Consider the following 113695-nt stretch of genomic DNA (forward strand, 5'->3'; position numbering starts at 1 on the left):
ATCACCCCCTTCTTTGGGGGCGGCTGTTTCTTTTTTTTACACCCCACACACCCCTCGGGGTCCCCGGGGGGGGCCCCCCGCACATGACATGCGGCGGGCCCCCTCGGATTACATACGGGCGCAGGCCGCCCGCGCGCCTCACTTCTGGAGTGCGTCCAGGGTGGCGCCGAGGTCCGTCGCCGAGCGCGGCGCCCGGTTGTACGGGAGCTTCGACAGGGCCGCCGCCATGCCGCAGGTGTTGGACACCGCGGAGTAGACGAGCCCGGAACCGATGCCCGCCGACAGCCAGCGGGCCGCCGGGAAGCGGGTACCGGCCAGCAGCCCCGCCACCACCAGCGAACCGGCGGCGAGCCGCACCTGACGCTCCATGGGCCAGGTCGTACGGGAACCCTCGGGACGCTCCAGACCGCGGCCGTCGCCTTCCCAGGCGGACGTGCCGCCGGTCAGTGCGGCGGAGTCGATGTCGGCGGCCGAAAGGATCTCGCAGGCCCGCGTGGAGCGGACGCCGGACGCGCACACCACGAGCAGGGCACCCCGGGCGGCGGCGGCCTTGAGAGCGGGCACGGCCTCGTGGAGACGGTCGAGCGGGATGTTCAGCGCACCGGGCACGTGGCCGGACGCGTACTCGCCGGGAGCCCTCACATCGATGACGGTGAACTCCTCCAGACGGGCTGCGGCCTGCGCGGGGGAGAGGGAAGCGGGGCTGGTCACGATCTGAGATTCCTTTCGGTCACCTGGCCGGACGGGAGACTCGTTCTCTCCTGCCCCGGACAGGCTAGAATACCCTCTGGGGTATTCGGAGGAGGGTGTGTGGAACTCGACATGGCGGCCGACGAGCTGAGATCGGTCCTCAATCGTCTGCGCCGCGCCCAGGGTCAGCTCAACGCGGTCATCAGGATGATCGAAGAGGGGCGCGACTGCGAGGACGTGATCACGCAGATGGCGGCCGTCTCGCGGGCCCTCGACCGTGCCGGTTTCGCGATCATCGCGACGGGGCTGCAGAACTGCCTGGCCGACGGTGCCGCCGAGCCCGCCGACCGCGAGCGGATGCGCGCCCGGCTCGAGAAGCTCTTCCTCTCCCTGGCCTGACGGCTCCCTGGTCTGACAGATCCCTGGCCTGACAGCGATCCGGGTTCCGCGCGGATAGCCTGCGCACATGACGCAGCAGTTGGAACCCATGCCCACGGACTGGCAGCGCGCGCTGGCCGTCGTGGCCCACCCCGACGACCTGGAGTACGGCTGTTCGGCGGCCGTCGCGAGCTGGACCGACGGCGGACGCGACGTCGTCTATCTCCTCGCCAGCCGCGGCGAAGCGGGCATCGACACGCTCGCCCCGCAGGAGTGCGCGCCGCTCCGGGAGGCCGAGCAGCGTGCGAGCGCCGCCGTCGTCGGTGTCGGCACGGTGGAGTTCCTGGACCACCAGGACGGGGTGATCGAGTACGGCACGCGGCTGCGCCGCGACATCGCCGCGGCCATCCGGCGTCACCGTCCCGAACTGCTCATCACGCTCAACCACCGTGACACCTGGGGCGGCGTCGCCTGGAACACACCCGACCATCGCGCGGTCGGCCGGGCCACCCTGGACGCGGCGGGCGACGCGGGGAACCGGTGGATCTTCCCGGAGCTCACCGAACAGGGGCTGGAACCGTGGGACGGGGTGCGCTGGGTCGCCGTCGCGGGCACCGACAGGCCCACCCACGCGGTGGACGCGAGCGAGGGTTTCGAACGGTCCGTGGAGTCGCTGCTCGCCCACCGCACGTACATCGAAGTCCTGACCGACGAAGACCCCGAGACGTACTGCCGCACATTCCTGACCGGAATGTCCCAGGCTGCCGCGAGTCGGTTCGGGGGTCGTCCCGCAGTCACGTTCGAGGTCCTCGCCCGCTGAGTAAGGCGCGGGTTCGTACCTGATTGACAAAGCCGTTTGCTGATCCTGCAATGGTCGGTATGAACGAACAGCACCGGGACGACCCGGACCTGGACGCCGTGCTCACCGGCGTAGGACCCCGGCTGCGCCGACTGCGCAAGGAGCGCGACGTCACGCTCGCCGCTCTCTCCGAGGCCACGGGAATCTCCGTGTCCACGCTCTCCCGGCTGGAGTCCGGTGGCCGCCGCCCCAGTCTGGAGCTGCTGCTCCCGATCGCCCGTGCCCACGAGGTGCCGCTCGACGATCTCGTCGGGGCGCCACCCGTGGGTGATCCCCGGGTCAGGGCCAAGGCGATCGTCCACGGCGGGAAGACCGTGCTGCCGCTGACCGCCAGGCCGGGCGGGCTCCAGGCGTACAAGGTGGTGCACCGGGCCGGCAGTGCGGAGGTTGTCGAGCAGCGCACGCACGAGGGCTACGAGTGGCTGTACGTGCTCTCCGGGCAGCTGCGGCTCCTGCTGGCCGAGCACGACCTGGTCATCGGTCCGGGGGAGGCGGCCGAGTTCGATACCCGGCTGCCGCACTGGTTCGGGCCGGTGGGGGAGCAGCCGGTGGAGTATCTGAGCCTGTTCGGGCCGCAGGGAGAGCGCATGCATGTCAAGGCCCGGCCGAAACGAGCGTGAAGGGGCTGTCACCGAGCCGCCGGAGGTGTTCCCAGATCAGCAAGCGACCGCTTAGTATGCGCCGGAGCAGTGGTAATGCCGACAGTGTTGTGGAGGCCCCTCATGCAGGCATGGCGAGTGCACCGGAACGGCGAGCCGAGCGAGGTGATGGAGCTCGAAGAGACGGACCGCCCCACCCCCGGGGACGGGCAGGTGCTGCTCAGGGTGCGCGCGGCGAACATCAACTTCCCCGACGCGCTGCTCTGCCGGGGGCAGTACCAGGTACGGCCCCCGCTGCCGTTCACGCCGGGCGTGGAGATCTGCGGTGAGACCGAGGACGGGCGCAGGGTGCTCGCCACCCCCGCCCTGCCCGACGGCGGCTTCGCCGAGTACGTCGTCGCGGCCGAGGCGGCCCTGTTGCCCGCCCCCGACACGCTGGACGACGCCGAAGCCGCGGCGCTGCACATCGGCTACCAGACGGGCTGGTTCGGACTTCACCGGCGCGCCCACCTCCAGGCGGGCGAGACGCTGCTCGTGCACGCGGCGGCGGGCGGGGTCGGCAGCGCGGCCGTCCAGCTCGGCAAGGCCGCCGGCGCCACGGTCATCGGAGTCGTCGGCGGCCCGGAGAAGGCCCGCATCGCCCGCGAGCTGGGCTGCGACGTGGTCATCGACCGGCGCACCGAGGACATCGTCGCGGTCGTCAAGGAAGTCACCGGCGGACGCGGCGCCGATGTCGTCTACGACCCGGTCGGAGGCGACGCCTACGCCAAGTCCGTGAAGTGCATCGCCTTCGAGGGGCGTGTCGTCGTCGTGGGCTTCGCGAGCGGCACCATCCCCGCCCCGGGGCTGAACCACGCCCTGGTGAAGAACTACTCGATCGTCGGCCTCCACTGGGGCCTGTACAACACCAAGGACCCCGCGGCCGTACGCGCCTGCCACGACGAACTCACCAAGCTCGCCGCGCAGGGTGTCGTCAAACCGCTGATCAGCGAGCGTGTCGCCATGGCCGGCGCGGCGAGTGCCGTCCAGCGTGTCGCCGACGGCACGAGCACCGGCCGCATCGTCGTCCTCCCGGCGGGAGGTGCCCGGTGACCGCCCCCGTCGACGCGGCCGAAGTCCGCCGCCGCACCAACGAGTTGCTCGCCGCCCACCCCCCGGCGACCACGGACCGCACCGACTTCCTGAAGGCCCGCTTCGACGCCGGGCTCGCCTGGGTGCACTACCCGGCCGGCCTCGGCGGACTCGACGCGCCCCGCTCCCTCCAGCAGGTCGTGGACACCGAACTCGCCGCGGCCGGGGCCCCCGACAACGATCCGCGCCGCATCGGCATCGGCCTGGGCATGGCGGCCCCGACCATCCTCGGCTACGGGAGCGACGAGCAGAAACAGCGCTTCCTGCGTCCCCTGTGGGTCGGCGAGGAGGTCTGGTGCCAGCTCTTCAGCGAGCCGGGCGCCGGCTCCGACCTTGCGGCACTGGGCACGCGCGCGGTCAGAGATGGCGACGAATGGGTCGTGGACGGCCAGAAGGTCTGGACGTCCAGCGCCCATGTGGCCCGCTGGGCCATCCTGATCGCCCGCACCGACCCGGACCTGCCCAAGCACCGGGGCATCAGCTACTTCATCTGCGACATGACCGACCCCGGCGTCGAGGTACGGCCGCTGCGGCAGATCACCGGCGAGGCCGAGTTCAACGAGGTCTTCCTGACCGGCGTACGCATCCCGGACAGCAGGCGGCTCGGCCCGGTCGGCGACGGCTGGAAGGTCGCCCAGACCACCCTCATGAACGAGCGCGTCTCGATCGGCGGAGCCCGTATCCCGCGCGAGGGCGGCATGATCGGCACCGTCACGGGGACGTGGCGCGAACGCCCCGAACTGCGCACCCACGACCTCCATCAGCGCCTCCTCACCCTCTGGGTGGAGGCCGAGGTCGCCAGGCTCAGCGGCGAACGGCTGCGCCAGCAGCTCGTCGCCGGACAGCCAGGACCCGAGGGGTCGGCCATGAAGCTGGCCTTCGCCCGCCTCAACCAGGAGATCAGCGGCCTCGAAGTCGAACTCCTCGGCCAGGAGGGCCTGTTGTACGGCGACTGGACCATGCGCCGCCCCGAACTGGTCGACTTCACCGGACGCGACGCCGGCTACCGGTATCTGCGCTCCAAGGGCAACTCGATCGAGGGCGGTACGAGCGAGGTACTGCTGAACATCGTCGCCGAGCGCGTGCTCGGACTGCCCGCGGAACCGCGCAACGACAAGGACGTCGCCTGGAAGGACCTCTCCCGATGACCGCACAGACCGCACAGTCGGGGCAGAACGAACCGGCTCCGATGCCCGTCCTCCTCTACTCCGAGGACGAGGAGGACCTGCGCGCCGCCGTGCGCGCGCTGCTCGCCGACCGTGCCGACGCGCCGGGCGTCATCGCCCGCGTCGAGTCCGACACGCCGTACGACCCCCGGCTCTGGAAGGCGCTCGCCGCCGACATCGGAGCCGCCGGACTCCTCGTACCGGAGAAGCTCGGCGGTCAGGGTGCCTCGCACCGTGAGGCCGCCGTGGTCCTGGAGGAGCTCGGCCGCAGCGTCGCCCCCACGCCGTATCTGACGAGTTCCGTCGTCGCGACCGAGACGCTGCTCGCGCTGACCGTGCACGACGGCGCCGTCATCGAACTGCTCGGTGAACTGGCCGCCGGGCGCAGGACTGCGGCCCTCGCCGTGCCGTTCTCCGCACCGGCCGCCGACGAGGCGCAGCCGGCGAGCGCGGTGACCGGCAGGCTGGAGGGGACCGTCACGGGTGTCGCCGACGCGGCCACCGCCGATGTGCTGCTCGTCCCCACCACCGATGGTCTGTACGCGGTCGAGACGGCCGCGGAAGGGGTCACCGTCGAACCCCTCGTCGCCCTTGACCTGACCCGGCCGCTCGCCACCGTCCACCTGAACGGCGCGGTCGGTGTCCGTGTCGCAAACGCCGCCGACGCGGTCCCCGCGGTGCGGCGCGGACTGCTCGTGGGCGCCGGGCTGCTCGCCTCCGAACAGCTCGGAATCGCCGAGTGGTGTCTGGCCGAGACCGTCCGGTACACCCGTGAACGCCACCAGTTCAACCGGCCGGTGGGCTCCTTCCAGTCGCTCAAGCACCGGATGGCGCAGCTCTGGCTGGAGGTCGTCTCCGCCCGGGCCGCGGCCCGCAACGCGGCGGGCGCGCTGGCCGACAACAGCCACGACGCACCGCTCGCGGTCGCCGTGGCCCAGGCCTACTGCTCGGGAGTCGCGGTCCACGCGGCCGAGGAGTGCGTGCAACTGCACGGCGGGATCGGCATGACGTGGGAGCACCCCGCGCATCTGTATCTGAAGCGGGCCAAGGCCGACTCGATCGCGTACGGGACGGCCGGCCGGCATCGTGAGGTCATCGCGGAACTGGTCGATCTGCCGGCGCCGTAACCGAACGGGCCGACCGCACAAAGGAATTACGGGCGGGGGTACGCGCACGCGTGCCCCCCCCCCGCCATGTCCGCCGAGGCCGGGTACCGCGACCCCCCGACCGTGCGGTTTAATTGCGAAGCTTTCGCAATAACGGTTGATCTTCAATAGGGGTGTGCAGCGTATGAGGGCCCGATCGGTACGGGGAGGGGTCGCGCTCGCGCTGGCGACCGCGCTCTCGATCACCGCCGCAGCTTGCTCGAATCCGGGCAGTTCGGACAAGGGGTCCGGCTCCGCGGACTCCGCGGTCGTGGGGATCGCGTACGAGCCCGACAGCCTCAGCCCTCTGCTCGGTTACGGCAAGGACGGCAACTCCAAGATATTCGACGGGCTGCTCGCCCTCGACGGGAACATGGAGCTGAAGCCCACGCTCGCCACCGCGCTGCCCGACGTGGCCGACGACGGGCTCACGTACACGTACAAGCTCCGCCAGGGCGTGAAGTTCAGCGACGGCAAGCCGTTCGGTGCCAAGGACGTCGTCTTCACCTACCGGACCATCCTGGACGAGAAGACGAACAACCCCTCGCGCACCGAGCTGGACGCCGTCGAGGACGTCAAGGCCGTCGGCGACGACACCGTCGTCTTCACGCTCAAGTACCCGTACGCGCCCTTCGCCCAGCGCACCGTCCTGCCCATCGCCCCCGAACACGTCGCGGGCAAGCAGGACGTCAACAGTGGCAGCTTCACCACGCGGCCCATCGGCACGGGCCCCTATCTCCTCACCAAGTGGTCCAAGGGCGAGAAGCTGAGCTTCAGGGCCAACCCCGGCTACTGGGGCGGTGCGCCGAAGGTGAAGAAGTTCACCATGGCGATCATCAAGGACGACGACGTGCGCGCCACACGGCTTCGCTCCGGCGACCTCGACGGCGCCATACTCCCGCCCAACCTCGCCGAGGGCTTCAAGGACGGCAGCGGGCTGAGCACGTACACCGCGAAGACGTACGACTACCGCACCGTGACCCTCCCGACCCACAACAAGGTCGCCGGTGACCGCGCGGTCCGGCGCGCCCTCGATGTCGCCGTCGACCGCGAGGCCATGGTCGACGCCATCCTCAACGGTGCGGGCAAGCCCGCGTACGGCCCCGTCCCCACCGACAGCGAGTGGTTCGCCAAGGGCACCGAGCGTGCCCACGACCTCGACGCGGCGAAGAAGATCCTCGACGAGGCCGGCTGGAAGCCCGGCAAGGACGGCGTCCGCACCAAGGACGGTGTGCGCGCCGCCTTCCCGCTCTGGTACCTCACCGGCGACAAGCTCCGCCAGGAACACGCGCTCGCCTACGCATCCGACGCCAGGAAGGCGGGCATCGACATCACCACCGAGGCCGGCACGTGGGAGGTCATCCAGCCCCGGATGAAGCAGGACGCCGTCCTCGCGGGCGGCGGATCACCCGCCGACCCCGACTTCGACCAGTACACCCTGCTGAAGTCGACCCTTGCGGGCGACGGCTTCAATAACATGGCCTGGTACGACAACAAGGCCGTCGACACGGCCGTCGAAGCGGGCCGCAGGAGCGGTGACCCGGCCGCCCGCAAGGCCGCGTACGACACCGTTCAGCGCGAGCTCGCCAAGGACCCCGGCTACACCTTCCTCACCCACATCGACCATGTGTACGTCGTCGGCAGCCGCTTCGGCGACCTCACGACCCAGGTCGAGCCGCACGACCACGGCCTGGCCTCCGGCCCGTGGTGGAACGTCGAGAAGTGGGCCCCCGAGGGCGCGGACAAGTGAGCCGGCGCCTCCCCTGGGGGCCGATGGCACGGATGACGGCACGGCGGGCCCTGTCCGCCGTGCCCGTCCTGATCGCCGTCACCTTCGGTGTCTTCGCCGTCGCCGCCGCCTCCCCCTTCGACCCCGTCAAGGCGTACGCGGGCACGGCCGGCCTCACCGCCTCGCAGGAGAACCTCGACCAGCTCCGGGCCAACCTCGGCGTCGACCAGCCACTGGTCACCCGCTGGTGGGACTGGCTGACGTCCGCCCTCCAGGGCGATCTCGGCGACTCCAGCGTGATGCGTATGCCCGTCGCCGACGTCATCGGCGAACGCGTCGGCTGGTCCCTGCTCCTCGCCACCTGCGCGTTCGTCGTCGCCATCCTGCTCGGCACCGCACTCGGCGTACTGGCGGCCCGCCGCCCCGGCGGCGCGCTCGACCGTTGCGTCAGCTCAGCCGCGTACACCCTGGAGGCGGCCCCCGCCTTCTGGCTCGGACTGCTCGCCATCTGGTTCTTCGCCGTCGAGCTGGACGTGCTTCCGGCCGGCGGCCTCACCGACGCCGGGACCGACACCGTCACCTTCGGCCAGGTCGCCACACACCTGGTACTGCCCGCGGCCGTCCTCGGCATCTCCCAACTGCCCTGGTTCTTCCTGTACGTACGCCAGGGAGTCACCGACGCCCTCGACGAGGACCCAGTACGCGGCGCCCGCGCCCGCGGACTGCGCGAACGCACCGTACTGCTGGGCCACGCCCTGCGCTCCGGAATGCTGCCGATGCTCACGCTCATCGGCTCCCGCGTCCCCGAACTCATCACCGGCGCCCTGCTCGTCGAGACGGTCTTCAGCTGGCCGGGCATCGCCGCGGCCACCGTGGAGGCCGCCACCTCCGTGGACTTCTCACTGCTCGCCGCCCTCACCGTGCTCGCCACCGCCGCCGTACTCCTCGGGAACCTTCTCTCCGACCTGCTGTACGGACTCGCCGACCCGAGAGTGGGCTTCGATGGCTGACCTCGCACTCCGGCCCGCACGCGGCGCCGCGCGCCGCACCCGCGTGGTCACCTCGGCCGCCATCCTCGTGGCCGTCGCGCTCGCCGTCCTCCTCGTACCCCCGCTGGTCCAGCTCGACCAGCAGGCCGTCGACCTCTCGGCCAAGCTCCGACCGCCCTCCCTCGCCCACCCGTTCGGCACGGACGACGTGGGCCGGGACCTGCTGCTGCGCTGTGTGTACGGCCTGCGGGTCTCGCTGCTCGTCGGACTCGTCGCCGCACTCACCGCCACCGTCATCGGCACGGCGGTCGGCGCGCTCGCCGCGGCGTTCGGCGGCTGGACCGACCGGGTCGTCATGCGGCTCGTCGACACGTTCTCGTCCATCCCGCACCTGCTGCTCGGCATCTTCATCGTGGCGATGTTCCGGCCGGGCGTCTGGCCCGTCATCGTCTCCGTGGCGCTGACCCACTGGCTGTCGACCGCCCGGATCGTCCGCTCGGAGGTGCTGTCACTGCGCTCGCGGCCGTTCATCGACGCGGCGATCTCCGGCGGCGCCTCACGCGGCCGGGTCATCGTGCGCCACCTGCTGCCCGGAGTGCTGCCGCAGGCCGGTCTCGCGGCCGTGCTCATGGTGCCGCACGCGATGTGGCACGAATCCGCGCTGTCCTTCCTGGGCCTCGGCCTGCCCACCCATCAGGCGAGCCTCGGCAACCTCGTGCAGTCGGCGCGCGGTTCGCTGCTGGCAGGGGACTGGTGGCCCACGCTCTTCCCCGGCCTCTTCCTGATCATTCCGACTCTCGCCCTCGCGGGGCTCGCCGGCGCCTGGCGCGAGCGGATCAACCCGCGCCGCCGATCGGAGCTGATGCTGTGAAGAAGACATCCGCCACACCACCCGTGCTCTCCGTCGCGGGGCTCTCCGTCCGTTTCCGGATGCGCGGCGGCCGGCACGTCGCCGCGGTCACCGACGCCACCTTCGACCTCGTGGCGGGGGAGTGCCTCGCCCTGGTCGGCGAGAGCGGCTGCGGCAAGTCCGTGCTCGCGTCGGCGCTGCTCGGACTGCTGCCCGCGAACGCCGAGACCTCGGGGGCCGCGGTGCTCGAAGGCGGCCTCGATCTGCTCACCGCCGGTGAACGCACCCTCGCCCGCACCGTGCGGGGGCGCAGGATCGGACTCGTACCGCAGAGCCCCGCCGCCCACCTCACGCCCGTACGGACGGTCCGCGCCCAGCTGGAGGAGACCCTCCGCGAGCTGACCGGTGTACGGGGACCCGCGGTACGGCCGGCGGCGCAGGCCGCTGCCGAACGTGCCGCGTTCCCCGCCGACCACCTCGACCGCTACCCGTACGAACTCTCCGGCGGCCTCGCCCAGCGCGCCGCGACCGCGCTCGCCCTCATCGGCGACGCGCCGCTGCTCCTCGCCGACGAACCCACCACGGGCCTGGACCGGGAGCTCGTCGAGCGGACCGTCGACGAACTGCGGCGCCATGCCGACGGGGGCAGGGCGCTGCTGATCATCACCCACGACCTGGCGGCGGCCGAGCGGATCGCCGACCGCGTCGCCGTGATGTACGCGGGCCGCATCGTCGAACTCTCGGACGCGGACCGCTTCTTCGGGCGCCCGGGGCCCCGCCACCCGTACGCGCGAGGACTGCTGGACGCCCTCCCGGAACGGGAGTTCACCCCGATCCCCGGAATGCCGCCGGAGCTCGGCGCCCTGCCCGAAGGGTGCGCCTTCGCCGCCCGCTGTGCCCGCGCCGACGAACTGTGCGGACAGCAGCCGTCGTTCGACGGCGCAGTGGCCTGCCACCACGAACTCGGCGACGTGATCCGCCGAGCCGAGGAGCCCGCCGATGCTTGAGCTCAGCCGTATCACCGCCGGATACGACCGGCGCGACCCCGTCGTACGTGACGTCTCTCTGAGCGTTGGCCCGGGGGAGTCCGTCGGGCTGCTCGGCCCCAGCGGCTGCGGAAAGTCGACCCTGGCGCGGGTCGCCGCGCTGCTGCACCGCCCCGACGCCGGCTCGGTCACCCTGGACGGCACTCCGGTACGGGGCTGGCGCCACCGCGCTCCGCAGGCGCAGCGAACGGCCGTGGGCGTCGTCTTCCAGCAGCCGCGGCTCTCCGCCGACCCCAGGCTGAGCCTGCGCGAGCTCATCGCCCAGCCGCTGAGATCCACCGGCCGCCGACGTGAAGTGGTCGAGCAGGTAAGGGAGTTGGCGCGGGAGGTCGGACTCACCGAAGAACTGCTGGAGCGCCGCCCGCACGCGGTCAGCGACGGCCAGTTGCAACGGGCCTGCCTCGCCCGCGCGCTGGTGCTCCGCCCAAGGCTGCTGATCTGCGACGAGATGACGGCGATGCTCGACGCCTCGACCACGGCGGCCCTGGTCGCGGTCGTGGAGGCGTACCGCAAGGAGTCCGGAGCGGCGCTGCTGGCCGTGGGCCACGACCGGGTGCTCCTGGAGCGCTGGTGCGACCGGACGGTGGGCTGGGGCGAGTTGGACCGGCAGCGCGGGCTCGCGGAAGCGGTGAGTCCGGCCGGCTGAAACAGGGCCTGTCGGGAGATTCGGGGCGAAGCGGGGTAACAACAGGCGCGAGGAAGTCGACGGGTGGGCGACGACGCGTCCAACTCTTGGCAGGTACCTGCCTGTAGAGGCTGTGGCGGCCCCATACTCGGTCGCGTCCGCCCCTCCGGACGCAGCCCCTTCGCTTCAGGGAGACCCCATGGCATACCTGACCCGTCGCCGAGTCGTCACCACCGCACTCGCCACCGCGGCCGTGGGCGTGGTGATACCCGCGCAGGCGGCAGCGGCCTCCACCGGCCGGCCGGGCCCCCGCCCGCTCGCCCAGGCCCACGCGCACAACGACTACCTGCACCCGCGCCCGCTGCACGACGCGCTCGACCACGGATTCACCAGCGTGGAAGCGGACATCTTCCTCGTCGACGGTGAACTGCTCGTGGCCCACGAACCCGCCCAGCTCGACCCCACCCGCACGCTCGCCTCGCTCTATCTCGACCCGCTGCTGGCGCGCGTCACGGCGAACCACGGCGCCGTGCACCCAGGCCACCGCGCCCCGCTGCAACTGCTGATCGACATCAAGAACGAGGGTGCGGCCGCCTACGCCGAACTCGACCGGCAGCTCCAGCCGTACCGCAAGATCCTGACCCGCTACAGGAACGGCCGCGTCCACACCGGTGCGGTCACCCCGGTCATCTCCGGGGACCGCGCCGCCCGCCTGCCCATGGAGGCCCAGCGCACCAGGTACGCCTTCTACGACGGCCGGCTCGACGACCTCGCGGGACCGGCGGCAGCCTCCTTCATCCCGCTCATCAGCAGCAACTGGACCCACAGCTTCAGCTGGCAGGGCGCCGGTCCCTTCCCCGCGGCCGAGCGGGACAGGCTCCGCACTCTCGTCGACACCGCGCACCGGCAGGGCAGGCGCGTCCGGTTCTGGGCGACGCCCGACGTACCGGGCCCGGCCCGCGACGCCCTGTGGACGGAGCTCCTCGCGGCGGGGGTCGACCACCTCAACACCGATGACCTGGCCGGACTCGAGAAGTTCCTGCGCGACCGTGCGAGGGACGGCCGCACCACGGTCTGACCGGCCACGCGGCCTCGTAACGGTCACACCCAGTCAACACCCGTTCGGCGGACACGCCAGTGCGCCGGATGGCCCCTCCGCTACGCCACACTGGCCGCCGAATGCCGCAATTCCGGCGCGGCGGAGGAGGTTGGCCATGGCCATTTCGATCTCACTGGTGCTGCTCCTGCTGATCCTCGCAGTGATCTTCCTGCGCAACGGAGGGCTGAAGGTCTCGCACGCCCTGGTCTGCGCCCTGCTCGGGTTCTTCCTCGCGGGCACGAGCATGGCGCCGACCATCAAGGAGGGAATCACCGCCACGACGAATGTCGTGAGCAGCCTGCACCCCTGACCTGCCCCGCTTCCCCGTAACCACCCCTTTCAGCGCTGCGACCCCGCTCGATACGGGACAATGGGGCAATGTCCTTCCCACCCCCCGGACGGCAGTCGGGCGCCGCGCACCACGAGTACTGCAACACAGGGCTCTGCTGCCGCTGCCAGCAGCGGACCTGGACCACGAAGCTCGGCAACGAGCGCCTCTGCGGGCTGTGCGCCGCCTGCTGCCGCGAATGCGGCAGGTCTCCCGCCCCCCACCTGGACGGGCTGAACGACGGACTCTGCGGAGAGTGCCGCGGTCTGTGCGGGCGCTGCCACACCCCGATGCCGCCCGAGGGCGAATGCGGATGCCGGACCTGGCACCAAAGGGCGGGCGCGGACCCGGTCGGATACGTGCTGCGCGCCATTCCGCAGCCGCTCACGCAGGCTCTCGGCCGCCGCATGCCGCAGGAGATCCACGAGCTGATCCATCAGGAGCTGGGCCGCCGCACGCCCGCCCAGCTGGTGGACCGGATGGAACGCCGGTGGAACACGCGCTGGTCCCACGCCGTGCACGAGAAGGACGAGGACGGCCGTCGCCGCTGGAGCGTCGAGGCGATCGCGGAGCAGCTGCTGCGGCCCGGCCACTGCTCCGACCCGAGTTGCGAGGACGGCTACCTGGTCACCACCGACACTCCGTGCGGGCGGTGCCAGCACCCCACGCACCGGTTCGTCACCGCGGTGGCCGACCACACGGCGACCACCGCGCACGCCCGGGCCACCGCGGCGGAGATCAGACGGGCCATGCTGGACAACCGCTCCCGCAAGCAGCATCCGAAGCCTCCGCAGAGGCCGCAGCGCTGATCGTTGCGGCGGTGTGAAGCGGTCATGAAACCACTCGCACTTCCATGGACACCTCAAGGGGCTCGCCCTAACGTCGGGCGACGGCGCGACCCCCGTACGTAACCGAGGAGTCCCATTGTCTCCGCTGGCCCTGCTCTCCCGCCGCGTGCACGCGCGCACGCCGACGCTGTTACTCGCCCTCTGCGCCCTCACCCTCCTGGTGCCGGTCGCCCCGGCGGCGGCCGACGACATCCCGAAGGTCCCCGGCCACCGGCTGGTCAGCGGCTACGAAGGCGCACCCGCCACCGCGGTGCCCGTCCCCGGCCAGGCGCCCCCGCAGCACCCCTTCCTCGCCGCCAACGGCCGGAGCGGTATGCACGCGGACGCGGCGGGCAGCGGCACCCATCCGTTCCCGGGACCGCTCGGCCGCGCGCCCGAGGTCATCAGCGAGAAGATCGCCCCGGTCGGCGGCGAATGCGCCACGGCCACCTTCGACTCGGCGGGCCGGCTGATCACCGTCTGCGGTACGTTCACCGGCTTCCTGCTCAAACTCCTGGACCCCCGCACCCTGGACACCCTCGCCGAGTACAAGCTTCCGCAGCGCTCGTCGACCGTCGAGGCGATCACCCACCTCGACTTCTCGCGGATCTTCAAGGACACCTCCGGCGGCGCCTACTTCTACCTCGACAACCAGGACCGGGTCGTCCTCGCCGACTCCCGTCAGCACATCCTGCGCATCGCGCACGCACAGGGCGCGGACGGTGCCTGGCGCTTCACCGTCGAGAACGACTGGGACCTCACCGGCCAGGTCCCGCACGACTGCGCGAGCTGGACCAATCTCTTCCCCAGCGGCATCTGCGATCCGGTCACCTCCGTGATGCCCGACTGGGACGGGCGTATCTGGTGGGTGACCCGGCTCGGCAGGGTCGGCACCGTCGACCCGCGGACTTCGGTCATCCGCTCGGTCCGGCTCGCGGGTGAGGAGATCCAGAACTCCTTCTCCGTGGCCCGGGACGGCGTCTCCATCGTCTCCGACCACGCCCTGTACAGCTTCACCGCCGCGGCGGACGGCACCCCGACGGTCCAGTGGCGGCAGACGTACGACCGGGGGACCGGCACCAAACCCGGTTCGGTGAACCAGGGCTCGGGGACCACACCCGACCTCTTCGGCCAGGGTCACGCGTACGTCGCGATCACCGACAACGCCGACGACCGGATGAACGTCCTCGTCTACCGCCGATCCACCGCCACCCCGGACGACCGGCGCCTCGTCTGCAAGGTCCCGGTCTTCCGCTCCGGCAGCTCCACCACCGACAACTCCCTGATCAGCTGGGGCAACAGCCTCGTCGTCGAGAACAACTACGGCTACGAGAACCCGAGCACGCTCCTGCTCGGCCGCAGCGTCGTGGGCGGCGTCACCCGCATCGACGTACGGGCCGACGGCAGCGGCTGCGACACCGTGTGGGAGAGCGACGTCCGCTCGCCCTCCACCGTCCCCAAACTCTCCACCGCGAACGGACTGCTGTACTTCTACGAGAAGGAGCCCAACGTCCTCGGCATCGACGCCTGGTATCTGACCGCCGTCGACTTCCGTACCGGCGAACGCCGTTGGAAGAAGCTGACGGGCACAGGACCTGCGTACGACAACAACTGGGCGCCCCTGACCATCGGCCCCGACGGCACGGCGTACGCGGGAGTGTTCAACGGCATCGTGGCGGTACGCGACACGGTGTGACCCGTCCGGCCCGGCTCGTCGGCTCTCAGGTGCCGACGAGCCGCGAGCGGATCAGGAACCGCACCCCTTCGGGGGCCTCCAGCGAGAAGCCGCTGCCGCGCCCCTCGACCACGTCGACGATCAGCCGGGTGTGCGCCCACACCTCGTACTGGCTCTTCGACATCCAGAACTGGACGGGTTCGGCGACACCGGTGACGTCGAGGGAGGCGAGCAGCACGTCCGAGTTCCCCGTCCGGAACTCACCGGCGGGGTAGCACATGGGCGCACTGCCGTCGCAGCAGCCGCCGGACTGGTGGAACATCAGCGGACCGTGATCGGCCCGCAGCCTGCGCAGCAGAACGTCGGCCGCGGGAGTGAGCTCCACGACGGGAGCAGGCGCGTCGCCAGGGGGATGGTTCGTCTCGTACGTGTTCACCTGCGGGCCCCTTCGCCGACGCCGAGGACAGCTGCGCCGCCCCAGTGAACCCGCCCGGACGTTGCAGGAGGGTTGCATGCCGTCGTGATCACTGCGCCTTGTCCTGCCGCGTGACCGTGTCCGCGAGCTGGGCGCACAACCGCTGGATCTCCTCGTGCGTGCGGTTGCGTTCGGTGATGACCGCGGCGAGAAGCAGGGCGGTGAGGGAGAGGGCCCCGTTGAACGCCTGGAGGGTGACCATGTTGGTCAGCAGATCGTGATGCGCGAAGGGGCCGGTCTCCCGGCCGGCGGCGAGGATCGCGAGCACGGACACGGCCAGGGCGCACGGCGCGGCCCCGGCACGTTCGAAGCGGAACGCGGCCCAGATCAGGAAGGGGAACACCAAAAAGAGCAGGGACGAGCTGCTGCTGCCGGTCGCCAGGAGGGTCACGGTCAGCGTGCACGCCGCCAGCGCCGCCGCCTCGGCCCATTGGGCGCGGCCGACGTCGTGCGGCCACCGGGCCCGCCGGAGCATGAGCAGGAACGGGGTGACGAGCAGGACACCCGTGGCGTCGCCCGTCCACCAGACCGACCAGGCCGGCCAGAAGCCGTCGGCCGGGAGCGCCCCCGACAGGACCAGGGTGCTGCTGCCGACGGTCGCGCTGATCAGCATGGGGCCCAGGGCGCCGAGGAAGACCAGGGCCAGCGCATCGCGCAGCCGGTCGAGATCGTTGCGGAAACCGGAACGGCGCAGCAGCAGGTACGAGCAGACGGGGGCAAGAGTGTTGCCCGCCACGATCGCGAGGACGGACGCGGTCGTGGGGCCGATGGAGATATTCACGGCGAGGGCGCCGACGGCGATCCCGGGCCAGATCCGCAGACCGAACAGCAGGAGGGCCGCGACCGCGATCCCGGTCGGCGGCCACAGGGGCGTGACCTGGTCGCGCACCAGTTGCTGAAGCAGCCCGAGGCGGGCGGTCGCGTAGTAGAGCACGGCGACCGCCAGAATCGTGAGGGCAGTGACCTTGTGCTGCCGGAACCATGCGCTGTCCACCACAGCAGCATCAGACACCACACCCGGTCGCCCCGCTCGGTCGGACGCGCCGAGGCCGGTGCCCGCGGGTCCCTGCCCTGCCTCCGTTACGCGGTGCCCGGCGGCCCGTCGTAACGGGCGACGAGCACGGCGGCATCGTCGTCGTGCCCGGTGAGATCGGCGACCTGGATCACCTTCGACGCGAGCACCTCGGGAGCCGCTCCGGCAGCCGAGCCCACCAGCCTGGCAACCTCTGCCAGCCCCTCGTCGATCGGGTAGGACGGCCCCTCGACCACGCCATCGGTCACCAGGACGAGGTAGCCGGGCTCGGTCACCCGGCGACGCACCACCGGGTATGTCTGGTCGGGCAGAATCCCCAGAGGTAGCCCGCCGGCGTCCAGGGAGACACCGGACGCGCCGGAGTCGGTGCCCCACACCATGGGGACGTGTCCGGCCCGCGCGATACCGAGATCGCCGCTCTCCGGGACGAAACTCACCAGGCAACAGGTGGTGAAGAGGTCACAGCCGAGAGCGATCAGCAGGTCGTTGGTGCAGGTCAGCACCTCACCGGGGTCGGCCGTGACACTGGCGAGGGCCCGCAGGCTGGCACGGGCCTCACCCATGAAGGCGGCGGCCTCCACTCCGTGGCCCTGCACATCACCTATGGCGATGCCCGCCACTCCGTTCCGCATCGCGAAGGCATCGTAGAAGTCACCACCGATGGCCAGCCCGTCCTGACTGGGCGAGTACCGCGTCGCCAGCCGAAGGCCCGGAAACTCGGGCAGCGCAGACGGAAGCATGTGCCGCTGCAGCGCCAGACCGAAGTCCGCCTGGGCCCGCTGGAGCCGGATGTTCTCCAGGGCCTGATCGACAAGACGCCCAAGGGTGTTAAGGAGCTCCTGGGTGCTGTCGGACGCGTGGCGGCGTTGTTTCATAGCATTCCCGGGTATGTCGTTATGACCCTGGTCAAACCATAAACCCGCTGGTGCCCGATTTCCCAGGCGTTCTTGTGCGGAGAGCGTCCTGATCAGCCCTCGAAGCCACTCTCGCCCAGGATCGTGTCGATACGGGCCCGGTGCGCCTTCTCCCAGGCGTCGAGGGACTCGTCCGCCTCCTTGGCCAGCTTCGCCCGCGCGTCGGCGAGCACCTGCTCCCGGCGGGTGGCCGGAGTGACGACGATGCCCTCCTCGTCCGCGACCACGATGTCGCCCGCGCTCACCCGCACACCGCCGCATCGCACCAGGCCGTTGAGCGGCGCCACGCCCGTCTTGGTGCCCGGCACGGGAATGACCCCCCTGGCGAAGACCGGGAAGCCCATCTCGCGTACCTCCGCCAGGTCACGGATCACTCCGTCGACCACGAACGCCGCGATGCCCCGGCGCCTGGCGACGGCGCAGACGTTTCCTCCGGCCACCGCGAAGTCCACGTCACCGGCTTCGACGACGACGACCGAGCCGGGCTCGGCGCGGTAGATGGCGGCGTGCAGCATCAGGTTGCCACCCGGGGGGCACCGTACGGTGAAGGCCGGGCCCGCGATCCGTGGCATCGGCTGCCAGAGCGGCCGGATGCCGATGTCCATGACCTGTTCGCGTCCGAGAACGTCGGCGAGGGTGGTCGGGGAGATGCTCTGGAACCCGGTGACGTCGTTCATGGTCTTCTCTCGCTCGGGTGCCCCTGCCATGGACACGGAGGCACCCTATTCCAGTGCCGGATGCAGCTCCGGGCGGGCGTCCCACCAGGCGCGGTGGAACGGGTTGTTGTCCACGTTGGCCAGATAGGCACGGGCCGCCGCGCGGTACAGGAGGTCCGCCTGCCCGGTGGAGACCGTCGAGCGGTTCCAGGCCAGGCGGATCCGGCCGGTGACCGGTGTGCCGACGAGCGGACGCAGGACAGTGCCGTACGCGTACGGCGCCGTCGGCTGGCTGAGGGAGACCGCGCGCCCCGCGGCGATCAGACCGTAGTGCATCTTGCGGTCGGTGATCCGGTAGCGCAGCGACGGGACGAACCCGGCCTTCGCGCACGCCTCGACGAGCGCCTCGGGACCGCCGTCGTCGTCCTCGACGAGGGTCATCCACGACTCCTCGGCCAGGTCCGCGAGATCGATGCACTCCCGGTCGGCCAGCGGATGCTTCGCCGACATCCGTATGCAGAACGGCTCCTTGGGAATCAGCGTCCTGGCCAGGACCCCGTCCGGGAGCGGGACTTCGTGCTCGTTGACCTCCCCGTACACCACGGCGTCGTACTGCCCCGCGCCGAGCATCCGGAGCAGCGCGGTCGCCGAGTGTTCGAGGTCCACGGTGATCTCCTGGCCCGACATGGCCAGATCCGTCTGCTCCAGCAGCCCGTCGACCAGCACCAGCAGGATGCAGCCGAGCCGCAGTGGCGCCCCGGTGACGAAGGCACGTGACTCCGCGCCCAGCGCGTCCATCTCCGTGAGCACCCGGCGCGCCTTGCCCAGCACGAACTGGCCCAGCGCCGTGGGCTCCACGCCGTGCCTGGTGCGGACGAACAGTTCGCCGCCCGCGACCCGCTCGATGCGGCGCAGCTGAGCGGAGAGCGCGGGCTGGGACACCCCGAGCCGGCGCGCGGCCAGACCCAGACTGCCCGCTTCCGCTATCCGGCAGACGGCTTGCAGATGCCTCAGTTCCAGCTGCATTTCAGCAGCGTACGCAGCGTGCCTTCGCCGCACCATAACTCGCGTCTTATGCCCGGCGGGATGTCCCCACTCGTCATGCTCACGCCCATACTCGGCGGCGACGAACCAGCCTCCCCCACGTCTTGGAGCCCCGATGAAACGAAGAACGGTGACGGCCGGTCTGACACTGGCCGTGATCGCAGGGCTGACAGGTACTTCGGTCGCCCAGCCCGGCAGTTCCCCGGAAACCACCGCCGACGCCCGCAAGACCCCGCTCTCGCGCGCGGTCGCCGCGGCCGACCGGGCCGTCGACAGCGGTCTCGACTCCCTGGTCAACTCCTCGCAGGAACAGTACGAACGACGCCTCGTCACCCCCTGGGTGAAGGGCCTCTACTCCGTGGCGTACGAGCGCAGCTACCGCGGCCTGCCGGTCGTCGGCGGCGACGCGGTCGTCCTCGCCGACGGCGACGGTGACGTCCGCGCCCTTCAGTCCGCCTCCTCCACCCGGATCGACGTGGCGACCGATCCTGCCGTGACGGCGAAGAAGGCCGAAACCGTCTCGCGGTCGAAACTGGCGAAGGTCGACAAGGTCCGCAGCAGCCGGCTCGTCGTGAAACTCGACGGCGCCGAACAGACCCTGGCCTGGGAGACCGTGCTCTCCGGCCGAACGGAGAAGGCGCCCAGCAGGCTCCACGTCTTCGTGGACGCCCGGACCGGCAAGGTCGTCGACACCCACGACGAGGTCGCGGCGGGCAGCGGGAACAGCAAGTGGAACGGTCCGGGACCGCTCACCATCGACACCACGAACTCGGGCGGCAGTTACAGCCTGCGCGACCCGAACCGCGCCGGACTGAGCTGCGCCGACTACAGCACGGGCACGGTCTTCACGAAGTCCTCGGACTCCTGGGGCACGGGGAACCCCACATCCAAGGAAACCGGCTGTGTGGACCTCATGTTCGCCGCGCAGAAGCAGTGGGACATGCTCGGCCAGTGGCTCGGCCGCAACGGGGTCAACGGCAGTGGCCGCAGCTTCCCCGCCAAGGTCGGACTGCCCGAACTCAACGCGTACTGGGACGGCAGCCAGGTCACCATCGGCCGCAACAGCGCCAACGAGTGGATAGCCGGAGCGGACGTGGTGGCGCACGAGTACGGGCACGCCATCGACACCAACACCCCCGGCGGCACCAGCGGTCAGGAGTCCGGACTCGGCGAGGGCACCGGTGACATCTTCGGCGCGCTGACCGAGGCGTACATGAACCAGCCCTCCCCGTACGACGTCCCCGACTACACGGTCGGCGAAGTGATCAATCTCCAGGGCCGCGGACCGATCCGGAACATGTACAACCCGCCGGCCGTCAACAACGACCCGGCCTGCTACAGCTCCGCGATACCCGGCACCGAGGTGCACGCAGCCGCTGGACCGCTGAACCACTGGTTCTACCTGCTGGCCGAGGGCACCAGCCCGGGCGGCGGGAAGCCGAACAGCACCACCTGCAACCAGACCACTCTGACGGGCGTCGGCATCCAGAACGCCGGCAAGATCTTCTACGGTGGCATGCTGCTCAAGACCAGCAGCATGTCGTACAAGAAGTACCGTACGGCGACACTCAGTTCGGCGAAGTCGCTCGACCTCGCCACCTGTGGGCTCTTCCTGAAGACCAAGGCCGCCTGGGACGCGATCAGCGTGCCCGCCCAGGCCGGTGACCCGACCTGTACGCCGACCGGCCAGAACAACGACTTCTCACTGGCGCTGAACCCGTCGGCCGGCACCGTCCAGCAGGGCGGCTCGGTCACCACCACGGTCGCCACCAACACCACCACCGGCACGGCGCAGTCGGTGACCCTCACCGCCACCGGTCTGCCGTCCGGGGTGACCGCCTCCTTCGACCCGGCAACCGTCCAGTCGGGCCAGTCATCCGTACTGACCCTCTCCGCCACCTCCAACGCCGCGCCCGGCGCCTCCCAGATCGTCGTCAAGGGGCAGGGCGCCGCCCTCTCCCACACCGTCGACTACACACTCAACGTCGGCGGAACCCAGCCCGGCACCGACCCGCCGGACATCGCCGTCGCCAACGTCCAGGCCCATCTGACGCAGTTCGGCACGATCGCCTCGCAGAACGGCGGCAACCGCCGTGCGGGCAGTGCCGGTTACACCCAGTCGCTCGCCTATGTGAAGGGCAAGCTGCAGGCCGCCGGATACACCGTCACCGAGCAGTACTGCTCGACCTGCACCTACCCGTCCAACAACCTGATCGCCGACTGGCCCGGCGGCCCCGCCGACCAGACCGTCATGTTCGGGGCGCACCTCGACGGCGTATCGGCGGGCCCGGGCATCAACGACAACGCCTCGGGCTCCGCGACCCTGCTGGAGAACGCGCTCGTCCTCGCGCAGAAGAACCCCACCATGACGAAGCACGTGCGCTTCGCCTGGTGGACGGACGAGGAACAGGGTCTCAACGGCTCCGAGTTCTACGTCGGCCAGCTCACCAGCGCCCAGCGCAGCGCCATCAAGGGCTACTACAACTTCGACATGGTCGGCTCCACCAACGCCGGCTACTTCATCAACAACGTCAACTCCAGCACCGCGGCCCCGCTCAAGGCCTACTGGACCTCACTGAACCTCGCACCCGAGGAGAACGTCGAGGGCCAGGGCCGCAGCGACGACGCTTCCTTCCAGGCCGTCTCCATTCCCACCTCCGGGTACGCGGCCGGAGCGAGCGCCCGCAAGACCTCGGCGCAGGCGGCCAAGTGGGGCGGCACAGCCAACGCCGCCTACGACCCCTGCTACCACAGCTCCTGCGACACGACCAACAACATCAACGCGACCGTCCTGAACCGCAGCGCCGACGGCGTTGCCTACGCCGTCTGGAAGCAGGCCGTCGGCAGCGACACCCCGTCGCAGGACTTCTCCCTCTCCACCAGCCCGGCCTCCGGCAGCGCCCAACCGGGCTCCACGGTCACCTCGACGGTGAACACCACCACCCTGAGCGGCGGCGCGCAGACCGTCGCCCTGTCGGTCTCCGGCGCGCCGAGTGGCGTGACCGCGAGCCTGAGCCCCACCTCCGTACAGTCCGGCAACTCCTCGACGCTCTCCGTCCAGATCGGCACCGGCGTCCCCCAGGGCACCTACACCCTCACGGTCACCGGCACCGGAACGGTCAGCCACAGCACCACCTACACGCTCACCGTCGGCGGTGGCGGCGGCACCTGCACCCCGCGCCAGCTCGTCGCCAACGGCGGATTCGAGAGCGGCACCAGCCCATGGACCACCACCTCGGGCGTCATCACCAACCAGGCCGGACAACCGCCGCACGGCGGCACCTACAAGGCATGGCTGAACGGGTGGGGCTCCGCACGCACGGACAGCGCCTCGCAGTCGCTGACCATCCCGTCGGGCTGCGCCAAGCACCAGCTCTCCTTCTATCTGCACATCGACACCGACGAGACCGAGAACGTCGCCTACGACAGCTTCACCGTGTCGGTCGGCGGCCAGACCCTGGCGACGCTGTCCAACCTGGACGCGAACACCGGATACGCGCTCAAGTCCTACGACGTCTCGCAGTTCGCCGGCCAGACCGTCACCCTGAAGTTCAACGGCGTGGAGGACCAGTCGCTCCAGACCTCCTACGTCGTGGACGACGTCGCCCTGCAAGTGAGCTGAACCCCACCTGATTCCGGGATCCCAGCCGCTATGTTGCAGCCATGAGCGAATTCGTACTGGTGGCAGGCGCGTGGCTGGGATCCTGGGCATGGGACGAGGTGGCGCCCGAGCTGCGGGCCGCGGGGCACGGCGCGCACCCGTTGACACTGACCGGCCTCGCCGAGAAGAAGGATCTGGCAGCCGGACAGCAGACCCACGTCCAGGACATCGTCGACGAGGTGGAGCGCCTCGGCCTGCGCGATGTCGTCCTGGTCGGCCACAGCTACGCGGGCATTCCGGTCGGCCAAGCCGCAGAGCGGCTGGCGGACCGGCTGACCCGCGTGGTCTTCGTCGACGCCGGCGTCCCGGCCGACGGTGAGTCGTTCGCCTCCGTGTGGTGGGAGGGCCGGGAGAAACTGGAGACCCCGATCAGGGAGAACGGGGGCTTCTGGGCGCCGCTCACCGCCGCCGACTTCGAGGGCCAGGACCTGACCGACGGGCAGATCGCACGGTTCGTGGCCGGCGCGACCCCGCACCCGGGCGCCGCGCTCACCGAACCGGCCACGCTCTCTCGCTCCCTCGGCGAGCTTCCCGCGACGTACATCAAGTGCCTGCTCGACGGCCCCGACCCCAGCGAGGACGTCGCCGAACTGCTGAAGAGCGAGCACTGGAACCTGGTCACGATGGACACCGGGCACTGGCCGATGTTCTCCCGGCCGCGCGAGCTGGCAGCGATTCTGCACGGGGCGGCGGTGGGTGACTGAGCAGGGATGATCGAGTCGCGGGGCCGGGTGGCGAGGCTTAACGTCGGTTGGGTGAGCGATTGCCTTGACCGCCGACTCGAGACGCAAGCAATGCCATGACGAGCTCCCACGAGAAACCCTCCCGAACAGCCGACGCCCCGGAGCGGGGCCGCGGCAGTGGGATGGCGCTGTTCGTCATCGCCTCCTGCCAGCTGATGGTGGTCCTCGACATCACCATCGTGAACATCGCGCTGCCCCACATCCAGACATCGCTGGGCTTCTCCACCGAGAACCTGTCGTGGGTGATCAACGCGTACACGCTGACCTTCGGCGGCCTGCTGCTGCTCGGCGGCAGGCTGGGCGACATCCTCGGCCGCCGCAGAGTCTTCATGTTCGGCATCCTGCTGTTCGTCTTCGCCTCCCTGCTCGGTGGTCTCTCGCAGGAATCCTGGCAACTGCTCGCCGCACGCTCGCTCCAGGGCGTCGGTGGCGCCATCGCTTCGCCCACGGCCCTCGCGCTCATCACCACGACGTTCCGCGAAGGACCCGAGCGGAACCGGGCGTTCGGTGTGTTCGCCGCCGTATCGGCGGGCGGCAGCGCGATCGGGCTGCTCGCGGGCGGGCTGCTCGTGGAGTGGCTCGACTGGCGCTGGATCCTGTTCGTGAACGTGCCGATCGGCCTGCTGATCGCCTTCGCGACGCCCCGCTACATCCGTGAGTCGGAACGGCACCCGGGACACTTCGACATCCTCGGCGCGCTCACCTCGACCGCGGGCATGGTGCTGCTGGTTTACGGCTTCATCCGCGCATCCGAGGACGGCTGGCGCGACAGCGTGACCCTCGCCGCCTTCGGCGCCGCCCTCGTACTGCTCGCCCTGTTCCTGGTGATCGAGAACAGGTCGAGACAGCCCATCACACCCCTGTGGATGTTCCGCGACCGCAACCGCGCCGGTTCCTACGGCATGATGCTGAGCCTCGCGGCGGCGATGTTCGGAATGTTCTTCTTCCTGACGCTCTTCGTCCAGAACATCCTCGCGTTCAGCCCCCTGCAGGCCGGTCTCGCCTTCCTGCCGGTGAGCGTGATCATCGCGATCGGCGCGGGAATCGCCTCGCAGCTGCTGCCCAGGTGGGGCCCCAAGCCGTTCATGGTGGTGGGCGCGATCCTGGCGGCGGTGGGACTCGCCTGGCTGACGCTGACGGACATCGACAGCACCTACCTGGGGAGCATCCTCGGCCCGATGCTGGTCTTCGGCCTCGGCATGGGCATGCAGTTCGTCTCGCTGACCCTGATGGCCGTATCGGGCGTGGCCTCGCGTGAATCCGGGGCGGCATCCGGCATCCTCAACGCCACCCAGCAGGTGGGCGGCTCACTGGGCCTGTCCATCCTGGTCACGATCTTCGGTACGGCCAGCCGCAACGAGGCCACCGATCAGATCCCGAGCTTCATGGCGGAGGCGACCCCGGCCGAAGTGCTGGAATTCCGCAGGACGGGCGAGCTGCCGGGATCCTGGGGCGACCAGGTGCTCGCATCGGGCATTTCGAAAGCCTTCATCGGCGCCGCCGTCCTGGCGGTCATCGCGGCACTGATCGCGCTCGTGGTCATCCAGGTGCGCCCCGCCGACCTGGAGCGTCTGCGCGGCGACGGCGCCGAGGCGCTCGCGCCGGCCGGGGATGCGCCGGTGGGCGAGGCCGGCACCGGCTCCTCGTCCGGCCCGCCGCCGCGCGGCTCCGGCCCACCCGAGGGGCCCGCTCCGGGCACATGACCTCGGCCGTCGGGACTCCGTTCTCGCGATACGGGCTGCGGCGTGCGGAGCGGAGCACGTACACTCGGCCCGCACTTGCGCCCACCGGCGGGGAGTGTACGCAACTGATTGACGGAGAAGTTCGACATGAGTTCCGCAGACAGGTCCGACGCACCCATCTACGCCAGTCTCGTGCAGGAGCACGGCGATGTCCTGGCCGAGGTGCGCCGGGTGGCCGAGCAGGCTCTCCGCGACGCGGAACGCGCGATCGACTTCAGCGACCTCCGTGCGCCGGTGGCATTCCGGTGATCCCGGCCACATCCGCCTGACCGCTCAGTACCCGGCCTGAACGGAATTCACTGGGGAGCCGTTCACCCGTTCGATAGGTTGACCGGTCATGTGGGCATTGAGCGCTGTCGCATACCGTCGGCTCGGCACGGCGGGCTCCGTCGCGGTCGTCGCGGGGGGCTGGGCCGCCGGAAAGCTGCCGGCCCGCGACCCCTGGGGCCTCTGGGTGAGCCACGGGTCCCTGCTGACCACGTCGGCCGCCGTCCTGGCGTACGCCGGTCTGACCCTCCTCGTCGTCGCCTGGTGGCAGTACGGCAGGGCGGGGGCCTCGGTACGCGAGTCGCTCGTCACCCTCGTCTGGTGGACGGCCCCGATGCTGCTGGCACCGCCCCTGTACAGCGCCGACGTGTACAGCTACATCGCGCAGGGCGCCATGGTCATCGAAGGGCACGACGTCTACGCCGTCGGGCCCTCGGTCCTCGACCCCGGCGGACTCGGCGGCGACGCCGCCGCGAGCGTGGGAGGCCACTGGACGGACACCCCCGCACCGTACGGCCCGTTCTTCCTCGTGCTGGCCCGCGGCGTGGTCTGGCTGACGGGCGGGACGATCGTGCCCGCCGTGCTGGGCATGCGGCTCATCGCCGTGGGCGCGCTCGCGCTGACCGTATGGGCGCTGCTGCGCCTCGCGCGCGAACACGGCAGGAGCGAGAGCGCCGCTCTCTGGCTGGGGGCGCTCAATCCGCTCCTGCTCATGCACGTGATCGGTGGCATGCACAACGACGGGCTGATGATCGGCCTGATGCTGGCGGGCGTGGTCCTCGCTCTGCGGGACCGCTGGATCACGGGCAGTGTGCTCGTCGGGCTCGCCATGATGGTCAAGTCCCCGGCAGCCGTCGCGCTGCTGTTCATCGGCGTCCTCGTGACGAGGGCCGCCACCGGCCCGTACGCGCGCAGGCTGGCGAAGGGCCTGCTGGCACCCGGCCTGGTGGCGGCGGCGGTCGCCGTGGCGGCCACCTTCCTCGCCGGCACGGGCTTCGGCTGGCTCGGCACGCAGAACGTCGCGAGCACCATCCACACCGCGCTGTCCGTCACCAGCGACATCGGGCTCGGCCTGGGCCACCTCCTGCACCTGGTCATCGGCACCGAACCGGCCACCGTCAAGTCCGTCGTCCAGACCCTGGGCCTCGCGGCGGCGGTCGCACTGATCCTCCACCTGGCCTGGCGGGCCCTTCGCGGGCGCGTGGAACCGGTGCACGCCCTCGGCCTCGCCCTGCTCGTTCTCGTGGCCCTCTCGCCGATGGTGCAGCCCTGGTACCTGCTGTGGGGCATGGCGGTCGTCGCCGCCACCGCCTCGCACGGCCGCGCCGGCACGGCGGTGGCCGTGCTGTCGGCTGCGCTCGTGTACGAGACGCACCCCACCGGCAGCACCCCGCCCTACGGCTTCGTGCTGGTGGCCATCGCGTGCGTGATCGGCACACTGCTCGTCCGCCGCGACCGGAGCGTGCCGTACGGAGCCCGGGTGCCGGGCCCCCGCAGCGCCGAGCCCGAGGCTTCCGATGAAGCCCGTATCGGACGGGTGGGCTCCGGTTCCGTTTGACATGCGGTGGCCGGGTGGGAGGGTTGTCGATGTGCCGGTCCGCTGCCGTGCCCGGCAACGTGATGCCCGAGCGAGCGACGCGAAGGAGGACGGACGATGAAGGACGACGAGACGTTCCGGATCTGCGAGCACCTCGACCAGGTACAGCCTGTGACACCCGACAGCCCGGACTCCTGCCCCGAATGCGTGGCGCAGGGCGACACCTGGGTGCATCTGCGGCAGTGCCAGAACTGCGGAATGATCAGGTGCTGCGACTCTTCGAAGAACAAGCACGCCAGCGCCCACTTCGCCGCCGACGGCCACCCGCTCATCCGCTCCTACGAGCCGGGTGAGGGCTGGTGGTGGTGCTACGTCGACCAGGTGTCCTTCGAGATCGAGGGCGTACCCCCGGCCCGTCCGGCCTGAGTGCCCAGGGCGTCGAGGAGCCAGTCGTGGGCGGCGCCCGCCGTCGGCTGCGACGGGCCGGCCACCTCGGCGACGAGCTGCCAGTACCGGTCGATACGGGGATCCTCCGCGAGCACCCCGGCGAGATGGTGCCGGAAGCCTGGAGTGTCACGTGTGCCGTGTGAGCGGGCATAGGCGGACACGAAACAGTCGAGCGCGTCGCCCTCGCGCGCGGGCTGCCGGGCCCGGAGCTCCGGCGACGCCAGCGCGTACGCCTCCCTCAGACCCTCGTACAGCACGGCAGGGCGGTAGCCCTTGTCCGTCCGGTGCGCTTCCGGCTGGCAGTGGGCGGCGGCGACGTACACACCGGAGACGAAGGCGAACATCCGGGCGAAGGACAGCACCTGGGCCGGGGTCGGATCGGTGGGCGGCTGCGGGATCGCCTCGTCGACGACAGCGGACACCAGCGGGGCGGGCAGCCGCGGGGGCAGCCAGCGACGCCAGAAGCGCGCCAGCACGGTGGTGTCGGGCGGGATCGGGACGGCGCCGATCAGCAGGAGCCGTTCGGCACGTTCGTGCGGCGTGCAGCCCTGGAGGAGCTGGAGGGATGCTTCCCGCCAGCGCAGGGCGGTCAGCCGGGAGCCCAGCTCCCTCAGCTGCCCCGCGACGACGTCCTCCAGCGTGTCCTCCTCGTCGAGGACCCGGCCCACCTCCGGAACGGGCAGGTCGAGCGTCCGCAGGGAACGGATGAGGCGGAGACGGTCGACGGCCCCGGGACCGTACCTGCGGTGGCCGCCGCTGCTGCGGGCGGCCTCGGGCAGCAGACCCCGGTCGGAGTAGAAGCGGACCGTCTTGACGGAGACACCCGCGTGCTCGGCGAGCTCTCCGATGCTCCACATGCCGTCAGGGGACAACGCTTGAACCTCCCTCAGGGGGAGTTACTACGGTACCGGCGAGGGCGGGCGGCCCCTGCGGCAGGCCCCCACGGACCACGCGTGCGAGGAGACGTACATGACGGCATTCATCCTGGTGTCCGGCACCTTCACCGGCGGCTGGATCTGGCAGGAAGTGGCCGAAGGGCTACGGGAATCGGGAGCCGATGCCTATCCGGTGACGCTCACCGGCATGGGCGATCCCGACCGTCCGGCGGGCCCCGGGACGGACCTGGAGACGCACATCCAGGATCTGGTGCGGCTGATCGACCGGGTGGACGCACCGGAGGTGGTGCTCGTCGGCCACGCCTACGGCCTGTATCCGGTGCTCGGCGCCGCCGGCCTGCGCCCGGAGCGCATCGCCCGGATCGTGAACGTGGACGGGGGTCTGCCCCAGGACGGCGACCCGGCCATCGGCCTGGTGCCCGACCAGGCAGTCCGCGACCGGCTGACGGCCGTGCCGGGGCCGGACAGGGGCGACAGCGCGATTGCCCCGCCCCCACTCGGCGAGTGGGAGCGCTGGGGGAGTGTCGCGGGGATCGACGCAGCGGGACTGGAGAGGCTGGCCCGCCTGGCCGTACCGCAGCCTGCGGGCACGCTCACCCAGCCGCTCCGGCTGTCCGAGCCGGCCGCGCAGCTGCCGATGACCGGTGTCCTGTGCACCGCCAACGGATCGAGTCTCCAACTGGTGGAGTCCGTCGTGGGTTTCGGGGACCCGCGCTTCCAGGGGCTCACCCGCCCCGGAGTGACGTTCTTCGAACTCGCCACCGGGCACTGGCCGATGCTCTCGGTCCCCGGCGAACTCGCCCGGGTACTGGTCCGGGCCGCGGCGGGCGAAGGGCACCGGATCGCCGCGGGCGTGACGGAACAGCCCGTACATCTGCGGCCGTTCCTCCTGGACGTACCGGAGCGGCCCCGCGAACGGACCGGGCACGTCGACCTCCACCTGCCCGACGGTGACGCCCCACGCCCGGCCGTGGTGTTCGTCCACGGCGGCCCGCTGCCGGCCGGTACGCTGCCGACCCCGCGGGACTGGCCGACCCTCGTCGGCTACGGACAGTACGTGGCGAACCTGGGCGGGGTCGGGGTGACGCTCGACCACCGGCTCCACGATTTCACCGACTACGGGCGGGCCGCCCAGGACATCGCCGATGCCGTCGAGCTCGTACGCGCCGATCCGCGCGTCGACGGGGAGCGCGTGGCGCTGTGGTTCATCTCCGGCGGAGGCATGCTGTCGGCCGACTGGCTCGCGGCGCCCCCGCCGTGGCTGCGGTGTGTGGCGGCGAGCTATCCGGTCCTCGCGCCGCTGCCCAACTGGACGCTCGTCGATCCCCGGTTCCGGCCCGCGGCGACGGTGAGCGGCGCGGGCCGGCTGCCGATCGTGCTGACCCGGGTCGGTCTGGAACAACCGGAGATCATGGCTACGGTCGAGGAGTTCCTGACCGCCGCCAAGGAGTGCGACGCGAACGTCGAGGTGGTCGACGTGCCCTCGGGGCACCACTCGTTCGAGGCGATCGACCACACCGATGAGGCGCGCGAGGCGGTGGAGCACGCGGTACGGACGGTGCTGGGGCACCTGCGGAGCTGAGCCGTGCCCCCGCACGTACTACTCGAAGCGCGAGGGGTCGCCCGCCCCCCTGCGTACGATCTCCGGTTCGCCGCCGGAGAAGTCGATGACCGTGGTCGGCTCGGTGCCGCAGTCGCCCGCGTCGACCACGACGTCGACGACGTGGTCGAGCCGTTCCTTGATCTCCCACCCCTGGGTCAGCGGCTCCTCCTCGTCCGGCAGGAGCAGGGTGCTGGAGAGGATCGGCTCACCGAGCTCCGCGAGCAGCGCCTGGACCACGGCGTGGTCCGGGATGCGCACGCCGACCGTCTTCTTCTTCGGGTGCATCAGCTGGCGCGGCACCTCCTTCGTGGCCGGGAGGATGAAGGTGTAACTGCCGGGTGTCGCCGCCTTGATGGCGCGGAACACGTCGTTGTCGACCTGCACGAACTGACCCAGCTGGGCGAAGTTCTCGCAGACGAGGGTGAAGTGGTGCCGGTCGTCGAGGTTGCGGATGGAACGGATCCGGCTGATGCCGTCACGGCTGCCCAGCTGGGTTCCGAGTGCGTAACAGGAGTCCGTCGGGTACGCGACGAGCGCGCCGGACCTGATGCTGTCGGCCACGTTGCTGATGGTGCGCCGCTGAGGGTTCTCGGGGTGCACATCGAAGTACTTCGCCATCCACCGAGTCTAGGGCCTGTCCGGCGGATCACGGCCGGGGCCACGACGTCAGGACCGGCAGCCCCCAGCGGCTGCCCTTCGCCGCCGCCACCAGTTCCGACACGGTGCCGAGTTTGGCGCGCGGCCTGCCCTGACCGTGGCCACGTGCCAGTTCGGCCCGGTCGATGGCGGCCAGTCCCCGGGCGTCGACCACGTGGCGGCTGCGGCTCCTGGCGAGACGGCGGAGCTCCGCCGGAGTCCTGGCCGGTGCGGGGAGTACGCCGGCGACGGCATCGGCGAGGAGTGTGCCGACGGTCTCCGCGGCGCAGGAGCGGTTGGCTCCGATGCCGCCCGAAGGGCCGCGCTTGATCCAGCCGACGACGTACGTTCCCGGCTGCCCCGTCACCCGGCCGCCCTCGTGCGGAACGGTGCCGGTCGCCTCGTCGAACGGCAGCCCCGCCACGGGCACGCCGCGATAGCCGACGGCCCGTAGGAGCATGCCGGCTGGTATCTCCAAGTCGCCATGGAAGCCGGTCACTTGGGCGGCCCGGACGCTGCCCGTGCCGAGTACCTCGACGGTCGAGGAGTGGAAGCGCAGGACGATGCGGCGCCCCGTCTCCGGCGTACGCGACCAGTCGACCGTCCTGCGGTCCACGTCCCGCAGCAGAGCGGCCTTCTCCTTCGGCGAAGAGCCGTCGATCGTCGTACCGGTCCGCGGATCGTGGTCGTCGACGACGAGTTCCACACCCGGCAGGTGCTTGAGGGCGAGCAGTTCGGACGCGGTGTACGCGGCGTCCTCCGGCCCCCGTCGGCCGAGCAGGACCACCTCTCGCACCTTCGAGGCGCGCAGCGCCGATAGCGCGTGGTCGGCGATATCGGTGCCGGACAGCCGTTCGGGGTCCGTGGCGAGGATGCGGGCGACATCGACGGCCACGTTGCCGTTGCCCACCACGACCACCCGCTCGCCGGAGAGGTCGACGGCATCGGCAGCGACCTCGGGATGGGCGTTGTACCAGGCCACGAACGTGGTGGCGGCGATGCTGCCCCGAAGGTCCTCGCCCGGGACGCCGAGCCGCCGGTCCGTGGACGCGCCCACGGCGTAGATGACCGCGTCGTGGTGCGCGGCGAGCTCCCGCGTGGTGATGTCCTTGCCCACCTCGACGCCCAGCAGCATCCGCGCCCGGGGATGGTCGTGGAAGCGCGCGAAGGTGTCGCCGACCTTCTTCGTCGCCGGATGGTCCGGTGCGACGCCGTACCTGATGAGACCGCCGGCCACCGGAAGCCGGTCGACCAGGGTCACTTCGGCGTTGGTGTGCAGCAGCAGGTCCTCGGCGGCGTACATGCCGGCCGGGCCCGTGCCGACGACCGCGACCCGGATCGGCGCGAAGTCGGACGGCACTCCGCGCTCGAAGCTCGGCTCGCCCCAGGCGTGGAAGTTCGGCCCGGTGACGGCCGGTTGGGGTTCGCGGTCCGCGAAGTAGTCCGCGTTGACGGCGGCGTACTCCCGCTGCGCCACGGGGAGGCTGTCCACCGGGAAGATCGCGTCGACCGGGCAGGCGTCGGCGCAGGCACCGCAGTCGATGCAGGTCTCCGGGTCGATGTACAGCATCTCCGTGCTGCCGAACTCCCGCTCCTGCGGGGTGGGATGGATGCAGTTGACCGGGCACACGGCAATGCAGGTGGCGTCGCTGCAGCAGGTCTGGGTGATGGCGTAGGTCATGGCGTCGGCTCGGCTCCGGTCGGGCGATGGGCTCGGGTGATCGGCTCGGATCAGATGAGGTTGGCGCGCTTGTAGAGGAACAGCGCGGGCCTGGTGAGGAGGCGGGCCGAGGACAGGAACTCCATGAGGCCCGCACAGCTGGAACGCATCAGGGACCTGTGGTGCTCGTTCGCCGCCGCCTCGGCGAGGGCGCGCTCCGTGTCGAGCCCGGCGTTCGCGTAGACGTCCCGGTTCACCATGCTGGTGACGATGAAGTAGGAGGCGATCGCGATCACGAGCGCGTTGAGCTGCCTGCGCACCGGGCCCGCGTGCCGGAGCCGCTTGCGTGTCTCGTCGCGGGCGAACTTCATGTGCCGGGATTCCTCGACGACATGGATGTTGTTGATCGTGCGGACGAAGGGCACGACCCGCTCGTCGCGCATCCAGTCGCGCTGCATGACGTCGAGGACTTCCTCGGCGACGAGGATCGCGGCGTACGCGGCCTCGCCGAAGGCAAGTGTCCTGAAGGCCCTGCCGAGTTCGACGACCCCACGACGGGGCTTGTAGGCGGGGGCTCCCAGTTTCGCGGCGCCCCGGGCGAACATGATGGAGTGCCGGCACTCGTCGGCGATCTCGGTGAGCGCCCACTGGAAGTCCGGGTCGGTCGGGTCCTTGGTGTAGATGTCGCGCAGCACCATCTGCTGCAGGATCATCTCGAACCAGATGCCGGTGCTGGCCACCGACGCGGCCTCCTGGCGGGTCAGTTCCTTCTGTTGGGCGTCGCTCAGTTCGCGCCAGTAGGCCGTTCCGTAGAGCGTGCTCCACTCGGGGCTCGCTCCGTGGAAGTCCTTGTCCAGGGGGGTGTCCCAGTCCACCTCGGTGACCGGGTCGTAGGACAGCTTCGCGGACGAGTCGAGCAGTCGCCGCGCGACGTCCTGCCCCTGGAGCCGGTCCTGTTCGTCCGGCCGAAGTGTGCTGTTCGACATGCTGCGGCTCCTTGAATCGAGAGGTCGACTCGACGCACGCTTGTTAGACACCACGTCTAGCAAGCTGTTAGCCGGAAGGTACAACAAGACTGGTGCGCGGGCCTACCCCCGGTAACAGATTGCGTGAGATCTCGACGGGCGTTGTCGGACCCTCGCCGTACGCTCGCGCCATGAGTGTTTCCCTCTACTACAGCGCGCGCCGCGAGCAGCCGATGACCGAGGCCGAGACGGCCTCCGTCGAGCGGATCGTCGACGCTCACCTGGCCTCTTTCCCGTACGGCGGCGAAGAGGAGTCCCTGGACCTCTACCCACTGGACGCGGCCGACGCGGACGAGATCCTCGCGGGGTCCACGAAGATGCCGCGCGACCCGGGCAGGTACCTGCCGTTGATCGCCTGTGTGCTCGACTCGGTGACCGAACTGCGCCGGGCCGTCGAGGGCGCGGAGTGGCGGGTTCATCTGGACGACATGGACGTCCCCTGGGAGGAGACCGAGGGGTATGCCCTGCCCGGCATGCGCGACCCCGACCTCATCGCCGAGCTCAGCAACCTCTGACGGTCCGGCCGATGGCGTGCGTGGCGTCAGTCGCGGCCGCGCGCGCCGGCCGAGCCGGCCATGTCGCCCTCGGCCTGCCGGGATCCGCCGAGACGGAAGCGGCCCCGGAGCTTGTCCACCAGCGGGTATTTCTCCCGCTGTTCACGGGACTGACGGTCCAGCTCCTCCACCAGCCGCTGGGACCGCTTCTCCACATCGAGTTCGTCCAGAATCCGGTCCACCTCCGTCAGCAGCGCTCCGTGCAACTGCCACTGGCGCGGCTGCCGCTGTACGCCGTCGAGGAGCAGATGCGCGACGGTCTCGCGGGCCTCGCGGGCGGCCGAGAGCTCTTCGAGCAGCCGGTCCTCGGCCGCGTCCGCGTTGACACTGACCTGTGTGGTGATGAGTTCGGCGAAGCTCTCGATCGCACGGGCCACATGCCTGAGGAGTTCGTGCAGGGCGTCGGCGGTCTCGAGCGGGAAGAGCGGCTCCCGCGTCCGTGCCTTCGCGAGATCGGTCAGCGTGCGGCACAGGGTGCGGAGCACCACCGCGCAGATCTCCAGCGTGTCGAGACCGGTCCGCAGGACGACCCGGAAGAGCATCCCTTCCTTGACACGCGGGTTGAGCCGGAGACTGTCCTCCGCCTGCCGGAGCGACGCGTCCACCTCGACGATGTCGTGATCCAGCCGGCGGGCCTCGTGGAGACGGTCGGCGGCCTCCGCCACGGTGGTGTGGCCGAGCACCTCGTCACTGAGGGAGAGCAGCAGCCGCCGCATGCGGCCCGCGAGATGTTCGATGGCCTCGCTGGCCGGCTGCACCCACACCGGTGGGGCGAACAGGACGTTGAAGAGCAGCCCGACGACCGCGCCGATGAGCGTTTCGAGCACGCGGTCCCAGGCCGTCGCGGCCACTCGTGTCACGCCGAGGACCAGCATGGCGCTGATCGCCACCTCGGGTACGAACTCCCCGGCCCTGACGAAGCGGCCGAGCACCAGGGACGCGAGGATGATCAGGCCCAGGCTCCACCAGCTCAGACCCACCAGGGAGCTGAAGCCGATGGCGATGACCACTCCGGCCACCACCGCGTTCACCCGGCGCATGCTCGTGGTGAGGGTGGAGTAGAGGGTGACCTGTACGACGAGCAGCGCGGTCAGCGGCGCGGTGAGCGGCGCCGGTTCGCTGCTCAGCATCAGGGCGACGACGTAGGAGATCACCGCGGCCACGGTCGACCGGATCGTCTGCACGACCACCGGCTCGTTGTGCCGCCGGACGAGATTCAGAAACGGGTCGGTGACGTCGGGCACTCTGTGAATCCTCCGGGGCCTACGCGCGCAGGGGACAGCGGCAAACTAGGAATCCGTGGCCGGCGTCCCGGGCCTCCCCTTCACGCCACCGTCCTCGCGGGCGAGCCGGTGCGGCCACCAGACCTGCGGGCCGATGTCCAGGAACAGGGCCGTGACCAGTACGGACCGTACGACGAAGGTGTCCAGCAGCACGCCCAGTGCCACGGCGAAGCCGATCTCCGCGAGACCCACGATCGGCAGGGTTCCGAGCGCCGCGAAGGTGCCCGCCAGGACGAGTCCCGCCGAGGTGATCACCGCCCCGGTGGCAGCGAGCCCGGTCAGCACTCCGGCCCGGGTGCCCTGGTGGAGCGCCTCCTCACGGATGCGGGTGGTGAGGAAGATGTTGTAGTCGATGCCGAGGGCCACCAGGAACACGAAGACGAACAGCGGGAAGTCCGTCGACTCGCCCGCGTAGTCGAAGACGTACCGGAAGAAGAGCGCGCTGATACCGAGTGCGGCGGCGAAGGACAGTACCACCGTCGCGATCAGCAGCAGGGGCGCCACCACCGAGCGCAGCACCAGCGCGAGGACGATCAGCACCACCAGCAGCACCAGCGGGATGATCAGGAGGTTGTCGTGTCTCGTGGCGGCGTCCATGTCCAGCAGGGCGGCCGTGCCACCACCCACCTGCGCGTCGGCGTCCGGTACCGCGTGCACCGCGTCCCGGACGCGCTCCACGGTCTGCTTGGCCTCTTCGCTGTCCGGCGGATCGCTCATGGTCGCCTCGAAGAGCACCTGACCGTCGACCACCGGCTTCGTGCCCAGGGGTACGACGATGGATCCGGGCACCACACCAGGGGTGGAAGCGACCGCCCTGCGCACCTCCGCGTTCCGGTCGGCGGCGGCGATGACCACCAGCGGATTACCGCTCCCTGCGGGGAAGTAGCGGTCCTGTACCTCCTGGCCGACGATCGAGTCGGGCTTGTCGGTGAAGGAGTCGGCGTTGCTCAGCCCCGCGGCACGCAGTTGCGTCAGCCCCAGGGACAGCGCGGCGAGCACCAGGGCGGTGGCCACCCAGATCGCGCGGGGACGGTGGGCGATCCGCGCCCCCATCCGCGCCCAGACGCCGTGCTCGGTGGGCTCGGCCGAGCCGAAGTGCGGAACGACGGGCCAGAAGACCCAGCGGCCGAAGATCACCAGGAGCGCCGGGAGGAGGGTGACCATGGCGACCAGGGCCACGGCCACGCCGATCGCGGCAACGGGACCGAGGCCCTTCGTCGAGTTCATCTCGGCGAACAGCAGGACGAGCATGCCCAGCACCACCGTGCCGCTGCTCGCCAGCACCGCGGGCCCGGCCCGGTGCAGCGCACGGGCCATGGCCTCGTGGCGGTCCTCGTGCCGGCGCAGCTCCTCCCGGTAACGGGCCACCAGGAGCAGGGCGTAGTCGGTCCCCGCGCCGAATACCAGCACGGTGAGGATGCCGGCGCTCTGCCCGTTGACGGTCAGACCCGCGTGCGCGGCGAGCAGATAGATGACCGCCTGCGCGCTGAAGAGCGCGGCGACGGCCGCGAGCACCGGCAGGAGGAGCAGCGTCGGACTGCGGTACGTGATCAGCAGCATCACGATCACCACGGCGAGCGCGGCCAGCAGCAGGGTCGAGTCGATGCCCTCGAAGGCGTCGGCGGAGTCGGCCGTGACACCGCCCGGCCCGGTGACGTGGACGGCGAGACCGTCGCTACTCGTGCCCACGACGTCGCGGATGGAGTCGACGGCGGACCCGATGCGCTCCCATCCCTCCTCGTCCATGGTGATGGGCACGAACACCTGGGCGGCTTGGGGCGGTACTGCCTTGTTGAAGACGGGGCCCTGGGTCTCCGCGCCTCTGACGCCGTCCGCCCGCAGCGTCTTGAGCTCTCGCGTGTCCTCGGCGATCCGGGAGAGGTCCTGCCGGGTCAGGCCGTCCTCACGGGCGTACACGATGATCGTGGTGATGATCTCGGGTCTGAAGTCCTTCGAGCTCTCCAGCACCTGGGTGGACTCGGCGTTGCTCGGCAGCCAGGACGTGGCGTCGTTGTCCTGCGCGCCGGTGAGCTTCTGGGCGAGGGGAGCGGCGACGACGAAGACCACCAGCCACAGGGCCACCATCAGCCACTTGGTGCGTGGGCCGCAGATCAGCCAGGCCACACCACGTCGTCGAGGCTGCTGTACGTCAGGCATGCCATTCCCCATCGCTTCGTCATGAGTGGCATGGCTGCCCTCGGGACGGCGGCCGTCGAAATGGCGCGCGGCAGCGATTTCCTTCGGCCGTCCGCGGGCCCGGCCCGTGCGGGTGACAGTAAGTGGCACTGTGCCGGGCGGGCCCGCGACATGCCGTCCGTACCGGTCCTGGCCCCGGTTGGGCTATCCGTGGCGCGGGCGGACGGGTGTCGGTTACCGGTCGGTGCTCCTCTCCTCGCGCTCCGCCGTCTCGGCGACGCGCTTGATGGTCGCCAGCCGCCGGTCCCAGTCCGACGCGAGCGCGGCCATCCACCGTGAGGTCGCGTCCAGAGCGGCGGGCCGCACCGTGTACCGCATCTCGCGCCCTACCCGGCTGCCGGAGACCAGACCGGCCGCGTCGAGGACGGCGAGATGCTTGACCACGGCCTGCCGTGAAACGGGGAGGCGTTCGGCGAGCGTCGTCGCGGTGGCCTCGCGCTGCGCGGCGAGCTGGTCCAGCAGCCGGCGGCGCGTCGGGTCGGCCAGGGCGGCGAGGACGCTGTCGACCGCTTCCTCGCCCCGTTCGTCCGTCACACGGACGGCTTCTCGGCGCGCGTCCTGAGAGCGTCGAGCACCTGCGGCCAGCCGCCGGTGTTGTCCTTCACGGCCTTGCTCCGCAGCTCGTCGGAGCCCGCCAGGGCCGCGAACCCGCTCTCGACGACGCGGAGCCGCGTGTGGTCGCCCTCCGGGGTGAGTGTGAACTCCACGAGGGTGCTGTTGTCCTCGCGCAGCTCTTCCCCGGGGAACGCGCTGGCCCAGCGGTACGCCAGGTACGTCTGCGGCTGGACCTTCTCCACTCGTACGGGGAAGTCGCCGTACTCGGGGTTCTTCGCCACCATCGACTCGCCCTCCCTGGCCACAGTCCCGGCCAGGCTCGCCTCCTCGGCGACCCAGAAACCCGGTTGGGCCACCAGGGACCAGACCCGGTCCAGGGATGCGGCGATGAGGGTTTCGCGTTCGATCCGGTCCTCGCTCATGACGTGACTCCTTCATGTCGTTCATGCCGTCAATCGGTGCAACTCCAGAGTTGCACGTCGAGACATGAGGTGCAACCTGAAGGTTGCACCAATGGGGTGGTGCTCCGGGTCAGCCGCCCACCGGGTCCACCGCATCGCGCCAGAGCCGGACGTCCACCGTGATGTGGTCCGTCGTGTCCGGCGACGGCGCCGCGCCGCGGAAGGTGATGAGAGCGACGTGGCCGTTCCCGCCGATCAGGCAGAGCCGGTCGCCGACGGCCAGGTCCTTGACCCATATGTACTTCTCGCTGCCGGTCTGCGCGAGGCAGGAGTCCAGCGTCCCGGCCGCGCGCGGGGCCAGCCGGGTCAGCTGGCTCCGGCTGGTGGAGCCGGGGGCCACGACGGCGCCTGATGAGTAGACCGCGTACGTGAGGTCCTCGTCGCTGGAGCCCGTGTCGGCCTTGGGTCGTACGGGGCTGTCGCTCAGGTAGAGGTCGTGACTTGCCGTCATGCGCAGGCCCGGGTAGCTGAGAGAGGCCGGCTGGGCGGGGGCCGTGGCGGTCGGCTTGCGTGAGGTGGCTGACGGCTTGGGCGCGGCGGGCTCGGCGGAGGCGGGAGGAGTGCCGGGGGACGGCGGTGCGGAGGGGCGCGGCTGCTTGCTCGCGGTGGGCTTCTTCGACGCCGGCGCGGAGGGCTGACCGGAGCCCGTCGGGTGCTGCTCCGCCGTGGGGCTCGTGTCCGGGCCCGCCTGGCCGTTCGCGGCATCCACCTGCTCGCCGGGGCGCAGGACGCCGGACAGATAGAGGGCGCCGGTCACCGTGGCCGCGGTGAGGACGACCGCTCCACCTGCGACGATTCCCGTACGGCCGGCGCGGCGCCGTGTCGCGGTCGCGACGGGACCGGTCGGCGCGGAGTGCGGCGCTGCCCCCGCACCCGGAGCCGGCGTTGCGGCGTACGCGCCGGGGAAGGCGTTCGGTGTCCCGTACACACCGCCGGGGGCCGCGGGACCTGGCGGCGTACCGTACGCGCCGCCGGAGAAAACGCCGGCGGACGGGGGACCGAAAACGCCACCAGTGACGCCCTGCCCGAAGGCCCCGGGCTGAGAGGCGCGCAAGGCCACCGTGTCCGGCCGGGGCGGCTCGGGCTCGTCCGCCGCGTGCTGCGCGAGCTGCCCCGCCGCCGAAGCAGGCAGCCAGCTCTCCGCGCGGCGCAGGTCCCCCTCGGGCCCTGCGGCGGCACACAGCCGCACGACCTCGGCAGGCGTCAGCCGCCGCTGGGGCTCCTTGTGCAGGCACCCGGCGACCAACTCGGCCAGATAGTCGGGCAGTTCGCCCAGCTGAGGGTCCTCGTGCACGATGCGGTACAGCACGCCGTGCGAGGGCCCGTCACCGAAGGCGCCCGCGCCCGTCGCGGCGAAGGCGGTGATCTGACCGAGCGCGAACACATCGGTCGCCCCGGTGATCTCCCCGCCGAGAGCCTGCTCGGGAGCCATGAAGGCGGGCGTCCCGATGGCGGAACCACTGCGCGTGAGGGCGGTGGCGTCCACGGCGCGTGCCACCCCGAAATCGATGACGCGGGGCCCGTCGGCAGCGAGCAGCACGTTCGACGGCTTGAGATCGCGGTGCACGACTCCCGCGCGGTGGATGTCCTGGAGGGCCTCGGCCACACCCGCCGTCAGCAGCAGCACCGTCTCCCTGGGCAGCGGGCCGTGCTTCTTCACGGCGTCCGCGAGGGAGGGGCCCGGTACGTAGGCGGTGACGAGCCAGGGCACGGGCCCTTCGGTGTCGCTGTCGAGGACCGGCGCCGTGCACACGCCCTGCACACGGCGCGCGTTGGCGACCTCCTGCCGGAACCGGTCGCGGAAGTCGGCGTCATCGGCGATCTCGGGGCGGATCACCTTCACCGCGACGGGGCGTCCGCCGGGGGTGTGGGAGAGATAGACCCGCCCCATCCCTCCGGCGCCGAGCCTCGCCACCAGGCGGTACTGCCCCACGGTGCGCGGATCGTCGTCCTGAAGCGGCTCGAACGTTCCCGCACCCGTCCCCGTACCCGTCTGCACGTTCCGACTCCCCGTAGTGCTCTGCTCGCGTCCCACAACTCGGCGAAACACTATCGGTGTTCAATTGGCCCGGCCCTCCTGGGAGGTCCGGCCGAGCTCGTCCCACAGCACCGGGAACCGCTGGGCCAGCTCGGCCTCCACCCACTCCAGCCGGCGCCCCAGCAACTCGTCCCGGTCTGCGGGCCCCCGCGCCCGCAGACGGAGCAGGAGGGTACGGAGCCGCTTGAGCGTCATGGGCGAGCCGACGGCGGCGGCGATGACGTCGTCCACGGCCGTGTGAAGGAAGCGCTCCCAGCCGGGCAGGTGCACGAGGACGCGCACGGTGCCCGCACGGTCGGGTACGCGGAGCGGGCCGGGCGACACCGGGGCCGGTACGGCGAGCAGGTCCTCCAGGCAGTCGAGTCCCTCGACGGCCGTCGCGGAGTCGTTGACCGCCGGGGACAGGGCACGCAGAACGATGTCGGCCAGGAGCCGGAAGGCGAGCAGGGGGTCCTGGTCGAAGGTCCGCTCGGCGCCGGTGACCAGCGTGTCCAGCACGGCGGAGGCGCCCGGATCGCCGCCGTGCGCATCGGCGACGGCACCACCGGACGGCAGCGCGGCGCCCGGGACCGGCCTCAGCACCACGACCGCGTCCGCCCGCCGGGCCACCTCCAGCAGCCGTTCCATGTCGACCTGCTGCAGCACGGTGAGGGGACCGGGCCAGGTCACCGTCGTCCGCAGCGGTGGCAGGGCCGCGGCGGATTCCGGCTCCCCCGGGGAGCGCTCGCTCCCGTTCGCGTAGAGGGAGTGGAGGATCGAGCGCCCGCGTCCGGTCACGAAGTGCAGCACCGGCCCCAGCTGGATCGACGCGAAGGCCCGCAGCAGCAGGGCCCACAACAGCACCAGCAGTACGAGCAGCAGCGCACCGCCGACCGCGGGCACCACGATCGTGACATGGGCATCCGTTCCGATCGTCAGCGCCGAAGTGAAACTGAAGACCGACAGGCTGATCGCGAAGGCGAACGTCCGCCAGACGACGCGGGAGTCGCGGAACATCGTCAGGCGAGGGGTGAACGTCGTGTGCGCCCACTGCACCACCAGGAACAGCACCGAGAAGATCACGGTCGTCACGCTGAGCACGCCGAAGCCCAGGCCCAGCAGCATGTCGTTCACCTGCGGGCCCGCGACCTCCGGCCCCGCCGTGATCCTCGGCAGGACCAGCCCCAGGCCGAGCCCGACGAGGGCGAGCAGCAACTGCGTATGTTCGGCGCGCAGTCCGCCCCTGCGACGCAGCGGGGTGTTTCCGGTCGGCACGGCCATCACATCAGCGTCCTTGCTCCGCGTCGAGGACCTGGTCCAGGGTGACCGCCGCCATGATGAGCGACAGATGGGTGAACGCCTGCGGGAAGTTGCCCAGTTGCTCGCCGCTCGGGCCGATCTCCTCGGCGAACAGCCCGACGTGGTTGGCGTAGGTCTGCATCTTCTGGAACGTGTACCGGGCCTGGTCCACGCGTCCCGCCCGGGCGAGCGCGTCGACGTACAGGAAGGTGCACAGACTGAACGTGCCCTCCGAACCACGCAGGCCGTCCGGCGACGCCACCGGGTCGTAGCGGTACACGAGACTGTCGGAGACGAGCCTGCGGTCCATCGCGTCGAGTGTGGAGAGCCAGGCCGGGTCCTTCGGGGCGACGAACTCCACCCTCGGCATGAGCAGCAGGGAGGCGTCCAGGACATCGCCGCCGTAATGCTGCACGAAGGCACCTGCCTCGTCGTTCCAGCCGTGCTCCATCACCTGTTCGAGAATGGCGTCCCTGGCCTTGCGCCAGCCGTCCAGGTCCGCCGGCCTGCGGTAGCGCTCGGCGAGGCGCAGCCCCTGGTCGAACGCGACCCAGGCCATCACCCTGCTGTACGTGAAGTCGCGGCGTCCGCCGCGGGTCTCCCAGATGCCCTCGTCCGGCCGGTCCCAGTTCTTCGCGAACCAGTCCAGCGTCCGGCTGAGCGTCTGCCATCCCCGGTACGTGGCCTGCTGGGCGACCTCACGACCCTGGGAGAGTCCGTAGAGGGCCTCGCCGTAGATGTCCAGCTGGAGCTGTTCGGCGGCGCCGTTGCCGATGCGTACGGGGGAGGAGCCGCGGTATCCCTCGAAGTGGTCGAGGGTCTCTTCCGTCAGGTCGGGGTCGCCGTCGACCCGGTACATCGTCTGGAGGGGCTCCCCCTCCCTGCCCTCGCGCTGGTGCAGGCGGACCACCAGCCAGTGGACGAAGGCGGTCGCCTCCTCGACGAATCCGAGGTCCAGCATGGCCCGCACGGACAGCGCCGCGTCGCGGATCCACGTGTAGCGGTAGTCCCAGTTGCGCTCGCCGCCGATCTGCTCGGGCAGGCCCATGGTGGCCGCCGCGACCAGTGCGCCGGTGGGCGCGTAGGTGAGGAGCTTCAGCGTGATGACCGAGCGGTGCACCAACTCGGGCCAGCGGCCCCGGTAGCGGGACCGGCGCAGCCACCGCTGCCAGAAGTGGACGGTCTCCTCGACCTGCGCGGTGAGCCCTTCGACCGTGAGGGGTTCGGGTGCCGGGCCGCCGGAGTCACACACGGTGAACACGGCGCCGGCGGCCTCACCGGCGCTCAGTGTCACCGTGCCCCGGACGTCCTGGCCGTCGCGCTCCAGCGGGAACGTGGTCTGCAGATGGGCATCGGTCCCCGGAGCCCTGAAGAGGCCGTCCTTCTCGCCGAGCTCCAGCGTGTGATCCGCCCGGCCGTAGTCGAAACGAGGCCGGCACTCGAGCGAGAACGCCACGGTCCCGCGCACGGCACGCACGACACGCACCAGGGTGTGGCGGTCGGTGACCGTGCCCGTCCGGTCCGGCGGCATGAAGTCGACCACTTCGCCCACGCCGTCCGGCGACATGAACCGCGTCACCAGGACGGCCGTATCGGGGTAGTAGAGCTGCTTGCAGCTTCCGTCGGGGTGGTCGGGGGCCAGCCGCATGTACCCGCCCCGGTCGTGGTCGAGCAGCGCGGCGAAGATGCTGGGCGAATCGAACCGCGGAGCGGCGAACCAGTCGACGACACCCTGGGACGACACGAGGGCGGCGGTCTGCAGGTCGCCCACCAGGCCGTGTTCGGCGATAGGAGGGTAGCGTTCCATGGCTGCTCCGTCCTCAGTCCGCCCGAGCGGCAACCCGCTTGCCCTTGACCGCGTCCAGGAGTGCCTGGTGGTCGCGCTCGTTCTGGTCGGCGTAGCGCTCGGCGAACGTCGCCAGAGCGCGGTCGAAGACGTCACCGCTGCCGAGGTAGGCGGCGATGGCGATACGGTCGCCCGACCTGGCGTGGGCGCGGGCCAGCGTCGCCCCGCACACTTCGCCGAACAGCTGCATGCCGCGCGGGGGCATCAGCGACGGTTCGGCGACGAACTTCCAGTCCCGCAACTGGCGTACGTAGAAGTCCCGTTCCCTGCCGTCGATGCCCTGCGCCCGTTCCCAGCCCAGAAAGATGTCACTGGCGGCCTGCATCAGCCGCTGCCCCGCGACCACCCGCTCGCCCTGGGTGGCGAACCGGCTGCTCCCCACGTGCGGAGCGAGGACGGACTCGGCCGCCTCCTTGGCCTGGAGGAACAGCGGATCCTCGCCGTCCCGGCCGAGCATCAGCACGATCCAGCACCGGGTGCCGACACTGCCCACGCCCACCACCTTGCGCGCGACGTCCACGGGGGTGAACTGCCGGAGCAGGTGCTGACGGTCGGTCGGGAGACTCGTGCCGTACCGGCGGATGAGGTCGCGCACGTTCTCCTCGAGTTCCCGTCCTTCCGTGTCCGGGAGCAGATCGGCGAGCGGCACGATGACGGGAGGCGAGGCCGCGATCCGCCGCTCGCCGTCGATCATGGCGGTGAGTTTCCCGAAAGCCTGGAGACTGTCGTGCGTGCGCGCCTTCGCCAGGGACCGGGAGAGTTGCTTACGTCCCCGACTGCGCAGCCGCCCGGACGCCAGAGCCGACAACTGCGCGGCGTCGATCCTCGCGTACCACACGTCCAGCGTGCGCATTCCGGCAAATCTGCGCATCTGTTCGCGATACGACCGCACGGTGGCGCGGACGATGGTGCCGCGCTGGCGTTCCGTGAACCCGTTCTCCCGGCCGGCGATCACCAGGCTGGCAGCGAGGCGTTTCGCGTCCCATTCCCAGGGGCCCGGCAGCGTCTCGTCGAAGTCGTTGATATCGAAAAGCAGATTCCGCTCCGGCGAGGCCAGCAGGCGGAAATTGAGCATATGGGCATCCCCGCACAACTGGGCACGCAGACCGGAATCCGGCGTCGTGGCCAGATCGCCCGCCATGATCGCGGCTGCGCCACGGTAGAAACGGAAGGGCGACTCCGCCATCCGCCCGTACCGGATGGGAACGAGTTCCGGCACGCGGGTCGCGGACTGCTTCTCGATGGTGCTCACCGGGTCCGGTCGATGCCGGGACGGTGTGAATTCCGCGTGGGCGGAACGCGAGGCGCGTGAACGCGCCGCCCTGCCCCGGGCGGCCCGCTCGCTGGGCGAAAGCTGCACCTCTCGCGTGACCGTCACCGGATTCCGGTTCATTTCGCACCTTCCCCGGCGGCTGTGTCGCCGCGCGCGCAGTTGACGGGCGGAGGCCGTCGCGGCCCTGCCCCGTTCCAGGGAACCGCACATCCGCCGCCTCCGCCGCCGGTACACCCGGCGGCCGGATGCGAGCCGAGGTGCATGCCAAGGCGCGCGATGTTGCAATGGTGAGGTTGCTGTGAAGAGCCGAATCACTCCAGGAGCCCCGATGAGCGCAGCCGAAGATCTCGACATGGGCCCTGTCGACTATTTGGTCGTCGAATTTCCGGGCAACCGAATGACCGGCGAGGGTCTGCCGCTCCTTATCGATCTCGTGGAGCGGCGCATCATCCGGATTCTCGATCTGAGATTCATCAGAAAAGAACTCGACGGCTCGGTGACGGGCGTCGAGATCGCCGACCTGGACGGTGACGGGAAACTCGACCTCGCCCTCTTCGAAGGCGCCTCGTCGGGCCTGCTCGGCGTGGACGACCTCCAGGACGCCGCCGCCGTGCTCGAACCCGGGACATCCGCCGGGATCATCGTCTACGAGAACACCTGGGCCGCGCCCTTCGCCGCCGCCCTGCGACGCGAGGGAGCCCAGTTGGTGGCCGGCGGGCGGATCCCGGTGCCGGCACTCGTGGCATCGCTCGAAGCGGTCGAAGCCTGAGTCCGGAGGCGAGACCGTCAATGTCCCAGGCCCGGACGCTGTCGTCACGACGGCTCCGGGCCGCTCCACGAGCAAGGAAGAATCAGATGCCTGGTCTACTCCGTGGGATCGCCCGTACCGCCGTGGTCGCCGGGACGGCGACCGCGGTCTCCAACCGTGTGTCGCGACGTCAGGCCGGCCGCTGGGCCGAGCAGGACACCGCGCAAACCGCCCAGCAGCCCGCCTACGCGGCCCCTCCCGCGGCCCCTCCCGCGCCGCCGGCCGAAGCGCCCGTGCCCTCGATGGCGAACAAGATCGACCAGCTCAAGGAACTCGCGGAACTCAAGGCGCAGGGCGTTCTCACCGAAGCCGAGTTCGAGAACCAGAAGAGCCGCATCCTCAACTCCTAGCGCCTACCTCGGGCTTCGGTCCGTGACCGTGGCCGGCCGCTGAGCCGAATCCGTGCCCAGGCGGCCGGCCAGGCGCGTCTCCTGTGCCAGCACGGCGCCCATGGTGATACTGGCGGCGACCGCCACGCAGACCACGATCAGCCACGACAGCAGGGTGAACACCGGGCCCAGCGAGCCGTACTCGGACAGTGTGCGATTGAGCGCCACGGGCATGTAGAAGCGGGCGCCTACCGACAGGGCGGTCACCGCCGCGGCAGCGATCACGGCCCCGGGCAGCAACGGCAGCCAGCGGATACGGCCACCCATCAACAGGTGCTGGGTCCACCACCACAGAGCCGTCTGGCACAGCACGGTGACGGGAAGGCCCAGCCACAGCCCGGCGCCGAACCCGTCCCGCAGGGGAGCCTGCACCACCAGTACGGTAGGCCAGACGGCGATCCAGACGATCCACCGCCACGGGGCGACCTTCGTTCCCCCTCGCGGGATCTCCCAGGCACGATGGCACAGACGCTGGACCGCCCGGCTCACCGCCGTGGCCGAGAGCAGCACCATCAACGTCCCGATGACTCCGGTGACCTCGCGCAGGGACGTGGTGTTCGAGTGGTACAGCTGCTCCAACTGCGCGTTCGAGGCGCCCGTGAGCCCGAAGACCGCCCGCAGGGAGCTGACGAGCTGGTCCTTCACCGCCTGCGGCGCGAAGGAAGCGAAGACGAACAGCAGCGGGACCACGGTCAGGAAGCACTGTGCGGCCAATCGGGTGGCGGCGTCCAGGATGTTCACCGAGATCATCCGGGCGGTCAGATGCGTGACGATCGGAAAGCGCGCTTCCGCCGTACTCCGGAGCCGTCGCGCGGTGACCATCACGTCGTCGGACTTCGCCCGCCAGCGTGAGCAGTGCACGGGCTCTTCGGCAGCCACTACAGGAGCGTCGGCGCGCCGGGGGCCGACGGCGTGCCGGTCACGGTCAACGGTGTCTGTACAGCAGTCGGCGTCATGCTGCTCCCTTCCCTGCGTACAGCCTGCCGGACGGCATGCTGCCCGGCATTTCGGGGCAGCGCACCGCGCGACCGTACGCCGGGCCGGAGCCGCGAGGAGGTCTATGCCGCGAGTGCCTCGTCGATCTCGCGTACGAAGGGTTCCAGGTCACCGGGGTTGCGTGAGGTGATGAGGTTCCAGCCGCCGGTGTCGTCGGTGACGACCGGCTGGTCGGTCCAGTCGCCTCCCGCGTTGCGGATGTCGGTCTTCAGCGAGGCGTAGGAGGTGAGCCGTTTCCCCCTGAGCACACCCGCTTCGACGAGAGCCCACGGCCCGTGGCAGATCGCCGCGACGGGGCGCCCTGACGCCGTGAAGGCGCGGACGATGTCGGTGGCGGGTCCCTCCAGGCGGAGCCTGTCCGCGTTCAGCGTGCCGCCCGGTACGAGCAGCAGGTCGTAATGTGCCGGATCGGCATCGGCCAGAGTGAGATCGGGCCGGACGGTCTTTCCCGGATGCCTGTCCCTGACGAGCGTCTCGATGGCGCCCATCGAAACGGCGGCGATGTCTACCTGGGCGCCCCATCCGCGTAGATGCTCGACCGGCACCGCGAGTTCGTCCCGCTCGACACCGTAATTCGTGACGATGGCCAGCACGTTCCGCTTGCTCACGTCGTTCTCGGTCATCAGCTGCCACCTTCCCTGAGGTGCGCCGGCCGTGTCGGGGCCGAGCAGCGGCTCTTCAAGGCTAGGCCCTGTCCGTCGGCGCGCCTCGCCGTCCCGCCCCCTCGGCTGCGGCATCCTCTGTGGCTGATCCGGGCAGACGGCGAACCGAGCGCACCTCGGCAGATGGAGGGCAGGGGAGTGACGGTCTCCTTCGGGACAGCGTTTCAGCGCACCGGAAGTTCGATTCTGGTCAGCGCCGCCGGGGACCTTGACGCCGCAGCCGAGCCGCTTCTCGCCCGCGTCCTCGACAGCGTGCCGTCAGGCGCCGCAGTGGTGATCTTTGACATGCACGGGGTTCCGTTCATGGACTCGGCCGGACTGCTGCTCTTCCTCGATCTGCACCGGCGGGCGGAGTGCCGAGGTCTCCGGGTCCTCGTCGTCGGCTGGCGGGCCCAGCCGCAGCAGGTGATGGGCGCCCTCGCCGACCTGCCCTGCGGTCACGCGTATCCCCGTGAACGCGCCGCGCTCATGGGGTTCCGCCGCATGGTCGAGGAGCGGGCCGAGCGGCAACGGCAGGGCAGCCCGTAACCGCGTACCTTGCGGTTCAGTGCGGGCGTCCGCTCAGCGTGTCGCGGAGCCGGTCGACGAATCCGACGCCCGGTGCCACCAACCTGATGCCGGGCGGCGAGGTGGGCAGGAAACGGTGGGGACGGGTCGGTGCCTTCTCCATGGTGCGGCGCACGTGCCGCGCCAGCAGTTGCAACTCCTGCGCCGAGCAGGTGCGGGCCAGCTCCGGGAAGAGCCGTACCTCCTCGTCGCGGACGTGAGCGAAGATCTCGGCCTTCAAGCTCGTGAACCGCTCGGTGAAGCGCGGATCGTCGCACTCCAGGTCCTCCAGTTCCGTGAGGATCTCCTCGATACGGGTATGGGCCGCGATCTCCTCGTCGGCGAGCGCGCGACCGTTCCGGAGGCGTGCGCGTACCACCGGATAGAGGTGCGTCTCCTCGGCGACAGCTGTCCGTACCAGCAGTGATGTCAGCTCGTCCGCCCGCTCGCGGCACCGCAGGTCCTCCACGGGCAGGGCTTCGATGCGGGCGATGAGCCTCTCGGTCTCACGGTGATCGGCCTGAATTTCCGCGATCACGGTGCTGCCGTGAATCATGGCGCTCTCCTTCGCGGCCACCGCCTCAGTCCTCGGCGGGAGCTTCGAGCGGACCGGGCCGCCCGAAGAGCAGGTCGTACCCAGGGGGCAGCTGAAGCAGCAGTCGCCGGGTGAGGTCCTCGCCCGCGGCGTCCGCGGCGACGCTCAGTACGGCTCCGACGTCCCACACGGCGGTCTGTTCGGTCGCTCCGTCGATCCACGCCGCCGTGGCCCGTACGAACCTCTCGGGGGAGAGCGGTTCGGCCGCTTGCAGAGGGTTGAGGAGGATGAGGGCGAACGTGTCGGGCAGCCTCGCGGCCAGTTCGGAACGTTCTTGGCCCACCAGGTGTGCGCCGAGCAGTGCGAGTACGGTGCGAGCCGCCCGTTCCGCTTCGTACGGCGAGCCGTAGCTGCCGCGGTCCTGGACGGCGTCCATGAACGCCGGCCAGCTGATGTGAGTCACTGGTGACCTCCCTGGGCGTGCGGGAGGAAGCCCGCAGGCTCTCTCCGTCCAGGATATCGGCACGGCCGAGGGCCGGCGATCAGGAGAGGATCGCCGGCCCGGGGTGTCCGTGAAGCTACTGCCGCCTGCCCGATCCGCGAATCCGGCGGACCGTCGGTTCCGCCCGCCCTAGAAGACGCTCACGCCGTACGCGCTGAGCGCCTCGGTCACCGGCTGGAAGAACGTGGTGCCGCCGCTGGAGCAGTTGCCGCTGCCGCCCGAGGTGAGGCCGAGAGCGGTGCTGCCCGCGAACATCGAGCCACCGCTGTCGCCCGGCTCGGCGCAGACGTTGGTCTGGATCATGCCGTAGACGACGTCGCCGCCGCCGTAGTTGACGGTCGCGTTGAGCCCGGTGACCGTGCCGCTGCGCAGGCCGGTGGTGCTGCCGCTGCGCTGGACCGCCTGGCCCACGTAGGCGTTGCCCGCGCCGGTGATGTCGCGGTAGCTGCCGTTGTAGAGGTAGACGCGGCCGTCCGCCGCCGAGGCGTTGGAGTGGCGGATGATGCCGTAGTCGTTGGTCGGGAAGCTGGTTCCGGCCCGGGTGCCGAGCAGCGTGGTGTTGGCGGAGTTGGTGTACCAGGTGCTGCCGATGTTGGTGCAGTGGCCCGCGGTCAGGGCGTAGTACGTGGTGCCGCTGCGGACGTTGAAGCCCAGCGAGCAGCGCCCGCCACCCGCGTAGATGGCCTGGCCGCCGGCGATGAGCTTGTTGAACGTGCCCGCGGTGCGCTTGATCTCCAGCGATGTGGCGCGGTCGCCGGCCGCCTTCTTGATCTTCGCTATCTCGGCGGCGGAGACGGTGGAGTCGGCGGTGAGGACGATTCTTCCGGTTGCCTTGTCGGTGTACCAGGCGGTGCCGGCCACATCCGCCGCGCCTACGGCGTCGCTGGCGACGGCGAGTTGGGCGGTGGTGGCCCGGCTGTCCTCGACCGTGGCCGCGGACGAGGTGGGTGCGGCAAGCGCTGCGGCAGCCAGGAGTGCGGTGGCCACGGCGATGAACCGTGCGCCGTTCGCGACGCCGCCGAGGGGGGACAGACGCTTGAGATTCACTGCATCCTCCGGTGGGAGTGGGGGGCTCGCTGGGTGGGCGGGCCGAATGGAAGGGACCGGCACGTCGGACGGGGAGTGCTCCGTCATGGACCTGCCAATCTCGACGAGACGAATCCTGGGTGCAGGGGAGTTGCGTCGCAAGGACGCCTTTCGGCCGTCTACGCGCGTTCATGTGGACCGGAGCCCCGGGGGCGAGGCGGTGGCACGGGCGGACGACCGGAGCGGGTGCGGTGGGGGGACGGATTGCAAATGCTTGCGGAAGTTTGCTGATGGTGCTTCAGGTGACTGTGGTGAGTCCGCCGGGGGAGCCCCGGCGGTACGAGGCAGGAGCGGAAGGAGTCATACCGTTTCTCCAGTTCAATCGCAGCGCCGCACCGTCGCCGCACCCCACCGCCGGCTCTCGCCGCCGTCCCGCAGCACCGGTCCCGTTCGTGCTCCGAGGACATAGCTGGCGCACAGAAGCGCACGCGGTCCGACACCGGGGGCGGGACCGGAAGAGGCCGGCTTCGTGCCCCGCCGAGTCCGCCGCACGCCCCCGCCCCCGAGTACCGGCACCGCGTTAACGCCTCAATCGTTCCCCTTCGCCCGGGTCGGCCCGGTGTCTTGTTCCCGTCACCGCCAGGCGTACGGCGCCGACGGGCGAGGGCGAATGTGGTCGCGCAGTGCGTCCGGGACCTGCACAATTCGGTTGTGATGGATGACGACCCGTACCTGTGGCTGGAAGACGTCGAGGGCGAGGCCGCACTCGACTGGGTGGCCGAGCGCAATGCGGAGACGGAGGCAGCGCTGACCGCCGGCCCGGGGTTCGCCTCCCTGAAGGACCGCCTGCGGGAGGTGCTGGACGCCTCCGACCGCATCCCGTACCCCACCCGCCGCGGACCGTTCCTCTACAACTTCTGGCGCGACGCCGAGCACGTACGCGGGGTGTGGCGGCGTACGACACCGGAGCAGTACCGCAAGGACGCTCCCGAGTGGGAGATCCTGCTCGACGTCGACGCGCTCCGCGCCGCCGAGGGCGAGAAATGGGTGTGGGCCGGTGCCCGGGTGCGCCACCCCGCCTACGACCGCGCGCTGGTGTGTCTCTCGCGCGACGGTGGTGACGCCGTCGTGGTCCGCGAGTTCGACCTCGCCACCCGGTCATTCGTCCAGGACGGGTTCCAGGTCGAGGAGGCGAAGACCCGGATCGACTGGATCGACGCCGACACCGTCTTCGTCGCCACGGACTTCGGCCCCGGCTCGCTGACCGACTCCGGCTATCCCCGTACCGTACGCAGATGGCGACGAGGTACGCCGCTGGAGGAAGCCGTCCCGGTCTTCGAGGCCGAGACGGAAGACGTGTCCGCCTGGGGCCTGCACGACAGCACACCCGGCTTCGAGCGGGACTTCGTCGGGCGCTCCATGGACTTCTTCCACAGCGAGACGTACCTCCTGGCCCCCGACGCCACGCTCGTGAAGATCGATGTTCCCGACGACGCGCGTGCCTACGCCCACCGCCAGTACCTGATCGTCACCTTGAAGTCCGACTGGCTCGGACACCGCGCGGGTTCCCTGCTGGCATTCGGCTTCGACGCCTTCCTGGCGGGCGACCGCACCGCGCACGTCCTGTTCACCCCGGACGTGCGGACGGCCCTTTCAGGGCACTCATGGACCCGTCACCATCTGATCCTGGAGACGATGCACGACGTCAGCACCCGCATCGAGGTGCTGACCCCCGCCCCCGACGGCGAGTGGGCGCGGAAGCCGCTCGCGGACGTTCCGGCGCTGTCCGCCGTCACCGTGGTGGACACGGACCCGGACGTCTCCGACGAGTTCTTCCTCGACGTGTCCGGGTTCCTGCAGCCCTCCAGCCTCTACGGCGGGCAGGTCGGCGCGGACACGGAGCTCATCAAACAGGTCCCGGCCCGCTTCGACACGACAGGTCTGAGGGTGGACCAGTCCTTCGCGACCTCCAGGGACGGCACTCGGGTGCCGTACTTCGTCATCGGCCCCGACCGTGCCTCCACCGGTCCGGGCCCCGCCCTGCTCTACGGCTACGGCGGCTTCGAGGTCTCGCTCACCCCCTACTACGGCGGGGTGAGGGGCCGGGCGTGGCTGGAGCGGGGCGGCACCTACGTGATCGCGAACATCCGGGGCGGCGGAGAGTACGGCCCCGACTGGCATCAGGCCGCGCTCGGCGCGGAACGGCCGCGCGCCTTCGAGGACTTCGCCGCCGTCGCGGCGGACCTCGTCGCGCGGGGGATCACCACCCCGGCCATGCTGGGCGCCGAGGGCGGAAGCAACGGCGGCCTGCTCATGGGCGCGATGCTCACCCGCTACCCGCAGCTGTTCGGCGCGATCGTCACGCAGGTGCCACTGCTGGACATGCTCCGCTTCCACAAGCTCCTGGCCGGCGCCTCGTGGATCGCGGAGTACGGAGACCCGGACGACGAAACCGACCGCTCCCACCTCCGCGCGATCTCCCCCTACCACCACCTCACCGCGGACCGGGCCTACCCGCCGGTCCTCCTGATGACGTCCACCCGAGACGACCGCGTCCACCCGGGCCACGCCCGTAAGACGGCCGCGCGACTGCGCGAACTCGGCCACCAGGTCCTGCTTCACGAGAACACGGGCGGCGGCCACGCGGGCGCCACGGACAACGAACAGTCCGCCCACAACAACGCCTTGGTGCACACGTTCCTGTGGCAGCACCTCGCCCAGCCTCCGCGTGCGCTGTTCGAATGAAAAGGAGAAGTGTTCCGCGCGTTCGGAGCCCGTATAGCCGTGCGGAACGGTGCAAGACCGCACAGTGGACCGCGTCGGAGGACTGAGTACCAGGCCCGATGCGCGGGTCCCGGGTCGTCACCCGTCACCCAGAGACAGGCGGCCGGCCGATTCCGGGGAGCGTGAAAATGACTGCCCTTCAGCTGTCCGTCGTCGTGCCGTGTTTCAACGAGGCCGAGGCGATCGAGACCTTTCACGCCGCGTTGCTCGCCGCCCTCGCGCCCCTCGGGGACGAGCTGGAAATCTGTTACGTGGACGACGGCAGCACCGACGGGACACGGCTTCTTCTCGGCGGCCTCGCGGCACTGGACAAGCGCGTCCGGTACACCGCCTTCAGCCGGAATTTCGGCAAGGAGGCCGCCATGCTCGCCGGACTCCGGATGTCCCGAGGTGCTGCCGTCGTGCTGATGGACGCAGACCTCCAGCACCCGCCCGAACTGATTCCCCGCATGCTGGAACTGCACCGGCACGGCTACGACCAGGTGATTCCGCAGCGCGACCGCGCGGGCGACGGAGTGCTGCGCACCGCGCTCAGCCACACGTACTACGCGCTCGTCCGCCGCTGCATGGACGTGGAAGTCATCGACGGATCAGGGGACTTCCGGCTGCTGTCACGCCGGGCGGTGGACAGTGTGCTCTCGCTGCCGGAGAGCAACCGCTTCTCGAAGGGGATCTTCTCCTGGATCGGCTTCGACACGGTCAGCTTCCGGTACCGGAACAGGGAGCGTGCGGCCGGGCAGTCGAAATGGGGCAGCAGGAGGCTGCTGAACTACGGCATCGACGGACTGCTGTCCTTCAACAACCGCCCACTGCGCCTCGCCATCTACACCGGCTTCTGGGTCTTCGTCTCGGCGCTCGCCTACGCCCTGTGGACCATCGTGAACGTCGCACTGAACGGTGCGGAAACACCCGGATACGCCACTCTCCTCACCGCCGTCGTTGCGCTCAGCGGCATTCAGCTGGTCACGCTCGGCGTCATCGGTGAGTACGTGGGGCGCATCTATCACGAGGCGAAGCACCGTCCCCCGTACGTCGTACGGGAGACGAGCGAATCGTGCCCGGTACTGCCGGCCCGACCGGAACCGGTCGTCTCGGGAGAGCTGAGCGAACTCGCGGCCGGCCGGTCGCGCACCATGCGCCAGTTCGCCTCGTTCGTACTGATCGGCTGTGTGAACACGGCGGTGTATCTGGCCGTCTACTACGTGCTGAACCAGTGGATCCCGTATCTGCTCGCGCATGTCGTGGGCTTCACGGTCAGCGTCATCGGCTCGTTCCTGCTCAATTCCTACATCACCGTGGGGACGAAGCCGAGCTGGCGTGGGCTCGTGCGCTATCCGCTGTCGAGCGTCATCAACCTCGTGGCATCGGGCGCGCTGCTCCATCTCGCTGTCAGCGGCCTGGAGATGGACAAGAACCTGGCCGCCCTGTTCGCGGGTGTGCTCGTCACGCCGGTCTCCTTCCTGCTGGCCCGGTGGGCGATCGTGTCGGGCCGACGCGCGAGTGCGGCACCCGACAGGCCGGACGAATCCCCTTCCTCCGAGCCACCGATGATCAAGTCCGACAGTCTTTGAAAGGCACGTCCGCACATGGTTGGCAGCGCCCCGGGAACCGCCGTTCCGGAACAGCCGGACGAGAAGGGCCGGTCCGACGAGAAGGGCCCGCGGCCGAACGAACCGCACCGTTCGTCGCGAACACGGCCGGGGCCCGACCTCTGGGTTGCCGTCCTCGCGCTGCCGCCGCTCGTCCTGCTCGCCGCCGCGTCCTGGTTCGGGCGCTGGGTCCGTCCCAGTGCCGACGACTGGTGCTTCCTGCCGGTCGTCCGGGACGAGGGCATCGCCGGCATCGTCGGCAAGTTCTACCTCGACGACAACGGACGGATCGCGAACGGGCTGCTGGTCGGTGCGTACGCGAAGTTCGGCGTCGCCGGACACCAGTGGTTCGCCCTGGTCAGCGGCGTACTCATGCTGGGCATCCTGTGGGCGGTGACCGTCGCGGCACTGCGCCGAGCGGCGCTCACCGTGCCTCGCGGCACAGCGCTCCTGATCGCCGCCATGGTCACCGCTCTGTTCCTCTTCGTGACGACCAACACCTACAAGACGTTCTACTGGCCCGCCGCCTCGGTCTCGCACACCGTGCCCCCTGTGCTCGCCTGCGCCGCGGTGATTCCGCTCCTGCTTGCGCGGTCGCGGCGGGGGAGGACCTTCGCCCTCGTCGTCGCCCTGCTCATGGGACTGCTCATCGGCACGCTGTCTGAGGAGACCACGGTCGTCGTGCTGGTGGTGCTCGTCGCCGTCATGCTCATCGGCCGCTGGGTCTTTCCGGCACACGCCAGGGCCTACGGGTGGGCGTGGTGCGCGGCAGGCATCGCCGGGACCGGGATCGGCGCCCTGATCCTGCTCGCCTCACCCGGATCCATGGCCCGGCGTGAGCGGTTCGGTGCGCAGAGCTCCGCCATGCTCGCCCCCGACGCGCTCGCCGGGTCGCTGCGCGGATTCGCAGAGATCATCGTCACGATCACCACCACCTGGCAGTACATCGGGGCGGTCGCCGTGGGGCTCCTGCTCGGCCTGGTCGCCAACCGCGCCGACGGGCGCCCGAACCGCCCGCCCACGCACTGGCCCCTGCTCGCCGCCACAGGCACACTCGCGGTCCTCGTCGCCGGATTCCTCTGTACGGTCATCACCTACCCGGCCTTCGGCCCGCGCGTCGCGGTCGCCAACCGGCTCTGGAACGACTACCTGTTGCTGTATATCGCGCTGCTCGTCGGCGCGGGACTGCTCCTCGGCCAGGCCGTCCGGCAGCTCGGCCGGAATACCGCCCCCGTCAAGGCTGTCTGCGCCGCTCTCTGCGTCCTGGTGTGCGTCGGGCCGGCCATTTCCCTCCTGCATCTCGACACCAACATGCGGGCGCGGGCCGAGCGCTGGGACCACCAGGACCGGTGGCTGCGTGAGCGGGAAGCGGCCGGTGCCGAAGTGCTGCCCTACAAGTCGGTGACGGTGAGCGGCATGCTGGAGCCGTTCAGCAGGCAGGGGCGCAGCCCGTGGCCGGCGTCGTGTGTCGCCGACTACTACCACCTCGAACGCGTCACGTACTCGACGCGGCTTCCCTGATCCGCAGCCGGTCTGCACGCCTGCGGCCGACGACGCACCGGACCTGGACATCACGCACGCCTCGCTCGCCTGACCGGCCCATATCTCAGGGGCGATTGTCAGTCGTCCCCTCTACGCTGTGTCTCAGTTCGCGATCTATGAGGGGGGGGTCCTCGAGGTCGCCTCTTCAACGATGCGTACACACGAGGTGATGCACCATGACTTCCGCCACCCCGGGCGAAAAGACGGCGCCGGACGTCAACAGCTTCCAGGTCGACCTGCGCGGGCTGGTCGACCTGCTGTCCCACCATCTCTACTCCAGCCCCCGGGTGTACGTCCGAGAGCTGCTGCAGAACGCGGTGGACGCCGTCACGGCACGCCAGGCACTCGACCCCGCCGCGCACATCCGCATCCGGCTCCACGCCGCGGACGGCACCGTGTCCATCGAGGACAGCGGCATCGGTCTGACGTCCGACGAGGTCCACACCCTGCTCGCCACCATCGGCCGCAGCTCCAAACGCGGTGGTGAACACGGTCTGGAGTCGGCCCGGCGCGAGTTCCTCGGACAGTTCGGAATCGGCCTGCTCGCCTGCTTCGTGGTGGCCCGACGGATCAGAGTGGTCACCCGTTCCGCACGCACCCCCGATGCCGCCCCGGTGGAATGGCTCGCCTCCGACGACGGCTCGTACACGGTCCGGGTGCTGCCCGACGAGGCCCGCACCGAGCCCGGCACCACCGTCCACCTGGAGGCGAGGCCCGGCGCGGGGGAGTGGATGGAGCCTTCCCGAGTCGAGGAACTGGCCCGCGACTTCGGCTCCCTGCTCCCGTACGACATCACGTTCGCCGACGCGGACGGCACCGAGCGCCAGGTCACCGAACGCCCCGCCGTCTGGGACCGCACCTACCCCACCCCGGCCTCCCGCCGCGTGGCACTCGCCGGGCACTGCACACGCGTCTTCGGATTCACCCCGCTCGACACGATCGACCTCGACCTGCCGGTCGCCGGTGTACGAGGCGTGGCGTACGTACTCCCGGAGCCGACCAGCCCCGCACACAAGGCAGGGCACCGCACCTACCTCAAGGGCATGCTGCTCACCGACCACGCCAGCAACCTGCTGCCCGACTGGGCCTTCTTCGTACGCGCCGTGGTGGACACGGATTCCCTGCGCCCCACCGCCTCGCGCGAGAACCTGTACGACGACGAGACGCTCGCCGCCGTACGCGACGCGCTCGGCGCCCGTGTCCGGCAGTGGCTGACCGAGCTCGCCGCGGGCGACCCGCAGCGACTCGCGGACTTCCTGCGCGTCCACCACCTCGGCGTGAAGTCACTGGCACGGCATGACGCGGAGCTCTTCGAACTCATGCTGCCCTGGCTGCCCTTCGAGACCAGCGACGGGAACCTCGGCCTGGAGGAGTTCGCCGCCGCCCACGACGAGATCCACTTCACCCGTACGGTGGAGGAGTTCCGGCAGATCGCCCCGATCGCCGCCGCCCACGGCCTCGGTGTCGTCAACGCCGGCTACACCTACGATGCCGAGCTGCTCGCTCTGCTTCCTGCCGTCCGGCCCGGTCTGAAGGTCACCGAACTCGACGCCGGAGCCGTCACCGACCGGCTGGATCCGGTCTCCACAACCGCTGAGCTGGCCCTCGCGTCCTTCCTCGCCACCGCGCGCACCCGCCTGGACCCGCACGGCTGCGACGTGGCCCTGCGCGCGTTCCAGCCGGTGAGCGTGCCCGCGCTGTTCCTGGACGACCGGCAGGCACGTCACGAGCGGGACCGGGTCACCGCCCAGGAGAACGCCGACTCCCTGTGGAACGACATCCTGGGCTCACTGCGCGGATCGGCACCCCGGGCACGGCTGGTCCTGAACCACAACAACCCGCTGATCCGCCGGATCGCCGGCCTGCCCGACGAGGAACTCACCGGTACCGCCGTCGAGTCGCTGTACGGCCAGGCCCTGCTGATGTCGCAGCGGCCTCTGCGCCCCGCCGACTCCACCCTGCTCAACCGGGCCTTCCTCGGGCTTCTGGAATGGGCGACGCACTCGAACCCCCAGGAGAACCAGAAGTGACCACCATGACCCCGGATGAGATCAGTCGCGAGCTGGGCGAGAACGCCCGGGCCCCTTATGGGACGGCCCGCAACGCCCATGCGGAAGCGCTCGGCGCGGCGGCCGAGGCCACCGGAGACCGAGAGCTGTTCCGCCGTGCGCTCGTCGTCCTCATCGAGGCGTACGAGTACAGCGCCGAGCGCACCAAGATGGTGGTTCCCTTCGCCCGGCTGCTCCAGGAGTTCGACCGCGACCAGGGCGCCTTCGCCTCCCACGAGGTGCACCGCCTGTTCTGGCGCTTCAAGTGGGTGGCCGGGAGGATCGTCGAGTCCCCGGAGATCCCGCTCACCGCGGTGGACGGCTGGCTGAAGGACATGGAACGCCGCTACCGACTGGCCGGCTACAGCGAACGTGCCGTGCGGCAGGCCGAGTTCTACCTGGCCGACGCGACCGGCGACCAGGCCCGGATGGAGCGTGCCATCACCGGCTGGGCAGCGGCCGAACGGGACGCGATGAGCGACTGCCATGCCTGCGAGATCAACACCCAGGGCTGGTACTGGGCACGCAAGGGCGACGACGCGAAGGCGATCGAGGTCTGGCAGCCGGTCCTCACCGACGGCCTGGGTTGCATGGAGGAGCCCCACCGCGTGCTCGCCCACGCCCTGCTCCCGCTGGTCCGGCTCGGCCGCCCCGACGAGGCCCGTACGTACCACCTCCGCGGCTACCGCATGGTCCGCGGCAAGGAGAGCCTGCTCCGCTCCATCGGTGAGCACATCGAGTTCTGCGCCCTGACGGGGAACGAGTCCCGCGGTCTCGAGATCCTCGCCGAGCACGCCGCCCACCTCGGCCCGCTCGCGGACGTCGAGTCGCAGATGGAGTTCGCCGGGGGAGTCCTCGTACTCCTGCGCCGGCTCACCGACCTGGGACACGGGGACGGCCCCACCGTCACGTACCAGGGCAGGAACCGCAGCGTGAAGGAGCTGTACGAGCTGCTGTTCACCGCGGCCACGGACATCGCCGCCCGCTTCGACGCTCGTAACGGGACGGCGCTCGTCTCCCAGCGGCTGGTCGACCGGATCGGACAGCAGCCCCTGGCCGCGTCCCTTCCCCTGGGCGTGCGCAGCGCGGAGCTGCCGCCCGCGGCCGTCCGGCCCCGGGCCACCGGGCCGGACGGGGACAAGGCCCCTGACATCGCGGAGGACGGCACCGGAGGGACCGGTGCGGAACCGGACTTCAGCACGCTCGTCGCCCGTGCCCGTGCGGCCAGGCAGAAGGGCCACCCCTCCGCCGACGGGCTGTGGGCGCAAGTGGCCAGGCTCGCCGGGACAGGCAGGGGAGACGCGGGCGACACCGTGCTCTCGGACCCGGCGCTGGCCGGGGACCTGCTCGTGCACCGGGCAACGACCGCGGCGAGCACCGGCGACCCGACGGCGCGTTCCCTGTACGCCGAGGCAGCCGCGTCCTATCGGGCGGCGGGACAGCACGGCCGGGCGTCTCGCGCGGACCTGGCAGTCGCGGGATGCGCCACCCAGTTCGGCGCCGAGCCCACCGAGATACGGGACCTGCTCGCCGCCGCCCTGCGGTCGGCGCAGGCACTGGACGGGACCGACCCGGAACGCCCCCGCCGGCTCCTCGGCGCCGAACTCACCGCCCTCCGGATCGAGTCGCACCTGCGCGAGCGGGCGTCGACCGAACCGGAATCGCCCGTGGACAACCGTCTGGTGGCCGACCTGGAAGGCTTCGTCACCGCGTACGGCAACGAGCCGGCGGCCCTGACAGCCGGTCCGGAGTCGGTGGCCGACCTGGTCGCGGACAGCGAACTCCTGCTCGCGAAACTGGCTCTGGCGGTCGACGACCTCGACCGCTCGCTGCCGCTGCTCAGCTCAGCTGCTGAGCGGCTCCTGGCAGCGGAGCAGCCCTGGGACGCGGTGGAACCGCTGTCCATCCGGGCGAGCGTGCTGGCCGCGCGCGGAGAGCTGGACGCCGCGGAGTCCACCGCCCGCACGGCGCTCGGACACGCCGCCGAGCTGCCCGAGGGCGCCGACCAGGCCGGCGTACGGATGACCCTCGCGGAGGTCCTCCTCCGCCGGGGCGGAGGAGCCGAAGAGGCGGCCCTGCACGCCCTCGACGCGACGCACTGGCTCGACCAGGCCGGACTCGCCGCCACGACGGGGGCCCGCGCCAGGCTGATGCTGGCCCAGGCGTACGCGGCGGACGAGCGCACCGTCGAGGCGGCGGAGGTGCTCCAGTCGGCCCTGCCGGACCTGCTGGAGCTCGGCGAGGGCGATGGCGTACAGGCGCGGGAACTGCTCGGCGGGCTGCTCCGGGAACTGCACGATCCGCGCGCCGCCGCTGAGCAGTACCTGCTCGCCGCGGAGACGGCCAAGGGGTGGGACGAGCCCCGGTTCGAGGCCGGTTTCGCGCACTCGGCCGCGGAGGCACTCGCCGCCGCCGGTCTGCAGAGCGAGGCCGAGGCCGCCTACGGGCGGTCCCTGGAGCTGTGGCGCGGAGTGGGCGGCAACCAGGTGGCGGAGGCGCGGGTGCTGCGCTCACTGGCGTGGCTGGCCGCGGAGGACGAGGAGGAGGACGAGGAGGACGAAGCGTCCGACGCCCGGTTCGCACGCGCGCGTGAGCTGATGGAGCAGGCGCTGTCCGTCGTCGAAGGCTCCGAGGAGCCCGCGCTGCGCTATGAGCGCGCCCAGACCTGGCAGCAGCTGGCCCGGCTGCTTCAGGACACGCTCGACGAGGACGAGGACGAGGCCGGGTCATCGAAGAAGGCGCACGCCACCCGGGAGGAGATGGTTCGCCTCTTCGATCAAGCCGGGGCGCTCTACGCGCAGTTCGGAGACGGCGCACTCGACGAACGCTTCCAGTGCGTGGCCTACGCGGCGTGGACGGAACGGCAGCTGGGCCGCGCCGACAGCGGAACCGCCCGCGTCGCCGCGTTCGTCACCGAACTCGCCGCGTGGGAAGGCCCCGAGGCAGCCGGTCTGCGGGCTCGGGCGGAGAGCCTGCTCGACCAGCTGACGTAGGCCCAGGTCCCGCTGCCCGAGGGCTCATCTCCCCACTGCGGCAGGGAGATGAGCCCTCCTCGCACGCGGTCTACCAGATCGCTTCGACCCACTCGGGGTGGTCGATGAACGGATTGCGGTTCTTCTGGTAGGTGTCGAAGATGACCTGGTTGCGCTTCTCCTCGAAGGCGCTCGGCGGGTCCTGCGCGTTCCACTGCTTCAGTACGGAGAGGCGGCCGTGGTACGGGACGCTGCCGTTGGAGACCGAATCGTTGGGCTCCAGATCCGCCCAGGCATCGTCCCCTTCGTAGCGGACGGCCATGTAGAGGATCATGCGGGCCACATCGCCCTTGTCCGCGTTGCGCGGCTCGAAGGAGTTGGAGTCCGTGTAGCTGCCGGCGGCGCCGCTGACCGCACTGCCGCCGTTGTCGAAGTCCTTGTTGCCGCGGATGCTGTTGACCTGTACGTCCGCGGGGCGCAGGTGGTGGAGGTCGGTGCCGGGGCCGGACGAGGTACCGAAGCTGCCGTGGGACTGCGCCCACACGTGCTCACGGTTCCAGTCTCCGACGTCCCCGCCGTTGAGAGTCTTGCTGCGCGAAAGGCCGCTGTACAGCAGGATCACGTTGCCGCTGTTGTTCGGGTCCTGGTCGGTGGCCTTGAGCGCGTTCCAGACCGCGTCGTACGAGATCTTGGTCTGGGGGCTGATGATGGTGTGCAGCGAGGACTTGAGGCTCGTGCCGGTCTTGCCGATCGCGTTCTTGTAGTACGTGCTGTCGTACGCCGTGGTCGTGGCGCTCGCGGGACTCGCGGCGACCGTCGGAAGGGTGAGGCCGACGAGTACGGCGGATATGGCTGCCGCAAGCGCCTTCCATCTGCCTATCTGCGCAACGGACATGGGGGGTGCCCTTTCCCGGGGACGGCACGCGAAGGAACGCGGTTTCCGCCTCAACGGCGCCGCGTTCTACGCGTGTTGACTTTTTGTAACCGGGAGCATGGCACGGGGCAGCTGCCGGTCGCGTAACCGGGAGAAGGCTTTTCCATGACGTTCTCGCATACGGCGCGGCCCCGCCGGGCTGCGGGTCGTACCTCCCGCGCACTCCCCATGGAGCAGGTCATTATCGAACTGGCTATTTATGGTGGTGGCCATGAAGACGGGATCCGCCTGGCCACCTGGGCCCGTCTGGAACGCACCTCCACGGGCAACCTGTACGACCGCCCGCCGGAGCTCGACGCGAGACGCGTCAAGTCGATCGAAGAGGCACAGGCCAAGGGGATCATCGACCCGTCGATCGCCCCGCACGAAGTGACCGCGACCGGCGCCGCGAGGCCCTCGCCCTCGCGGTCCGGCGTGCATTCGCACCTCCTGGCCGATGAGCCGAAGCCCGATCGGCTGCACTTACTGCTCCGTTCGGGGCAAACCGGCGATCGGAGGGAGAACGGCCCGTGATCATCGAGTGTCCGAGTGATCAGCGCTCGGGAAGATGATCAACGAGGAGATCGTGATGCGCGTTCGTCAATCCCTGCTGGCCGCCGGTGCCGCAGCCGCACTCGTCCTGGGACTCGCTCCGGCTGCGACCGCCACGGCCACCGGCGGGCACGCCGTAACCGCCCTGAACCCCTGCGGGTTCTACGAAACCGGCTCCGACGCCCGCTACAACCACTGCACGTCCGACGGATCGAACGTCATCATCGAGGTCGAGGTCTTCGGTCCCAACTACGAGCGCTGTGTGGGCCCCGGTGACCACTGGCTCGGTTCGGCGAGCAGCATTCAGGGAGCCCACTACGCCGGCCGCACCTGCTGATACCTGAGTCGCGCGGCGGCCGTTTCGGAGTACGGCCGGAGTATCAATAGGGTGATCCCATGTCTGCCACGTTGAGCTCCACGAAGAGCGCCGCCGCGCTACGAACAACAGCACGCGTTTCCGTCGAGTTGCTGCTGGTCCTTGTCGCCGCGGCGGCGGCCTTGTGGTTGCTGGGTCGGATGTGGCCGGTCGTCTGGCCGATAGTCGTGGGTCTGTTCCTGACCACGCTGACGTGGCCCCCCACGCGCTTCCTCCGCCGCCGCGGATGGCGCCCCGCCCTCGCGGCGTCTTTCGTGACCGTGCTGTTCCTCTTCGTCGTCACAGCCATCGTGGCGCTGATCGCGGTGCCGGTGACCTCCCAGTCCGGCGAACTGGCCGACGGTGTGGTCGAGGGCATCGAGAAGATGCGCGAGTGGGCCGCCGGACCGCCGCTGAACATCGGCGACGACCAGATCTCCGGTGCGCTCGACACCGTCATGACACGCGTTCAGGACAGCGTCGGCAGCATGGTCAACGCCGTCGCCACGGGTGTGGGCACCCTGCTCAACGGAGTGGTCACCGCATTCCTTTCGCTCTTCCTGATGTTCTTCTTCCTCAAGGACGGGCCGCGGTTCCTGCCGTGGCTCACGCGTCAGCTCCCCGGCCGGCTCGCCACCGACGTCCCGATCGTGGCCGCGCGCGGCTGGGAGACTCTGGGCTCCTTCGTACGCTCCCAGGCATTCGTCGGCCTGCTCGACGCCGTCTTCATCGGTGTGGGTCTGTGGATCCTGGACGTACCCCTGGCGCTTCCGCTGGCCGTACTGACCTTCATCTCGGCGTTCGTGCCGATCGTGGGCGCCCTGTTCGCCGGCTTGGTGGCGGTGCTCATCGCACTGGTGTCGAACGGCCTGACGGACGCGCTCATCGTGCTGGCGATCATCGTCGTGGTGCAGCAGCTCGAAGGCAACGTGTTCCAGCCGATGATCCAGAGCCGCGGACTCGGACTGCACGCCGCGGTGGTCCTGCTGGCGGTGACGCTGGGCGGCAGCCTGGCCGGCATCGTGGGCAGCCTGCTCGCCGTTCCCGCAGCCGCGCTGGTCGCGGTGGTCTGGAACTACCTGCGCGAGCAGCTCAGCGAGCCGCCGCTGGAGCCGGAGCCGGAGTCCGACGACTCGTACGTACCTGCTCCCGCTGCACCCGCGGCTCCCGCCGCATCGTAACTCCCGCCGGTCAGGACGCAGGTCTTCGAGAGTTGGGGCCGGAATGGCACACGTCACTGCCGTGAGCAGCAATGAGACCTACTCGTTCAGCAAGCCGAACCGCACGAGCATCACGCTGCTCGCAGGTCTCGGTGTGGAGGGTGATGTCCATGCGGGGGAGACCATCAAGCATCAGTTCCGCATGACGTACGAGCCGGACCTGCCCAATCTGCGCCAGGTACACCTCATCCATGAGGAGCTCTTCGACGAACTCGCCACGAAGGGGTTCATGGTCTCCGCGGGCCTGCTCGGGGAGAACATCTCCACGCGGGGGATCGACCTCCTCGGCCTGCCGACCGGGGCGCTGCTGCGTCTTGGCGAGGAGGCGATCGTGGAGGTGACAGGACTGCGCAATCCGTGCTCGAAGATCAACGGGCTCCAGCAGGGCCTGCTCCAGGAGGTCTTCGAGCTCGACTTCGTGACCGGTGAGTTCGTGTTCAAGTCAGGGATCATGGGCGTGGTCAGGCAAGGGGGCGGCGTTCGCCCCGGTGACGCGATCGACGTCGAGCTGCCTCTCGGACCGCACCATCCGCTTGAGCGCGTATAGATGTCGAGACCGCCGATTCATCGAATGGATGTGCGAAACGCCCTGGCGTTCTCCGGTCGGCGCACTGCACAATCCTCGGTGTGAAGATCACCGCGCGCGAACTGAACCGAGCCACTCTGGGCCGTCAACTTCTGCTGGAGCGGGAGGCGCTGAGCGTCGTCGATGCCGTCGGTCGCGTGGTCGCGGTGCAGGCGCAGTACGCGGCTTCGCCGTACGTCGCCCTGTGGAACCGGATCACCGACTTCGCCGCGGCCGATCTGGACGCCGGTTTCACCGACCGTGCGGTCGTCAAGGCGACGCTCATGCGGATCACACTGCACGCGGTTCGTGCCGACGACTACCAGGTGTTCCGCGAGGCGATGCAGCCGACGCTGTACGGCTCGCGTCTGGGCTTCCGCTTTGCCGCTTCGAGCCTCACGCCCGAGGACGGCGATGGGTTGGTGCCGGAGCTGCTGTCATTCGCCGACCAGCCACGTACGGCTGCGGAGATGAAGGCATGGCTCGAAGAGCGGCTCGGCGCGGACAAGCAGCCGGGCGCGTGGTGGGGACTGCGGGCCTACGCCCCCCTGCACCACGTTCCGACGGGCGGGCCGTGGTCGTTCAACACCCGGTCGTCGTTCGTCGCGGCGCGAACCGGGCCGGTGCCGGCGGGGCGTGAGGCGGGAGCGCAGGCGCTGCAGGCCCTGATCCTGCGATATCTGGAAGGGTTCGGCCCGGCCTCGGTGGCGGACGTGGCCCAGTTCGCCATGGTGCAACGGGTGCCGATCCGGAAGGCGCTCACCGCACTCGGTGACGCCGTCGAGCAGTTCGAAGGCCCTGAGGGGGCTGTCCTGTTCGACATTCCGGGCGCTCTGCGCCCGCCCGCGGAAACCCCGGCCCCGCCTCGGCTCATGGCTATGTGGGACAGCACCCTGCTCGCCTACGCGGACCGCAGCCGCATGATCCCTCCGGCCTATCGCCGACTGGTGATCCGGAACAACGGCGACGTGTTGCCCACCCTGTTGGTCGACGGATACGTCGCCGGTGTCTGGCGTCCGGTCGAAGGCGGCATCGAGGCGACGGCCTTCCACGACTTCCCGGCGGACGTGTGGGAGGCGCTCGCCGCGGAAGCACGTTCCCTGGCAGGGGTGTTGGCCGACCGCGACCCCCGCGTCTATAGCCGCTACAACCATTGGTGGGCCAAGCTGCCCGAGGCTCAGGTGCGCCTGCTGCCTGCTTAGTGCTGCGAATCGCCGAACGAGCCTGATGTTCAGGCCTGTTCCCAGGGATCGCCTCGGTCGCGAGGTTCGAGGAACGTGATATGGGCATGCCAATCACGTCGCGTACCCCACGCCGCGGTCCATTTGGAGGACGCAGTTGAACAAGAGCTCGCGGATTCGCAGAGTGTCGCTGACCCTCGGCAGCGCCATCGCACTCGTCATCGCCTTCCCCGGCAGCGCCTTCGCTGCTCCGCCCGCCGCCCTGCCCGCCGCCGCTGATGGACTGGAGCAGACGTTCCAGCCGGCCTACGACTACGACACGGACGGCTGCTACCCCACTGCCGCCATCGGACCGGACGGGACGGTTGCCACCGGCCTCAACCCGAGCGGTGCGCTCAACGGTCAGTGCCGCGACTCATGGGACCTCGACAACACCAACGGATACGCGCGGTACAAGTGCAACAACGGCTGGTGCGCGATCATGTACGGCCTCTACTTCGAGAAGGACCAGGCCGTGTCGGGCAGCGGGCTCGGCGGACACCGTCACGACTGGGAGCACGTCGTCGTCTGGGTGCAGAACAACCAGGCCCAGTACGTCTCCACTTCCGCCCACGGCGATTTCGACGTCTACAGCCGTGACCGGATCCGTTGGGACGGTACGCATCCCAAGATCGTGTACCACAAGGACGGTGTGAGCACGCACTGCTTCCGACCCGCGAACGCCAACGACGAGCCGCCGGAGAACCATCAGCACAGCTGGCAGTTCCCCGACCTCGTCGGCTGGGGCGGCTACCCCGCCGGCCTCCGCGACAAGCTGAGTCAGGCCAACTTCGGGAGTGCCGTCTTCGGTCTCAAGGACGGCAACTTCAACAACCACTTGGAGAAGGCGAAGCCGGCCGGCATCTCGTTCGACCCCAACGCCTGACGGGCAGCGGCGTCGGCTTGCACCTTGGTCGGCGCCGCCGGCCCGTGCGAGGATCGCCAGGTGAACGATCTGCGCTTCCGCCTCGCCGGCGACACCGACCTCGGCACTCTCGTCCGCCTGCGTGACGACGCCGCCCGCTGGCTGCTCGCCCAGGGAATCACCGGCCAGTGGCGGCCCGGCGTCCTGGGCGAGGACCACTTCAGCCGCATCATGGCGAGCGGCGAGGTATGGCTCGCGGAGGCCGACGGCCGTGTGGCCGGGGCCTTGGAGCTGTGGTGGGCGGACGAGGACGCCTGGGGACCGCAGCCGCCGGTCGCGGGCTATGTGCACCGGCTGATGGTGGACCGCGGCACCGCCAGGCCGGGCACGGGGCGCATGCTGCTGCGAGCCGCGGAGCGCCGGGTGGCCGAGGCGGGACGGGCGTTCGTACGTCTGGACTGCCTGGCCGGCAACGCACGCCTGACTGACTACTACTTGGAGGCCGGCTACCAGGTCGTCGGCCACAAGGAGGGCAAGCCGCAGCCGGCTGGTGGACCCAAGTCGTTCACGCTGTTCGAGAAGCACCTGCCGGCCGGACGCGCCGCCTAACTCTCCTTCGGATCCTCGGCGTTGCGCCAGATCGTGAGGTCCACGGTGAAGTACCTGCTCGGGTCCTTCGCCGCCGACTTGCCGCGGTACGTCGCGACCGCGATGTGCCCCGCATCGCTGAGCACGCAGATCTGCGAGCCGTTCGTGAGTTGGTCGAGGCCGATCTTCTCGGTGTACCGGGTCTCGGCGCGGCAGGTCTCCAGGGAACCCTTCTGCGAGTTGTTCAGCAGGACCAGCTTTCCGTTCGCCGTACCCAGCCGCTCGTCCCCGAACATGGAGTCGTAGTAGAAGTACAGGTCGCCCTTGCCGTAGACCACGCCGCTTTCGGTGTCTTCGATCGGGCGGGGCGGGTTGTCGGCCAGCATGACGGCGTAGTTGGCCGTCACGTCGATGTTCTTGTACGAGACCGGCTTGGGGTCGGTCCTCGGCTCGGGCCCGCCCGAGGTCTCGCCGCTCGAACCGCCCGTGCTCGACGAGCCGCCGGTGGACTTGTTGTTGCTGTCGCCGGCGTCGGGCAGCAGGGATCCGATGACCGTGAGGAGAGCGAGCGCGGCCACGACGGAACCGGCGACGATCAGGCCCGTCCTCTTGCGCTTGGGAGGGGCGGGCGTGAAGCCGGCGGTGTGGTGGAACGGGGGAGGCGTCTGGTAACCCGGCGTGTACCCGATCGGCGGCCGGTAGGCCGACGGCACGGTGTGCGGCATGCCCGGCGTTCCCTGACCGCCCGGAGCACCGTTCGGCGGGCCGAAGGCACCCGGCGCGCCAGGGGCCCTGGGCGGCATCATGCGGGGGGCGCCCGGAGCGGCCTGCGTCGGCGCCGCGGCCACCGCGTGGCCCGTGGGCGTGTAGGGGGCAGCGGAACCCGGCGCCGGGGTCTGCGGGGAGTGTGCCGTCGGGGTGGGCGTGACGGAGGGTGCCGGCGTGGGCGGCCGGACCGGGGCGGGCAGTTGCAGCCGCTCGGTGATCGAACCGGCGATCGTCTGCGGCAGCCAGTCCTCGCCCTGGCGCAGCGGGGTGGGCGAGACGGCGTGGCACAGCTCGATGACTTCGGCCAGGGTGGGGCGGTCGGCCGGGTCGCGGCTGAGACAGCGCGTGACCAGGGGCCGCAGTTCCTCGGGCAGCCGGCTGAGGTCGGGATCCTCGTGAACGATGCGGTAGAGCACGGCATGTGAGGGGCCGTCACCGAAGGCGGGCGCGCCGATCGCCGCGTACGCCGTGATCTGGCCGAGCGCGAAGATGTCGGTGGCAGGTGTGATCGTGCCGGCCGCCGCCTGTTCCGGCGCCATGAAGGCGGGGGTGCCCACGCTGACGCCCGTGCTGGTCAGGGCGGTGGCGTCGGCCGCGCGTGCGATGCCGAAGTCGATCACGCGGGGGCCGTCGGAGGCCAGCAGGACGTTGGCGGGCTTCAGGTCGCGGTGGACGATGCCCGCGCCGTGGATGACGTGGAGGGCCTCGGCGACCCCTACGGTCAGCAACAGCACGCTGCGCAGCGGCAGTCCGCCGTGCTGGGCGACGGCGTGCGCGAGGGAGGGGCCCGGCACATAAGCAGTGGCCAGCCAGGGCTGCGAGCCCTCGGTGTCCGAGTCGATCACGGGCGCGGTGTACAGGCCCTGCACCCGCTGAGCGGCCTTCACCTCCTGCTGGAAGCGCCGCCGGAACTCCGGGTCACCACTGAACTCGGGCCGGATCACCTTGAGTGCGATGGGCCTGCCGCCCGGTGTGTACGAGAGGTACACCTTGCCCATGCCGCCCGTGCCGAGCACCGCCGCGAGGTGATATCCGCCCACTACGGTCGGATCCTCCTCCTTGAGTGGCTGGAAAAGGTCGGCCGAAGGTGCACTGCTCATAAGGAACCATCCCCCTGCTAGCGGCGATTCGGAGCTTGTCGGCGCCCCGAAGTCGATCGAGAGCGTATCGAATATCCGCCTCGCCCAAGCCTCGGGCGGGCGGGGGCCGTGCAGGGGGGCGCGAGTTCTTCATCTCTGAAAGTTTCTGCCGATTCGCCGCGTCGGTGCAGCTGACGCGCTGCGTCAGAGGTCTACGCCAAGGAGCCTCTTTACGCCCCTCATCACTCGTGCGTTACTCATGACGTGTCCATGGCATCCGATTATCGGATGTCAGAGGTTTCACTCCCCCCAACGTGCCCGGAGGCAGCTATGCCCGCGTACAGTTCTCCGATCCGCCGACTCATCAGATCCAGAGGCGCCCTGCTCGCCGGCGTCCTCGGCAGCGTTGCCACACTCCTCGTGACAAGCGCCGGTCCGGCCGCCGCCGCTCCTCCCGCCCCCGGAAAGCCGGTGCAGCCCGGGCAGGCGTGGATGGGCGCGGGGACCCGTATCGAACAGGGCCCCGGCGCCGCGGCCGACGGGGGCGTGTCCGCGATGGACACCAGTGGTGTCCAGGGCATCGACGTCTCCCACTGGCAGGGCGCGATCAACTGGGGCTCGGTGAAGGCCGCGGGCATCGACTTCGCCTATATGAAGGCCACCGAGGGCACGAGCTTCAAGGACAGTCGCTTCAGCGCGAACTACACCGGCTCGTACAACGCCGGTCTGATCCGTGGCGCGTACCACTTCGCCCGCCCGAACGCCTCCAACGGGGCGACTCAGGCCGGCTACTTCGCGAGCAACGGCGGTGGCTGGTCCAAGGACGGCAAGACCCTCCCCGGCGTCCTGGACATCGAGCACAACCCTTCGGGTGCCATGTGCTACGGGCTCTCCACGACCCAGATGCGCACATGGGTCAACGACTTCTACAACACGTACAAGGCCCGTACGACCCGGGACGTCGTCATCTACACGACGGCCAGCTGGTGGAACACCTGCACCGGCAACTGGACCGGCATGTCCACCAAGGCCCCCCTCTGGGTGGCCCATTGGGGGACCAGCAGTCCCACCATCCCCAGTGGGTTCCCGACCTGGACGATCTGGCAGTACACGGCTACCGGCCGGGTCAGCGGTGTGGCCGGTGATGTGGACCGCAACAAGTTCAACGGTGACATGAGCCGGCTCCAGGCCCTCGCCAACAACTCGGCGTAGCCCGGCCGCCACCTCCGCCGGCCGCCGTCGTCGGGCGGCCGGCCCGACCCCGGACCTGGAGTTCGCCGTGAACCTGCCGAAGCCGACCCGCCGCCACATCCTGCTCGCCGGTACCGGCGGACTCGCCGCCGCCGCTTTACCGGGCACCGGTACCGCGCACGCCGCGCACACCTCAAACATCGTCGAACCGGATATCGACAGCACCCTGCTGTGGAACGCCCGCCCGCCCCGGAGCCCCGTGAGCCTGGTCGCGAAGCGCCCCAGCAAGATCATCGTGCATCACACGGTCGGCGCCAACACCTCCGACTTCTCGCGCGCCCAGGCCCACTCGCACGCCCACTGGGTCCAGGACCTCCACATGGACAAGAACGGCTGGATCGACACCGGCTACCACTTCCTCGTCAGCCGGGGCGGCTGGATCACCGAGGGCCGGCAGCGCAGCCTGAGCACCTTGCGGGGTGGCAGCAACTTCGTACTGGCCGCCCATACGTCAGGACAGAACGACCAGGCCATCGGCATCGCCAATGAGGGTGCCTATCACGACGGAGCTCAGCCTCCGCAGGCGCAGTGGGACGTCCTGGTGGTGCTCTGCGCGTACGTGTGCGGGCAGTACGGCATCGCACCGAGCCGGATCTACGGGCACATGGACTTCGGCACCACGCTCTGCCCCGGCGTGCTGCACGACATGCTGCCTCAACTGCGCAGCGAGGTGGCGGCGAGCATGAGCTGACGGCGAGCACGGGGGCAGGGGCTGATGCACGGGGGCACGGGGGACGGCGTCAGCCGTTACGTCGATGCCGCGAGGTGCTGCTCCGCGGCGTCGACCGCATCGTGCACGGTCGTTCTGCCGAGCAGCACGCACAGGGTGTAGGCAGCGTCGTCCAGCGCTTGCCTCGCGCTCCTGTCGGAAGGGGTGACCGCAAGGAGTGCCTGGCACCTCCGGAACTCCGACAGCACCTGCTCGGTCCGTTGGCGGCTCGGTACGAGCGCCACGCCCCGCGCGGCGTCGGAGGGGCTGGGCGACGGATTGCGGGCCGCCTCCACCGCGCGCCGCAGCGCTCGTTCCACATGCGCGGGTACCGGTACACCGCGCGATCCGGCCACCATCGCGGCTGCCATGGCCGTGGGAGCGATATGCGCGGCCTCTGCCGCCGCGGTCAGGATCCGCTTCGCGTCCCGTCTGGAGCACGGCGTCATGGCCATGATCATCCCGACGGCCCACGGCGTCGGCGGTTCGTCCAGGAGCGGATTTCCTACGGGCGCCGTCGCCGAAGGCGAAGGGGAGGCACCGGATTCGGAACGCTGTTCGGCGTAGGTGGACATGGTGGAGACCATCCCTTCGGACGGTGGGTCGTGGCGCTTCGGTGACCAGTTCGAAAGTCATGCCCACCGTGGGGGGAGGGTGGCTCACCCGTGCGTAACTCCCTCTGGGTCACTGGATTATTGCCCGTGAAGGCGCACAACGACACAACCGCGCCGGTTCAACAGATTTCGCGTTTCTTGATCCCCCTTCCGGGCGGTATGTTCCGGCCCGCTGCATGGGCTCAGGCGGACTTCTCCGGGGCGATCTCCGCGATCAGTCCCTCGACGAGCTTCTTGATCTCGTCGCGGATCGGCCGTACGGAGTCCACGCCCTGGCCCGCCGGGTCCTCCAGCGTCCAGTCCAGGTACCGCTTGCCCGGGAAGACGGGGCAGGTGTCGCCGCAGCCCATGGTGATGCACACGTCGGATGCCCTGACCGCGTCGACGGTCAGGATCTTCGGTGTCTCGGCGGTGATGTCGATGCCGACTTCGCGCATGGCCTCGAGCGCGGCGGGGTTGACCCGGTCGGCCGGGGCGGAGCCGGCGGAGCGGACCTCGACGCGGTCCCCGGCCAGATAGGACAGCCACGCGGCGGCCATCTGCGAACGGCCGGCGTTGTGGACACAGACGAACAGAACGGACGGCTTCTCGGGCATCGGAGGTCTCTCTTGTCTCGCGGGATCGGGTGGCCTGGCGTAATCAGGGGCGAGCGACATCAGCGCCAGCTGGTGTCAGGCATCGCTGATGTGAAAGTATCAGCCCATGATGACGTCAGTCGACACTGAACTGATCCGGGTCCTGGCCGATCCGCTCAGGCTCAAGATCGTGACCCTGCTGGCCCGCGAGACGCTCTGCACCACACACCTGGTCGAGGAGACCGGTGCAAAGCAGACCAACCTCTCCAACCATCTGAGAGTGCTGCGTGAGGCCGGGGTCGTGGACACCGAGCCGTGCGGTCGCTTCACCTACTACAAGCTCCGTCCGGACGTCATCGCCCAGCTCGCCGGCCAGTTCGCCGACCTGGCCGACTCCGCGCGTACCGCTGCCGAGAACAAGAGGGCCTGTCCGTGACCCCCACCCAAGCACCCGCGACCACCGAGGAGCCCTCGGTCGTCGCGAAGCTCTCGACGCTCGACCGCTTCCTCGCCGTATGGATCCTTCTCGCCATGGCCCTCGGCCTGGGGCTCGGCCGGCTGATCCCCGGCCTGAACGACGCGCTGGCCAAGGTCGAGGTCGGCGGGATCTCGCTGCCCATCGCGGTGGGCCTGCTGATCATGATGTATCCGGTACTCGCCAAGGTCCGGTACGACAAGCTCGACGCCGTCACAGGCGACCGCAAGCTGATGATCTCCTCGCTGGTGATCAACTGGGTCCTGGGCCCGGCGCTCATGTTCGCGCTCGCGTGGATCTTCCTTCCGGACCTGCCCGAGTACCGTACCGGCCTGATCATCGTGGGCCTGGCCCGCTGCATCGCCATGGTCATCATCTGGAACGACCTCGCCTGCGGGGACCGCGAGGCCGCCGCGGTACTCGTGGCGCTCAACTCCGTCTTCCAGGTCATCGCCTTCGGTGCACTGGGCTGGTTCTACCTCGACCTGCTCCCGGGCTGGCTCGGCCTCGGCGACGGCGAGCACCTCGACATCTCCATGTGGAAGATCGCCCTCAACGTCGTCATCTTCCTCGGAGTCCCGCTGGTGGCAGGCTTCCTGACCCGCCGCACGGGCGAGAAGCGGATGGGCCGTGAGTCCTACGAGGCGAAGTTCCTGCCGAGGATCGGCCCCTGGGCGCTGTACGGCCTGCTCTTCACGATCGTCATCCTCTTCGCGCTCCAGGGGAAGACGATCACCTCGCAGCCGACGGACGTCGCGCGGATCGCGCTGCCGCTGCTCGTCTACTTCGCCGTGATGTGGTTCGGTACGTTCCTGCTGGGCAAGGCCATCGGCCTGAACTACGACCGCACCGCCACGCTGGCGTTCACCGCCGCGGGCAACAACTTCGAGCTGGCCATCGCGGTCGCCATCGCCACCTTCGGCGTCACCAGCGGACAGGCGCTCTCCGGAGTCGTCGGCCCGCTGATCGAGGTCCCGGTTTTGGTCGCGCTCGTCTACGTGTCGCTGGCCTGGCGCAAGAAGTTCGCGGCCTCGGCGCTCACCACGCCTTCGGGCAAGTAGGGCCGAGAGTAAGCGCGCGGGTTCCTCGGCTCCCCCTGCCGGGGAACCCGCAGGCGGAGTGCTGACGCGGATCAGGTTTCGATCGCGCCGAGCTGCTGCATCAGACCGAGGTCGTCGAAGTTCCACCAGCTTTCCGCGATTTTGCCGCCCTCGCAGCGGAAGGTCGCGTGGCCGGTTCCCGAGACCTCCCGGCCGGTGGGCTCCATGCCCTGGTACGTACCCGCGTGACGCCCCTTGAAGGACAGCCGCGCGCACACCGTGTCACCCTCGGCTGTCATGCTCTCGATGGTGGCCACCGGTTCGAACGCCTCGATGATCTCCCGGTCCTCGGTCTTGGCCTGCGCGAGCCCCAAGTCGTACGAGGACATCGACGGGTCGTGCTCCCGGTAGCCCGCGGTACACATCGCGTCCATCGCGTCGATGTTCCTCGCGTTGACCACCTCGTCGAACAAGCTGCGGACCACGAGCTTGTTCAGCTGCTCGTCCCGCATGACATCGAGATCCGTGAACGACGGCTCCCCGTCGCACAGGGCCACCATCTCCCGGAATATCCGGTCGGTCTCCGGCAGGTTCGAATTCTTCTGTGCCTCCTCGTACGAGGGGAACTCCACGATCTCCACCACGTGTGTGGCGTCCGCGCGGTCCCGCCCCATGATCGAGTGCGTGGCCGTCCGTTTGCCCTTGGTCGCGTCGACCCACGCGTCCATCAAGCTGTTCAACTCGTCGGCCCTGCTCGTTTTGCAGTCAATGACCTGCACGAACGTCATGACGCCTCCCAGTGATCGGAGCGCTTCGAGCCCCTTCAGGATATGCCCGGCCCCTGGCGTATGACGTGTTGGCCAGCCGGCGGGAACGGGCGTGCGCGCAGGTCAGGAGAGGGTGCTGATGACCTCGCGTACCTGGGTCGCCACCGAGGTGGGCAGGGGTGCGTAATGGATCGAGTGCAGCTGCTCCTGGCCCTCCTCGCTCGCGGTGTAGGTGAGGAAGGACTTGAGCGCCGGGAGGCTGTCGGGCTGATTGCCCGTGTCGCAGACGATCTCGTACGTCACCAGGACGATCGGGTACGCGCCTTCGGCGGACGTCTCGTAGTTGAACCGCAGGGTCAGGTCCTTCCCCCTGCCGGTGATCTTCGCCTCGGCGATGCCCACCGATGCGCTCGTGGTGCTCGGCGGGACCGGCTCCGCCGCGCCCGTCGCGATGCGTACCGTGTGGATCTTCCGCTTGACGGCGAAGGACAGTTCGAAGTAGCCGATCGCGCCGTCGGTCTGGTTCACGGTCGTGGAGACCCCGTCCGATCCGCTGGCCGACTCACCACCCCTGGCCTGCCACTTCTTGCCCGCCGGGTACGGCCATCTCTCGGGCGTGGCGCCCTTGAGATAGGCGTTGAGGTTCTGGGTGGTGCCCGAGTCGTCCGTACGGTGGAAGGGGACCACGGGCAGGTCCGGCAGTTTTGTACCGGGGTTCAGGCGCTGGATCGAGGGATCGTTCCACCGGGTGATCCGTGAGTCGAAGATCCGCGCGAGGGTCGGAGCGTCCAGGACCAGATCGCTCACACCGGGCACGTTGTACCCGATGGCGATGGGGCCGCCGACCATGGGCAGATCGATGGCCTGCCCGCCCGAGCAGACCTCCTTGGTGCCCTCGATGTCTTCCGCGTCCAGCGCCTGGTCCGTACCCCCGAACGTGGTCGCTCCGCGCTGGAACTGGGCTACACCCGCGCCCGAGCCGAGCGGGTTGTAGGCGAGCTGCACGCCCTGGCAGGCGAGTTGGTACTGCTGCATCCACCGGCTCATCGCGTTCTGCTGAGCCGAGGACCCCGACCCGCGCACCTGGCCGGACTCGGCACACTCGATGTCCGGTACGGGCTCCGCGGGAGCCGATGCCTCGTCGCTCTCGCCGCCGCATGCCGTGAGCAGCAGGACGCCCGCCACCACCGAGGCCGCCCCTCGGAGCCGGTTCGCCCGCCCTGTACGTCGGAGCTGCACGCTGATCCCCCTGGAACACACGAATGAGGGGCCGCGGTGCGCACCGCCAGCCCGGTGTATCGATGCTTGCCGATGCCGAGGGGGTGCGGGTGGCACCAGGGCGAACAGCAGGCGTCGCGCAGCCGACGTTTAAGGAAGTGGCCGACTGTGGGCGGAGGTTGAAGGGTTCGGTACCCACCTCATGAATTCGATACATGTCTATGTTGACAGTTGTCGATGCAGGTGGGAGGCTTCAGGCGTCAGGAGATATTGACGGATGTCGAAGTAGAGGGTTCGTGCTCGTCCTCGGCCCCGCCGACCCGTCCCGCGTTGAGGAGAACACCCGTCATGAGCGAGCAGCATCTTCCCGTCGTGGTCATCGGCGCCGGCCCGGCCGGTCTTGCCGCCGCGGCGCACCTCGTCGAGCGCGGCATCGAGCCGCTGGTCCTGGAAGCCGGGTCCGCCGCGGGCAGCGCCGTACGTGAGTGGGGGCATGTGCGGCTGTTCTCCACCTGGTCCGAGGTCGTGGACCCGGCCGCCGAGAAGCTGCTGGCGCCCACCGGATGGTCCGCCCCGGACGGCGCGACCTACCCCTCCGGGGCGGACTGGGCCGAGAAGTACCTCCAGCCACTCGCCGACGTCCTCGGCGACAAAGTCCGCTACGGCGCCACCGTGACCGGTGTCTCCCGCCTCGGCCGCGACCGGGTCGTGGACGCCGACCGCGAGGGGCAGCCGTTCACCGTCCACGTGCGGAACGCCGACGCCCGTGAGGAGCGGATCACCGCCCGCGCCGTCATCGACGCGTCCGGCACCTGGTCCACCCCCGGCCCCATCGGGGGCGACGGCCTCCCGGCGCTCGGCGAGAAGGCGGCGGCCGACCGGATCTCGTACCGCATCCCGGACCTCAAGGACCCTGCCGTCCGCGCTCGTTACGCGGGCAGGCGTACCGCGGTCATCGGCTCCGGAGCCTCGGCCTTCACCGCGCTGGCCGCCCTGGCCGACCTCGCCAGGACGGAGGAGGCGGGGGACACGCACGCGGTGTGGATTCTGCGTCGCGGCGTCACCGGTTCCACGTTCGGCGGCGGCACCGCCGACCAGCTGCCCGCCCGGGGCGCCCTCGGTCTCGCCGCCAAGGCGGCCGTCGACGACGGATTCGCGGACGCGGTCACCGGCTTCCGTACCGACGCCGTGAAGCAGGAGGGCGAGCGGCTGGTCCTGGTCGCCGAGGACGGGCGCCGCCTGGACCCGGTCGACCAGGTCATCGTCCTCACCGGCCTGCGCCCGGACCTCTCCTTCCTCGCCGAGCTGCGCCTCGGTCTCGACGAGCGCCTCCAGGCGCCCACCGGGCTCGCCCCGCTCATCGACCCGAACCAGCACTCGTGCGGCACCGTCTACCCGCACGGCGTCAACGAGCTCTCCCACCCGGAGCGGGACGTCTACCTCGTCGGCATGAAGTCCTACGGCCGCGCCCCCACCTTCCTCGCGATGACCGGCTACGAGCAGGTCCGCTCCATCGCCGCCGCACTCGCCGGAGACCAGGCAGCCGCCGAACGCGTCGAACTCGTCCTGCCCGAGACGGGCGTCTGTGGCGGCGCGGGCCTCTTCGACGAGCCCGAGGCCGTGGTCGCTGCCGACCAGGGCGACGGCGGCGGCTGCTGCGCCGCCCCCACCACGATCCAGATCGGCACCGGAACCCCGGCGACCTCCGGCGGCTGCTGACGGACGTGCCACGGACCCAGGCCGATGTGGCCGCGACCGGGACAGGTGTCCGGCCGCGGCCACGCGGCGTGCTGCCCGCCCTCTGCGTCACCCAGATCACCAGCTGGGGCGTCGTCTACTACGCCTTCCCCGTCCTCAACTCCCGTATCACCGCTGACACCGCGTGGTCCCCGACCGCCACGACAGCGGCCTTCTCCGCCGCTCTGCTCGTCTCCGCGGCAGTCGGCATCCCCGTCGGACGAGTCCTGGACCGCCGAGGTCCGCGCGCCGTGATGACCACGGGCTCCGTGCTCGGCACCCTGGCCCTCCTGCTGATCGCCGCAGCCCCCAATCTGGCCTGCTTCGCGGCCGGTTGGCTGCTCGCGGGGGTCGCGATGGCCGCCACTCTCTACCCGCCCGCGTTCGCCGCCCTCACCCGCTGGTGGGGACCGGACCGCATCCGCGCGCTGACGATCGTCACACTCGCCGGCGGCCTCGCCAGCACGGTATTCGCCCCGCTGACCGCGGCCCTCGCCGAAAACCTCAGCTGGCGCGCCACCTACCTCGTCCTCGCAGTGATCCTCGCCGCCGTGACGATCCCGGCGCACGCGCTCGCCCTGCGCGCGCCATGGCCCCCGGCGGAACCGGCACCGAGCGTCACCGGCGGTACACCCGTGGTCCGCAGCCGCCCGTTCCTCGTGCTGGCCGCCGTCCTCACCCTGTCCGGCTTCGCCATGTACGCGGTCGTCATCGGCCTGGTCCCCCTCCTTCAGGAACGCGGTGCGAGCACAACCGCCGCAGCGTGGGCCCTCGGCCTCGGCGGCGCGGGCCAGACCCTCGGCCGTACCCTCTACGCGAGCCTCGCCGCCCGCACCTCAGTGACCACCCGCACCGCCACCCTGATCACGCTCGGCGGCGCCACGACAGCCGCTCTTGCCCTCGTCCCCGGCCCGATCCCGCTGCTCGTGGTGCTCTCCGTCCTCGCCGGAGTCGTACGCGGCAACCTGACCCTCCTCCAGGCCACGGCCGTCACCGACCGCTGGGGCACCACCCACTACGGCCGTCTCTCCGCCCTCCTCACAGCCCCCGCCTCGCTCGCCGCCGCCCTCGCTCCGTGGGCCGGCACCGCCCTCGCCGGCCCACTCGGCGGATACGACGCGCTCTTCCTGGCGCTGGCCGCGAGCTCGCTGGTCGCCGCGGCTCTGGCGACGGCGACGGGAGTTCGCAAGCCCTGACGGCGCGGTCAGGCGGCCTTGTAGCTGTGCGCTTCGGTGCCCTGCCACTTGACGACGGCGGGGTTGTCGAGCACGCGCTCCGGGTCCGAAAGTCCGGCATCGGCGAGAAACTCGATGACGTCGTGGTCACTGTGGGCGAGGCCGATGCGTTCGTGGCGGCCCTTGGAGTGAACGGTCACGATCCGGCCGCCGGACGGGGTGGGTGCGTGGACGATGATCGGTTGTATGGCCATGGTTCCAGGGTGGCCCCCCGCGCCGGTGGGCGCATCCGGCATGTCGGGATGCGGGCGTGGAAGGGCGGCCGCGTCGGCCCAGGGCGTCCGGGCCGGCCGATGGTGGCCGGCCCGGACGTCATGAGCGGACGAGTCGGACGACTCAGACGAGGTCGAACCGGTCGAGGTTCATCACCTTGTCCCACGCCGCGACGAAGTCCTTCACGAACTTCTCCTTCGCGTCGTCGCTCGCGTAGACCTCCGCGAGCGCGCGCAGCTCGGAGTTCGACCCGAAGACGAGGTCGGTACGGCTGCCGGTCCACTTGACGTCGCCCGTGGCCGCGTCGCGGCCCTCGAACGTGTTCGCGTCCTCGGACGTCGACTTCCACGTCGTGCCCAGGTCGAGCAGGTTGACGAAGAAGTCGTTGGTCAGGGACCCGGGGGTCGTGGTGAGGCGGCCGAGCGGCGAGTCCCCGTAGTTGGCGCCCAGGACGCGGAGGCCACCGACGAGGACGGTCAGTTCCGGGGCGCTGAGGTTCAGCAGGTTCGCCCTGTCGATCAGCAGGAACTCGGCCGGCAGACGGTTGCCCTTGCCGAGGTAGTTGCGGAACCCGTCGGCGGTCGGCTCCAGTGCCGCGAACGATTCCACGTCGGTCTGCTCCTGCGACGTGTCCACGCGGCCCGGTGCGAAGGGGACCTCGACGGCGAAGCCACCGTCCTTGGCGGCCTGCTCGACACCCGCGGCACCGGCGAGCACGATCAGGTCGGCCAGCGAGACCTGCTTGCCGCCGGACTGGGCGGAGTTGAACGACTCCTGGATCCCTTCGAGCGTGCGCAGCACGGTCGCCAGCTGGTCGGGGTTGTTGACCTCCCACCCGCTCTGCGGCTGGAGGCGGATGCGCGCACCGTTGGCACCGCCGCGCTTGTCGCTGCCGCGGAAGGACGAGGCCGACGCCCACGCGGTGGACACGAGCTGGGACACCGACAGGTCGGAGGCGAGGATCCGGCTCTTGAGCGAGGCGATGTCGGCGGCGTCGATGAGCTCGTACGACACAGCTGGGAGCGGGTCCTGCCACAGCAGCGTCTCGCTCGGAACCTCCGGGCCGAGGTAGCGCACGAGCGGGCCCATGTCGCGGTGGGTCAGCTTGAACCACGCCCGTGCGAAAGCGTCCGCGAACTCGGCGGGGTTCTCGTGGAAGCGGCGCGAAATCTGCTCGTACGCCGGGTCGATACGGAGCGAGAGGTCGGTCGTCAGCATGGTGGGAGCGTGGCTCTTCGACGCGTCGTGGGCGTCGGGGACCGTACCCGCCCCCGCGTTGTCCTTCGGCCGCCACTGGTGCGCACCGGCCGGGCTCTTGAACAGCTCCCACTCGTAGCCGAACAGGATGTCGAAGAAGGTGTTGTCCCAGGCGGTCGGGGTGTTCGTCCAGATGCCTTCGAGGCCGCTGGTGATCGCGTCACCGCCCTTGCCGGTGCCGAAGGAGTTCCTCCAGCCGAGGCCCTGCTCCTCCAGCGGGGCGGCTTCGGGGTCGGCGCCGACGCTCTCCGCCGGGCCGGCGCCGTGGGTCTTGCCGAAGGTGTGACCGCCCGCGATGAGGGCGACCGTCTCCTCGTCGTTCATCGCCATGCGACGGAAGGTCTCACGGATGTCGCGGGCCGCGGCCAGTGGGTCCGGGGTGCCGTTGGGGCCTTCCGGGTTGACGTAGATGAGGCCCATCTGGACCGCGCCGAGGGGGTTCTCCAGCTCACGGTCGCCCGTGTAGCGCTCGTCGCCGAGCCAGGTGGTCTCGGGACCCCAGTACACGTCCTCGTCGGGCTCCCAGACGTCGGCGCGGCCACCGGCGAAGCCGAAGGTCTCGAAGCCCATCGTCTCCAGGGCGACGTTGCCGGTCAGGATCATGAGGTCGGCCCACGAGATGTTCTTGCCGTACTTCTTCTTGACCGGCCACAGCAGACGGCGGGCCTTGTCGAGGTTCCCGTTGTCCGGCCAGCTGTTGAGGGGCGCGAAGCGCTGCTGTCCGGCTCCGGCACCGCCACGGCCGTCGCTGATCCGGTAGGTGCCCGCGCTGTGCCACGCCATCCTGATCATGAACGGGCCGTAGTTGCCGAAGTCGGCGGGCCACCAGTCCTGGGAGGTCGTGAGCACCTCGGCGATGTCCCGCTTCACGGCCGGGAGGTCGAGGGTCTTGAACGCCTCGGCGTAGTCGAAGTCCTCGCCGAGGGGGTTGGCCACGGCAGGGTTCTTGGCGAGGATCTTCAGGTTGAGCCGCTCCGGCCACCACTGGCGGTTTCCGCCACCCTGGGTCGGGTGGGGGGCGCGCCCGTGTGCGACCGGGCAGCCGCCCTCGCCCTCCGTTTTCGCGTCGGTGACGATTGCGTCGTGGTTCTCAGACATGGGAATCCTTCCGGACGGGCGGATCACATTGCTCAGGAACTGCGGGCGGTGGAGGCGTCGCCCGACATGGAGGCAGGGGGTCTCCCGGAACGTACAGCCGACGCCATCGCTGCGCGGGGAGCCGCGGTGCACGCGCCCGCGCGCCCCGGCAACGATCGCCGCGGCCTCGTGGTGGTCACAGGCCCCGTCACGTCCGTCTCCTGTCGTACTGGAGTCAACCTGTCCCTTGGCTATTGCCGTAACCGATCCTACGATGGACAGAGTCCAAGTCAAGAAGTGCACCAATCCCGTTTCCCGCCGAACCTGAATAGGTGAACCGATATGAGCGGCCTGCTGGAGCGACTGCGAGGGCGTGGGTGGCGGATGACCTCTCAGCGGCGTGTCGTTGCGGAGGTTCTCGACGGCGATCATGTGCATCTCACCGCCGACGAGGTGCACGCGCGTGCGGTGCGGCGGCTGCCCGAGATCTCCAGGGCAACCGTCTACAACGCGCTGGGCGAACTGGTCGCCCTCGGCGAGGTCGTGGAGTTCTCCACCGACGGCCGCGCGAAGCGCTACGACCCCAACGCGCACCAGCCGCACCAGCACCTGGTGTGCTCGGGCTGCGGCATCATCCGGGACGTCCACCCGACCGGCGATCCGCTGGCCGGCCTCGCGGCGGACGGGCGGTTCGGTTTTACGGTGTCCAAGGCCGAGGTCACCTATCGCGGGCTGTGCCCGTCCTGCTCTCCCGGGGAGTGAGCTGTCCGGCCCGGGGGAGTGGCGCCGGCGGCCTGTCCACGCCGACCGTGCACCCCAACGGCCTTGTCACGCGGCGTCCGGGGGAGGCGGGCCGTTCCGCAGGCGGGCCGTCTGCGCATCGTATTCGTCGAGGATCTGCCGGAGCTGGTCCAGTGCCTCCCCGGGGATCTCGGCCGGGGCGGACTCGGCCACGAATCGGGCTGCTGCAACCAGGGCGGCGAACTCGAGAGCGTGAGCAGTCGCGCGCAGCACACCCGGCCGCGCCCACTCAAGTTGCATGATTCAGCCCTTCGACGCCAGGTATTCCTTGATCTGCCCCAGTTCCTGAGCGAAGTCGTCGTAGTCCTCGCGCATGCCGTTGATGTAGGCGCTCCAGCCGAGACTGTTCTTCGCGTAGTGAACTGCTTCCTGGATCTCTTCGTCCGTGGCACCGAACAGCTTCGCGGCCTCCGTGTGGAAGAGCGTGCAGTAACGGCATTTCGTCTCGGAGTGCAGTGCGACGCCCATCAGTTCCTTGTACTTGTTCGGAATGAGGGTCTCGCCGAGCTCGATCTTCTTGAAGATCTCCCACTCGTGGTCCAGCAGGTCGTCGGGGATCTGCGAGAAGAAATGCGGAACGAGTCCCAGCGTTTCCTTGATTTCCGTCTCGACTTCGTTTCGGCTTCGGCCGGCCATGATGACCACTCCTCTCAGCCCAGCCGATCGGATTCCCCCCATATCCCACCCTAGGGACCACTGCCCACCACTGCGACCGCAGTCATGTCCCTGCGGGTGGATGCCGGCGGACCCGCGGCAGCTCCGGGGACCCAGTTGCTCGGTCCCCGGAGCCGCGCCGGAGGCCGGACAGGCGTCAGGCGCCGAGGTCGTAGAGGACGAACTCCTCCCAGGCGCCGGTGATGTCGGTGGAGCGGGCGCGCAGCGCGTACTGGAGCGAGCCGGTGTAGTTGTTCTCCATGGCGACGAAGAGCCCGTTCAGCGTGGACTGCAGTGCCCAGCGGTCCAGTTCGGCGTTGTAGAAGACGATGAACCGCTCCCAGCCGCTCACACTCGTGGAACGGGCACGCAGTACGTTCTGCGCGCTGCCGGTGAAGTTCTTCTCGACCGCCACGTAGCGGTTGTTCGCCAGGGATCTCAGGGCGTACGTCGCTGTCGCCTCGTCCCACTCGAAGGCGAAGCTCTCCCAGGAGCCGCCGATGTCCGCGGAACGAGCCCGCAGCACACCGGTGTTCGGGGCGCCGTAGTTCACCTCGGTGGCGACGAACTGCCCGTTGCGGGCCGACTGCAGAGCTATGAGCTCGGGCTCCTCGGCCGTGGCGGTGGCGGAGGCACTGTCACCCTCGGCGGACGGGGCTCGCAGGGGGCTGGTCTCCCCGGTGATCCGCGCCAGTTCGGCGCCGTCCACCGCCTCCCACCCGCTGGGCACGGCGCCCGGCCGGTCGGCCTGCGGGGCGGCTCCGGCAACGGGTGCGGTCAACGCGGAGGCCGCCAGGAGGGCGCTCAGAGACAGCAGAATGGAGGTCATGCGTCGCACGGGTATTCCTCACTTTTCGTCATACGGATTCCGGGGGCGCCGAGACAATGGGTCGGCGACGGGCTTCAGGTCGCCTTCTCAGGAGAATTGCGACACGGACAGCACATGCCGCTCCGCGCGCACCGGGAATCATTTCTCCACACGGCGACGCCCTGCCCCAATTTTTCCGCACCCCCCGGACGCCTGCGATCAGCGCCCTCCCCAGGACGCTTCGGCAGCGGCTGCGCCACTCGGCGAAGCGGCCTCAGCGTAACTGCGGGACATGATCTCCGGCAATGAATTCACGGCACTTCGGAGAGCATCGGCGATAATCGAGCTGCATTTTCGATTCCGCAGTATCCCGTTAAGCCGGATGAAACCCCTCGTTCCCGTCACGGCCACGTCTTCGGCCGCCCGGCCGCAACCTGCCCGCACCATTCCACCGCCGCAGTCGTAGGCTGAATCGCGTACGTGATGGACAGGAGACCCAGGTGGCCGAGACGACCCCGACCGAGACGATGGTCGCCGAGGTGATGACCGAGCTGGCCGCGCTCGAAGACCCGAAGATCCGCATGGTGAACGAGAAGCACGGTGACGATCACGGTGTGAACCTCAGCAAGCTGCGCGCGCTCGCGAAGCGGCTGAAGACGCAGCAGGAACTCGCGCGCCGGCTATGGGAGAAGGACGACACCGCGGCGCGACTGCTGGCGATCCTGATCTGCCGCCCGAAAGCGTTCGAGCGCGACGAGTTGGACGTCATGGTGCGCGAGGCACGCACACCGAAGGTGCACGACTGGCTCGTGAACTACGTGGTGAAGAAGAACCCGCACTCCGAAGACCTGCGTACGGCCTGGTCCGCCGATCCGGATCCAGTGGTGGCAAGCGCCGGCTGGGCGTTGACCACCGAACGCGTGGCTAAGAAGCCCGAGGATCTCGACCTCGTAGAACTGCTCGACGTCATCGAGGCGGAGATGAAGGACGCCCCGGACCGCCTGCAGTGGGCGATGAACCACTGCCTGGCCCAGATCGGCATCGAGCACGCCGAGCACCGCTCCCGTGCCCTCGCCATCGGCAAGCGGCTTGAGGTACTCAAGGACTATCCGACGTCCCCGGGCTGCACGTCTCCGTACGCGCCCGTCTGGATCACCGAGATGGTGCGCCGCCAGGACGCCAAGTAGGAAGGCTCGCGCGTACGTCCGCTGAAGCGTGGGACGGCGGTCGAAATGCGGCAAGGGGTTGGAAGGCCGCATGACGGGCAGGCGACCGTTGCACCGCTACACAAGGAGATCCCATGATCATTGTTGCCATAGTCGTTGTCTGCGTTGTCCTGGCCGTACTTGCCTTCTTCGTCCCGAAGCTCTCCCGCCATCCCGAGCGCGGCACCCAGCGCACGCTGGGCCTGGGCTCTCGCACGGGAGGCAAGGCACCGGGTGTCCTGGGCCGCATATTCAGCAAGCCATTCCGCAGCAGTTCGAAGGCCGTCGGGCGCAGCGGCTCGGCCGGTCGTCGCGCCCGCTGGCGCATGCCGTTCTGATACGGGGCCGGGACGGGACCAACCGACCGCGCGGCCTTCTCGATCGCCACCTCCCCCGCCACGACGGCCGTCCGCCCCGGAACTGGGGTTCGGTAGGATCCGCAGGTCTTCGTACCGGGGAGGGATCATGGCCGAGGGCCGTAGCGCCGAAGGCATCAGCAACAGCGCGGAAAGCGCTGACGGTGCCCTTGACGAGCAGACAGCCGTCCAGCTGGTGTACCGGCCTCAGTCCGCCGACACACTGGTCGGTCTGCGGGTTCGCGAGCGGATCAAGCGGACCGGGCTGTTGCTGAGGGGCGTGTTCCTCGCACTGTGGGTAGGGCATTGGCTGCTCTCCGCCGCGCGCCGCGGGAGTGTCGACGTGGTCTCGACGGTTCTGTTCTTGTTGGTGGTCCTGGTGGTGTGGGGGTACCCGCGGCTACAGGCCGCCCAGGTGCAGAAGATCGTCGGATGGCAGGGCGAGTACCGCGCCACCGTGTCGCCGGCCGGGATCACCTGCCGCAACGACCACAGCACGTTGGTCCAGAAGTGGTCCGTCTTCCAGGGCTACCGGGAGACGGCCGGTCACTTCGTCCTGCTCAGCCGGGATCCCAACATCATGTGCCTCGATGTCCTGCCCAAGCGGGGCGTGCATGAGCCCGGGGACCTCGACCGGCTACGGGCCGTCCTGGACCGGCACACCACTCGCGTCTGACGAAGAGGGCTCTCTCACGCCAGGCATACCAAGATCATTCCATCGGGTGGCCTGAGGGTCGGCCTGCCGTTCAGCTGCCGCTCAGGGGAGACTCCCACGCGGGGTCATGTCGGGACCTTCTCTCCAGGTGGGCAAGCAGGTGCTCCGCCGTGGTGGAGGCCGTGTCCTGCGGCGCGCCGACCGCAGTCAGGGCGGCGATGAGCCTTGCCCGGGCCGCCTCCGGCAGGTCCGGATCGGTAAGGAGGGGAAGGAGCAGCAGCAGGCGGGCGGCTCTGTCCTGGACGCCTTCGGCCGCGGCGGAAGGGCTGTCGGCGATGCCGACCAGCTCGTGCCACGTCAGGCCAGTCCCCGAGAAGTCTCCTTCCCAGCCGGCGATCTGCTGGGCGCAGCTCCTGTCCGGGTGGGTGAGGAGGTAGTCGGTGCCGTAGTCGCCGACCAGGTTGCGGTAGATCACCACAGCTCCGGGACCGTCTTCGGCCGGCACCCGGAACGTCGGCCACTGTTCGGGATCGAAGAGGACCTCGGACATGGCATCGGAATCGGCACCGTCATCGCCGAACCACTCCGGAGACGGCCGCTCGGCACATGCCCCGTCACTGCACATCGCCAGAAGGTAGTTCGACCAGAAGCCCAGACGGGCCAGCAGCGACTCGCCCGCCACCAGCGGGCCGTCGTCGTATCCCTTGATCAGCACCCTCGGATCCTGTCACCAGGCACTGACATAGTTCGATCCGGGGCTGGTACGGGGCGCCACCCTGTTCACGGCATCTGTCGCTTCCAGCAGGGGCAGCCCGGACGTGTGCAACGTAATCAGGAATCCGGTTCGTTCAGTGCGGCTTCGCGCGGCGGCGCTCCAGGCCGAGCTGGGCCGACAGCAGTCCCGCCGCACCGATCAGGGCCCACAGCGCCCACGGGCCGATCGCGTACACGGCGCCGCCGATCAGCGGCCCGGCGCCCGTACCGGTCGCGTACGCGACGCCGTGCAAGCCCTGGTAGCGCCCGACCATGTGCGGCGGAGCCAGACTTCCCAGGTAGGCCTGCGAGATGGTGCTCGTCATCATCTCGCCCAGCGTCCATATCAGCACCGTCACCGACAGCAGGACCATGCTGCTCATGAACCCGGTCAGCGCAAGACCGACACCCGTGACCAGGTTGCCGACGGCCAGTACGTACTCCGGTCGGAACCGGGCGACCGCGCCCGTGATGGGCAGCTCCAGCACCAACACCAGCAGACCGTTGAGCCCGATGAGGAGACCGAAGTCGCCCGGGCTCAGACCCACGTCGCTGACGTGCAGGGGCAGGCCGACCGTGGACTGGATGTAGACGAACTCGGCGACCACGGTCATCAGCAGGAACCGCACCAGGGTGCGGTCGGCAAGCACCTGCCGGTATCCCACCGCCCGGTCCGCCTGCGCGTCCGCGTCGTCCGGGACGGACCGCGACTTGGGCGCGTCCCGCAGCAGCATCGCCACGACCACGCCGAACAGCAGGCACGCGGCAGCATTTCCCAGGAAGAGCACCGCATAGGAGGCTCCGGCCAGCACACCGCCCATGACACCGCCCAGGGCCGCGCCCACGTTCATCGCGAACCGGAACACCCCGAAGGCGGCCAGCCGTTGCTGGTTGGTCGTGACGGCGTCGACCAGCAGGGCGGCGGCGGCCGGCCGGTAGATCTGCGACGTCACGCCGATCAGCCCGACCACAGCGACGATGAGCGGGAGCGGCCCGAGGAACGGCACGAGCGCCGTCGGCCCGGCGGTGGTCACCGCGGACAGCACGATGGTCCATCGCCGGCCGATCCTGTCGGCGAGGTGGCCGCCGACGGCGTTCCCGAGCACCTTGCCCACCCCGGACACGCCCAGCACCAACCCCGCGGCACCGGCGGAGTAGCCGCGCTCGGTCAGGTACAGCACGATGAACACGGGCAGGAAGTTGCCGACCTGGTTGACCAGGATGCCGAGGCTGATGATCCACACCCGGACGGGCAGGCCGCGCAGCGCGTCGCGGAATCGCTGCTCGTCGACCTCCGGCGGCGCGCTGCTCACGCGACGGGCTCGGTGCGCACATGTATCGCCGCGGCCAGCCGCCTGCCGTGGGCGATCGCTTCGGTGGCGGTGGCGCCGCGGGCGATGACGTGACCGACCTTGTCCTCGTTCCACGTCAGCTGTGGTACCTCGTCGCCCGGCCGCACCTCCAACTGGAGGTCGACGAGAGACGGGTCCGCGCGCACGGCGTCGACGCCGGTCACCTCCACGACCCGTCCGGGCTCCCGCGTGAGGAACCGTACGGCTGCTCCGCCCCGAGGTTCGGGCGACGCGGTCAACGGCTCCACCACGCCGAACGCGGCGCCCAGCGCGTAACGCTCCATATCGACGCCGTACGTGATCTCGGCCAGCTCGTTGATCCGGTCACCGCCGACGCGGTTGTGCGACTCGACGATCCGCGGGCCGCGCGAGGTCAGCTTGACCTCGGTGTGCCCCGGACCGTTGCGCAGCCCCACCGCGTCGAGGAAGTCCGTCACCAATCGCGTGACCTCGCGCAGTGCCTCCGCAGAGCAACCGCTGGGCTGTGCATGTCCGATCTCGACGAATCCGGGGCCCACGCACTCCTTGTCGGTCACCGCGACGACCACATGCCGGCCGTCGAAGGTCAGGGTCTCCACGCTGATCTCCGGACCGTCCAGGAACTCCTCCATGAGGAACTCGTCGAAGGAATCGGCACGGGACAGGTCCTTGGCGGCCCAGTGCCTGTCGTCGAGGGACCGGAACCGTTCGGCGACGACTTCCACATCGGCTCGGTCGCGGATGCGGAACACCCCCAGGCTGCCCGATTCGCGGATCGGCTTGACGATGACCGGAAGCCCGTACGCGGATACGAACTCGCGAACGTCCTGCGCGGAACGGCCGACCGCGGAGGCCACCGGGCTGATGCCCTTCGCCGCCAGGTGCCTGCGCATCCGCCACTTGTCCAGCAGCAGCTCCACGGTGGCGACGGACTCGCCGCCGAGACCGAGCGCCTCGTTGATCCGCGCCGCAGGCAGCAGCCCGAGTTCGAACAGCGACACGGCGGCCTGGAACGGGTACGCCTCGTGCAACGCCCGGACCAGCGGCAGGAGCCGTTCCGTGTCGCCGTAGTCGAGCAGCAGCGCCTGAGCGACGTAGGGCCAGTGCCCGCGGTCGTACTCGTCCGGGAACTGGGCGTGCACCACGTCCAGGCCGAGCTCCCGGGCTTTGCGTACGTGCTTGAGCCTGCCGCCGATGACCAGCACGCGAGGCCGTCCGCCGGCGACCGCCGCGGACCGACGGCCGGTGGGTACGGCATCGTCGGACAACGTGACTCCCTCTCTCACGATCGGTTCCCTCCTCCGTGCGGTTGGATCGCACTTCACGCTATGACCGGTTCCGGACAATCGGCTTCCGGTACAGGAAGCGACCACCTAATCTGCTCGTGTGCCGACCGATATCAGCCCCACCGCACGGGCTCTGCGCACCATGGAAATCCTCCGGACCCGCCCCGGGGCGACGGCGAACGAGCTCGCCGCTTCGCTGGGTGTCACGGAGCGGGCCGCGCGCCGGTACATCGGGATCCTCCGGGAGGCGGGCATCCCGGTCGAGTCGACCCGGGGCCCGTACGGCGGGTACCGGCTGGGACGCGGGACGAGGCTGCCGCCGGTCGTCTTCACCGAACCGGAGGCACTGGCGCTGGTCATGGCGGCGCTCGACAACGCCGACGAGCTCGTGGGAGATGCGCTGAGCAAGGTCATCCGAGCGCTGCCGGAGAACGTCGGCCGGCAGGCGGCGATGCTGCGCGACCATGCGTCGTCCGCGCCCGACCCGCGCTCGGCCCGGCCCGATCCTGCCATCACCAGCGCGCTGGTCACCGCGTCCGCGGTCCGACGGAGCGTGCGGGTGGTGTACCTGAGCGAGTCGGGGAGGGAGTCGGAGGGAGAGGTGGACCCCTGGGCAGTGATCGTCCGCCAAAGGCGCTGGTACCTCCTGTGCCGCTCGCACCGCGCGGACGCGATCCGCACGTACCGGGTGGACCGGATCGGCGAGGTCCACCGGACGAACCGCGCGTTCGACCCGCCCGACGACCTCGACCCGGTGGCGGTGCTGGAGGAGAACCTGGGCACGGGCCGGGAGTACCCCACCCGAGTAGTGCTCGACGCCCCGCTGTCCGAAGTGGCCCAGTGGGTCGAGCCCCCCATGGGACGGCTGGAGGAGTCGGGCGGCGGGTGCGTGCTGATCGGAAGTACGAGCGACCCGGCGTGGTACGCGCAGGAGTGGCTGGCGAGGATGCCGTTCGGTTTCCGCGTCGAGGGCGGGCCCGAACTCCGGGCGGCGGTAGCGGCGTTGGCGGCGCGCTTCACTGCGGCTCTGGAGTCCTAGAGGCTGTTGTCAGCCCACGAACTCGTCAAACACCCCACCGGCTCGCCCCGTCCGGATGCGGCGATGACCGGCTTACCTGGGCGAGGACGATCACCGTGTCGTCGGTGGGCGCGGACGGCAGCATGGTCGCCAGGATTTCCTCCGCGGTCGCCTCCAGCCCCCCTGTGGATCGGACGAGTTGGGATCGGAGCGCCTCGATGCCCTCGCTGATGTCTCTGCCCGCTTCCACAAGACCGTCGGTGTACAGGGCCAGAGTGGCGCCCTCCGGGAGTTCGATGTCGGTCGTAAGAAACGGGAAGCCTCCGACGCCGAGGGGAACCCCGAGGACCTCGTCGATGACCTTGACCGTGCCGTCGGGGTGCCGGACCAGAGGCGGGGGGTGGCCCGCGTTCGCGATGCGGGCTTCGCCGGTCGCGGGGTCGTAGCGGATGTAGAGGCAGGTCGCGAGCTCGATCCCGGATTCCTGCGCGCACACGTCGAGTTCCTCGAGAACGGCGTTCGGTTCCAGGTTCTGGCGGGCCAGGGCCTTGGCGGTGATACGTAGTCTGCCCATCGCCGCAGCCGCCGGTACGCCGTGTCCCACCACGTCGCCCACGACGAGCGCCACCCGGCCGCCCGGCAGCTCGATCGCGTCGTACCAGTCGCCTCCGACCTCGCTGATGTGGCTGCCGGGCAGGTACCTGTGGGCGATCCGCACATACGGACCGGCCGTCAGGGCGGTCGGGAGCAGGGCGCGTTGGAGGGTGAGCGCGATGTCCTGGACGCGGCTGTAGAGGCGGGCATTGTCCAGACAGAGCGCGGCGCGGGAGGCGAGTTCGCCGGCCAGGCTGAGGTCTTGTTCGGTGAAGACGGGGCGGGCGGCGGAGCGGCCGAACATGGCGACGCCCTGCACCGTGCCCCGCGCGATGAGAGGAGCGAGGAGCAGACAGGTCAGGCCGCTGTCGAGAAGCAGTCGGACGCGGGCCTGGTGGATGACGGTGCGCGTCATGAACTCGTCGTTGACAGGGACGCACACGGGGCCGCCCGTGCGGATCATCTCGTGGATCGTGGAACCCGGCGGGTAGGTGACCCTCGCCAGACCGCTCACGAGCTCGGTGGCCGGAGGGGGAAGGCTGGTTCCGGAGGCGATCCTGCGGGTGATCAGCGGAGCATCCGGGTCGAACACCTCACGCTCGTCCGCCCACTCCACGACCTCGACGACCGACGCGTCGGAGAACTCCGGAACGGCCGCGTCGACCAGCTCACGGGCGGTGACGTTCACGTCCAGGGTGGTGCCGATCCGGGCGGCGGCCCGGTCGAGGAGAGCCAGGCGCTGCCGCGCGGCGGTTGCTTCCACGATCGCCTGCTCGCGATCGGTGACGTCCACGAGCAGCCCGCCCAGTCCGGGCCGTGTGTCCACGGCCTGGCTCAGGGGGAAGAAGCTCACGGAACGCACCTGGTCCCGGTCGGGGTGTCCGGGAGTGCGGAGGCCGATCAGGGCGCTCACGACGGGCCGGCCCTCGTCGGCGACGGCGCGCAGCAGGCGCCGGTACTCGCCGTCGTCCGAGGTGAGCATGATGTCGGTCATGGGCCGCCCGATGTGGTCCTCGATCGGGACGCCGTCCATGTCGGCGAGGGCCTGGTTGAGGTGGACGTAACGCAGGTCCTCGTCGAGCATGACGAGGCCGATGGGGCACGTCTCGAAGAGCGCGTCGAGGAAGGCGAGGTTGGTCTTCACCCGGTCGAGTTCGTCGCTGCCGCTTGCCAGGCCGACGACGACGGAACGGCCGTGCTCGCCCGTCACGGGAAAGACCCGGAAGCCACAGTCGAAGACGGTTCCGTCCCGGTGCAGGGCGGGCATCCTCACCCGCCAGTAGCCCAGGGTCCGGCCGCGCTCCGCGAGTCGCTCGGCGGCGCTCGTACCGTCCTGCGGAGCTGCGGGAAAGAGGTCGGCGGCGGGCCTGGACAGGACGTCCGCGGCCGGGTAGCCGAAGAGTCGCTGCGCGCCCGGTCCCCAGTAACAGATCCGGTCGTCGCCATCGATGCCCAGCACGGCCACGGCCACATGCTCCAGCAGGGTGCCCGGCTCCGACCACAGCGGACCAGGAGCATGCTCTTCCCCCGGCCGGTCGGATGACACCAGGCCCCCTTTTCAGGCGCGCGCGGACCGACCGCGCGCACTCGGTCGCGGGTGGGCGGAGCTCTCAAGGCAATTCTGCCTGCTCCGCGCCGATCGGACATCACAGCCACCCAGGTGCCTCCCTCACAGCCACCCAGGTGCCTCACGGCCGAAGCACCGCTGTCCGGCCGGCCGGCACCACTCGCGCCACACCGGGCAGAGCCGGGAGCGTGGTACGCCCATGGCGCCGGCCGCCCGACGTGCCCGGTACCCCGCGAGGGCGCATCCTGGCTGGGGAAAGGTATGGCACTGCACTGGGTCCCCTTCCCACCATGGAGACGATCGAAGTGACATCTCCCGGCCGCGACGACCAGGTCGGCCGCGACGACCAGGTAACGGGTGCCGGACTGGACGGTGTCGCGGCAGCCCTCCTGGATGACCGGGCCCGCATCCGCTGGTGGTCGCGCGCCGCCTCGGAACTCCTTGGCTGGACGAGCGACCAGGTGACGGGAAAGCCCGCACGTCACCTTCTCGGGCCCCGCTCGGCCGTCGAGCCCCGCGGTGAGATCCGCCGTGTCCGCCGTCTGCGGCTGCGGCACAGTTCCGGCCGGCTGGTCGAGGCCGATGTCCGGCTGCTGGACTCGGACCACTCCGGCGGAACGCTCGTGGTGGGTGCGCCACCGGGTGCCGGTGGGGGCTGGGACCAGGACTCCGCGCTCGCTCGTGCTGTGCTCGGCCAGGAGGACATCGCCGTTGCCGAGTACGACATGGGCCTGCGGGTGGTCCGTAACAACGCCGCCTACGACGTACTGCGCCCCGATGGTGCCGGAGACGACTGGCTGCGGGAGCTGCCGGGCGGCGGGATCCACGGGACCGTGCGGGAGTTCACGAGCCGGGTGGCCGATACCGGGACGCCCGTCATCGCGGCCGAGTACCCGTTCGGTGAGCCCGGGTCGGACCGGATGCTGTCCCTCACCTGTATCCGGGTCACCGACCCGCTGGGAACTCCCGTCGGCATCGCCGTTGCCGCCATCGAGGTCACCGAGCGGTACCGGGCCCAGCAGCGGCTCTCCTCGGCGTACCGGAGCGCGTTCGAGATCGGGGGCTCACTCGACGTGAAGCACAGCGCCCGCGACCTGGTCGCCGTACTCGTACCGGCCCTCGGCGACCTCGCCTTCGTCGACTTTCCCGACGACGTACTGCAGGGGCGTGACCCGTCACCGGGCTACCCGGGACAAGAAGGTTCTGCCCCGCGTCGTGTCGCCACCAAGTCCGCCGACGGCACATGGCCCGCCCCGCTCGTGCAGTTGGGAGAGCCCATCCCACTCATTCCCGAGACCCCTGAGATCGCAGCCACGGTCGTCGGAGAGGTGCTCGTCGCGAACGCCGAACAGTCCCGTGGGATCCTCGGCCATGACCCCGAGCTGATCAGGCGTTTCATGCCGGAGGGCATGCGCGGATCACTGGGCTGCCCGCTCTACCACCACGGCCGGTTCTTCGGGTACGCCATGGTGTACCGCACCGACAATCCGTTGCCTTTCGACGACGCCGACATCAAGCTCATGCAGGACCTGTGTTACCGCACGGCTCTGGCCATTGACAACGCCTTCCGGTTCACCCGCGAACACCGGACCGCCGTCGTGCTCCAGGAGAGCCTGCTGCCGCCTGCGGCCACCGAGACCGCCGCCGCCGAGACCGCCGGCGCGTATCTGCCGGCGAGCGGCAGCGTCAGCGTCGGCGGGGACTGGTTCGACGCGTTCCCCCTGTCGTCGCTGCGGATCGCGCTGGTCGTCGGCGATGTCATCGGCCACGGACTGCAGGCCACGGCCACCATGGCCCGGCTCCGTACCGCCGTACAGACCCTCGCCGACCTCGACCTCCCGCCCGACGAGCTCCTCACCCGCCTCGACGATCTGGTGCAACGCATGGAGGGCGAGTCCCAGGAACCCGACACGGTCGGCGCCTCCTGCCTGTTCGCCGTCTACGACCCCGTCACGGGTGTGTGCCAGATGGCCAGCGCAGGGCATCCGCCGCCTGCCCTCGTCCTTCCCGACGGCAGGGTCGACTACCTTCCTGTGGTCCCGGGGCCGACGCTGGGTGTCGGCGACAACCCCTTCGAGGTGCTCAGTACGACGCTGCCGGTCGGCAGCGTTCTCGCCCTCTACACCGACGGCCTCGTCCGTCGCGCCAAGGACTCCGGCGACGGTGAGGCCGCTCTGCTCGAAACGCTCGGCCGGCTGGCGGCGGCGGGCCGGTCCCTCGACGAGATCGGGGCCGAACTGATCGGCAGTCACCCCACCGCGGAGCACCCGGACGATGACGTCACCCTGCTGCTCGCCCGCATCCGGGCCGTGGCCGAGCAGGACACGGTGATGTGGGAGTACCCCGCCGACCCGGCGGCCGTGCACGACGCCCGCGCCGACGTCAACGCCCAGCTGATGGCCTGGGGCCTTGAGGAGTTGATGTTCGCCACCGAACTGATCGTCAGCGAGCTCGTCACCAACGCCATCCGTTACGCGGGAGGACCTGTCGCCCTGCGGCTGATCCGTGACCGGGTTCTGGTGTGCGAGGTCTCGGACCCCAGCAACACCCAGCCCCGTCTGCGCAGGGCCCTCAGCACTGACGAGGGGGGTCGCGGCCTGTTCCTGATCGCCTCGCTCACGACCCGCTGGGGCTGCCGCTACGGCGCTCGGGGTAAGACCATCTGGACCGAACAGGCCCTCGTACCGAGCCTCTGACGAGCCCAGCCCGCGAAGCCGGGCCTGAGCGCCGCCGGGCCGCTCTGCGTAGCCTTCGTGACAAGAAGCAAGAGGGAAAGGGAGTTCCGCACATGACGCCGAAGCAACCCAAGGCCGAGCTCGACGCCCGCTACAGCTCCGCGCTCAACCCGCGCCCGGGCGCGGAGAACGTCACCGCCACCGACTGGGCCGAGGCCCAGCACCGTATGCGGGCCGCCGAGGTCTTCTGGATCACCACGGTCCGGCCGGACGGCCGGCTGCACGTCACGCCACTGATCGCCGCCTGGCACGACGGGGCGCTGCACTTCAGCACCGGGCCGGGCGAGCAGAAGGCGAAGAACCTGGCCGGCAACGCCCACTGCGCCATCACCACAGGGAACAGCTCACTCTCCGAAGGCCTCGACATCGTGATCGAGGGCACGGCGGAGCGGGTGACGGATCCGGCACGGCAGGACGAGGTCATCGCGGCGTTCGCGGCGCAGTACGGGGACCACATCACCTCGCCGGAGGGAACCTTCTACGGCTTCGGCGACGGCATCCGCCAGGGCAAGGACCTGCTGTTCGCGGTGGCACCCGGCACGGCGTACGGCTTCGGGCACGACGGCCAGGTGTTCAGCCACACCCGCTACACCTTCTAGTTCCAGCGAAGCGCTGCGCGGGCCTCGTCGTCGGCCGCGTACCGCTGCTCGGCTGGTTGGAGCAGAGCAGCGCGCAGGTTGCCGACCGACGGGTGAAGCTGAACGTCCCACCGCGCTCACGCTTCAGGAGTCCTTCCGTGTCAGTCCCCAGCTCCCCGCAGTTCCGCCCATCCCTTGTCGCTCTGCTGGCCGCTGCCTGCATGGCAGGGCTGGTGCATGCCCCGGCCCAAGCTGCGAACGGCCCCGCCGACGACAACCGCTCCCTGCGACGGCAATTGCAGGAACTGACCACCGCGCCGGGCGGACCGCCCGGCGCGATTGCCGTCCTCAAGCGCGAGTCCCGCACCGAGGTCTTCCGGGCGGGCGTCGCCGAGACCGGCACCGACCGTCCGATCGAGGCCACCGACCACATGCGCATCGCCAGTACAGCCAAGGCGTACAGCGGCGCGGTCTCCCTCCAGCTCGTCGACCGCGGGAAACTGCGCCTGAACGACACCATCGGCAAGGTGCTTCCCCGGCTGCCGCGTGCATGGCATCGGGTGACGCTGCGGCAGCTCCTGAACCACACCAGCGGACTGCCGGACTACTCCGCGGCCCCGGAGTTCCGGGCCCTGCTGGAGGAGAACCCGCGCCGCCACTTCGACTCCCGCCGCCTGCTGGACTTCGTGGCCGACGAGCCGCTGGCGTTCCGTCCGGGGTCCCGGTACGTGTACTCCAACTCCGACAACATCGCCGTGGCGCTGATGGCGGAGGCGGTGACAGGCTGCCGCTACGAAGATCTGCTCGCCCGGTACGTGTACCGCCCGCTGAATCTGCGCAGTACGAGCCTGCCGCAGGGCTACCGGCTGCCCGAGCCGTACATGCACGGCTACGACGTCACCCCGCCGAACCCGCCCGAGGACGTCAGCGAGGTGCTGGGTGCGTCGGGCGTGTGGGCATCGGGCGGGATCCTCTCGACGCCGAAGGACATGACGGCCTTCATCCGCGGTTACGCCGGCGGAAGGCTGATCTCCGACCGGACACGCCGTCAGCAGGTGAAGTGGGTGAACGGCGCATCAGAACCCGCGGGCCCAGGCAAGAACAAAGCCGGTCTGGCGATCTTCCGGTACACCACCCGGTGCGGCGTGGTGTACGGCCACACGGGCAACTTCCCCGGCTACACGCAGCTGATCGCAGCCACCCCGGACGGCAAGCGGTCGCTGACCGTCTCCCTCACCACCCAGATCAACAAGACGAACAAGCCGGAACTGCTGGAGCGGCTGCGGAAGGTGGAGGAGAACTTCGTCTGCGCGCTGTTGCGCTAGCGTGTGCTGATTCGCCTGGTGCAGTGCGTTCACACGAAGACGGCCGTCCTGCAGAGCCGATATACGCCGATGCTCGCCACCGCGGGTGGTGGCGAGCATCGGCTTGGTGCGTCAGAACTCACAGTTGATGGGCGGGTTGCCGGTGTTGACTTGGCAGGCGTCGAATCCGGCGCCGCCGTTGGCGGTTCCCTGGTTCACGTTGACCCTGAGGTAGTCGTTGCCGTCATTGCCGTCATTGCCGTCATTGCCGTCATTGCCGTCGGCGCTGCCGCCGGGTGCCAGCAGGCCGTCCACCACGATGTAGTCCGCGGCCCCGTTGCCGGCGACCTGGCCGCTGACCACGACGTTCGACCGGGACGTGATGTAGTCCTGGCCCGGGCCGCCGGTGACGACGCCCTGGGTGGGGCCGGTGAGAACGATGTAGTCGTTGCCACCGAGGCCATTTACCGTGTGGCCCGGGTCGACCGACGAACACCGGATGAAGTCGCTGCCGGCCGTGCCGTTGACGGTCGGTCCCGACTTCGGGACGCCGTTGACCGTGCAGGTGGTCGCGGCGTGGGCGGGCGAGCTCAGGGCGAGCGGGGCGATGACGAGCGAGGCGGCGCAGAGCGCACGCGCTGTGTTTCTGATCATGCGATCAGTTACGAATGGTGGCGAAAATCTCGCAATTCCTCACCGTGTGTAGCGGGATCCGTCCTCGGCAATCAGGTGCAAGGCGGCCTGCCGGCTGATGGCCTTGACCCGGCACCGACTGCCGGGAGGACCCCCGACGCACCGCGACCGGGTGTCGGCGGGCGCCGATACTGCGCTTGATCAGCCAGTTCGAGGTAGACGGTGGGCCGATCGCCAGGTGCAGAGCCGGGGACTCGTGGTTCAGCGGGCGTCCGCGTCCGTCTGGAGCTGCCGGGCATCGGCGGCGATCAGCTCCGCAGCGGGGGCCGGAAGGTCGCCGTGCACGCCGGCCTTGGCCGCTGTCGCCGCCACCTGGTCGTATTTGCCGTGGGCGAGCTTGCCGAGCAGGTCGGCGACGGTCTGTGTCCTGCCCTCGGAGGTCAGAATCAGATGCCCGAGGCCGGCCTGATCGGCCTTGACGGTGAAGGTGGTGGTGGCGACGGCGGTGCCGCCGGCGCCGGTCGTGGACACGCGCACGGTGTGCTCGCCGGCGGTGAACTGCGTCAGGTCGAGCACCTCCCCGGCCTTGTGCGGCCGGCCGTCGACCGTGATCTCCGTCTTCGCGGCGTCGGCGTGCTCCGTGTCGACGGCGACGACGGGGCGCTGGCCGCGGTCGAGGACGGCGTCGTCGGCCGGTGAGGTGACGTTCGCGGTCGGCTCGGGCGTGGGCCGGGCCTGTGCGCGGGACGCGTTCCAGGTGGCGAGTTCGGTGGGCCGGTCGGTGATGATGCCGTCGACGCCGTAGCCGTCGTACCTCTTCCAGTCCGCCGCCGAGTTGATGGTCCACACCATGGTGGCAACACCCGCCTTGTGCAGGTCCGCCACGATCCCCGGCCGGGTATCGAGGGCGCCGCCGCTCGGGTTGTACGACGACAGGTGCAGGTCCTTGGCGACGGCCACGGGATCGGCGTCGAGGCCGCCGACCAGCAGACCGATCGGCAGCTCGGGGGCGAGCTCATGTACCCAGCGCAAGTGGTCCCGGCTGAAGCTCTGCACGAAGACGCGGTCGGTCATCCGCTCGGCGCGCACGACGTCGATCATCGCGGCGACCTCGCTCTTGCTCTGTGCCCGCTTGACCTCCAGCAGGAGTTCGCCGCCGCGGGTGCGCAGGTCTACCAGCTGCTCGGCGAGCGTGGGCACGTGTGCGCCGGCGAAGGCCGGGGCGAACCAGGAGCCCGCGTCGAGGCGGTCGAGCTGGTCCGAGGTGAGGGTGGTGATGTCGCCGGTGCCGTCGGTGGTGCGATCGACGGTGTTGTCGTGCATCAGATACGGCACGCCGTCCTTGCTGAGCTGGACGTCGTTCTCGATGAAGTCCGCTCCTCCGCGGCGCCCGACCTCCTGGGCGTACATCGTGTTCTCCGGCGCCGCGGAGGACGCTCCGCGGTGTCCGATGACGGTGACGGGAGCGCCCTCGGGGCGGAGGTGGCTGCCCGGCCCCAGAGCGGTCACCTTCACGTCGTCGAAGGAGACCTTCGCGCCGTTCACGATCAGCGCGAGACCGCCGTCGGCGGAACGCTGGAGCTGGTTGGTCTTCGTGAGCTGCTTGCCGTCCAGGAACCAGACGGCTCGATGGCCGTGCACCTCGATGCGCACCTTCACGTCCCGTCCGGTGGCTGCGGCGGTGGGGGCGGAGGCGGTGTTGGTGACGTTCCACGAGCCGCCCGGAGTCAGTTGCGCGAATTCCACGCCGTTGGGGGCGGTGCTGCCGCTGCGCAGGGTGGCGATCCACCACGGGGTGGCACCGGATGCGGGTACGTCCATGCCCATGGCGAACCAGCGCGAGGCATCGTTGACGCTCTCGAAACGCGCGGTCGCCTCGAACTGGAAGTCGCTCAGATGGGGGCCGAAGGTGAGCTTGTTGGAACCGGAGGTCGCCGTGCCGACCAGGCGGCCGTCCTTCACCTGCCAGTTGCCGTCGATCGCGCGCCAGTTCGCGGGTATGGAGCCGGATTCGAAGTTCTCGGAGATGACCACGTCGCCGGGTTCAGGGGTGATGTCGGCGTGGGCGGCAGGGGCGAGGGAGAGCAGCGTGAGCGAACCGGCGGCTGCGAACGCCATGGCGAATCTGCCAGGTGCGGACTGGTTACGGGATGTCATGCTCGCGGAGAGTAGGTGAGGGTGGCGACAGCAGGGCATCCTGATCATTAACCAATAGGGAACCCGAGGGGACTTGGCGAGAGGGACGTTCCCGCTCCCGGCCGACGCTCCTTGAATGCCGAACTGTCCCGCTGGAGTTGGGGGTAATTTCACCCGCCGAACCCAAGCGGGACAAGCGGCGCTCATAGGCTCCCTGCGACGATCCGGACTTCAACCGAAGGTTTCCGATGCCTGACCGCATAAGAGTTGTCCGTGCTCTCGCTGCCGGCGCTGCCCTGGCCGCCATCGTCTCCCTCGCGACTCCGGCGCAGGGATCAGTCAGCACCGTGACCGCCGAGACGACCGGGAGCACCGCCCAGCAGACGGCGAAGCGGATCAAGAATCCGATCGTCGCCCATCGCGGTTCGCCGCGCGTCGCGCCGGAGGAGACGTTGGCGGCCTACCGGGCCGCGATCGCTGAGGGCGCGGCGGTGCTGGAGGGCGACGTCCAGCTCACGCGGGACGGCGAGCTGGTGCTGGTCCACGACGACACCCTCGACACCACCACCGACGCCGAGCAGATCTTCTCCGACCGGGCGCCGTGGCGCGTCGGCGACTTCACGCTCGCCGAGATCAAGCAGCTCGACGCGGGCTCGTGGGTGCATGAGAAGTTCGCGGCGGAGCGCGTCCCCACCCTCGAGGAGGTGCTTGTCCTGGCACGCGGGAAGACCGGCTTCAACCTCGAGATGAAGTCGCCGCAGAACAGCCCCGGCGTGGCCACCGAACTCGCCGCACTTCTGGCGGAGTACGGCTACACCGACGATCGCGTGAACCCGCGCACCGGCATGTCCGAGATCGCGGTCCACTCCCGGGACGAGGCTGCGCTGCGCGAGTTCGCCGCGCTGCTGCCCCAGGTCCGCATCTCTTGGCTGTCGGGAGGCCCGATGCTCGACGACAGCCGGTTGGCCGAACTCGCGACGTGGACGGACGCCGTGTACGCCTCGCCGACCGTGACTACGGCCGCGGACATCGACCGCGCGCACGAGGTGGGCCTCAAGGTGTACTCCGACCCGGTCGACAGCCCCACGTCGATCCGGTTGGCGCGGAACCAGGGCTATGACTACCTGGTCACCAACGTGCCGGCTGTCGCGAAGCGCGTCGTGGCCGGCAAGGACCCGCGCCTGGGCCTCGACGGCGTCGAGATCGCACACGTCATGGAGAACCCGAGCGGCGAGGACAATCAGCCCGAGAACGGCGAGTACGTCGCCCTGCGCAACACCACCGACCGGCCGATCGACATCTCCAGCCACACGCTGACCGACCACGCCGCCAACATCTGGCTGAGCACCGGCGACAAGGCCGTCATCCAGCCGGGCGGCCTGTTCCTGGTCTACGTCAACACCGGCACCAACAGGGCCGACGCCTACTACAACGGTTACTCGGTCGGCATGTTCAACAACACCGGGGGCGACACCGTCTACCTGATGGACGAGAACATGAACCTCGAGGACGTCTACTCCTACGTCCTGCCGTGACCATCCCGCGTGCGCTGCCGCAGCCGCAGCCTCTGGACCACCCCGCGCCCGGTGTCGTCGGCCAGTCGCGGCCGCCAAGCGTTGGCGAGGCAGTACGAGTGGGTGCTCACCGGGGTCGGCAGGTTGCGCCTCGGGGCCTTGCCGATGGTCAACGACCGTACGCACCCTGGACATTGGGGCCGTCCATGGGCTAGAAGGAAGGCTGCCTGCTGGCGTACACGGAGCAGCGTGGCGTAGCGGCGCGAGACCCCCGGACAGCCCTGGAGAGGAACGCCTGATGTCCTTCGAGCCCGTGTACATATCCCGGCGCAATGCCCTGCGGGCCGGCGCCGGCGCAGCCGCCGTCGCCGGTCTCGGGGCCGGCCAGCTGGCTGGTGCGAGCGGCACCTCGGCAGCCGCTCCGGCCGACCTGTCGGACACCGGGTACATCATGAGCTGCGACGAGTGGGGTGCCCGGCCGCCCGCCGGGGCGCTGTCGACACGGACGGGCTCCACCCGGCGGATCGTGGTACACCACATGGCGTTCCCGAACACCGCGGACTTCTCGATGGAGGCGGCCATCGCCTGCGCCGAGCGTGTCCAATACATTCACATGGACAAGAACGGCTGGTCGGACACCGGAAACCACTTCAGCATCAGCCGTGGCGGTTATGTGCTGGAAGGCCGCCACGGCAGCCTGGACGCGCTCGATGACGGCGGCTACCAGGTCGTCAGCGCGCATGCCGTCGGCCAGAACACCCAGTCGATCGGCATCGAGAACGAGGGCACCTACATCGACGAGCTGCCCACCGGGAAGCTGTGGTGGTCGCTGGTTCAGCTCTCCGCCACCATCTGCACCCAGTACGGCTTCGGCGCCCAGAACATCACCGGCCACTGGGACTGGAACAACACCCAGTGCCCCGGTGCCAAGTTCTACTCCACCTTCCCGCAGCTCCGACTCCACGTTGCCAAGCGCCTCGGCCAGGACCCGAGCACCATCCCGGCCCGTACCTGGCCCGACACGTTCACCTCCTGCGCGGGCGCCACGGTCCGTACGCTGCAGCACCTGCTGAACACCCACGGCTTCAACCTCGTCGCGGACGGGGCCTTCGGACCGGCCACGCTGGCAGCGGTGCGCGCCTTCCAGACGGCGCACGGCTTCCCCACCGCCTCGGACGGCACGATGACCGGGCCGGCCTGGGAGGCACTCGCCCCGGAGATCGGCATGGGTGCCACCGGGTCCGGTGTGCTCGGTGTCCAGTCGATCCTGGCGACCAAGCTGTACGCCGTGAAGGCGACCGGCACCTTCGACCGGGCGACGTGGGTCGCGGTCGCCAAGCTGCAGGCCCTGCACGGGCTCCGGGTCACCGGGCGGGTGGACCTGAGTACCTGGTGTGCCGCGCTCGGCGGCGTGGTGGAGGAGAACTTCCGCGGGCTGAAGGGCCAGGCGGGGCTGGAAAGCGAACTTGTCGTGCCGGAGGCCGAGTCCCTGCCCCCGGTGACCCTCGCGCCGGACGGGGTCGTGGCGAGCGACGCACCCGCCACGCAGTTCGAGGAGGTCCCGGTCGACCAGGACGTTCAGGAAGGGGTGTAGGCCCTGCGCCGGCGGCGCCAGTCCCCAGGGCGCCGTCGGCCTTAGCCACCTTCGCCCCCCCCGTGAGGACCACGCTTTCCATCCGGGCTGCGGTCGGCCGACTCGTCTTCGTCGCCGGTGCGAGCGCGGTTGCACCTTCCACGCCCTACCCTCAGGCCGCATCTCGCGACCGAGCTTCTTCGGACCGTAGGAGACGAGAAGCGAGACGCGCCTGGTCATGTCGACGTCGCACCTCACGGCTCGTGGGACCGCTCCAAGCAATTGTGCCGCCCGTCGAGCGAGTGCTACATCGAGGTGGGCAGGTGCGGGGAGCGGAGCACGAGCAGGGTGATCTCGCTGGGAGCGAAGATGCGGAATGGCGGGCCCCAGAAGCCGGTGCCTCGGCTGGTGTAGAGCAGAGTGCGGGGGCCGTGATGGCTGAGGCCGGCGAGGGCGGGCTGGTCGATGCGGACCAGGTGGTGGAAGGGCCAGATCTGGCCGCCGTGGGTGTGGCCGGAGAGTTGGAGGTCGATGCCGTCGGCTGCCGCCCGGTCGATGAACTTGGGCTGGTGTGCCAAGAGCAGGACGGGTAGGTCGCGGTCGGCGCCGTTCAAGGCTCCGGCGAGGTGGGCGCGATGGCTGGCCAGGCCGGAGGACTCGGCGGTGACGTCATCCACGCCGGCGACCACGAGGGTGTCGCCTCCGCGTTCGAGCAGCAGGTGGCGGTTGCGGAGTGGCTCCCAGCCCAGCTCCTCCATCAGGTCGACCCAGCCCTGGGCCTCGCTGTAGTACTCGTGGTTGCCGGTGACGTAGACACGGGCACGAGTCGCCTGCACGGTAGCGAGCGGGGCGGCCTGGGCGCGGCGGCATTCGGCCGTGCCGTCCGCGATGTCGCCGGTGTGGCAGACCAGGTCGGCCTTCAGGGTGTTCACCGTTTCGCACACCTGTGCCGACCAGCGGGCGCGGTCGAGGGGGCCGTAGTGGGTGTCGGTGATGAGGACGACGCGTATGCCGTCCAACCCTGCACCTAGCCGGGGGAGTTGCACGTCGAGCTGGCGCACGCGTGGCACGCGGCGGGCCTCGGCGTACCCCCAGGCGAGCAGTACGGCGGCTACGCCGAGGACGGCCCAGGTGACGACTCGGGCCCGGTCCTGGCCATCGCCGACGTCGGCCACGGTCAGGGCGAGCCGTAGCAGGACGCCGAGCAGAACGGACCAGGTGAACAGGACCCAGCTGATGCCGAGCAGGGTGTCACCGACGATCGCCGCCAGGTCCTGCTGGCGCCGGCCGTGGCCGCGCATCATCGCGAGCGGCATGCCGACGAGGCCGAGGGCGAACAGTGCGGTGCCGGCGAGCGTGACGGGCAGCGGCCAGTGCTGGCCGGTGTGCAGGAGCACCCCGTACGGCACTGTCCACAGCAGGACAGGGGCGATCAGCGGGAGGTAGCGCATCAGGCGCTGCAGCCGGCTCTGCCGTTGTGCTTGCGCCTCACTGTCGGCGGGTCGGGTGTCGCTGGAGTCGGTCACGCTTCCCCTCACAAACCAGGCTGCAGTCCCGCGCACTGTACCCGGCCGCCCTCGGGCCGGCCGGACCGGCGTTCATGGGTGCGGCCCGTTGGGCGAGGGGTTCTCTGCGGGACGGCACGACTCCGCCGCAGACACCTCCTTGGCGTGAGCCCGATCAGGGCGTTACCGCCCCGGCTTGGTACTGCCGCCAGTGGAGTGCGCCGACGGGACGATGGCCTGACTCCCGCAAAGGGGCTTGTATGTACCGCGAGTTGGGGAGGCCGTGATTGGCGATGACGCCGCGGCTGGTGCGAAGCTGTCGGTACATCACGTGACCCCCTCCAAGTAACTGCGTAAGTCGTCAATGTGCCCCCTGGGTCGGCTTGCTGGCGACCTTCTCCAGGTGTGAGGCGATCACGAGCGCGTACCTCAAGGCCCGTCGGCCAGGTCCAGCCGGTGAAAGCCTCCGCAGTCTCGGCCTCGTTGTCTTCCAGAAGGTCTTGGAGCACGGCGACTCCCCGCCGGAACCCTTCTGTGAGGCTCGCGTCGACAGGCTGGCCCAGGGCTGCGTCCCCGGCCCTGTGCGTCACCGGAATCGAGATCGGTCCAAGCCCTGTGACGTCACGAGAGCCGAAGCGGACGCGAGGCCGGTGCCGCCCCGAGCTGTGCTGGTCGCGCCGAGAGGTGCCATGTCTATGATGCTCATCCTCTGATGAAGGGACTGACCTTGCGTCACCAGCCATACGTGAAGCGGCGAACCGTCCTCCAGGCGGCCGGAGTCGCCGCCGCAGCGGGCCTCGCCACCGCCACCGTCACCCCCGCCGTGGCCGCGCCGGCCGCCCGGGTGCCCCGGACCCGTGTCACGCCCGTCAGCAGTGTGGCCGGACGGACGGTCCGGGCGGACTTCCCCATCGAGTACGTCGGAGTCTCCTGGAACGGCCCCCGGCGCGGGGCGGGCATCCGGCTGCTCGGACAGGACGGCAGGCGCGGCGAGTGGACCGCGCTGCAGTCGATGTGCGCGGGCGGTGCCGACGGTGACCCCGCCACGCGCATCGGCGTGCTGGTGCCGGCCGGCGGTGCCGCCGGGTACGAGCTCCGCCTGCCGGACGGAGCGGGCGAGCTGCGCGCGGTCGCCGTCGACACGGTGAACGGCCCTACGGCTGCGGCCTCCAGCGCCCCCGCGACCCGCCGCATCGGGAGCGTCGAGTACGTCACGCGCGCGGGCTGGGGAGCCGACGAGTCGCTGCGCTTCAAGGCGGACGGCAGCGAGAACTCGCCGCAGACCTACTACCCGGCGCAAACCCTGACCGTCCATCACACGGCCGGCGTCAACGGCGACCCGGACCCGGCGGCCACGATCCGGGCGTACTACTACCAGCACGCGATCACGAACGACTGGGGCGACATCGGCTACCACTTCCTCATCGACGAGGCCGGGCGGATCTACGAGGGCCGGTACTCGGGCGAGGACGGCCTCCCGGCCCACGACACCACCGGGAAGATGGTGACCGCCTTCCACGCCGCCGGGTACAACTCGGGCAACCTCGGCATCGCCCTGCTCGGCACCTTCAGCGACCAGTCCACGGCCGCGGCGGCCCGTGACTCGCTCACCCTGCTCCTGGCGGCGCTGTCCGGGGCGCACGATTTCGACCCACAGGCCGACGTCACCTTCGTCAACCCGGTCAACGGGGTCACGAGGAACGTTCCCATGATCAGCGGCCACCGCGACTGGCTCGCCACGGAGTGCCCCGGCACCACGCTGTACGGCGAGCTGCCGGCGCTGCGGGCGGACGTCGCCGCGGTCCTCTCCGCCTGACGGGACGGCCGCACGCCCGGCGGCGCCGGCGTGCGGCTGCCGTCGTCGGTGGCGGCAGCTCAGCGCGGTCGCCTCGCTGCTTTCTGCGACGAACGGGTCGAATGAAACCAGACGCGAGGGGACCGGGCCTCCTTCAGCACGCGGGTTCGCTGTCCAGGATGCCCTCGGCAGGCAGCGCACCTTCGATAGTCGCGCTCAGCCACTCTGCCAAGTTGATGCCCTGAGGCCAGTGGTGGCCCTCATGCGTGCACCACATCGGCCCGGCGGGGTCTCGGAAGTCAACCAGAGACCAGATGGTGCATCCCCAGTCGTACACCGGCACCAGGCCGACAGGGATCTGACCGGAGGGATCCGGCCCGTCTTGATAGATCTCTGCCAAGTCGTTCCAGTCGCCTTGGCTAGCTCCTCCGCGAACTCCAAGGATGCCCTCTGCCGGGCCGAAGCCTCCGTTTGCCACCTCCAAGTAGAGGTGCCGCAGCAGAGGCGGGAGAGGAAAGCCGATGATCTCCTCTGCCTCCGTGACCGCCCCCGGTGCCGCCGGCGCAGGCAGCATGCCCGCACCAGCGCAACCACGGACAGCCTTGACGAGCGATTCATCGATCACTTGAAATGGCAAGGCACCCTTTTGACCTGCGGGTTATTCGCCGGTTAGCACCCCTACCAGTAGCTCAGCACGCGCCGCTCCGTGCGGGCGAGGAAGGCCGGATTCCGAGCGATGTACTCCCCGTAGAGTCGGCGTTGGGTTGAGCCTGCACCATGAACGGGATCACATCTATGACGGTGGGGTGCGTTGCAGTGTTCGACGCGGTCTTGGTTCGGCTCCGGTTCGTCGACGACGCGAGTGCTGCGGCTGATGCGTCCCTCACGGCGGGCCCACGCTCGACGATGTCGGCAGTACCGCGTGCTCGGCCCGCCCTTTCCAGCCAGCCGATGTACCAGCGCGGGCCAAGGCCACAGGCTTCTTGCCATCGTCGAGGAGCGGCACGAGGCCGGAGACGTCTACCTGACGGTCGGATCAGGTTGCCCCTCGGTGGCTGCCACTCGTCGCCGACCTCGCAGCGCAGGATGTCGGTCCGCGGACACCGACGTGGCGCTGAGACGGGCAGGTCGCGCCTGTACTTCGTTCGCGTGGAACCTCCGACGCCTGGACGGCCAATTGGCTGCGCCGGGAACAGTTGGTCCGGTCGGGACGGTTGCATCGACCGAGGGGCCGGCGCCGCACGGGCGGGGAACACGGAGACCGCAAGGTCGTCCGTCCCGCCAGGATCCGGGCCCCAGGATCGCGGTGGCCCGCCACGCACTCGGACCACGACGTACTTATTGCAGGAGGACTGTTTCATGACTGACCAGCCGTTGACACTCATGGCCGTGCACGCCCACCCCGACGACGAGGCCACCGGAACCGGAGGGGTCCTCGCGCGGTACGCGGCGGAAGGCATCCGTACCGTTCTTGTGACGTGTACCGACGGTGGTTGCGGTGACGGACCTGGGGGCGTCAAGCCGGGCGATCCCGGGCACGATCCGGCGGCCGTCGCCTTGATACGCCGCCAGGAACTCAAGGCGAGCTGTGACGTCCTGAAGGTCAGCGATCTGGAGACGCTGGACTATGCCGACTCCGGGATGACGGGCTGGCCGAGCAACGACGCCCCCGGATCCTTCTGGCAGACCCCCGTGGAGGAAGGCGCTGTCCGACTCGCGGAACTCATGCGGCACTACCGGCCCGACGTCGTCGTCACCTACGACGAGAACGGCTTCTACGGCCACCCCGACCACATCCAGGCCAACCGCATCACGATGGCGGCGCTGGAGATGACCGAGCTGACACCGAAGGTGTACTGGACGACGATGCCCCGCTCGATGATGCAGCGGTTCGGGGAGACCATGCGCGAGTTTCATGAGGACATGCCGGAGCCGGATCCTGCCGAGGCCGCCGCGATGGCCGAGATCGGCCTCCCCGACGATGAGATCACCACGTGGGTGGACACCACCGCATTCAGCGGTCAGAAGTTCGATGCGCTGGCCGCGCACGCCAGTCAGGGCGAGAACATCTTCTTCCTCAAGATGGGCGAGGAGAGGTTCGGCGAGTTGATGGGCACGGAGACCTTCGTACGTGTCAAGGACGCCACCGGTGCGGCCGTACCCGAGAACGACCTCTTCGCCGGACTGCGCTGATCCGCTCGTCCGACAGGGGCCCGGGAAGCTGATCGGCCGCACGGCGCGAGCGAGCGGCCCCCGTCTGGACGGCGGCAACCGGCGACATCGACCCGTGGCTGGGCACGGGCGAGCGATGTGGGTCAGCTCGTGCCAGGACAGGTCGGTGTCGGCCGATGGTTCAGCTCGACGCGACTGGTCAGCGGCGGCCGGTGGCCAGAGTGACGAGGAACTGGCCGCCGCCCGGCTCGATGTCGGCGGTCACCGGCAGACCAGGAACGAGTCGGGAGAACCGGTCCACCAGCCAGTCCGCCGCCTCTTGGGCGTCCCGCCTGGTCGGACAACGGCCAACCATCTCGCGGCCCCCCTTGCGCTCCAGCCTCCCGGCAACGGTGATCAGCGGCGCAGGGTCGACCACGTACAGGCGGTCCGGCCAGGCGATGACCACCTTGACCGCGCCCTTTCGGGTGTTGCATCCGCGGTGCGCGAGCCGCTCGGCGACCTTGGCCTTCCGGTCTGCGGTCCGGCTGTCGACGCTGGGCCCCCGCGGGTCGTTCACCGATTCGTCGGGGTCGACCGCTTCGTCACACACCCAGCACCGCCAGCCATCGCGCTCGGCCACATCATCAAGGAGACTCATCCGAGCAACCTAGCGTGCCCGGCCGCCGGCCCGCGCACCTGGGCTCCAAAGAGAGGCGGGTTCGTCGCCGCCGTATCGGCAGGATGCCAATGGTGGTCAGGCGAAGGTCGTCGGGGGCCGGTTGAGCAGCATGGTGTCGGCCACCTGCTGGAGGTCGTCGCGGCCGATGTCGCTCGCAACCTGCACCGAGATCCCGTACGAGACGGACGTGACGTACCGGGCGAGCCGGTCCGGTACGGTGCCGGGCGGCAAATTCACCCTCGGCGACGGCGCGCCGGAACCGGTCGGCGACGCAGGCCCCGCCGTAGTTGCGCCAGGCGGTCAGCACGTCGTGGGTCCGCCGCCCGGGGTCGCCGGTGGCGAGTGCTCCCTGGAGGCCAAGGCAACCCCCGAGCCCGGGCTCGGCCGCTCGTTCCGGGTTGCCGAGGTGATCGCGGTCAACGGCCGTGTACCGGCGCGGATTCCGCCCGTCACCCACCTCCGCTGGAAAGATTCGGTCCGTGAACGACAGGACCTCGGGCCAGAAGGCCTGCGAGCTGCTTGCCCAGGCATCCCAGCACCCGGTTGCCAGTCCTCAGCGCGACGCGCTGGTAGCCGAAGCCGCAGTGTGGGCACGGCTGGAGCACGCAGCCGTCATCGAGCTTCACTCAGCCGCCACGGTCGACTTCGAGTCCGCCCTGGCCTCCTTCGCCGACCCTGTGCGGAAACTCGGCAGCGAGATCGGCAACCTGACCGAGCACATCAAGCTCAGCCAGAAGTAAGCGAGCACGCGGAAGGAGGGCACGACGGTGAGGCGCCTGCGCTCGGTCGCTCCGGCAGCGAGCAGGAGATACGGAAGCGGGCCGGAGCCTCGCCGCCGACCACGTCAGCGGGTTGTGGCGCCGCGCGGGTCGATGACCGCGCGGACGCCCGACAGGACGTCGATGACCGCCGCCACCAGGGACCATTCGTCGTACCTGAGTCTCTCGATCCGGCCCGCCGGGGACAGCATCAAATCCAGCCCTTAGGGGGAGCCCTTCTCAGCCAGGTCCAGCTGAAGGAGATCGAGGTTGAAGTTCTGGTACGCGTCGGCGTCCATGCTGATGCGCACCTGGTGCCGGCCGGCCTCGAGATACTGCCTCACACCGGTGGGCTGCAGGAAGAACGCCGAGTGGCTCGTGGTGTTCTGCACAGCGACGCCTTCGCTCGAACTGCCGTCGTCGAAGGCGAGGCGGTAAGTGCCGGCCGGGTCGTACGGGGACGAAACGCGCGCGGAGACGTCGTAGTACCCGGACTTTTCGACGGTGAAGTCGTAGTCGATCCATTCCCCGCCACGGATCCAGCACACGGACACGGCGCCTTGATGATCGCAGACGTCGACACCCTCGTCGGGCCGAGTGACGTTCCCACCACGGTTCTCCGGGTCGTTGTCGTGGTAGGCGATGCCTTCGCCGCCCCGCGCGAAGTCCTCGCCCTGGATGCGGATGGTGTGCGGGGCGAGTTTCTCTGCCCGGTCCGTCTTCAGCCAGGACTCGAGCGTCTCGATGTTGTCTGTCTGGAGCATGGAGGCGCCGAATGTGTCGACCAGGGCGCCCCAGCCCTTGGCGGGGTCGGTCAGGGACCGCTCGTCGGTGTAGTGATCGGCCAGCCCGAACCACATCGAGTTGATCCAGACCCTGCCGGTCGACCGCATCCGGTCGAGGACCGGCTCGCGGACGATCGCGTCCTCAGTGCTCTTGAAGACGACCTCGTACGCGACCGGCTGGTTCGCCCCGAATCCGTCGATGGCGCCGATGTTGCTGTCGGAGATGACGTGCATGTAGACCGCGTCAGGGTGGTTCTCGCGGAATTCCTGCACCTCGGCGACGGGCGCGCTGCTCTTGAACAGGCCGTTGCGCACCGTGCCGGTCTCGGTCAGGACCTCGTACATCTCCTCGCGGACGTTCCACCCCTTGTCCAGGTTGACCAGACCGCGGTCCTTGACGACCGCCATCGCCTCGGTCAGCGTGGGCACGCGCTCGTCGGTCAGCGCCGCCTGGGTGCCGCCCAGGCCCTTCTTCAGGCGGAGGAACTTGATCTGGGCCAGTGTGAGTTCGGTGACCCGGCCGGTCCCGTTGGTGGTGCGGTCCACCGTCTCGTCGTGCATGAGGACGAGGTGGCCGTCCTTGGTCTTGCGTATGTCGGTCTCGACGATCTCGGCTCCGTCGTCCAGCGCGGCTTCGAAGGCCGGCAGGCTGTTCTCGGGGGCTTCGCGCCACTGGGCGCGGTGAGCGGCGGTCATGATCTTGGCGTTCGGGCTGTGGTCCATCAGGTCCCGGTATGCCTTGTCGGCGTCGGAACGGGACGGAGAGGCCTGCTCCGAAGTCGGTGCGAGGGTCGCTTGCGCGGAGCACGCGGCCGTCGGAACGGCGAGGGCAAGGCCCAGGACGATGCTGGTGGCGATGTGCTTTCTCACAACGAGCAGAGTAGGCACGGGACATGGCGAGCGCATGTGACGCCCGTGTACGAACCTTGAATGACTGGCCGCTGTGCTTTGCGCGCGGTCGGTGGCAAGGAGGCGTCCGCGGGTCCCCCTCACCCGTACGTTCACCGGAAGCCCGGGGACCCTGCGTCTGCCGCTGACGCGGATCACCGTGCTCGAGAAGTAGCACCCGCCGGACGAACGATGGCGGCCGGCTTGGGCAATGCCCGGGCCGACTACCAATCTCATGTGCCGTTCTCGTGTGCCGCTACGACAGCGGCTCGATCCAGATGTTGCGGTACCGGATCTTGTTGCCGTGGTGCTGGAGGCGGATGGGGCCAGCAGTCGGCTCCTCCGGAGCGCCCGCGCCGGTCGGGCCGGTGATGGCCACGTTGTCGTGGACGGTCACGCCGTTCCACACAACGGTGACGCGCGTCCTCGGTCTTCGCACCCTTGTCGGCGAACCGCGCCGCAAGGAAGGCAATGTTGGACGTCTGCCAGGTGCACGGCGGGCGGGCGGAGTTGGTGTCGGCTGCCTTCTGCTGGTAGATCGCGGCGGCCTCGTCATCGGCGGGCGTGGTGTCGCCGATCGAGTCCAGGAGGTGGATCTCGTAGCGGTCCTGCGACCCGTTTGATGACGACCCGGTAGGTGACATCGCGCGCCACAGCCCTTTCGCATGTCCTGGGAATGACCGGTGCAATGACGCTTCGTCATTTCTCGAAGGTGGACACCTCCATGGCGGCCGAACGGTGAACGCCGAGCTGACGAGAGGTGTATCGCCGCAGGTGGAGCAGTGTTCAGGTGCTGCTTGGAAAGCGGTTGTGCGACCACGGCCTAGGCGTGTTGCGATAGTGCTGATCGTGCCGCACAACGATGTCTGATTTCCGCGAGCAAGACGCGTCGTTGCTGATCATGCTGGCGGCATGACGATTTCATCCACTACAGACTCAGTGACAGTGCTCGCCGGCATGTATGCAGCTGAGGCGGAGTACCTGGCGGCCGGCGGCCCTGGCGAGGCTTCGTTCGACTTGCTCGCCCCCTTCTTCGCGCCGAATGTCGAGCTGCATCAAGCGGATGCTCTGCCATACGGAGGTACTTGGCGTGGGCACTCCGGAATGACGGAGTTCTTCCTTGCGATGGGACAGGTCTGGGAGACGTTCGACATGGTGGAGCAGGAGTTTCTCGCCACCGGTGAGACTGCGGTCGTGCTGACTCAGGTCCGTGCTCGCGTTCGTGCGACTGGCCGTGAACTCAGCTTCCCCATCCTGCAAACGATCACGGTCAAGGACGGCCAGATCACCGAGGTCCGTCCGTTCTACTGGGACACTCAAGCCATCGCCGACGCATGCGCCGGGTCCGCGCCGACAGACTGAGAACGCCGGTAAACCTGCTGGTCACAACCACTCGTCAAGGACTTCGGCCAATGCAGTCGCCTCGTAGTGGACGGCAAGTTTGCCGTACCTCGTCGCCACGGCCCTGTGGCGCTTGAGACGGTTGATTCCGCACTCCAGGGCATGCCGCTCGCGGTAGTCGGTCTTGTCGAACTTCGGTGGCTGGCCGGCCCGGGAGCCGAGCTTCTGGCGGTTGCGGACCCGGTCCGAGGGCATTGGGATCGTCGCCTTGATCCCGCGTCTGCGCAGGCAGGCCCGGTTGCTACGAGAGTCGTACGCCTGGTCGGCACGCACTCGGTGCGGGCGCTTGCGCGGCTGTCCCAGGCCCAACCAGGGGACCCGGATTGCTTCCAGGATCGGCTCGAACTGCGGGGAATCACCCCACTGACCGGCCGTGATCACCACCGCCACGGGCTTCTGCCCTTGCTCGACTACCAGGTGGATTTTGCTGACCAACCCGCCGCGGGACCGACCGAGTCCGTGGGTCGGCCGACTCGACGGCAATGCCGCCGGGCTGGAGATCCCCCCTTCGCCGCCCCGGCGGCGTGCTGGTGGGCCCGGCATACGGTGGCGGACACGGATCGGAGCCCCGTGGCGGG

At 69.8% G+C, this 113695-nt stretch carries 105 protein-coding genes and 1 pseudogene; 58 read left to right on the forward strand and 48 right to left on the reverse strand.

Annotated features, from left to right (window positions below; all coding sequences use genetic code 11):
* Positions 1-138 precede the first annotated feature (138 nt).
* Positions 139-711 (reverse strand): rhodanese-like domain-containing protein, encoded by a 573-nt coding sequence (locus tag ACWGO0_RS14530; protein ID WP_453533363.1) that lies wholly within the window; start codon positions 709-711, stop codon positions 139-141.
* A 99-nt stretch (positions 712-810) separates the two neighbouring features.
* Between ACWGO0_RS14530 and ACWGO0_RS14535 the strand changes: the two genes are divergently transcribed.
* From ACWGO0_RS14535 to ACWGO0_RS14605, 15 genes are all read left to right on the forward strand, one after another.
* Positions 811-1089 (forward strand): metal-sensitive transcriptional regulator, encoded by a 279-nt coding sequence (locus ACWGO0_RS14535; RefSeq protein ID WP_453533366.1) that lies wholly within the window; start codon positions 811-813, stop codon positions 1087-1089.
* Positions 1090-1156: 67 nt separating this feature from the next.
* Positions 1157-1888 carry a PIG-L deacetylase family protein gene (locus tag ACWGO0_RS14540; protein WP_453533369.1) on the forward strand — a complete coding sequence of 244 codons (732 nt, stop codon included), beginning with the start codon at positions 1157-1159 and terminating at the stop codon, positions 1886-1888.
* 59 nt (positions 1889-1947) lie between these two features.
* On the forward strand, positions 1948-2547 hold the full coding sequence (locus ACWGO0_RS14545) for a helix-turn-helix domain-containing protein (protein ID WP_453533372.1): 600 nt from the start codon (positions 1948-1950) through the stop codon (positions 2545-2547).
* Positions 2548-2649: 102 nt separating this feature from the next.
* Positions 2650-3618, forward strand: coding sequence for an NADPH:quinone oxidoreductase family protein (locus ACWGO0_RS14550; protein WP_453533375.1), 969 nt, complete (start codon positions 2650-2652; stop codon positions 3616-3618).
* Positions 3615-4805: an acyl-CoA dehydrogenase family protein gene (locus tag ACWGO0_RS14555; protein ID WP_453533378.1), complete on the forward strand. Its 1191-nt coding sequence runs from the start codon at positions 3615-3617 to the stop codon at positions 4803-4805. The genes ACWGO0_RS14550 and ACWGO0_RS14555 overlap by 4 nt, the downstream gene beginning before the upstream one ends.
* The gene (locus ACWGO0_RS14560; protein WP_453533381.1) at positions 4802-5950 is read left to right on the forward strand and encodes an acyl-CoA dehydrogenase family protein; all 1149 of its coding nucleotides are present in this window, start codon (positions 4802-4804) and stop codon (positions 5948-5950) included. Before ACWGO0_RS14555 ends, ACWGO0_RS14560 begins: the two co-directional genes overlap by 4 nt.
* Before the next feature lie 163 nt (positions 5951-6113).
* Positions 6114-7718 (forward strand): ABC transporter substrate-binding protein, encoded by a 1605-nt coding sequence (locus tag ACWGO0_RS14565; protein ID WP_453533384.1) that lies wholly within the window; start codon positions 6114-6116, stop codon positions 7716-7718.
* Between the two features lie 23 nt (positions 7719-7741).
* Positions 7742-8707, forward strand: coding sequence for an ABC transporter permease (locus tag ACWGO0_RS14570; RefSeq protein ID WP_453533387.1), 966 nt, complete (start codon positions 7742-7744; stop codon positions 8705-8707).
* Positions 8700-9557: an ABC transporter permease gene (locus tag ACWGO0_RS14575; RefSeq protein WP_453533390.1), complete on the forward strand. Its 858-nt coding sequence runs from the start codon at positions 8700-8702 to the stop codon at positions 9555-9557. The genes ACWGO0_RS14570 and ACWGO0_RS14575 overlap by 8 nt, the downstream gene beginning before the upstream one ends.
* Positions 9558-9616: 59 nt before the next feature.
* Positions 9617-10543, forward strand: coding sequence for an oligopeptide/dipeptide ABC transporter ATP-binding protein (locus tag ACWGO0_RS14580; protein WP_453533732.1), 927 nt, complete (start codon positions 9617-9619; stop codon positions 10541-10543).
* Positions 10536-11228, forward strand: coding sequence for an ABC transporter ATP-binding protein (locus tag ACWGO0_RS14585; protein WP_453533393.1), 693 nt, complete (start codon positions 10536-10538; stop codon positions 11226-11228). Before ACWGO0_RS14580 ends, ACWGO0_RS14585 begins: the two co-directional genes overlap by 8 nt.
* Before the next feature lie 178 nt (positions 11229-11406).
* Positions 11407-12285, forward strand: coding sequence for a phosphatidylinositol-specific phospholipase C/glycerophosphodiester phosphodiesterase family protein (locus tag ACWGO0_RS14590; RefSeq protein ID WP_453533396.1), 879 nt, complete (start codon positions 11407-11409; stop codon positions 12283-12285).
* Between the two features lie 136 nt (positions 12286-12421).
* The gene (locus tag ACWGO0_RS14595) at positions 12422-12616 is read left to right on the forward strand and encodes a hypothetical protein (RefSeq protein ID WP_453533399.1); all 195 of its coding nucleotides are present in this window, start codon (positions 12422-12424) and stop codon (positions 12614-12616) included.
* A 68-nt stretch (positions 12617-12684) separates the two neighbouring features.
* Positions 12685-13443, forward strand: a complete 759-nt coding sequence (locus ACWGO0_RS14600) for a hypothetical protein (RefSeq protein ID WP_453533402.1) — start codon at positions 12685-12687, stop codon at positions 13441-13443.
* Between the two features lie 124 nt (positions 13444-13567).
* Positions 13568-15157, forward strand: a complete 1590-nt coding sequence (locus tag ACWGO0_RS14605; RefSeq protein WP_453533734.1) for a hypothetical protein — start codon at positions 13568-13570, stop codon at positions 15155-15157.
* Between the two features lie 25 nt (positions 15158-15182).
* On the opposite strand, the gene ACWGO0_RS14610 is transcribed toward ACWGO0_RS14605, so the two are convergent.
* The 5 genes from ACWGO0_RS14610 to ACWGO0_RS14630 all read right to left on the reverse strand — a co-directional run bounded on the left by ACWGO0_RS14610 (position 15183) and on the right by ACWGO0_RS14630 (position 19240).
* Positions 15183-15572, reverse strand: coding sequence for a DUF779 domain-containing protein (locus tag ACWGO0_RS14610; protein ID WP_453533405.1), 390 nt, complete (start codon positions 15570-15572; stop codon positions 15183-15185).
* Between the two features lie 88 nt (positions 15573-15660).
* Positions 15661-16608, reverse strand: a complete 948-nt coding sequence (locus tag ACWGO0_RS14615; protein WP_453533408.1) for an MASE1 domain-containing protein — start codon at positions 16606-16608, stop codon at positions 15661-15663.
* An 83-nt stretch (positions 16609-16691) separates the two neighbouring features.
* A complete protein-coding gene (locus ACWGO0_RS14620; RefSeq protein ID WP_453533411.1) occupies positions 16692-17519 on the reverse strand; it encodes a PP2C family protein-serine/threonine phosphatase in 828 nt (275 codons plus the stop codon).
* A gap of 92 nt (positions 17520-17611) precedes the next feature.
* Positions 17612-18235 (reverse strand): RraA family protein, encoded by a 624-nt coding sequence (locus ACWGO0_RS14625; RefSeq protein ID WP_453533737.1) that lies wholly within the window; start codon positions 18233-18235, stop codon positions 17612-17614.
* A 45-nt stretch (positions 18236-18280) separates the two neighbouring features.
* Positions 18281-19240 (reverse strand): LysR family transcriptional regulator, encoded by a 960-nt coding sequence (locus ACWGO0_RS14630; protein WP_453533413.1) that lies wholly within the window; start codon positions 19238-19240, stop codon positions 18281-18283.
* Between the two features lie 133 nt (positions 19241-19373).
* Here ACWGO0_RS14630 and ACWGO0_RS14635 point away from each other — a divergent pair, with 133 nt between their 5' ends.
* From ACWGO0_RS14635 to ACWGO0_RS14660, 6 genes are all read left to right on the forward strand, one after another.
* Positions 19374-22880: a M28 family peptidase gene (locus ACWGO0_RS14635; RefSeq protein ID WP_453533416.1), complete on the forward strand. Its 3507-nt coding sequence runs from the start codon at positions 19374-19376 to the stop codon at positions 22878-22880.
* A gap of 41 nt (positions 22881-22921) precedes the next feature.
* Positions 22922-23623 (forward strand): alpha/beta fold hydrolase, encoded by a 702-nt coding sequence (locus tag ACWGO0_RS14640; RefSeq protein ID WP_453533419.1) that lies wholly within the window; start codon positions 22922-22924, stop codon positions 23621-23623.
* Between the two features lie 95 nt (positions 23624-23718).
* Positions 23719-25365, forward strand: a complete 1647-nt coding sequence (locus ACWGO0_RS14645; protein WP_453533422.1) for an MFS transporter — start codon at positions 23719-23721, stop codon at positions 25363-25365.
* A 126-nt stretch (positions 25366-25491) separates the two neighbouring features.
* On the forward strand, positions 25492-25653 hold the full coding sequence (locus tag ACWGO0_RS14650; RefSeq protein WP_453533425.1) for a hypothetical protein: 162 nt from the start codon (positions 25492-25494) through the stop codon (positions 25651-25653).
* 88 nt (positions 25654-25741) lie between these two features.
* Positions 25742-27229 (forward strand): polyprenol phosphomannose-dependent alpha 1,6 mannosyltransferase MptB, encoded by a 1488-nt coding sequence (mptB, locus tag ACWGO0_RS14655; RefSeq protein ID WP_453533427.1) that lies wholly within the window; start codon positions 25742-25744, stop codon positions 27227-27229.
* Between the two features lie 96 nt (positions 27230-27325).
* Positions 27326-27634 carry a UBP-type zinc finger domain-containing protein gene (locus ACWGO0_RS14660; RefSeq protein WP_453533430.1) on the forward strand — a complete coding sequence of 103 codons (309 nt, stop codon included), beginning with the start codon at positions 27326-27328 and terminating at the stop codon, positions 27632-27634.
* Here ACWGO0_RS14660 and ACWGO0_RS14665 read toward each other — a convergent pair.
* The gene (locus ACWGO0_RS14665) at positions 27577-28512 is read right to left on the reverse strand and encodes a helix-turn-helix domain-containing protein (RefSeq protein ID WP_453533433.1); all 936 of its coding nucleotides are present in this window, start codon (positions 28510-28512) and stop codon (positions 27577-27579) included. The genes ACWGO0_RS14660 and ACWGO0_RS14665 overlap by 58 nt on opposite strands.
* Positions 28513-28624: 112 nt before the next feature.
* Between ACWGO0_RS14665 and ACWGO0_RS14670 the strand changes: the two genes are divergently transcribed.
* Entirely contained in the window at positions 28625-30133 is a 1509-nt protein-coding gene (locus ACWGO0_RS14670; RefSeq protein WP_453533436.1) for an alpha/beta hydrolase, read from the forward strand.
* 18 nt (positions 30134-30151) lie between these two features.
* Here ACWGO0_RS14670 and ACWGO0_RS14675 read toward each other — a convergent pair whose 3' ends face one another.
* From ACWGO0_RS14675 to ACWGO0_RS14685, 3 genes are read right to left on the reverse strand one after another with little or no spacing between them, the layout of a single operon-like run.
* The gene (locus ACWGO0_RS14675; RefSeq protein ID WP_453533439.1) at positions 30152-30772 is read right to left on the reverse strand and encodes an L-threonylcarbamoyladenylate synthase; all 621 of its coding nucleotides are present in this window, start codon (positions 30770-30772) and stop codon (positions 30152-30154) included.
* A 28-nt stretch (positions 30773-30800) separates the two neighbouring features.
* Complete coding sequence (locus ACWGO0_RS14680) at positions 30801-32471, reverse strand: FAD-dependent oxidoreductase (protein WP_453533442.1); 1671 nt, start codon at positions 32469-32471, stop codon at positions 30801-30803.
* Between the two features lie 50 nt (positions 32472-32521).
* Positions 32522-33436: an AurF N-oxygenase family protein gene (locus ACWGO0_RS14685; RefSeq protein WP_453533445.1), complete on the reverse strand. Its 915-nt coding sequence runs from the start codon at positions 33434-33436 to the stop codon at positions 32522-32524.
* A 170-nt stretch (positions 33437-33606) separates the two neighbouring features.
* Here ACWGO0_RS14685 and ACWGO0_RS14690 point away from each other — a divergent pair, with 170 nt between their 5' ends.
* Positions 33607-33990 carry a hypothetical protein gene (locus ACWGO0_RS14690; protein ID WP_453533448.1) on the forward strand — a complete coding sequence of 128 codons (384 nt, stop codon included), beginning with the start codon at positions 33607-33609 and terminating at the stop codon, positions 33988-33990.
* Positions 33991-34016: 26 nt separating this feature from the next.
* On the opposite strand, the gene ACWGO0_RS14695 is transcribed toward ACWGO0_RS14690, so the two are convergent.
* The 8 genes from ACWGO0_RS14695 to ACWGO0_RS14730 form a co-directional block, all read right to left on the reverse strand.
* On the reverse strand, positions 34017-35273 hold the full coding sequence (locus ACWGO0_RS14695) for an aromatic acid exporter family protein (RefSeq protein ID WP_453533450.1): 1257 nt from the start codon (positions 35271-35273) through the stop codon (positions 34017-34019).
* 45 nt (positions 35274-35318) lie between these two features.
* A complete protein-coding gene (locus tag ACWGO0_RS14700; RefSeq protein WP_453533453.1) occupies positions 35319-37469 on the reverse strand; it encodes an MMPL family transporter in 2151 nt (716 codons plus the stop codon).
* 213 nt (positions 37470-37682) lie between these two features.
* Positions 37683-38042: an ArsR/SmtB family transcription factor gene (locus tag ACWGO0_RS14705; protein WP_453533455.1), complete on the reverse strand. Its 360-nt coding sequence runs from the start codon at positions 38040-38042 to the stop codon at positions 37683-37685.
* Complete coding sequence (locus tag ACWGO0_RS14710) at positions 38039-38485, reverse strand: SRPBCC domain-containing protein (protein WP_453533458.1); 447 nt, start codon at positions 38483-38485, stop codon at positions 38039-38041. The genes ACWGO0_RS14705 and ACWGO0_RS14710 overlap by 4 nt, the downstream gene beginning before the upstream one ends.
* A gap of 109 nt (positions 38486-38594) precedes the next feature.
* A complete protein-coding gene (locus ACWGO0_RS14715) occupies positions 38595-40523 on the reverse strand; it encodes a protein kinase domain-containing protein (RefSeq protein WP_453533461.1) in 1929 nt (642 codons plus the stop codon).
* 60 nt (positions 40524-40583) lie between these two features.
* Positions 40584-41822, reverse strand: coding sequence for a DUF2254 family protein (locus ACWGO0_RS14720; RefSeq protein WP_453533464.1), 1239 nt, complete (start codon positions 41820-41822; stop codon positions 40584-40586).
* A gap of 4 nt (positions 41823-41826) precedes the next feature.
* Positions 41827-43647, reverse strand: a complete 1821-nt coding sequence (locus tag ACWGO0_RS14725) for a glycoside hydrolase family 15 protein (protein ID WP_453533466.1) — start codon at positions 43645-43647, stop codon at positions 41827-41829.
* A 13-nt stretch (positions 43648-43660) separates the two neighbouring features.
* Positions 43661-45079, reverse strand: a complete 1419-nt coding sequence (locus tag ACWGO0_RS14730) for a DUF2252 domain-containing protein (RefSeq protein WP_453533469.1) — start codon at positions 45077-45079, stop codon at positions 43661-43663.
* Positions 45080-45287: 208 nt separating this feature from the next.
* On the opposite strand from ACWGO0_RS14730, the gene ACWGO0_RS14735 reads away from it, so the two are divergent.
* Positions 45288-45728 carry a DUF6325 family protein gene (locus ACWGO0_RS14735; RefSeq protein ID WP_453533472.1) on the forward strand — a complete coding sequence of 147 codons (441 nt, stop codon included), beginning with the start codon at positions 45288-45290 and terminating at the stop codon, positions 45726-45728.
* 86 nt (positions 45729-45814) lie between these two features.
* On the forward strand, positions 45815-46117 hold the full coding sequence (locus ACWGO0_RS14740) for an SHOCT domain-containing protein (protein ID WP_453533475.1): 303 nt from the start codon (positions 45815-45817) through the stop codon (positions 46115-46117).
* 3 nt (positions 46118-46120) lie between these two features.
* Here ACWGO0_RS14740 and ACWGO0_RS14745 read toward each other — a convergent pair whose 3' ends face one another.
* Both ACWGO0_RS14745 and ACWGO0_RS14750 read right to left on the reverse strand, forming a co-directional pair.
* On the reverse strand, positions 46121-47035 hold the full coding sequence (locus ACWGO0_RS14745) for a YhjD/YihY/BrkB family envelope integrity protein (RefSeq protein WP_453533478.1): 915 nt from the start codon (positions 47033-47035) through the stop codon (positions 46121-46123).
* A gap of 179 nt (positions 47036-47214) precedes the next feature.
* The gene (locus tag ACWGO0_RS14750; RefSeq protein ID WP_453533480.1) at positions 47215-47775 is read right to left on the reverse strand and encodes a type 1 glutamine amidotransferase domain-containing protein; all 561 of its coding nucleotides are present in this window, start codon (positions 47773-47775) and stop codon (positions 47215-47217) included.
* A gap of 177 nt (positions 47776-47952) precedes the next feature.
* On the opposite strand from ACWGO0_RS14750, the gene ACWGO0_RS14755 reads away from it, so the two are divergent.
* Positions 47953-48342 (forward strand): STAS domain-containing protein, encoded by a 390-nt coding sequence (locus ACWGO0_RS14755; RefSeq protein ID WP_453533483.1) that lies wholly within the window; start codon positions 47953-47955, stop codon positions 48340-48342.
* A gap of 16 nt (positions 48343-48358) precedes the next feature.
* Here the strand turns inward: ACWGO0_RS14755 and ACWGO0_RS14760 are convergent, their stop codons facing one another.
* From ACWGO0_RS14760 to ACWGO0_RS14770, 3 genes are all read right to left on the reverse strand, one after another.
* Positions 48359-48916 carry a hemerythrin domain-containing protein gene (locus tag ACWGO0_RS14760; RefSeq protein WP_453533486.1) on the reverse strand — a complete coding sequence of 186 codons (558 nt, stop codon included), beginning with the start codon at positions 48914-48916 and terminating at the stop codon, positions 48359-48361.
* 25 nt (positions 48917-48941) lie between these two features.
* A complete protein-coding gene (locus ACWGO0_RS14765; protein WP_453533740.1) occupies positions 48942-49331 on the reverse strand; it encodes a DUF2267 domain-containing protein in 390 nt (129 codons plus the stop codon).
* 195 nt (positions 49332-49526) lie between these two features.
* Positions 49527-50444 carry a S1 family peptidase gene (locus tag ACWGO0_RS14770; protein ID WP_453533489.1) on the reverse strand — a complete coding sequence of 306 codons (918 nt, stop codon included), beginning with the start codon at positions 50442-50444 and terminating at the stop codon, positions 49527-49529.
* 693 nt (positions 50445-51137) lie between these two features.
* Here ACWGO0_RS14770 and ACWGO0_RS14775 point away from each other — a divergent pair.
* The 5 genes from ACWGO0_RS14775 to ACWGO0_RS14795 all read left to right on the forward strand — a co-directional run bounded on the left by ACWGO0_RS14775 (position 51138) and on the right by ACWGO0_RS14795 (position 61379).
* Entirely contained in the window at positions 51138-53168 is a 2031-nt protein-coding gene (locus ACWGO0_RS14775; protein ID WP_453533492.1) for a prolyl oligopeptidase family serine peptidase, read from the forward strand.
* Between the two features lie 167 nt (positions 53169-53335).
* On the forward strand, positions 53336-54778 hold the full coding sequence (locus ACWGO0_RS14780; RefSeq protein ID WP_453533495.1) for a glycosyltransferase: 1443 nt from the start codon (positions 53336-53338) through the stop codon (positions 54776-54778).
* A gap of 15 nt (positions 54779-54793) precedes the next feature.
* A complete protein-coding gene (locus ACWGO0_RS14785; protein WP_453533498.1) occupies positions 54794-56317 on the forward strand; it encodes a DUF6056 family protein in 1524 nt (507 codons plus the stop codon).
* Positions 56318-56514: 197 nt separating this feature from the next.
* Positions 56515-58368 (forward strand): HSP90 family protein, encoded by a 1854-nt coding sequence (locus ACWGO0_RS14790; protein ID WP_453533501.1) that lies wholly within the window; start codon positions 56515-56517, stop codon positions 58366-58368.
* Positions 58365-61379 (forward strand): tetratricopeptide repeat protein, encoded by a 3015-nt coding sequence (locus ACWGO0_RS14795; RefSeq protein WP_453533504.1) that lies wholly within the window; start codon positions 58365-58367, stop codon positions 61377-61379. Before ACWGO0_RS14790 ends, ACWGO0_RS14795 begins: the two co-directional genes overlap by 4 nt.
* Positions 61380-61449: 70 nt before the next feature.
* Here the strand turns inward: ACWGO0_RS14795 and ACWGO0_RS14800 are convergent, their stop codons facing one another.
* Complete coding sequence (locus ACWGO0_RS14800) at positions 61450-62253, reverse strand: endonuclease I family protein (protein ID WP_453533507.1); 804 nt, start codon at positions 62251-62253, stop codon at positions 61450-61452.
* A 207-nt stretch (positions 62254-62460) separates the two neighbouring features.
* Between ACWGO0_RS14800 and ACWGO0_RS14805 the strand changes: the two genes are divergently transcribed.
* The 7 genes from ACWGO0_RS14805 to ACWGO0_RS14835 all read left to right on the forward strand — a co-directional run bounded on the left by ACWGO0_RS14805 (position 62461) and on the right by ACWGO0_RS14835 (position 67657).
* A complete protein-coding gene (locus ACWGO0_RS14805; protein ID WP_453533511.1) occupies positions 62461-62805 on the forward strand; it encodes a hypothetical protein in 345 nt (114 codons plus the stop codon).
* Between the two features lie 55 nt (positions 62806-62860).
* Positions 62861-63160, forward strand: a complete 300-nt coding sequence (locus ACWGO0_RS14810) for a DUF6355 family natural product biosynthesis protein (protein WP_453533514.1) — start codon at positions 62861-62863, stop codon at positions 63158-63160.
* A 59-nt stretch (positions 63161-63219) separates the two neighbouring features.
* Positions 63220-64359 carry an AI-2E family transporter gene (locus tag ACWGO0_RS14815; RefSeq protein ID WP_453533517.1) on the forward strand — a complete coding sequence of 380 codons (1140 nt, stop codon included), beginning with the start codon at positions 63220-63222 and terminating at the stop codon, positions 64357-64359.
* A 43-nt stretch (positions 64360-64402) separates the two neighbouring features.
* Positions 64403-64945 (forward strand): MOSC domain-containing protein, encoded by a 543-nt coding sequence (locus tag ACWGO0_RS14820; protein WP_453533520.1) that lies wholly within the window; start codon positions 64403-64405, stop codon positions 64943-64945.
* Between the two features lie 80 nt (positions 64946-65025).
* Positions 65026-66165 (forward strand): winged helix DNA-binding domain-containing protein, encoded by a 1140-nt coding sequence (locus ACWGO0_RS14825; RefSeq protein ID WP_453533523.1) that lies wholly within the window; start codon positions 65026-65028, stop codon positions 66163-66165.
* Between the two features lie 136 nt (positions 66166-66301).
* Positions 66302-67069, forward strand: coding sequence for an NPP1 family protein (locus ACWGO0_RS14830; protein WP_453533526.1), 768 nt, complete (start codon positions 66302-66304; stop codon positions 67067-67069).
* A 60-nt stretch (positions 67070-67129) separates the two neighbouring features.
* Positions 67130-67657, forward strand: coding sequence for a GNAT family N-acetyltransferase (locus ACWGO0_RS14835; RefSeq protein WP_453533529.1), 528 nt, complete (start codon positions 67130-67132; stop codon positions 67655-67657).
* On the opposite strand, the gene ACWGO0_RS14840 is transcribed toward ACWGO0_RS14835, so the two are convergent.
* On the reverse strand, positions 67654-69504 hold the full coding sequence (locus ACWGO0_RS14840) for a serine/threonine protein kinase (RefSeq protein WP_453533532.1): 1851 nt from the start codon (positions 69502-69504) through the stop codon (positions 67654-67656). The two genes, ACWGO0_RS14835 and ACWGO0_RS14840, sit on opposite strands and share 4 nt — an antisense overlap.
* Positions 69505-69813: 309 nt before the next feature.
* On the opposite strand from ACWGO0_RS14840, the gene ACWGO0_RS14845 reads away from it, so the two are divergent.
* Positions 69814-70695 carry a lysozyme gene (locus ACWGO0_RS14845; RefSeq protein WP_453533535.1) on the forward strand — a complete coding sequence of 294 codons (882 nt, stop codon included), beginning with the start codon at positions 69814-69816 and terminating at the stop codon, positions 70693-70695.
* Between the two features lie 67 nt (positions 70696-70762).
* Positions 70763-71425 carry a peptidoglycan recognition protein family protein gene (locus ACWGO0_RS14850; protein WP_453533538.1) on the forward strand — a complete coding sequence of 221 codons (663 nt, stop codon included), beginning with the start codon at positions 70763-70765 and terminating at the stop codon, positions 71423-71425.
* A gap of 56 nt (positions 71426-71481) precedes the next feature.
* On the opposite strand, the gene ACWGO0_RS14855 is transcribed toward ACWGO0_RS14850, so the two are convergent.
* On the reverse strand, positions 71482-72018 hold the full coding sequence (locus tag ACWGO0_RS14855; protein ID WP_453533541.1) for a DUF5133 domain-containing protein: 537 nt from the start codon (positions 72016-72018) through the stop codon (positions 71482-71484).
* 221 nt (positions 72019-72239) lie between these two features.
* Positions 72240-72653 carry an arsenate reductase ArsC gene (locus ACWGO0_RS14860; RefSeq protein WP_453533544.1) on the reverse strand — a complete coding sequence of 138 codons (414 nt, stop codon included), beginning with the start codon at positions 72651-72653 and terminating at the stop codon, positions 72240-72242.
* Between the two features lie 106 nt (positions 72654-72759).
* Here ACWGO0_RS14860 and ACWGO0_RS14865 point away from each other — a divergent pair, with 106 nt between their 5' ends.
* On the forward strand, positions 72760-73068 hold the full coding sequence (locus ACWGO0_RS14865; RefSeq protein WP_382729405.1) for an ArsR/SmtB family transcription factor: 309 nt from the start codon (positions 72760-72762) through the stop codon (positions 73066-73068).
* Complete coding sequence (gene arsB, locus ACWGO0_RS14870) at positions 73065-74168, forward strand: ACR3 family arsenite efflux transporter (protein WP_453533548.1); 1104 nt, start codon at positions 73065-73067, stop codon at positions 74166-74168. The genes ACWGO0_RS14865 and arsB overlap by 4 nt, the downstream gene beginning before the upstream one ends.
* Before the next feature lie 71 nt (positions 74169-74239).
* Here the strand turns inward: arsB and ACWGO0_RS14875 are convergent, their stop codons facing one another.
* Together ACWGO0_RS14875 and pstS are read right to left on the reverse strand one after the other, a co-directional pair.
* A complete protein-coding gene (locus ACWGO0_RS14875) occupies positions 74240-74935 on the reverse strand; it encodes an ester cyclase (protein WP_453533551.1) in 696 nt (231 codons plus the stop codon).
* A 102-nt stretch (positions 74936-75037) separates the two neighbouring features.
* Positions 75038-76153, reverse strand: a complete 1116-nt coding sequence (gene pstS / locus ACWGO0_RS14880) for a phosphate ABC transporter substrate-binding protein PstS (protein WP_453533554.1) — start codon at positions 76151-76153, stop codon at positions 75038-75040.
* A gap of 327 nt (positions 76154-76480) precedes the next feature.
* Here pstS and ACWGO0_RS14885 point away from each other — a divergent pair, with 327 nt between their 5' ends.
* Together ACWGO0_RS14885 and ACWGO0_RS14890 are read left to right on the forward strand one after the other, a co-directional pair.
* Positions 76481-77851, forward strand: coding sequence for an NAD(P)-binding domain-containing protein (locus ACWGO0_RS14885; protein ID WP_453533557.1), 1371 nt, complete (start codon positions 76481-76483; stop codon positions 77849-77851).
* Positions 77848-79065 (forward strand): MFS transporter, encoded by a 1218-nt coding sequence (locus tag ACWGO0_RS14890; protein ID WP_453533743.1) that lies wholly within the window; start codon positions 77848-77850, stop codon positions 79063-79065. The genes ACWGO0_RS14885 and ACWGO0_RS14890 overlap by 4 nt, the downstream gene beginning before the upstream one ends.
* Positions 79066-79073: 8 nt before the next feature.
* Here the strand turns inward: ACWGO0_RS14890 and ACWGO0_RS14895 are convergent, their stop codons facing one another.
* Both ACWGO0_RS14895 and katG read right to left on the reverse strand, forming a co-directional pair.
* Positions 79074-79298, reverse strand: a complete 225-nt coding sequence (locus ACWGO0_RS14895; RefSeq protein WP_453533559.1) for a hypothetical protein — start codon at positions 79296-79298, stop codon at positions 79074-79076.
* Between the two features lie 142 nt (positions 79299-79440).
* Positions 79441-81672, reverse strand: a complete 2232-nt coding sequence (gene katG, locus ACWGO0_RS14900) for a catalase/peroxidase HPI (protein ID WP_453533561.1) — start codon at positions 81670-81672, stop codon at positions 79441-79443.
* A 321-nt stretch (positions 81673-81993) separates the two neighbouring features.
* Here katG and ACWGO0_RS14905 point away from each other — a divergent pair, with 321 nt between their 5' ends.
* Entirely contained in the window at positions 81994-82413 is a 420-nt protein-coding gene (locus ACWGO0_RS14905) for a Fur family transcriptional regulator (protein WP_453533564.1), read from the forward strand.
* Positions 82414-82479: 66 nt separating this feature from the next.
* On the opposite strand, the gene ACWGO0_RS14910 is transcribed toward ACWGO0_RS14905, so the two are convergent.
* The 3 genes from ACWGO0_RS14910 to ACWGO0_RS14920 form a co-directional block, all read right to left on the reverse strand.
* Positions 82480-82692 carry a hypothetical protein gene (locus ACWGO0_RS14910; protein ID WP_453533567.1) on the reverse strand — a complete coding sequence of 71 codons (213 nt, stop codon included), beginning with the start codon at positions 82690-82692 and terminating at the stop codon, positions 82480-82482.
* Between the two features lie 3 nt (positions 82693-82695).
* Positions 82696-83088 carry a carboxymuconolactone decarboxylase family protein gene (locus ACWGO0_RS14915; protein ID WP_453533570.1) on the reverse strand — a complete coding sequence of 131 codons (393 nt, stop codon included), beginning with the start codon at positions 83086-83088 and terminating at the stop codon, positions 82696-82698.
* 175 nt (positions 83089-83263) lie between these two features.
* Complete coding sequence (locus ACWGO0_RS14920; RefSeq protein WP_453533573.1) at positions 83264-83935, reverse strand: fascin domain-containing protein; 672 nt, start codon at positions 83933-83935, stop codon at positions 83264-83266.
* 506 nt (positions 83936-84441) lie between these two features.
* On the opposite strand from ACWGO0_RS14920, the gene ACWGO0_RS14925 reads away from it, so the two are divergent.
* The 3 genes from ACWGO0_RS14925 to ACWGO0_RS14935 all read left to right on the forward strand — a co-directional run bounded on the left by ACWGO0_RS14925 (position 84442) and on the right by ACWGO0_RS14935 (position 86151).
* Positions 84442-85101 (forward strand): DNA alkylation repair protein, encoded by a 660-nt coding sequence (locus tag ACWGO0_RS14925; protein ID WP_453533746.1) that lies wholly within the window; start codon positions 84442-84444, stop codon positions 85099-85101.
* A gap of 113 nt (positions 85102-85214) precedes the next feature.
* Complete coding sequence (locus ACWGO0_RS14930) at positions 85215-85457, forward strand: DUF6411 family protein (RefSeq protein ID WP_453533576.1); 243 nt, start codon at positions 85215-85217, stop codon at positions 85455-85457.
* Positions 85458-85584: 127 nt separating this feature from the next.
* Positions 85585-86151 (forward strand): YcxB family protein, encoded by a 567-nt coding sequence (locus tag ACWGO0_RS14935; protein WP_453533578.1) that lies wholly within the window; start codon positions 85585-85587, stop codon positions 86149-86151.
* A gap of 70 nt (positions 86152-86221) precedes the next feature.
* On the opposite strand, the gene ACWGO0_RS14940 is transcribed toward ACWGO0_RS14935, so the two are convergent.
* From ACWGO0_RS14940 to ACWGO0_RS14950, 3 genes are all read right to left on the reverse strand, one after another.
* Positions 86222-86845: a hypothetical protein gene (locus ACWGO0_RS14940; protein ID WP_453533581.1), complete on the reverse strand. Its 624-nt coding sequence runs from the start codon at positions 86843-86845 to the stop codon at positions 86222-86224.
* 133 nt (positions 86846-86978) lie between these two features.
* A complete protein-coding gene (locus ACWGO0_RS14945; protein ID WP_453533584.1) occupies positions 86979-88196 on the reverse strand; it encodes an MFS transporter in 1218 nt (405 codons plus the stop codon).
* Positions 88193-89500, reverse strand: a complete 1308-nt coding sequence (locus ACWGO0_RS14950) for an ATP-grasp domain-containing protein (protein WP_453533587.1) — start codon at positions 89498-89500, stop codon at positions 88193-88195. Before ACWGO0_RS14950 ends, ACWGO0_RS14945 begins: the two co-directional genes overlap by 4 nt.
* A gap of 100 nt (positions 89501-89600) precedes the next feature.
* On the opposite strand from ACWGO0_RS14950, the gene ACWGO0_RS14955 reads away from it, so the two are divergent.
* The gene (locus ACWGO0_RS14955) at positions 89601-90539 is read left to right on the forward strand and encodes a helix-turn-helix transcriptional regulator (RefSeq protein WP_453533590.1); all 939 of its coding nucleotides are present in this window, start codon (positions 89601-89603) and stop codon (positions 90537-90539) included.
* 25 nt (positions 90540-90564) lie between these two features.
* Here the strand turns inward: ACWGO0_RS14955 and ACWGO0_RS14960 are convergent, their stop codons facing one another.
* A complete protein-coding gene (locus ACWGO0_RS14960; RefSeq protein WP_453533593.1) occupies positions 90565-92658 on the reverse strand; it encodes a SpoIIE family protein phosphatase in 2094 nt (697 codons plus the stop codon).
* A gap of 311 nt (positions 92659-92969) precedes the next feature.
* Here ACWGO0_RS14960 and ACWGO0_RS14965 point away from each other — a divergent pair, with 311 nt between their 5' ends.
* From ACWGO0_RS14965 to ACWGO0_RS14975, 3 genes are all read left to right on the forward strand, one after another.
* Entirely contained in the window at positions 92970-95375 is a 2406-nt protein-coding gene (locus tag ACWGO0_RS14965) for a SpoIIE family protein phosphatase (RefSeq protein ID WP_453533596.1), read from the forward strand.
* Positions 95376-95467: 92 nt separating this feature from the next.
* Positions 95468-96013, forward strand: coding sequence for a pyridoxamine 5'-phosphate oxidase family protein (locus ACWGO0_RS14970; RefSeq protein WP_453533599.1), 546 nt, complete (start codon positions 95468-95470; stop codon positions 96011-96013).
* Between the two features lie 200 nt (positions 96014-96213).
* Positions 96214-97317: a serine hydrolase domain-containing protein gene (locus ACWGO0_RS14975; RefSeq protein WP_453533749.1), complete on the forward strand. Its 1104-nt coding sequence runs from the start codon at positions 96214-96216 to the stop codon at positions 97315-97317.
* A gap of 111 nt (positions 97318-97428) precedes the next feature.
* Here the strand turns inward: ACWGO0_RS14975 and ACWGO0_RS14980 are convergent, their stop codons facing one another.
* Together ACWGO0_RS14980 and ACWGO0_RS14985 are read right to left on the reverse strand one after the other, a co-directional pair.
* Complete coding sequence (locus ACWGO0_RS14980) at positions 97429-97950, reverse strand: hypothetical protein (RefSeq protein ID WP_453533602.1); 522 nt, start codon at positions 97948-97950, stop codon at positions 97429-97431.
* Positions 97951-98190: 240 nt separating this feature from the next.
* Complete coding sequence (locus ACWGO0_RS14985) at positions 98191-100086, reverse strand: glycerophosphodiester phosphodiesterase family protein (protein WP_453533604.1); 1896 nt, start codon at positions 100084-100086, stop codon at positions 98191-98193.
* Positions 100087-100412: 326 nt separating this feature from the next.
* On the opposite strand from ACWGO0_RS14985, the gene ACWGO0_RS14990 reads away from it, so the two are divergent.
* Together ACWGO0_RS14990 and ACWGO0_RS14995 are read left to right on the forward strand one after the other, a co-directional pair.
* On the forward strand, positions 100413-101600 hold the full coding sequence (locus tag ACWGO0_RS14990; RefSeq protein WP_453533607.1) for a glycerophosphodiester phosphodiesterase family protein: 1188 nt from the start codon (positions 100413-100415) through the stop codon (positions 101598-101600).
* A gap of 277 nt (positions 101601-101877) precedes the next feature.
* Complete coding sequence (locus ACWGO0_RS14995) at positions 101878-103173, forward strand: peptidoglycan recognition protein family protein (protein ID WP_453533610.1); 1296 nt, start codon at positions 101878-101880, stop codon at positions 103171-103173.
* 284 nt (positions 103174-103457) lie between these two features.
* Here ACWGO0_RS14995 and ACWGO0_RS15000 read toward each other — a convergent pair whose 3' ends face one another.
* Positions 103458-104678: a metallophosphoesterase gene (locus tag ACWGO0_RS15000; RefSeq protein ID WP_453533612.1), complete on the reverse strand. Its 1221-nt coding sequence runs from the start codon at positions 104676-104678 to the stop codon at positions 103458-103460.
* A 724-nt stretch (positions 104679-105402) separates the two neighbouring features.
* On the opposite strand from ACWGO0_RS15000, the gene ACWGO0_RS15005 reads away from it, so the two are divergent.
* Positions 105403-106473 carry an N-acetylmuramoyl-L-alanine amidase gene (locus ACWGO0_RS15005; protein WP_453533615.1) on the forward strand — a complete coding sequence of 357 codons (1071 nt, stop codon included), beginning with the start codon at positions 105403-105405 and terminating at the stop codon, positions 106471-106473.
* Positions 106474-106606: 133 nt separating this feature from the next.
* Here the strand turns inward: ACWGO0_RS15005 and ACWGO0_RS15010 are convergent, their stop codons facing one another.
* Entirely contained in the window at positions 106607-107077 is a 471-nt protein-coding gene (locus ACWGO0_RS15010; RefSeq protein ID WP_453533618.1) for an SMI1/KNR4 family protein, read from the reverse strand.
* 734 nt (positions 107078-107811) lie between these two features.
* Between ACWGO0_RS15010 and ACWGO0_RS15015 the strand changes: the two genes are divergently transcribed.
* Entirely contained in the window at positions 107812-108645 is an 834-nt protein-coding gene (locus ACWGO0_RS15015) for a PIG-L family deacetylase (RefSeq protein ID WP_453533621.1), read from the forward strand.
* Positions 108646-108823: 178 nt separating this feature from the next.
* On the opposite strand, the gene ACWGO0_RS15020 is transcribed toward ACWGO0_RS15015, so the two are convergent.
* Complete coding sequence (locus tag ACWGO0_RS15020; RefSeq protein ID WP_453533624.1) at positions 108824-109264, reverse strand: hypothetical protein; 441 nt, start codon at positions 109262-109264, stop codon at positions 108824-108826.
* 96 nt (positions 109265-109360) lie between these two features.
* On the reverse strand, positions 109361-109522 hold the full coding sequence (locus ACWGO0_RS15025) for a hypothetical protein (protein ID WP_453533627.1): 162 nt from the start codon (positions 109520-109522) through the stop codon (positions 109361-109363).
* A 242-nt stretch (positions 109523-109764) separates the two neighbouring features.
* Here ACWGO0_RS15025 and ACWGO0_RS15030 point away from each other — a divergent pair, with 242 nt between their 5' ends.
* The gene (locus ACWGO0_RS15030; protein WP_453533630.1) at positions 109765-110025 is read left to right on the forward strand and encodes a hypothetical protein; all 261 of its coding nucleotides are present in this window, start codon (positions 109765-109767) and stop codon (positions 110023-110025) included.
* 104 nt (positions 110026-110129) lie between these two features.
* Here the strand turns inward: ACWGO0_RS15030 and ACWGO0_RS15035 are convergent, their stop codons facing one another.
* The 3 genes and pseudogenes from ACWGO0_RS15035 to ACWGO0_RS15045 all read right to left on the reverse strand — a co-directional run.
* On the reverse strand, positions 110130-110255 hold the full coding sequence (locus ACWGO0_RS15035) for a hypothetical protein (RefSeq protein WP_453533633.1): 126 nt from the start codon (positions 110253-110255) through the stop codon (positions 110130-110132).
* 12 nt (positions 110256-110267) lie between these two features.
* Entirely contained in the window at positions 110268-111698 is a 1431-nt protein-coding gene (locus ACWGO0_RS15040; RefSeq protein WP_453533636.1) for a glycerophosphodiester phosphodiesterase family protein, read from the reverse strand.
* 274 nt (positions 111699-111972) lie between these two features.
* A pseudogene (locus tag ACWGO0_RS15045) lies at positions 111973-112327 on the reverse strand (3-keto-disaccharide hydrolase); the annotation flags it as partial.
* A 301-nt stretch (positions 112328-112628) separates the two neighbouring features.
* Here ACWGO0_RS15045 and ACWGO0_RS15050 point away from each other — a divergent pair.
* Positions 112629-113078, forward strand: coding sequence for a nuclear transport factor 2 family protein (locus ACWGO0_RS15050; protein WP_453533639.1), 450 nt, complete (start codon positions 112629-112631; stop codon positions 113076-113078).
* A 21-nt stretch (positions 113079-113099) separates the two neighbouring features.
* Here ACWGO0_RS15050 and ACWGO0_RS15055 read toward each other — a convergent pair whose 3' ends face one another.
* Positions 113100-113660 (reverse strand): IS5 family transposase, encoded by a 561-nt coding sequence (locus ACWGO0_RS15055; RefSeq protein ID WP_453533642.1) that lies wholly within the window; start codon positions 113658-113660, stop codon positions 113100-113102.
* Positions 113661-113695: the final 35 nt, after the last annotated feature.

Source organism: Streptomyces sp. NPDC055749 (assembly GCF_053617235.1).

Excerpts from the sequence above, each read along its gene's own strand:
- ACWGO0_RS14800 (WP_453533507.1), bottom strand. The coding sequence starts at position 62,253 with ATGTCCGTTGCGCAGATAGGCAGATGGAAGGCGCTTGCGGCAGCCATA.
- ACWGO0_RS14690 (WP_453533448.1), top strand. The coding sequence starts at position 33,607 with ATGAGTGTTTCCCTCTACTACAGCGCGCGCCGCGAGCAGCCGATGACC.
- ACWGO0_RS14665 (WP_453533433.1), bottom strand. The coding sequence starts at position 28,512 with ATGTGGAGCATCGGAGAGCTCGCCGAGCACGCGGGTGTCTCCGTCAAG.
- ACWGO0_RS14685 (WP_453533445.1), bottom strand. The coding sequence starts at position 33,436 with ATGTCGAACAGCACACTTCGGCCGGACGAACAGGACCGGCTCCAGGGG.
- ACWGO0_RS14875 (WP_453533551.1), bottom strand. The coding sequence starts at position 74,935 with ATGACGTTCGTGCAGGTCATTGACTGCAAAACGAGCAGGGCCGACGAG.
- mptB (WP_453533427.1), top strand. The coding sequence starts at position 25,742 with ATGTGGGCATTGAGCGCTGTCGCATACCGTCGGCTCGGCACGGCGGGC.
- ACWGO0_RS14765 (WP_453533740.1), bottom strand. The coding sequence starts at position 49,331 with ATGGACGCCGTCCAGGACCGCGGCAGCTACGGCTCGCCGTACGAAGCG.
- ACWGO0_RS14595 (WP_453533399.1), top strand. The coding sequence starts at position 12,422 with ATGGCCATTTCGATCTCACTGGTGCTGCTCCTGCTGATCCTCGCAGTG.
- ACWGO0_RS14675 (WP_453533439.1), bottom strand. The coding sequence starts at position 30,772 with ATGGCGAAGTACTTCGATGTGCACCCCGAGAACCCTCAGCGGCGCACC.
- ACWGO0_RS14970 (WP_453533599.1), top strand. The coding sequence starts at position 95,468 with ATGACGCCGAAGCAACCCAAGGCCGAGCTCGACGCCCGCTACAGCTCC.
- ACWGO0_RS14930 (WP_453533576.1), top strand. The coding sequence starts at position 85,215 with ATGATCATTGTTGCCATAGTCGTTGTCTGCGTTGTCCTGGCCGTACTT.
- ACWGO0_RS14585 (WP_453533393.1), top strand. The coding sequence starts at position 10,536 with ATGCTTGAGCTCAGCCGTATCACCGCCGGATACGACCGGCGCGACCCC.
- ACWGO0_RS14925 (WP_453533746.1), top strand. The coding sequence starts at position 84,442 with ATGGTCGCCGAGGTGATGACCGAGCTGGCCGCGCTCGAAGACCCGAAG.
- ACWGO0_RS14750 (WP_453533480.1), bottom strand. The coding sequence starts at position 47,775 with ATGACCGAGAACGACGTGAGCAAGCGGAACGTGCTGGCCATCGTCACG.
- ACWGO0_RS14680 (WP_453533442.1), bottom strand. The coding sequence starts at position 32,471 with ATGACCTACGCCATCACCCAGACCTGCTGCAGCGACGCCACCTGCATT.
- ACWGO0_RS14725 (WP_453533466.1), bottom strand. The coding sequence starts at position 43,647 with ATGGAACGCTACCCTCCTATCGCCGAACACGGCCTGGTGGGCGACCTG.
- ACWGO0_RS14935 (WP_453533578.1), top strand. The coding sequence starts at position 85,585 with ATGGCCGAGGGCCGTAGCGCCGAAGGCATCAGCAACAGCGCGGAAAGC.
- ACWGO0_RS14575 (WP_453533390.1), top strand. The coding sequence starts at position 8,700 with ATGGCTGACCTCGCACTCCGGCCCGCACGCGGCGCCGCGCGCCGCACC.
- ACWGO0_RS14905 (WP_453533564.1), top strand. The coding sequence starts at position 81,994 with ATGAGCGGCCTGCTGGAGCGACTGCGAGGGCGTGGGTGGCGGATGACC.
- ACWGO0_RS14550 (WP_453533375.1), top strand. The coding sequence starts at position 2,650 with ATGCAGGCATGGCGAGTGCACCGGAACGGCGAGCCGAGCGAGGTGATG.
- ACWGO0_RS15020 (WP_453533624.1), bottom strand. The coding sequence starts at position 109,264 with ATGAGTCTCCTTGATGATGTGGCCGAGCGCGATGGCTGGCGGTGCTGG.
- ACWGO0_RS14760 (WP_453533486.1), bottom strand. The coding sequence starts at position 48,916 with ATGATTCACGGCAGCACCGTGATCGCGGAAATTCAGGCCGATCACCGT.
- ACWGO0_RS14975 (WP_453533749.1), top strand. The coding sequence starts at position 96,214 with ATGGCAGGGCTGGTGCATGCCCCGGCCCAAGCTGCGAACGGCCCCGCC.
- ACWGO0_RS14855 (WP_453533541.1), bottom strand. The coding sequence starts at position 72,018 with ATGTCCACCTACGCCGAACAGCGTTCCGAATCCGGTGCCTCCCCTTCG.
- ACWGO0_RS14965 (WP_453533596.1), top strand. The coding sequence starts at position 92,970 with ATGGAGACGATCGAAGTGACATCTCCCGGCCGCGACGACCAGGTCGGC.
- ACWGO0_RS14720 (WP_453533464.1), bottom strand. The coding sequence starts at position 41,822 with ATGGCCGTGCCGACCGGAAACACCCCGCTGCGTCGCAGGGGCGGACTG.
- ACWGO0_RS14730 (WP_453533469.1), bottom strand. The coding sequence starts at position 45,079 with ATGAACCGGAATCCGGTGACGGTCACGCGAGAGGTGCAGCTTTCGCCC.
- ACWGO0_RS14805 (WP_453533511.1), top strand. The coding sequence starts at position 62,461 with ATGGAGCAGGTCATTATCGAACTGGCTATTTATGGTGGTGGCCATGAA.
- ACWGO0_RS14915 (WP_453533570.1), bottom strand. The coding sequence starts at position 83,088 with ATGGCCGGCCGAAGCCGAAACGAAGTCGAGACGGAAATCAAGGAAACG.
- ACWGO0_RS14600 (WP_453533402.1), top strand. The coding sequence starts at position 12,685 with ATGTCCTTCCCACCCCCCGGACGGCAGTCGGGCGCCGCGCACCACGAG.
- ACWGO0_RS14895 (WP_453533559.1), bottom strand. The coding sequence starts at position 79,298 with ATGGCCATACAACCGATCATCGTCCACGCACCCACCCCGTCCGGCGGC.
- ACWGO0_RS14620 (WP_453533411.1), bottom strand. The coding sequence starts at position 17,519 with ATGAAACAACGCCGCCACGCGTCCGACAGCACCCAGGAGCTCCTTAAC.
- ACWGO0_RS14560 (WP_453533381.1), top strand. The coding sequence starts at position 4,802 with ATGACCGCACAGACCGCACAGTCGGGGCAGAACGAACCGGCTCCGATG.
- ACWGO0_RS15015 (WP_453533621.1), top strand. The coding sequence starts at position 107,812 with ATGACTGACCAGCCGTTGACACTCATGGCCGTGCACGCCCACCCCGAC.
- ACWGO0_RS14995 (WP_453533610.1), top strand. The coding sequence starts at position 101,878 with ATGTCCTTCGAGCCCGTGTACATATCCCGGCGCAATGCCCTGCGGGCC.
- ACWGO0_RS14625 (WP_453533737.1), bottom strand. The coding sequence starts at position 18,235 with ATGAACGACGTCACCGGGTTCCAGAGCATCTCCCCGACCACCCTCGCC.
- ACWGO0_RS14815 (WP_453533517.1), top strand. The coding sequence starts at position 63,220 with ATGTCTGCCACGTTGAGCTCCACGAAGAGCGCCGCCGCGCTACGAACA.
- ACWGO0_RS14845 (WP_453533535.1), top strand. The coding sequence starts at position 69,814 with ATGCCCGCGTACAGTTCTCCGATCCGCCGACTCATCAGATCCAGAGGC.
- ACWGO0_RS14635 (WP_453533416.1), top strand. The coding sequence starts at position 19,374 with ATGAAACGAAGAACGGTGACGGCCGGTCTGACACTGGCCGTGATCGCA.
- ACWGO0_RS14820 (WP_453533520.1), top strand. The coding sequence starts at position 64,403 with ATGGCACACGTCACTGCCGTGAGCAGCAATGAGACCTACTCGTTCAGC.
- ACWGO0_RS14660 (WP_453533430.1), top strand. The coding sequence starts at position 27,326 with ATGAAGGACGACGAGACGTTCCGGATCTGCGAGCACCTCGACCAGGTA.
- ACWGO0_RS14590 (WP_453533396.1), top strand. The coding sequence starts at position 11,407 with ATGGCATACCTGACCCGTCGCCGAGTCGTCACCACCGCACTCGCCACC.
- ACWGO0_RS14735 (WP_453533472.1), top strand. The coding sequence starts at position 45,288 with ATGAGCGCAGCCGAAGATCTCGACATGGGCCCTGTCGACTATTTGGTC.
- ACWGO0_RS14790 (WP_453533501.1), top strand. The coding sequence starts at position 56,515 with ATGACTTCCGCCACCCCGGGCGAAAAGACGGCGCCGGACGTCAACAGC.
- ACWGO0_RS14885 (WP_453533557.1), top strand. The coding sequence starts at position 76,481 with ATGAGCGAGCAGCATCTTCCCGTCGTGGTCATCGGCGCCGGCCCGGCC.
- ACWGO0_RS14920 (WP_453533573.1), bottom strand. The coding sequence starts at position 83,935 with ATGACCTCCATTCTGCTGTCTCTGAGCGCCCTCCTGGCGGCCTCCGCG.
- ACWGO0_RS14710 (WP_453533458.1), bottom strand. The coding sequence starts at position 38,485 with ATGAGCGAGGACCGGATCGAACGCGAAACCCTCATCGCCGCATCCCTG.
- ACWGO0_RS14640 (WP_453533419.1), top strand. The coding sequence starts at position 22,922 with ATGAGCGAATTCGTACTGGTGGCAGGCGCGTGGCTGGGATCCTGGGCA.
- ACWGO0_RS14630 (WP_453533413.1), bottom strand. The coding sequence starts at position 19,240 with ATGCAGCTGGAACTGAGGCATCTGCAAGCCGTCTGCCGGATAGCGGAA.
- ACWGO0_RS15035 (WP_453533633.1), bottom strand. The coding sequence starts at position 110,255 with ATGCTGTCCCCGGCGGGCCGGATCGAGAGACTCAGGTACGACGAATGG.
- ACWGO0_RS14670 (WP_453533436.1), top strand. The coding sequence starts at position 28,625 with ATGACGGCATTCATCCTGGTGTCCGGCACCTTCACCGGCGGCTGGATC.
- ACWGO0_RS14810 (WP_453533514.1), top strand. The coding sequence starts at position 62,861 with ATGCGCGTTCGTCAATCCCTGCTGGCCGCCGGTGCCGCAGCCGCACTC.
- ACWGO0_RS14860 (WP_453533544.1), bottom strand. The coding sequence starts at position 72,653 with ATGCCCGAGAAGCCGTCCGTTCTGTTCGTCTGTGTCCACAACGCCGGC.
- ACWGO0_RS15055 (WP_453533642.1), bottom strand. The coding sequence starts at position 113,660 with ATGCCGGGCCCACCAGCACGCCGCCGGGGCGGCGAAGGGGGGATCTCC.
- katG (WP_453533561.1), bottom strand. The coding sequence starts at position 81,672 with ATGTCTGAGAACCACGACGCAATCGTCACCGACGCGAAAACGGAGGGC.
- ACWGO0_RS14865 (WP_382729405.1), top strand. The coding sequence starts at position 72,760 with ATGATGACGTCAGTCGACACTGAACTGATCCGGGTCCTGGCCGATCCG.
- ACWGO0_RS14780 (WP_453533495.1), top strand. The coding sequence starts at position 53,336 with ATGACTGCCCTTCAGCTGTCCGTCGTCGTGCCGTGTTTCAACGAGGCC.
- ACWGO0_RS14740 (WP_453533475.1), top strand. The coding sequence starts at position 45,815 with ATGCCTGGTCTACTCCGTGGGATCGCCCGTACCGCCGTGGTCGCCGGG.
- ACWGO0_RS15050 (WP_453533639.1), top strand. The coding sequence starts at position 112,629 with ATGACGATTTCATCCACTACAGACTCAGTGACAGTGCTCGCCGGCATG.
- ACWGO0_RS14565 (WP_453533384.1), top strand. The coding sequence starts at position 6,114 with ATGAGGGCCCGATCGGTACGGGGAGGGGTCGCGCTCGCGCTGGCGACC.
- ACWGO0_RS14570 (WP_453533387.1), top strand. The coding sequence starts at position 7,742 with ATGGCACGGATGACGGCACGGCGGGCCCTGTCCGCCGTGCCCGTCCTG.
- ACWGO0_RS14785 (WP_453533498.1), top strand. The coding sequence starts at position 54,794 with ATGGTTGGCAGCGCCCCGGGAACCGCCGTTCCGGAACAGCCGGACGAG.
- ACWGO0_RS14700 (WP_453533453.1), bottom strand. The coding sequence starts at position 37,469 with ATGCCTGACGTACAGCAGCCTCGACGACGTGGTGTGGCCTGGCTGATC.
- ACWGO0_RS14775 (WP_453533492.1), top strand. The coding sequence starts at position 51,138 with ATGGATGACGACCCGTACCTGTGGCTGGAAGACGTCGAGGGCGAGGCC.
- ACWGO0_RS14650 (WP_453533425.1), top strand. The coding sequence starts at position 25,492 with ATGAGTTCCGCAGACAGGTCCGACGCACCCATCTACGCCAGTCTCGTG.
- ACWGO0_RS14540 (WP_453533369.1), top strand. The coding sequence starts at position 1,157 with ATGACGCAGCAGTTGGAACCCATGCCCACGGACTGGCAGCGCGCGCTG.
- ACWGO0_RS14840 (WP_453533532.1), bottom strand. The coding sequence starts at position 69,504 with ATGAGCAGTGCACCTTCGGCCGACCTTTTCCAGCCACTCAAGGAGGAG.
- ACWGO0_RS14580 (WP_453533732.1), top strand. The coding sequence starts at position 9,617 with ATGCGCGGCGGCCGGCACGTCGCCGCGGTCACCGACGCCACCTTCGAC.
- ACWGO0_RS14545 (WP_453533372.1), top strand. The coding sequence starts at position 1,948 with ATGAACGAACAGCACCGGGACGACCCGGACCTGGACGCCGTGCTCACC.
- ACWGO0_RS14980 (WP_453533602.1), bottom strand. The coding sequence starts at position 97,950 with ATGATCAGAAACACAGCGCGTGCGCTCTGCGCCGCCTCGCTCGTCATC.
- ACWGO0_RS14985 (WP_453533604.1), bottom strand. The coding sequence starts at position 100,086 with ATGACATCCCGTAACCAGTCCGCACCTGGCAGATTCGCCATGGCGTTC.
- ACWGO0_RS14910 (WP_453533567.1), bottom strand. The coding sequence starts at position 82,692 with ATGCAACTTGAGTGGGCGCGGCCGGGTGTGCTGCGCGCGACTGCTCAC.
- ACWGO0_RS14645 (WP_453533422.1), top strand. The coding sequence starts at position 23,719 with ATGACGAGCTCCCACGAGAAACCCTCCCGAACAGCCGACGCCCCGGAG.